Source organism: Tardisphaera saccharovorans (genome assembly GCF_046635845.1).
Lineage (GTDB): Archaea > Thermoproteota > Thermoprotei_A > Marsarchaeales > UBA168 > UBA168.
Genome location: NZ_JAQQXN010000002.1, coordinates 30656 through 145998 on the forward strand (window position 1 = coordinate 30656; position 115343 = coordinate 145998).

The window sequence follows — 115343 nt, forward strand, 5'->3', positions numbered from 1 at the left end:
AGTTCAGTCCAGTACAGTGCACAGTTCAGTCCAGTACAGTGCACAGTTCAGTCCAGTACAGTGCACAGTTCAGTCCACGGTACACCAAAAAACTTCGCTCTCCTCAATGGACTCCACCCGCCGAGTCCACTCTTACTGGACTGGACTCCCTTTTCCCTCAATGGACTCGCCCAGAAAGTCCAGTCCACTGCAAGTCCATTGAAGAGTCCAGTCCACGGTACACTTCTGCCAGACAGTCTACAGCCAGCCCACTGAGAAGGCCCATAACCCTTTTCTCTCAATGGAATTTTTGGACTGTTTACTGAGCAAAGCAGAACTGTCCTGGGTTGTTGCACAATTCTAGAGAGAAGTTTCAGCACATGGAATAAGCAGCGTCAGATCCACAAGGTTATGCCAGCCAGCGGCTTTAACCACCGGGATATAGCAGCGGGTAAGGGAAATAAGCCTAGCCCCAAACGCCATTGGCGTTCCTAGGACGAGGAGCTGGTAATAACGGGCGAGCTCCTTCTGGACATCAGGCCCTTCAAGCGCTGGAAGAAGGAAGTGAGAAGAGCAAACAGGAAAAAGAGAGGGAGGCCTTACCTATTCCCGGATTCTTTGATTAAGTGGCAGGTGGTATTGCATCGGTGAATTGACCATCGCAACCTTTAAGGCATAGCTCGCGCCCTGAAGGCCTTTCACTTGATCCTCAGGACTGACGATTGCACGATTGCCTGGAGAAGGATATCCGGAATGGTCCCAGAGATAAGGCTGCCAAGCGCCAAGGAACTGGAAATAGCGGCAGACGGTACCGGGCTCAAGACGGGAAGCGCTGGCGAGTACTTGACCTACAGGTACGGAAGGCCGGGAAAGAGCAGGAAGCACGTCCTCCTGGTAATCACGGTGGACGTCAAGCGCAGGAAGCTGTTAAGCGCCGACGCCTACATCGAGGGAAGGGGCCATTCGGAAGCAAGGACGGCCGTGACGATGGTCGCCGAGGTCAGGGAGAAGGGGAAGAGCGTAAAAAAGTTCTACGGCGATGGTGCTTACGATGCAAACCTCGTCTTCTCTTCCTTAAGGGACGCGGAGAGCGCCGTGAAGATCAGAACAAACGCGACCACTTACCGTTCCCGCGGCTCTAAGAGGAGAAGGGACGAGGTAAGGAGGTACCATTCCCTGGGATACAAGAGGTGGAAGGAGCAAACCGGATACGGAAGGCGCTAGGCGGTGGAGGGCTTTTTCTCGGCGATGAAGAGGAAGTTCGGTGAGGACACAAGCTCTAGGAAGCCGCAAACGCTCACCGTAGAGGCAGTGCAAAGGGCATGGGCTTACGACGAGATGGCCTGCTACGCTGGGGCAAGGACGCGAAAGGGCGAGGCAAGGGAAAGCACGCGGAAAAGCACGGCCTAGGATTTATTCAACAAAGCAGTTAAAAATGCGTTTTCAAACGACCCACAATTATCCTTCGGTTTACTCGCGCGTTCCAGGCCGGAACGTAAGATCTTGAAGAATTTTGGGTTTTTGATCGTGGCCTTGCTCGCGAAAACCGATGCGCATTCAAAGTCCATAAGTGCTGCGAAACAGGCAGAGCAGAACGCTTATATCATGCTCATCACAAAACTGAAGTTAAGGCCTTTCCGTATCACATTCAGCACCCATGTGAAAAATCTCAGTTCAACGATTTGCTTTGTTCCACTACCATGGCAAGGCCTTGAAACCCGTTTTAACTGATATCGCTTGCGCAGATGGAAAATTAAGTTCTCATTTTAAGAACCTTTGCGGTCTTCATCGATACATCGCCTTAAGTCGCTTTTCATGAAAAGCTTTTTTTATTATAAAAAATTTCACATAAGCTTGTGTAGAGCGCTTCCAAACACTTTAGATCGATCGCGCATCCGCGTCGATGAGGTGTAACAGCCCCCGGCACTGGCAACCGATCGAGTGAGGTATGCTTTACCTGCCCTTAGCCAGAACGCCGCTCACTCCTTGGTCTCTTCATCGCTTCCCTTTGGATTAACGACGACGGCGGTAGCGTATCTTGGAGTGACCCTGGTTACCTTTATCTTGACCTTGTCTCCCTGTTTCGTTCCTGGGACGAACACGATGAAGCGCTCTATCTTCGCTACACCCTCGCCCCTCCTGCTAGTGTCGGTTATCTCTACGTCGTACTCTTTTCCCTCCTCTACGGGCTTCTCGAAAAAGCTGCCGCCACTTCTCCTGTAAGACATTCATTTCACCTCCACATTTATTTTTTGCAAAGGACCGGTAGAAGCGCACCCTATTTAGGATGAGTTAATACCCGTCCGAATGCAAGGAAGTAAACCCCCAGCATATAAGCCTACGGGCCGCTTAATGGAGGGCCTTCCATCACGCCGGACGACCGCAAGGAAAGCCACCATCACTATCCTTTTACACGGAAAGCAGACATACTCATGGTAACAGAGGACGAAATCCTGAAGAGCATCGAGGACGTCGTCGATCCAGAAACCCAAATAACCATATCCGAAATGCAGCTCGTTGACGAGGTAAAGTTAAGCGATGATGGGGCCGTCAAGATAAAGATGCACATGACAACCCCTCTTTGCCCTGCGCAGTACGCCTACAGCATTGCCCTAGACGTAAAGGACAGGGTGTCTGCGCTCAAGGACGTGAAGAAGGTCACCGTGGTCATCACGAACCATTACCTATCTCCCGAGATAAATCAGGCGGTAAACGGTCCCGACTGGAAGCCGGAAAGTCCTGACGAGGCCGGTCCCGTTCCTGGCGAGGAGGGGGATCAGGAAGGGTCAGATCAGCTGCGAAAGCGAGTCATCCTTTTCAACTGACGCGCCAAGACCCTATGGACGAGTGCTTAAGGCCTTCACCCCTTTTCAAGGGTCAGCTAAGTGACCTCTTTTACTGCTGGATCAGGAAGAAGACCAAAGACGGCGAGGAGTTCCTTCCTGCCGAGCCGGCTGACTTCTGGAAGTACGATTTCTCGGAGCATGAGTACACGGACTTCGTAAACTCAAACTACGTGAAACCAAAGGGAGTGCTGACCACGAGCCTCAGGAGCAAGAGGGCATTTGACTACGGGACTTTCGAGCTAAGGACAAGGCTACCCGAGGCGGAAAGGGGGCCCGTACTCTGGTTTGGCTTCGAGTTGGACGACCTGTTCGCGGGAGGGCTATCCCACTTCGGATACTGGACTCACAACGGTTCCCTTAGGGGCTTCTGCGGTGCGGCCTCATTAAAAGCTACCATCGACCTAACGCGCTTCCTTCCCTCAGATCATCAGCAGGTTAAGCATTGGTACAAGATAACAAGGGGAAGGGACTTCACCCTGTGGTTCATAGATGGCAAGATAAGGGGAATGTGCGTGTCGGCCGCCGGAGCCCCCACGGGTACCGTTTATGATGGAATTGAGTACTCCCTTGCGCTAAACGGCGATATGCCATCGAGAAGGTTGCCTGTGCTGCTTGACATAGATGGCGCGGATCAGGCAGACTACGCGTGGGAAGGGTTAAACCCATGGGATCTTAGGGTGTCCGATGGCATAAGCGGCGCCCCACTTCACCTGAAGCTCGAAGACGAAGGCGGTGTGCTAGCAAACAGGCCGCTGAAAAAAGAGACAAAGATAATCAGCGGCCCATTTCCGGCCATCGGAAACGTGCGCGTCCGCGTGGCATCAAATGCGCAGCTGAAAATCACCCTTGAAGCATCAGATGATGGAGAACTTTGGTTCCCGGTGGCCTATGCGGAGGGTTCCATACCTAGCGTTGAGGCAAGATCCCCTGGACTCATAGGGCGGGTGATAATCGAATCTCCAGAGGGTGGTGTGCTCACAGGGGCCAGTGCAACGGTTTTCCCAAGCTAGTTTAGTTGTCGCGATAGGCGTTCAACCATGTTCGGCATAGGATCTAACCACCAAGCGCAACAACGCGTAAAGGGTCCTGGCCCTTGGTCTCATGCAGCCCATAAAGCTGTCTTCGGAAAAAGTCTATCAGTCAAGGACATTCGCCCTCTACAGGGAAATCTTTCAAAAAGATGACAGGCAGATAAGCGTGGACATAGTAAGGCACCGCGGGGCCGTTGGGATACTTCCCATTCAAGATAAAGAGGTCATCCTGGAGAGGCAGTTCCGCTACAGCCTGAACGCGTGGATACTCGAGATACCAGCTGGCACCCTGGAGGAGGGTGAAAGCGATGAGGGATGCGCGAGAAGGGAGCTAGCAGAGGAAACGGGCTACTCCGTCGATAAACTCGTAAAGATAGGGCAGATAGCCGCGACGCCCGGCTACGATGACGAGATCATAAGGCTCTTCGTGGCATGGGTAAGCGAGAAGCCCGCGACGCAGCACCTGGATCAGGACGAGGTCATAAACGTGGTGAAGGTAAGAGGAGAAGAGCTTCTTGAAAAGATAAAGAGAGGAGAGGTATTCGACGGAAAAACCGTTGTCGCCTCCCTATTGGCCAAAGAGCTCGGTTACCTTTAACCCTCGAACACTCTCTTGACGTCGTCAGCTATGTAGCCCTTGAGCAGACCTCCCTTGAGGAAAGGTTGGTATTTCGGGATAACCCAGTACTTCATGAGCGGGAGGTAAAGAAGGCCGCTGATCAGAAACGCGGTTATCCACGAGTCAGCGTAGAGGAGCTCGGTTACGGGGTTAACGAGGAGACCAAGCGGTGAGAGATAGGTCACGAGCACGGCGACGACGAAGGCCGTGATCGCCGCGGGGTTTATACCGTGCCAGTACCTGAAGCGACCCCTGCTCACGTAAGCGTCAACGGCCTCAAACCTGAACCTGCGTATAACCGCGTAGTCAAATATGGTAACGCCGGCAACCGCTCCCAGCACTCCCCCGTAGGCAAGCAGCCAGTCATATATGTACGTGTAGGCACCCTGCGAGTAAAAGGTCCAGGCGCCCAAAAGAGAACTTATGGCAACCCCTATTACAATTCCCCTGAACCAACTCAGGTGCTTAGAATACGTGTTGGCTATGTCGTACCCAGGCGCGACGGAGTTCGCGTAGACGTTTACTACGTAAGTGGCAAGCATAAACGAGAAGAGGACGAAGTAGCTCGCGTAACGAGGAAGGTAAACAGCTGCCAGAAGCACCGGATCCGCTATGCCGCTTCCCGCGTTTAGCCCCAGAAGCTTCGTCCCCCCATACGTGATTATGCCGAGGGCCCCTACGGCGGCCATCATAAATGGCATAGGAAGCTGACCCCACACATGAGCCCTCTGCGACTTGGCAAACCTGGTGAAGTCGGGCATGCTCCTCACCATCGTGGCCCAGAAGGCCACGTTGGCGTTCAAGAAAGATACGGCACCAAGCCAGAACTGAAAGGGCGTCAGCGATGATGACGCGGGGGCAAGGGGAGCAAACCTCCATCCCGTCCTCAGCATGACGCTGAGGAAAAGCGTCAGAAAGCCCGCTAGGACCACGGGGGCCGCGAAGGCGGCCAACCACTTAAGCGGGGGCTGGCCCCTGCGAGGAGGAGAGACGTAGAAGAGCAAGAGCTGGGTGGCTATGACCGCGGCGAAAGTGACCCAAAATATCTTTGGAAACATAACCGAAAGCGTGTATGTCTGGACACCACTCGTCAATATGGACGTCTTACCGGAAGCCACAACGTACATGGCGACCGCTGCCTCAGTTATTATGTATGACTCTATACCCCACCATCCCATTGACACTATGGCCCTAACCCACGAGGAGAGCTGCGTCCCGTAAACTCCCCATCTCGTCCTGCTCAGCTGCGCCTCGGACATGCCGTACCTAGCCCCGCCGTGCGACTGTATGAGCATGGGGATCAAAACTATGGCGTTGCCCAGAAAAACCTCCAGTATGGACTGCCACCAGTTGAGCCCAAAAGCTGGCCCAGCCACCGCCAGCATCCAAGTCGGAACTATGGCGACCATGCTGAACCATATGGCCGCAAAGGTCCAAGGACCCCAGCTCCTCAGCGATATGGGAGTTGGGTGGAAGTCCTCGTTCCAGAGATATTTTTCCTCGGGAAACTTCTCCTTAAGCTCGACCTGACCCCTACTCTTGTCGTAAAAGATAAAAGAAGAACGATCAGAAGAGGGGTCACGTAATCCTTCCCTTTTAGACCCTGAACTTGACACCTGGTCCGTCTTTTAACTCTACTTATATAGATTTCGGAATTACAAGCAAGAAAATTTACATACTTATGTCATAAAGTCAGCTCGCCTTTCGTAAGGGTCGGCCCAAAAGGGATATAAGCCGTCTATTGCCCCTTCTGAACTTCCATGGACTTAGATGGAATTCGCAAGTTCTTCGGCATAAACGACGGCTACGTCCGCAAGGTGAGCGCGGGATCCTCGGTTGCCTATGATATGGGCAAGGGGATCTACGTCATCGACTCCGAGAACGGGAGAAGGATAGCGTGCTATCCCAGCTTCTGCGGGGATGAGATGATGAAGGCCGCGCTCGACATGGCCAAGGACTTCGTGACCATGCTCAAGAAGATGGGTTACCTGGACCAAAGGGTCCTGCTTTTGAACGTGCTGAGGGCGGCACCCGGTTACGGGGTGAGGAAAGCGCTGCTGGATTCTGGCGTTGACGTATCGGAAAGCTGGATAAGGCCCTATTACGTCCACCCATCCTACAGGCTTCACACCGTTCAGGACCTAGGCCTCAAGTTCGAACAATACTCAAGTTTGAAGCCGGGCTCTTATACCCTGATAAAGCCCGATACAGAAGCGACGGGCTTCACCTCCCTGTTCTCCTTGGAGAGGTTTCTCGATAAGTGCGAGAAAGAAGGATGCAAGGTGGAGCGCCTAGTGCTTTACGGCTTCATAGCCGAGAGGGGGCTTGAGGCCATAAAGCGGGCATTCGGCAGCAGGATAGGTGAGATAACCGCATTTGCCATAGAAGACGTAACTCCTCTGGCCCAAAACGGCTACGACATGCCCGTGTACGGAATAGACCTGTCCGCTTTGGAGGAAAGAAACGAGAAGGCATACCTAGCCGCCAAAGCGCCCCACGACGTCATGGATTTCCTGTTAAGCTCGTGCTATCCGGGAATGGATCAGCCGGGTGACTGGTCGGAGCGCCAAAACATCCTTTTCGATGGCCAAGACTGGATAAAAGTGGACCTAAGCGTCCACTTGAAGAGAAGCAGGGACCTCCTCGATCGCCTTAGAAGGGCCCAAGCAAACGAGCCCTGGTACCAAGAAGATCATGAAAGGATCTACGAGAGGCAGGTGAACATGATAGAGGAGACCATTGCCTCGATCCAATAAAAATAAAATAAAATAAAAAATCACTTTTCGAATATCTTTTTCGTGTCGTCAGCTATGTAGCCCTTGAGCAGACCTCCCTTGAGGAAGGGTTGGTATTTTGGGATAACCCAGTACTTCATGAGCGGGAGGTAAAGAAGGCCGGAGATGAGGATGGCCGATATCCACGCGTTCTGGAAAACCCAAGCCTGCCCCGGATAGAGTTGAGACACGCTCAAGGGTAAGTAGTAGTTCGGAGGAAAGACGAGAACCATGGAAACTATGAACGCAACGACCGCTGCGGGGTTTATACCGTGCCAGTACCTGAAGCGACCCTTCGATAAGAAGTTGTCCGGGAGCTCGAACTTGAACCTACGTATAACCGCGTAGTCGAACACGAGGACTCCTTCCACGCCACCGAGGAGGGCACCGTAAGTGAGCAGCCAGTTCTCAACGTAGCTGAAGGCGCTGAAGTAATAGGTCCACGATTGCAGGAGCGCGGCCACCAAGATCACTATTAGAACGCCCCTTATCCAAGATATCTTCTTTGGATATATGTTTGAGAAGTCGTAAGCCGGTCCCACGGTATCGGCATATATGTTAACTATGATGACGCCCAAGAGGAGGAGGAAGAGGGCCAAGTAAGCGAGCCACGGATTGGTTACGACCAAGGCCGTGAGCACTATGGGATCCCACACGGGAAAGTGAAAGACTTCCAGAGAGGCACCGGTGACCACGAGCGCCAGTGCCGCTATTCCGGTCATGAGAAAGGGCATGGGAAGTTGGCCAACCGTTTGCGCGAACTGGCTCTTCGCGAACCTGCTGTAGTCGGGCATGCTCAGCACCATTGTGGCCCAGAAGGCCACGTTGGCGTTTATGAGACCTATAAGCGCGTACCAAAAGGCGCTGCCGGAAACCGTCACAGGCTGCGAAAGTATGGAGAACCAGTGCCATCCGGCTGCGTTCATGGCGTAGTAGAAGAGAATGAGAAAGCCCGCAAACCCTATGAAGGGGACGCTCCAGCTCACCATCTTGAGCACCTTCATCCCTGTCTTTGGCGGTGATAAGTAGAGCAAGCCCAACCTAGCCACTATGGTTATCACGAAGACGGACCAGAACAACATGGGGTTGATCGTCGATATGAGGAATGGAAGCAGCGCCGGAGAGCTCTGCGCAAGGCTGAGAAGAACGTTGACCTGATGCGTGGCAATTATGTACATGGCCCCGATGGCCTCCGTAATTATCCACGTGTCGATCCCCCACCAGCCTGCTCCTATTATTCCCCTGAGTATTGACGGAATCCAAGCGCCGTAAGTACCCCACCGGCTCCTCGTAAGCGGCGTCTCAGGTATGCCATACCTCGCTCCCCCATGGGCTATTATAAGCATGGGCACTAGAACTATGAGGTTCCCGGCCAGCACAGCCACTATGCCCCAAAGCCAGTTCAGCCCAAAAGAGTAAGCCAAAGAAACAAGAGACCACGACTCGACCTCTATGGACATGCCAAACCATATGGAGAAAAAAGTGAGCGGGCCCCAGTTCCTGTTCTTAACGGGAGTTGGGTGGAAGTCCTCGTTCCAGAGATATTTTTCCTCGGGAAAGCCCCGCTTCAGCTCCACGTAGCCCTTGTCTGGATGATAATCGGTGATCGCAATCCTGTCTATTACCTCATCCTTTGAAACAGACACCTGGTCCGTCTTTTAACTCTACTTATATGGTTTTCGAGAAAAAATCGCAAAGATTTTACAAGTTCATGTAGAAACGTTTGGCGCCCTTTTTGAGCGATACCAAAGTACTAGTAAGACGGCGGCAACCGCCACAACCCCAACCGCGGCGTAAGGGGCGTAAACGGTCGCGGGAACCGAAACGATTTCAAGGTAGTTCCCGTTAGGTACGGCGTAGCCATAAACCTGTATTTGCGCAGAAGGGTCTTCCTTGTATGAGAGGCTGTAGGTTTGGCCGTTTATGGTGGCCTTAAGCAGGACGCTCTCGTTAGTCGGGTACTCCTTGGTGAAGGTGGTTATACCTGTGAAGGGATCATAGCGATGGTTCCACTCGGTTAGGGGCTGGCTGAACTCGGAGAAGTCGAGAAGTGCCTTGGCCTCGCCAAGGTGAAGCCCTTCGCCCATCATGATAGATCTCAGGGAACCGCTCAGCGTAAGGAAGCTCGGGAACTGCGGGTTGACGTTAAAGGGAAGTCCGTGGGAAATCACGTCCCAGTCACCTCTAACCGCGAAAGCCCTCCAGTTGGCATTAACGATAAGCCTCGAGGAGTTCAGCTGCGTAACGTTGGCAACGTAGATAGTAAGGGTGAGGTTCTCAACCTCCTCGGCGTAGGTTTCGGTTCCCTTATAAGTTGAAGTATAAGTTAGCGTGTAATTTATGAGAGAGGCGTTGGGATCTTGCGCCTTTATGCTTGCAATAAGTGGACCTGCGTTGCCAGGGCCTCCCTGGCTCGTTACCTCTTCAGAGCTGCTCTTACCGTTTAAAAGCTGGGAAAGGAACGTGTTGCCTGGGTAAGTTAAGTTGAAGGACCTAACCACCGTGTAACTGACCTTCGCCACGTTCTGCTTGGGATATATCACGGCGTTTAACGTAGCTCCAAGGGCTGGATAGACTCCAACGGAAGTCACAAGCAACAACATCACAGATAATATCATAACGCGGTTTTTCATAGTAAGTGATTAGGGGCCTCCGCTAATAAAGAACGCCAGTGAAACGAACTTTTCAGCAAGCGGGAATGCGCGTTCCTGCCCTTGCGGTCAAGGTGACGGCAAGGTGCTCGGGTACTCGGTCGGGTTGTAAACCGTGACGTTCTGGCCCTGCTGGTTCGCGTATTGAACTTCGGTAACGGTGCCGTTATTGCTGTAGTACACCCTGTTTGCCACGATGTAACCGTGGATCTTGGCCTCAGATATGGGAGACAGCATGGAGTAGTTGACGGTCTGCCTGAGATCGCTCAAGCTACCTAAGTTCTCAACCACGTAAGCAGTAACCTGAGCCGCCCTATCGGCCGCCAGCACGCCGTGAAATACTCCAGGGTAGAAATGACTGTTCGATATACCCCTTATGATGACCCAGGGAACGCCATACTCCGCGTTCGCAAAGGCAAAGCCCTATCCCTCGTTCTCGCCTACGTCGGCTTGATAAAGGGCGTTCTGAAATGCGTTCAGAGAAATTGGGTCAGTCCAAAAGCCCCCGGAGCTTATGACACCCACGACCACCTTTGCCTGGACGAGACCCGTGGAGTTCTCTCCGGTTATGTCGGCGATCGGCATAGCACCCAATGAGCTGTAGGAAGAGGCAAGGCGAACTAGGGGCGCCGACGCGGCCAGCGCGGCCACGTAGACGTAGCTCACGTCCTCGGTGCCCGGCCCATATCCGTATGAAGGGGCATTCGCGGGCACTGGCCCCACTTCCCCGTACCCCGTTACCACCGAGTTCCCAATTATGGAGGCATTTATTACGATCATCTCATCACCGCCGTAATCTGTCATGTAGTTCCCATTGTGGAAGTGAACCGACCCCTTGTTTATGACGAAGGCCCCAACGACAACGTCGCCCGTGTTGATGTAGGGGTTCCTTGAGCCTCCTATGCCGCTCAGTATGGCAGCCGTGACGTTGAAGTACTGGTCCATCAAGAGCGCGGCCATCTCGGCAGACGAGTCCTTCTCTCCTGCCCTTACCTCAACCACCGGATGGCCCTTGACCGTGCCAACGTAATAGGTGAAGCCGTCTATGATGACCTCTCCCGTTACGTTCATCAGCGCCAAAACGGGCGCCTGTTCGTAGGCCGTTATGTCAACTATCCCAACCCTAGGGGTATCTAGCGCCTGAGACAGAGGCTGATCCGAAAGGGGAACGTACTTCAGCCGGTAGGAAAAGCGCCCGTAAAGCCCCTCAAGTGCCGAAAGCTTTGCACTTGATTGCGCGTACGAGACGTAGAAGTAAGCCATTCCCGCAAACCCCGCGATGGTAAGGATCAACAGCGCGGCAACAACCTTAGATACGCCTTTCATTACGCGCATATGCAAAAAACTCAGATGAATTTAAGCATATTTTGACATAGCTATGTAATAGGCCTGAACTTCGTCCCGTAGTATATGAGACCCTCCTCGCCGTCCTCGGAGATCTTCCTGAAAACGGCCTCTACCTCCATTCCCTCCTTTACCTCGCCAAAAACGTCGGTCAGTGTTCCAAGTACCCTTACTCCGTTCTCCAGCTCCACAACCACCACGTAATAGGGGACGTAGGCCTCGAAGCCCTTGGGAGGGCTGCGAAGAAGGGAGAAGCTCACCACCTTCCCCTTTCTCGGAAGCTGGACTACCTCAACGTCCTTGGAGTGGCACTTAGGGCACGAGCTTCTAGGAGGAAAGGACACCTCGCCGCAGCTCTTGCACCTTATTCCCTCAAGCCTGTAGTGCGCGCCTATGTTTCTCCAATACCTCGGTACGGTCATCTCAATCACCTCTTCCTCTTGAACACGCCGATCACGGCGTGCGAACCCGATCCACCCAAGTTATGAAACGCCCCTATCTCTGCATTTGGAACCTGCATCTTTCCGGCTTTTCCTTGGAGCTGCCTAACCACCTCAACGGCTCCATAAACGCCCGTGGCTCCGACTGGATGGCCCCTTGCCTTGAGCCCGCCTTCTGGGTTCACTGGGAGCTTTCCGTCCCTCTCGGCGCTTCCCTCGTGGAAGAACTTAGCTCCTTCTCCCTTTCCCACGACTCCTATGTCTTCAAGGGCAAGAGCTGCCATTATGGTGAAGGCGTCGTGCACTTCAAGGACGTCAAGGTCCTTTACCTCTACTTTAGCCGCAGAAAAAGCCGCCCTAGCTGCCCTTGCGGTAGCTGGGACGTCGCTGAGGCTCACCCTTCCGTTCACGCCTATCGTGTCGACGCCAACTCCCATACCAGCAAGCTCCACTTGGACGTCTCCCTTGGCCAACTCAGGCTTAGTGAGCAGGATCGCGGCCGCGCCGTCTCCCGTAGGGGAGCAGTCGAGAAGCCTTATGGGGTCGGCTATCACCCTGGACCTATTTACGTCGTCAACGGTTATGGCTTTCCTAAGTTGCGCATAGGGGTTGTCCACTGCATTCTTATGCATCATGACCGCTATTTCAGAGAACCAGTTCCTGGGCACGTTGTACTCCTTCATGTAACTCCTCATGAGAAGGGCGTTCAAAGAAGTGAAGCTCGCCCCATAGTAAGCCTCAAAATCCGCGTCTGCCGCTTCAGCCAGGGCCGTGGTTATGTTGTCGGAAGGCTCCTCGCTGAGCTTCTCCACTCCGACCACGAGCGCGGAGTCGTAAACGCCGGACTTAACCGCCATGTAGCCTGCCAGAAGCGCAGAACCTCCCGAAGAACAGGCGGATTCCACCTTAAAAGCAGGGACAAGCGGGAAAACCCCTGCCCTGTCCTCAAGCGCAAGGCCCAAGTGCTCTTGACCGTCAAGCTCCCCCGCAACCATGTTTCCAACGAACACGGCCTGAGGCTGGATCCCGGCTTCCTCGATGGCCTGCCTCGAAGCTTCCGCGAACAGGTCCGAAAGGGAGTCTTCCCATCTCCTTCCTATCTTAGTTAACCCAGTGCCAACCACAACGGGATTATCACTCACTTCGCTCCACCTCCAAGCCTTATGCCTCCTCTGAACTTGAGGTAAAGTGCGTAGTCTATCTCCACGCGCTTGCTCACGTAATCCATGACCTTCTTGGCCTTATCCCTCCTCCCCTCGATGCCCTCTTCTATGACGAAGCTGAAGGAGTCACTACCCGCCCCGGACCCAAAGGACGTCACGAGCACCCTTTGACCCGGCTTCGCGACGTCAAGGATCGCTGAGAAGCCAGTTATTGAGGCGGCAGCGTAAGTGTTGCCTATCATGGGGCTGAGCAAGCCGACTTTCAATGCCGAGGGCGATATGCCAAGGGCCTTGGCCGCCGTCAGCGGGTAACGGCCGTTAGGCTGATGAAAGACCACGTAGTCAAAGTCCGAGGGCTTAAGCCCGAGCTCCTCCATTAGGGCCCTCGTCGCCCCTTCAACATGCTTGAAGTAGGCCGGCTCCCCAGTGAAGCCCTCGCCGTGGGAAGGATAGCGCGCGGCGTACCTCCTCCAGAAGTCTGGAGTGTCCGACACAAAAGAAACCGATCCCTCGAGCGTTGCCGCGGCTTCCTTGGAGCTCGGGCCCACGATTATGGCTGTTGCTCCAGATGCCGCCGTGTACTCAAGGTGATCGCCAGGCCCTCCCTGAGCGGTATCAGAGCCTATGGCCATGCCGTATTTTACCATCCCAGACGAAACCAAGGCAATTGCCGCCTGAAGCCCCTCGGTTCCAGCCTTGCACGCGAACTCTAGATCTGCCGCCAACGAGAACGGGCCAACCCCAAGCGCCTCCGCCACCGTGGTGGCCGTTGGCTTCACGGCATAAGGAGGAGATTCCGTGCCGACGTAAAGGGCACCTATCTCCTTGGGATCGACGCCTGCCCTGCTCAACGCGTTCCTTCCGGCCTCGACTGCCATCGTCGCGCTGTCCTCGTCAGGGCCTGCCACCGCTTTTTCCTTGACGTTAAGTTCCTCTTCATACTGGACCGGGTCCCTTCCCCAAACCCTAGATATCTCAGCAACCGTAAGCCTGTATGGCGGGACATAGCTTCCCCACCCGTAAATCGATACCGGGTTTTTCGGCTTCATGCTACTGGCACCACTTAGAAGGCTTTAAGCTCTCCCTGCCCGGACAGGCCGGCCTCAAAGGCCTTTAAGTTGACGTCAACGGCTCTCTTGGGGACGTAAAGCGATATGGCCTTTTTGAGGATCTCCACGTCAAAGGGAAGGTGAAACTCCCTTGCAAGCACGCCCAATAGCACGCTGTTGGTCGCCCTTGGCTCGCCCACAGAGCGCGCTACCTCTCCTGCGTCGACCAAGTGCAAGTTATCTGTTACCGCTTCCATGTACTTTTTGAACTCTTCAGGAGTAGGGTACTTTGTTAAACCCGCGGACGCCGTCACGGGTATCATTCTGTCCGTGGAAACTATGGCGAGTCCTCCCTTCTTCAGGTACTTGGCGTACCTCATGCCCTCCCAGAACTCCAGCGAGAGAAGGACGTCGGCCGAGCCCAAAGGTATAAGGGGGGCGGGCTCCTCCTTTTCCCTTATCCTTACGTGCGATGAGGCCGTACCTCCTCTTTGAGCCTGCCCATGCGTCTCGCCGGCCACCACTTTCAGCCCTGAGAGCACCGCGGCCGCCGCGATGACGCTCGATAGCACGAGCGTTCCCTGTCCGCCGACCCCACAAACCACCATGTCAAGTGATTTCTCGGTCACGATCGTTCACTTCCTCTCAGTGAGGTGTATGGCGTCGAACGGGCAGTCCTGCGCGCATAGGCTGCAGCCCGTGCACTCGTCGGGGTTTATCACGACCTTCCTCGTTGAGTAGTCGAATATGAGGGCGGGGCATCCCGTCTCCAGCACGCAAAGCCTGCAGCCCGTGCACTTCTCAGCGTCAACCTCGTAGAGCGGCAGCTTGATGCCCTTCCTCCTCGCGTCCCTCTCTATCTGGAGCGCGCACTCATGCCTGAAGACCACAACCGAGGGACCAGGATAGGCTATGGCTTCCTCAAGGGCCGCCTCCGAGCGCTTTATGTCGTCAAGCGGGTCGACCGTTATGACCTTTTTGATCCCCACAGCCCTCGCGACATCCTCAATCATTATGGAGGGAGAAACTTCACCCATGGCGTTGAAGCCGGTCGAGGGACTGGGCTGATGACCAGTCATGGCCGTCCACCGGTTGTCAAGGACCGCAACTGTTATGTGAGCATTATCCATGACGGCATCTATGAGCGCTGGGATACCCGCATGGAAGAACGTCGAATCTCCTATGACCGCTATTATGGCCCCCTTCACGCCAGCTCTCTCAAATCCTACCGCCATAGATATGCTCGCTCCCATGGACACACAGGTGTCAAGAGCCCTGAGGGGAGGGTTCACGCCTTGGTTGTAGCATCCCCTGTCGCCGGCCACGACCCCACCGTGCTTCCTTATTATCCTCTTAATGGCAAGGTAGCTCGCTGCGTGAGGACAGCCCGCGCAGAGGTAAGGGTACCTGTTCTCTACATCGGACAACTTCTGCACGCTTACCTGAGCAGGCGGATCGCTCACGATGGCCCTGGCAGCGCCGACCTCAAAGGCTTTAGTTATCCCCTTGATGATCGAGTCGGTCGTTATCTCCCCGTACTTGGGCATCGTGCCAGTTCCTCTTCCCAATATAAGGGCGTTGATCCCATTAGACTGGGCAAGGGACCTAAGCTCCACCTCGACTATGGGCTCAACCTCCTCAACGACCAGCACTAGCTTGCGGTTTGCCATAAACTGAAGGAGTCTGGCCTGAGGTAAGGGATTGGTCATGGCCAGCTTAAAAATCGCTATGCTCTCGGGGTTTGGAAGCTTTGATACGGCTTCCCTGACAAACTGATAAGTTCCTCCACAAGCTACGATGCCCACAGGGGCATCGTTATTTTCGTCCGCGTTGTTGAAAGGGCAACTCTCTGAGATAGACAGGATCTGCTTCTGAAGCTCCTCGAAACCAGGCTGCCTCTTCCTCACGTTTGCGGCCACCATGACGTACCTGTCGTCGTTCTTCTTGAAGCTCCCTGGCCCCCTCCTTGGGGAAATAGGAGATAGGGTAATGGCAGCCCTGGCGTGGGCAAGCCTGTGCGTGAGGCGGACAAAAACGGGAAGACCAAGCTTTTCAGAGAGCTCAAACGCCCACTTGGTAGCGTCCTTCGCCTCCTGAACGGTGGCCGGCTCTATCTCTGGCAACCTGGCCATTCTGGTTATGTAGCGGGTATCACCCGTGTTCTGTGAACTGTACGGGTGCGTGTCGTCTGCGCTTACTATTACGAACCCGGCGTTAACGCCGGTCAGCACGGCAACCATGAGTGGGTCGACCATCCAGTAGGTACCAAGATGCTTTGCTATGGTCATGGACCTCTTTCCCGCGAGCGCTGCAGCATAAGCAACCTCAAAGGCAACCATCTCGTTAGTGGACCACTCCACGTGGAAACCGAACTTCTTAGCGTGACGGGCAAGCGTTTCCAAAACCTCCGATGATGGCGTTCCAGGATAAGCCGTGGCTACATCAACGCCAGCCTCTTCGGCTCCTCTAGCTATCGCTTCGTCGCCAAGCGCTATGGCTACTCCTTCAGCCTCTGAATCTAGAGTTGAAACCTGCAAGTTAACATGCACATGTCCATACTCTACCCTAATATATATATTATCTCCTTTCCGCAAAATAAGCCACGCCGACATAATTTGAACAGAGATAACGCAAGACCCGGCCAAAAATTACTGCCGTCCCATCTTGACCCTTAGTGAATAAGGACCATCGACGCCTTCAGGTGGGATATCCGCAAAAAGCCCCTCATCGTTCTGCTCAAATCCCAACTGCCCGCTTCCCAAGAAATCCACGGTTTTGACGTCATCTGCAAGGCTAGATCCCAGCGACCTTATGGTCACCCGGCTTTTCGGCGCCGAAAGGCCAATGACGTAAATGCTTTCATCCCTGCTGGTAAAGCGGAAGTCCTTCTCGGTATACTTCTGTTCCTTTTCCTTGAACTCACCCGCTTCAGGTCTAGTGGGCCCCTCGCAACACCTCACCCAGGGCCTCGTGGAGTAGACCGCCTCTCCATTTCTCTTGAGCCACTGGCCGACCTCATTGAGTACCTTCTTCTGCTCCTGCGGTATGGTGCCATCGGGGCGAGGAGCGACATTAAGCAGAAGGTTCCCGTTCTTGCTAGTTATATCAGCCAAGTCGGTTATGATTGAGTAAGGGCTTCTCAGCTTACAGACGGTCGTGTAACCCCACGTATCATAACAGATTGATGTGTCCGTCTGCCAGGGCAAATCCCTTATCTGCCCAAGCTTTCCCCTCTCCACGTCAAGTACAGCAGTTCCCTCTGGAAAGGCGGAGTGCTTGTAGTTTATGACCACTTCCTCTCCCCACCTCTCGGCCTCGTTGTAGTAGAATGCAGCGAAATCGCGAAGGTAGCGCTCGAAGGCGGAGTTCTCTATCCACCAGTCAAAGTAGAAGAGGCTTGGCCTATACTTGTAGACCAGTTCCTTTGCCCTCTTAAGCCAGTCCTCCAAGAACTGTTGATTTGGCTGGGTGTTGCTCGGCATGGCTGGGCCGTATAGGTCCTGATACGCTGGGTCGCTCACGTCGCTCTCGATCTGCCTCCCTCCCTCGAAATACCACCAGTGCTCCGCCCTGTGATATGAAACGCCGAACTTCAAACCCCTTCTTCCAACCGCCTCGGACAGCTCCTTCACCACGTCTCTTTTTGGCCCCATCTTGGCGGCGTTCCAGCGGTTCATTTCGCTGTCCCAAAGCGAGAAACCGTCATGATGCTCCGCCACCAGCACCACGTACCTTGCCCCTGCATCCTCAAACGTTGATGCCCACTCGTCAGGATCCCATCTCTCGCCGGTAAAACTAGATATGAAGTCCTTGTAGCCGAATTCCTTCTGGGAACCATATGTCTTGACGTGGTGCTCGTAGGCGGGCTGGCCCTTTATGTACATGTTCCTGGGGTACCACTCGTTGTCGAACGCGGGAACGGAGTAGATCCCCCAATGTATAAATATGCCAAACTTCGCGTCCCTAAACCACTGAGGGACTAAGTAATTCCCAAGAGAAGCCCAATCCGCTTTATATTTCATAATTTAAAACCGCACGGATTTATAACCCTTTGATCAGGCTTTTAACCGAGAGTTTGTAAGTGCTGACGAAGCGATTTGGATTTAGCACAGATTTTTCCGGATCAGGTGCTCCTTTGCTATCCCCATATCAAACAGGGCTTCTTTTTACCATTGCCCGCAGTCGTCTCGAAGCCCAAATCACCGGCAAAGGCGCGCTCTTCAAACGGGTAACCAGCGATGCCGAACTTCAAGATCTTGGTAACGGACTCGGATACCGATGTCGAGCGCTACTTTGCGAAAACCGCGGCTGACCTCTCACCTAGCTTCTTGCGCGGGCCATTAACGGAAGAAAATGCCGCTGAAGCGCGGGATGTGGATGCAATCTGCATTGATATAACCACAACGCTCACCGCTTCCCTCATGCGTGAGCTCCCGAAGCTCAAGTTCATATGCACGCGCTCCACGGGATATGACCACATAGACCTTCAGGAGGCGGAGAGGAGGGGCATAACTGTGTCGAACGTGGTGGGCTACGGCACCCTCCCCGTCCCCGAGCACGTCTTTGCCCTCCTCCTTGCCCTAGTCAGGAAGGTCAGGGAGGCGGACAGGAGGGTGAGGGAGGGGGACTTCGACTACCACGGCCTCATGGGTGTTCAGGTGTGCGGCAAGACCTTCGGGGTCCTGGGGACGGGTGCCATAGGCGCTAGGGTCGCTGAGATAGCGCTGGCCATGGGGGCGAGGGTTCTCGCCTACGACGTGGTCAAGAACTCTTCACTTGAGGCCAAGGGGGTCTCGTACGCCTCGCTGGAGGAGGTCCTCAAGGAGAGCGACTTCATATCGGTTAACCTCCCCCTGCTCCCCTCCACTAGGCACCTCCTAAACGCCGAAAGGATTTCCCTGGTGAAGAGGGGGGCCTTCATCGTGAACACGGGAAGGGGAGGGGTAGTGGACGAGGAGGAGCTGGTGAGGGCGCTCAGGGAGGGAAGGATAGCTGGGGCTGGGCTCGACGTGTTCGAGGAGGAGCCTCCAAGGGGGGAGCTGCTGGAGCTCGACAACGTCGTGCTCTCCCCTCACGTGGGCTGGTACACGGACGCCGGCTTCGCCGAGATAATGAGGCAGACCGTGGAGAACGTGAGGGCCTTCGCTGCCGGAAAGCCGATAAGGGTGGTCAAGAGCGCGAGGTGAAGAGAGCGAGCGGGAGATAAGATGATACCACGTAGTTTGGCTCATCAACTGCCTCGCTTATGCTCAATCTCCCAGCCACGCTGTGAAGCACGTAAGCCTCTTCTTCTTTTAGCCCATAAGCCGCGGCGGAACGCGTCAAGCCTTTCAGTGATTCCCTAAGGGCTTCCCTTAGATCGCAAGATATGCCCATGGCAACCAAGCTGGGGCCTACTGCAGGCTCTTCCGGGACTATGGCCAAGGGACCGCTGAGTTTTAAGTCACGGCGTATTCTCGCTATCGCACGGACCTCGGCTCTCGTCTCTATGGCCGTACCGCACACCTCCCCCTCTCCCTGCGACGCGTGGGGATCGCTAAAGGATAGAAGCGCACCGTCCACGTTAACGGGAAGAAGAAGCTTGCTACCAGCCACAAGAAGTGGGTTGTCCATGTTACCGCCAAAGCTCTGAGGCGGAATCATGGGATACTCGTAATCGCGGGGAGCAGTGCCGATAACTCCCAGAAAGGGCCTTAGGGGAACCCTTACTCCCTTTAAGAAATCTGACCTACTGGTTGCGTAACCGTTGTTCAAACTCCATAGGATAAGCCTGTTAGGAAAAACGCCCTTAAGCACGCCAAAGTCGCTCAGTATGGCCGTCCATCCCCACGTTGCAATGCGTATTTCTTTTATCTCTACCTCAAGCACATCTCCCTTCTTTGCACCTTGCACGTAAATGGGGCCAAGCGCTCCATCAAACTTACTCTCGTCGATCTTGCCCATATCCTCGGTTGTCCAATCTTCCGCTATCTGACCTCCTGAGGAATCCGGAATTGCGAGCCTGAACTCCTCGCCCGGGTTGACCTCCGCAATCGGCTCAAGCTTATTTGACCATCTGTAATGCAATGACCCCGGCCTGTTGCCATCTATAAACAACACTCTGTGCAAATTGCGCACTAATAGTTATGCGTTTCGCAGCGATTCTAATTAACGCTCCACGGATTTTCTGTCAAAAGTCAAAAACAAAACGCAAAAAAGCCCGGATCAGCTTTCGTAGTCCGGGCTTATGTTCTTTGTCTCGAAACCCTTTACGGTCCATAACCCAGCGCCAAGTACTCCTATCCCCCAAAGCACGAGGTTATACATCAGGTATTGGAGCAAGCCGAGGTTGCTTGTGAAGTAAACCGAAAGCTCGTAGGTAGCTATGGGAAATATCCTTATCAGGCCTATGGCCGTGCCCCTGAGCTTTGTTGGAAAAGACTCTGGCTCCAGTGTTACTCTGGCGGCCCACGCGAACTCGCTCATCACCATGTTAAAGAACAACAACGGAAAGAAGACCAGGGCGTCCGTAAGTCTATTCGATAGGAGAGCTATGGCAATCGTGCTTAAGAAGCCGCCGAGGAACGTCCAAAGTGCGAAGAACCTCCTAGAAAACGCGTTAATCGTGTAGGCAGCTATAACGCCGCCTACGGCTGCACCAAGGTTTGAGTAAAGTATTATCTCCTCGTCAAAGGTGACGGACTTAAACTCGTAAGGACCAATCACAAAGGACATCAGCCCGTAGGTCAGGTACTGGGAGACGCCCATGAGTATTAACGCGATCACTGGGATTAAATAGCCAGGATGCTTTATGACGATCCCCTCGTCAGCTATGTTGAGCTTTGAGCGTTCTTTCTCAGCTTCGTCGCTGCGGCCCTTTTCCTTTAACCACCGATATGACTCAGGCATGCCTAGTCTTACGGCGATCAGCACCACTAAGATGGCGACCCCCGTGCCAAGTATCACGTAGGCGGTACCTGACGAAGGCATTACCAGAAGAAGGCCAGATATGAAGGCCGCGCCGATATTAGCGAAGTTCGTGGAAAAGGTGAGGAAGAAAGCCCTGCTATCGGCCGAAAAATTCTCCGTTATGAGGGAAAGCGAGGGAGGTTCCTCTCCGCCGATGCCGTACTCGGAAAGCGCTAGCCCGATCACCAGTCCTAGGAAGCTCGTAAGGTACGTGGACAGAACAATGAGCATCATGCCGACGCCGTAGGAAAGCATCGTAAGCATGAACATGCTCTTTCTTCCAAGCCTATCGCTCATGGCGCCAATGGTAGAATCACCAAGCAAAAGGAAGAGCGGACCAACCAGCAACACCGTTACCTTGAAAGGTGATGATAGAGTGCTGACAAGCTTTCCAGAGGCCGCTAAAGGACCAATGGAAGCTATCACGCCCCAAAGAAACATGCTGGTCGCCGTGCTCAGCAATACGGAGTACTGCGCCGGGCTAAGGGACCACTTGCTTCTTTGCATTTTTCTTTTTCTCCGAGGCAGGAGGACCCAAGAGCCTGATCCAAACCAACCCTAATAGCTGGCCATTCCCTACGCTGGTATTGTCCAGTTCAGGTTCAAGGGGTTGGTCCATCGGACCTCTCAGCCTTAAGGCACCCCCTGGCCTCAAGTCTATTGAAAAGGGGCGCTATAAACGTTTTTACGAGGTACCTTGCGCCTGATCTTCGGCCTAAATAACCAGTGGGCCTGTCCGGATTTGAACCGGAACCTCTGCCGTGTAAGGGCGGCATTAGGTCTTTCGATATCCTACCAGGTTAGACTACAGGCCCCATTTCATAAGGAAAGGATAATATAACCGTTTTGCATTTGCGCGCCAAGCCAATCCCAGCAAAACGTTCAAGGCCGAACCCACGGCTCTTTAAGGCCTGCGAAGGAGCGCAGCATGCGCACGCATTCTTCATCGCAACTTTCAATCGCGTCAGTAGCCCACCCCACCTGGAAGCCCCTCTTGATTTGCCTTTCAAAATCTCCCAAGGCCAGCTGCTTAAGCTCTTTTTTAAGCATCGCCTCGAGCACGTCCTTGGCATCCCCTCCAAGCGCTCTGACCACAAGCCACCTTCCATCGCCAACCCAGGGACCCCTCAGGGTTTGCTCGTGAGAGGACCACTTGTCAACAAACTTAATGGAATCCTCGATCAGGTTAACTGGTGGCCCCTCCATAAGATAAGCTGTAGCGCGCATTTTAGAGGACAGGTAAAACGCAAAGCACACGTAGTCGGGCCCAGCGTGGGCGCCTACATCGAAGACCGTAAAGCCTTCCTTGGCCAGCTGCTTCCTCATGCTATCCGCAGCCTTCCAAATCTCACCCCATAAGATGTCGTCGATGGAACTTGGTCTACCTGTCCTCAAGACCAGAACCTGATCCAGTCTGACGTTCGTCTTCTCGCCACTTGGCCAGAAGAAGCGCAAAGACGGCCTCCTGAGGAAGAATCCCGAAGCGGCCACGAAAGTTGAAAGGCTTCTAATTGATACGGACGCCGTGACGTTCCTAGATGGGTCAACTGGATCCGGAATCCCCAGGGCATCCGGTTCACAATTCCAGCCCAAGTTCACCTTACCCTTCCATTTCTGGGCATTCTTAAGGAGGTTAAGAAAGCTGCCGAAGCGGTAAATGAGTACCTCTGAAGCGTAACCCGAAAATCCTCTCACCCTTATCTCCGCGCCGTAAACCCCTATGCCTTTGAAGAAAGCCTTCAGTATCCTTACGTCTCTCTTCTGATCTTGGCTCAGGCTCTGGTTGACGAAGCGCGTGTGAAATGGCGTGCGGTCAACGGCGCTTCTCATTTCTGAGGGGGAATTGACCCCATAACAGGGCACCAAGTCAATGGGCACGTCATCTATCCATCCCCTTACGTAAGGGTGCTCGGCATAGCTTACCTCCCACTTGTCAAATACCACCTTTCCAACCTCCATGACGCGGTTAACCATGCTGTCCTCGCTTGCGCTCGTTGGGAAGATCATGAAAACGTCAAGCTCAGGATCTGTCGCTAGCCAAGTCCCCTTTGCCACGGATCCCTCAAGCTCAGGTCTGAAGTCTACTGCTAAAGGCTGAAGGCGCCTAAATATCTCATCTCTTACGCGCATCACCCTAGCTACGAGCTCTTCACTTGGTGTTACACGGGCCTCGACCTCCTTCAGTACGGATCCTATATCGGCGCTCATAGGATCTACATAGCCCCGTATTTAACTCTTGGTCAACCCCGCCTTAAGGCCTCCTTTATCTGGTATTAAGCAAAGGCGCCACATTTCGCGTGTCAACCTTATAACCTTTGGCATGTATTTAATCGCCTTGAGTGCTCTTGAAAACTCCAAGGCCATAAAGGCAGAGGTACTTACCATAGGAAACGAGGTACTAACAGGAAGGGTCGTCAACACAAATGCCGCCTACATAGCCAGACGGCTGTCGTTGGTAGGTGTTTCCGTGAAGAGGATAACCGTGGTGGCCGATAACGAGGAAGAGATCGTGGCAGCGGTCAGGGAAAGCCTTTCGAGAAAACCCGAGTACCTAATAACGACAGGCGGCTTAGGTCCAACTTACGACGACATATCCATGGCGGCCATAGCGAAGGCCGTGAGGCTGCCCCTTAAGAAGAGCGACTTGGCCTTAAGCTGGATTCTGCAGAAGATCCATTCTGAGAACGCGCCCCTTACCCCCGAGAGAGAAAAAATGGCCTACATGCCAAATCCATGCAGGGAACTTGACAATCCCGTAGGTGTGGCGCCTGGAGCGTGGATCGAGGTTGGAGGCGGCGACCACAAGACGGTCATTATGGTGTTGCCAGGCGTCCCATCTGAGATGGAGGCCATGTTCGAAAAGCACCTGCTGCCAATATTGGTAAAGGAGCAAAGGCTGTTCGTTGCAGAAAGAGAGTTAAGGATAACTGGAATATTTGAAGCGTCACTCGCGCCCTACATAAAAAACCTGGTCAGGGCAGACAGCGCCCTATACGTGAAGACGCATCCCGGAGGCACGGTGGATAAGCCCAGCATGCTTGTACACGTCGAGTACGCCTCGCCTAACAGGCAGGAGGCAGAAAGGAAAGCCGAGGAAACCATTAAGGCGGTAAAGGAAGAGGCACAAAGGCTCGGCGCGACCGTAAGTTAAGATATACCGCTTCGAGTTGGAAAGGGAACGGTTATATTTGATAGAAGTTTTAATTTATGGTAAAAGAGGTCCAGTTAAGCGACGAGACCTACTCCTATCTCGAGCAAGTAAGGCTCCAACTGGAGGCGAAGCAGGGCAGGAAGCTCTCCTTTGACGAAGTGATAAAGAGCCTCGGACAAGAAAAGGACAACGAGGCGGACTCGATGGAGATCATATGGGAAAGGCTGGGCGAGATCCAGGATACCCTTTCAGAGATAAAAGAGATGCTCTCAGCTCCAAAGGAGGAAGAAAAGGAGCGCGCTCCCCAGCCTAGGGTTGAGCGCGGAGAAGAAGATTTTGGAGAAATAGAGGAAGGTGAGGAAATAGAGGAACCAAAGGAAGCACAGGAACAGGAGGAAACTCCAAAACCACAACGCCCCAGGATATCTATACCCACGTCCCCAATAAGGGGTTCATCAAGGGGCAGTTACAGGCAGCAACCCCAGGGAGCCCAAGGTGCGGTAGGACCGTCGGACAGCTTCCTTAACTTCATCAAGAGCGTGGGCGCATACCCCCTATCGAGAATAAGGAAGCCCATATCGCAGATTAGAGACCTAGAAGAAAAGGGGGTTGTAAAGATAATAGGCGAGGACGAGGACAGGGTCTTGGTTTACAGACCTTATTACGATGCCATAATCGCAAGCCTTCCAAGGACGGAAAACGAGGTCGAGGAGCTAAGTCCTGCCCAGAAAAAGGTACTCGACGAAATGCATAAAGCAACGCTCGTCTACAAAGACCAAAACGGCGTCTGGCGGCTGACCACACCCTCGGCCTGAAAATCGCAAGCGGATGCGCTATCTGTCTTCGCCTCTAGGGATCCCCTTGGTCCCTCCACATCTTAAGCTTGGAAGTAGCTTTCTGCATGAAAGTCTCCATGTCTCCCTCGTTAACTAAAAACACGTCGGCCAAAGCTATTAGGTTCCCTAGCCCGATCGATAGCTCTGCCCAATCCCTGTTTCTCAGATCATTTTCCGTCTTCGGATCCCCTTCCCTTCCCCTACCATAAAGGCGAACAAACCGATCCTTGAAGGGAGCCAGCACCGCCAAGACCTTTACGGACTCAACCTGCGGCCATCCCTTCATGTGCTCCACTTCGGCCAAACTCCTTACGCCGTCTACAATGAGCTCTGGCGTTCCAAGATATCCCCTTTTCCTTATCAGCTCCAAGGTCAGTACCGCGATCGCCACATCTCCGTACTCGCGGCGAAGCCCAACAGTTAAGGAGTTGAAGTTCTCAGAAGTTGGCTCAAGATTTCTTCTCCTTAGCTCCTCCCTGACGGCATCTCCCATGGATATTACTGGCAAACCTTGGGCTTCAGCCAAGGAGGCCACGGTTGATTTTCCGGCCCCTGGCAGACCAGTCAAAGCGAGGACACGCAAGCTCAGTTCAAAGGTAACCAGCTTTTAAGTATCTCAGCGATAACTTCATGCGCGTTTTCGTGGCTGTGGATCTTCCAGACGGCGAGGCCAAGGCCAAGGTCTTAGCCCTTTTAAGCGAGCTTCACGCTAACCGCAACCTCAAGGTCGTGGCCCCCGAAAACCTTCACTTCACTTTGGCCTTCATAGGGGAGGTTTCCAATGATGTGGCCAAGAGGGCCTCTGAGGCCATATCGCGCATAAGCTACCAAACCTTCAACGCTTCTCTTTCTGGGATTGGGTATTTCCCGTCTAGAGAAAGGGCAAGGGTAGTATGGGTAGGTATAAAGGAAGAGCAAGGAGGAAGACAACTAGAGGAGCTTGCTGAATTGGTAAGGGGTGCTCTTTCAAGCGCAGAAGTGCCCTTTGACGAAAAGCCCTTCGTTCCTCACCTTACCCTTGCAAGAGCAAGAGAGGGAGCCGTGGGGCACATCGACGTGAAAGAGGAGGTATCGGGGCAGTTCCAAGTGGCCGCATTCTCCCTGAAGCGTAGCGTTCTGACTGGCCACGGGCCCATATACTCAGACCTTGTTCAGGTCAAGTTGCTCTGAGCCGTTGCCCGCTTTCCTTTCAAAGCAAAAAGAACAGCTACCCCAATAACCATGAGCATAACGCCGCCCGCTATGAACATCACCTTAAGCGCATAGGCAAAGGCGGAGGCGTTCTTGTAGAGGCCCATCATGTAGACCCCCAGAGACGGTCTGACCGCTATCAGAATGCCAAAGGAGAGAAGCGCCAGGCCTGGAAGAAAGAGCGATAAAAACGTGTCCAGAGGCGGTAACTCATCACTTGTCTTCAGCCCGAGGGGAGCCAAGTTTGGAAAGGCCTTCGCACCCACCTTAAGAAGAGGGGGCAAAGCCAAATACATAAAGGGAAGCATCGTTATCAGCCACCATGCCGTAAGGCCGAGCGAAACGGCCCATCCCCTGATGGTCTCCACCGAGAGACCATGTATGAAAAGCGAGTAGTAAGAAACTACGCCGAGGCCAGCTATTAGGTTACCGATAAAAAGTGAGATAAGCGTGGCCCATACGAATTTCCTCCAAGTAAACTTCCTCAACATGTACCCGTAAAGGTAGAAACCCACGAAATTACCAGGGACACCAGCCATGAGGCTGAGCAGGAGATTACCGTTGGTTAGCATGGCCGCTGTGTTTGTTCCCAGCGCCGCAGAAAGACCTCCAACGAGAGGTCCAAAGAAAATGGCAAAGAAGCCAGGTATTATGACCGCAGGCCTGAACTGGCCAACCCCAAAAGGCGACGCCGTGTACTCCGTTATCATGGCGCCCAGGGCGTAGAGCGCCGCGCCAATGGCTATGGCTATGACTTTGATCGATAAGGGTTGCTTGTCCATGAGATGCTTGTTACATACTATTTAAATCTACTCCATAAATATTCAGATAATGTATATCTTTTTCATTATATTCAAATAAGTACGTATCTCTTTGCCAAGCGGACGATTTTTAAGTCCCCGCCACGACATCCTATATTGGATCTGCCGCTCGAAGCCTTTTCGCACTTCCGCTCAAACGTAAGGGGGAACGGTGAGGTCGAGTTGGGCATGGAGGTCGGGTGCGATGGGGCTACGAAGAAAAAATATCATGTCATAACGCACGCTCATGCAGATCACCTTGGCGGGCTTTCCACCGGCCTTCATCAAGTGGCTACCCCGCAAACCATCGATATAATAAGCGTTGTAAGGGGTAGCCTGAGGCACCCGCTCCCGCTTGAATATGGGGTCCCACTTGAGCTTGAACGCGGAAAGCTCTTCCTATACCCCGCAAACCACATATTGGGTGCTGCGCAGGTAATGGTAGAAACGCCAGATGGTAGCTTCGCGTTTACCGGTGATTTCAAGCTGAAGGGCACGCCTGTGTTACACCCAGATGAACTGGTCATAGAGGCCACGTACGGCAATCCAAATAATGTTCGGGATTACGTGAACGCGGATCTGATCCTCAGGGACCTCGTTGAGCAAGGTCTTGCGCAGGGCTCGGTGGACATTTACGCGTCGCAGGGAAAACTGCAGGAAATACTTTCCATACTTTCATACCTTCCTCGCTGGGTCAAAGTCATAATGGACAGTAAGAGCTACGAGATAGCAAAGATATACGAAAAATACGGCGTACGCTTTCCAAAATATTATAAGATAACCAGCCGCGAAGCCCTGACGGAGATAAGGGAAAAAAACCCGTACGTCGCCCTTTGGCCGCTCTCGACCGAAAGAAACCCAAAGAACATGTCCCTCATAGTTACGGGCTGGGCTGGAAAAGCGCTGAAGCAGATCGGCAAGATGACCTTCATGGTTGGCCTAAGCGACCACGCTGACTTTAACGAGCTGGTATACTACGTGGATGAGAGCAGGGCCCGTTGGATCATAACCGATGCTCACAGAAGTCAATTTGCAAGAACCCTTGCAAAGGAGCTGGAAAAAAAGCTTCACGTAAACGCGGTCGCCCGCCCTTAAGCAGGCTCGGGAAAGATGGGAGTTAGACCGTCTGCTATCTTGCGCAGGTCCTCGAGTTCATCGGGGGCGATTATGTTGAACCTCTCGGCAGCGTCGATTATCTTCGGGACCAATCTGTGATCAGAAGCCGTCGCATAAGTAGTAACGCCGACTTGCGAGAGCGTGAACTTGAAAGCCTTATCGATGGTATCCTGATCGTCAAAGGGCTCGTACCAGGGGTTGTAGGCGTGGTTTTCCGACGCCCACCTTGTCTTAGCGATCGACTTTATGGCTATGACGCCCAAATCCTTCTCGAGCGCCAGGTTTAACACTTTCCTGAAATCGCTGCTATCACTCATGTGGAAATATATGACGAAGTTTACGGGAAGCAACACGGTTTCAAAGGGATAGCGCCTAAGGGCTTCAGCCAGCACGTTCATGTTGGCATGGCCCGTTATCCCTATATGCTTTATGAGCCCTTTTTCCTTGGCCTCCTCAAACGCCTCAATGGCACCCCCTTCTCCCAATGCTGTGTTTAGGTCTTCCATGGTGTTTACGGCGTGAAGCTGGTAAAGATCAAAGTACTCAGCTCCTGTCCGCCTAAGCGATGCATTAAGCTCCTCCCACGCTCCTTCTTTTTTTCTCTGGGTAGTTTTGTCAGCTATAAAAAGGCTGCTTCTGTACTCCTTTATCCAAGGAGCTATGTGAACCTCGGCATCTTCGTAGCTCGGCGCCACGTCAAAGTAGTTGATCCCGTGATCGATTACCACTTTCATGGTATCATCGATTTCCTTCTTCGATAACTTCTTCCAGCCAACCGCAAGAGAGCCGAGAGCCACTATGGTGGCCATATATCCAATTTTTCCTAAACGCCTTTTTTGCATAAGATCCAATCGCAACCCAAAATTTAAGTGTTTAATTCCCAATTAGCCCGCCGACGCTAGCGCTGATCTGTTGCCGTTTAGATGCCGTGAGAACGCAAAGCCCTTTGTCTAACCCAGAAAACATTACCGCAAAAGGCAAAGACACATTCATGAAATACTTATAAGGAAACGACGTATGTTTCTTGGTGGTGATTAGTGAGTATAATACCAGCTAACCTGGGAGGCGTGCCAGTGCTCCTCCTCAAGGAGGGTTCCCAGCGCACTACGGGCAAGGAAGCCCTTCAAAATAACTTATCAGCAGCAATTGCGGTAGCTGAGGCGGTAAAACCGACCTTAGGACCCAAAGGTCGGGATAAGATGCTAGTAGATTCTCTCGGTGACATAACCGTAACAAACGACGGAGCTACCATATTAAAGGAAATGGATGTGCAGAACCCGGCGGCTAAACTCATGGTACAAGCGTCAAGAAGCATCGATGATGAGGTAGGGGATGGCACCACTTCTGTGGTTGTGCTAGCAGGCGCTCTCCTGAGCCAGGCCTCTAACTTGGTTGAAAAGGACATACATCCAACGCTCATATCTTCCGGTTTCCAGCGCGCCGCCGAACTTGCAGAAACCGTAATAGATAGAATAGCAATTCCCGTCAAGGACGACGACCTAGTCCTAAAGGTCGCTCTCACTTCCATAGGAAACAAGGTCGAGGGAGAGGCCAGGCAGAAGCTGGGCAAAATAGCGGTTGACGCCATAAAGCAAATAAAGGAGGAAAGAGATGGAAACATAATCGTCGATCAAGACCTGATTCAGATAACAAAGAAGCAGGGCCAAGGCCTCCTAGACACAGAGCTGGTCTATGGCGTAGTACTTGACAAGGAGGTAGTCCACCCAGCGATGCCCAAGGTCGTCAAAGGCGCAAAAATAGCCATAATCGATGCCTCGCTTGAGGTCGAAAAGACCCAGATAGATGCGGAGATAAGGATAGCTGATCCAAGTCAAATGAAGGCGTTCTTAGATGAAGAGGAACACATGCTCAAGGAGATGGTCGACAAGATAGTTGCGTCAGGAGCTAACGTGGTTGTATGCCAGAAGGGCATCGACGACGTGGCACAGCACTTCTTGGCTAAGGCCGGCATACTTGCCGTCAGAAGGGCCAAGAGAAGCGATATGGAGAAGCTCGCAAAGGCCACTGGAGGAAGCATAGTTACCAGCCTAGAGGACCTCTCGCCTAAAGACCTCGGTGTAGCAGAGCTCGTCGAGGAGAGGAAGATTGGCGATGACAAGATGGTGTTCGTCGAGGGGTGCGCGAACCCCAAGGCGGTGAGCATTCTGATAAGGGGTGGCCTTGAGAGGTCGGTTGACGAGGCAGAAAGGGTGCTAAAAGACGCCCTCGCCGTCGTAGCTGACGTCTACAGAGCTAAGTACGTCGTAGCAGGTGGCGGCGCTGCCGAAGCCGAAATAGCTAAGTCCCTCAGGGCCGAGGCCATAAAGATAGGAGGAAGGGAGCAACTGGTCATCGAGGCCTTTGCGGATGCGGTGGAGTCAATTCCGAGGACTTTGGCAGAAAACGCGGGATTAGACCCAATTGATGTGCTCACAGAGCTCAGGGCTGCGCACGAAAAGCCCGACGGAATATACATGGGCGTGTCCATGGACAGCACCCATCCAGTGGACATGTTCAAGCTCGGCGTCATTGAGCCGGCCATAATGAAAAAACAGATAATACACGGGGCCGCTGAGGCCGCCAGCATAATAGTTAGGATAGATGACGTGATAATGAGCGCTAGGAGCAAGACTCCGTCAACGCCAAGCAAGCCCAGCGGCGGCAGCAGCGAAAGCGAGAGTTCCTGAGCGCGCAAACATTGGTTTTTTTCCTGTGCGGAGTTCCCGGAACGGGAAAGACGACGACAGCCAAACTTCTTAAGGGTCGTTATAATGTAGTGGAGCTTGGAGACCTAATAAAGCGGGAGGGACTCTACACCAGCTTCGATGAACAGACAGGCTCATTCGTTATCGATGAGGAAAAGGTCAAGAAAAGGGTGGCAAACCTCTCCGGAGATGGGACCGTCATCGAGTGGATTGACCTCTCTTTTGTAGATACTGAACCAGATGCCGCGGTCGTCCTCAGGACAAACCCACTCCTCCTGAAAAAACGCCTTGAAGAAAGGGGTTATCCCGCGAAAAAGGTAAGGGAAAACGTCATGGCTGAACTTCTGGGGGTGGTTCACTCCAACATGGTGGAGAGGTGGAGAGAAAAGACGTTTGACGTTGACACCTCGACCTTGCAACCATCCGATAGCATCCAACTTGTGATCTCAGCCTTTGAAGGGCACGCCAAACGCAAAGCCGTAGACTGGCTTTCTGAGCTTAGGCCAGACGAACTCGATGAACTGATAGGTCAGATAGATTTCTCGTCAGCTAGCCTGTAAGTCAGGAATCCTACCCTTTTTTCTTCAATTGCTCTTTTGACCTCTCTTTCCCTCTCGCTCAAATTCGAGACCGAGCCGCTTTTTACCTCTAGAAACAGCACTTCAGCAAGGGAACCCTTTGAAAGGCCCCTGAAAACGACGTAGTCCACCGGCGACCCAAGGAACCTAAAATCCTCCAAGTCTGCCTCGAGAATGTTCTGAAGAGCTATGGGAACTAACTGCTCAGCCACCTTGCCAAGTTTCACCGACGAAGAGCGCTGCGCCGCGTCATCCCTTATCCTCTTTTCCTCGTCAGTTTTCCACTTCTGAAGCGTGAGCTCGGCCTCACGCATGGCCTCTTCCCTGAGCTTCAAGTAGTCAGCCCTAAGCTCCGCTGACTTCCACAGCTCGTACTGCTTTCTCGCTTCCTCTAACGTCCTCTCCCTTAGACGGGATAGCTCGTGCTCGTCCCTGGCATACGCTATGAGAAGCAATAATAAAGCCGTGCCAAACGCGACGACGATCAAAAAGGAAAAGAATTCCATGAGAGGTTATTGATCTTGACGTAAAAGTGTTCGCTGACGATATCCAATGGTTTATAAGCGGATGACCTTGTTTAAGTCATGAAAATAGGTTTCTTCGTATGGGAATATCCTCCGTCCCTCGTGGGCGGCCTAGGGACTTACGCCGAATACATCACAAGAGAATACGTCAAGATGGGGCACGACGTCAGCGTCTTCACGATGAACAGAGACAACTCACCGGAGTACGAGGTCATGAAAGGAGTTGAGGTTTTCAGGCCTAAGATAGTTGATGCCAGCAAGATCTTTCCGCTGATAGTGTCCGAGGACCTGAAGCGCTGGGGAACCGCCATAAAGACGTTTGCTGATGTCTTCACGTATAACATAGCGTCCGCCAACCTGATGAAGCACGAGCTCATAGAGGCAAAAAGCTACAAGTACGACCTAGTAGCCGGGCATGACTGGCTTGGGGCCCCTGCGGGTGTCATCATCAAAAACAACGCGTCCCTTCCCTTCGTGTTTCACGTCCACTCAACGGAGTGGGGCCGTAGCGGAGGGGGAGGCTCGCAGGTCGTAACCCAGCTTGAGGAAATAGCGCGCGATGAATCGGACCGCATAATCACCGTGAGTAACGCCATGAGAGACGACCTGGCCCAGCACGGATGGCCCGAGTCTAAGATAAGCGTGGTTTGGAACGGGGTTGATCCTGACCTCTACGATCCAGACAAGTACCCCACCCAAGAGGCCAAGACCATCAGGCAGAAGTACGGCATAAAGGATACGGATATAATGATACTTTTCGTGGGAAGGCTCACGTGGGTAAAGGGCGTGAGGAACCTCATACAGGCAATGCCAGCCGTTCTTAAGGACCACCCCAATGCTAAGCTCGTGGTCCTTGGAAGGGGAGAGGAGCAGAAGGACCTAACGGAGCTGGCCGCAAGGCTCGGTGTCGGAAATAACGTCATATACAGGTTCGACTTCGTTGAAGAAAGGGAAAGGATACTGCACTATGCGGCTGCTGACCTTTGCGTTTTTCCATCCGTTTACGAGCCCTTTGGCATAGTTTCTCTGGAGGCCATGTCGATGAAGAAGCCGGTCATAGTTGGGGCGAGAGGCGTCGTAGGGTTCAGGGAGCAGGTAATACCTAGTGGACCAGACAGATGCGGTTACCACATAAACGGCAATGATCCAAACGACATAGCGTGGGCCATAAACGATGCGCTGAGCAAGCCAGATGAGATGAAGTTCATGGGCGAAAACGGAAGAAAGCGGGTTCTGCAATACTTCACTTGGAACGCGGTTGCCAAGCAGACCCTCGCCATATACCAGGAAGTGGCAAAGCGACTTACGCGATGAACTCGAGATCCTTGAGCAACTTTATGGCAGAGGCCCTCATTTCCTGGAGCCTGTCTTGACTCATGAACTCCGCGTAAAGCCTTATTTTTTCCTCAGTTCCCGATTTCCTGAAAAGCAACCATCCATCATCAAAGAGCAACTTGACGCCATCGTAGTCCTCGATCTTCTCTGGGCCGAACGCTGATGATGAAGCGGACTTAAGTTTCTCGGGATCCCACCTCTTGTAAATGAAGTCCTCCCTTGTGTTTGGATAATCGGGAATCTCGCTGAGAAGGCCAGAAATCTCCACTCCCGTTTCCATCACGTCTTGGGCTAGCTGAATAGCGACCCTTATGCCGTCTGCCCACGGTCCCCAATCCGGATCCATGATCTTCCAGGGCTCTCCAAAAAGTATGACGCCGTCACGGCTCATCGCTATCTCGTGAGACCCTCCGAGCCTTGTCCTCATAACGCTCACGTTGTACCTCTTGGCGACCTCGTCAACTGCCATTCCAACGTCAACAGTGGTGGCCATGATCCCCCCTTTTCTGGCCTCAGCCTTCTTTTTCAGGAAGTAGGCAAGTATGCGTGTTTGAGAGAGAAAGTTTCCCCTGCCGTCAAACACGGCCACCCTGTCAGCATCGCAGTCATGCGCTGCTCCGAGAGCAATTCCCATCTGTCTCGATATGGCAAGCGTCGAAGCCAAGTTAGTCGGGTTGGGCTCGGGAAGGCGGCCGGGAAAGCGCCCGCTCTGATCGCAATTAACGCATATGACGTCTCCTCCGGCCTCCGCTATGATCGGGGGAGTTGCCACGGAGGCTGTTCCGTTACCAACATCAACAAGCACTTTCTGTGGTTTGTGATGAACAACATGAGACCTGAGCTCCGCTAAGTACTCCTGCAACGCTGGAGACGGCAGCGGCGCCTCAAGAGGGCCGACGCTGGTTCTTACCTTGACATTTTCGCTTACCTTCTGTTCCTCCTCCCTCGTTAGCTCCCAGCCGCCCTTGAATATCTTAATTCCGTTGTAGTTTGGCGGGTTATGGCTAGCAGTTATGACCACACCCAACCTATGCTCCTGTCTTCTGCTGGCGAAAGCAAGGGCTGGCAAGGGCGCAACGCCCATATCGTATACCACAAAGCCGGCGACCGACAGTGCCCTCGATAAAAGCGATGATATGATCCATGAGGTCGTGCGATTGTCACGCGCGAGTATTATCCCCGAAATATCGCCAAAACTAACGGCTAAGGAATTGGCAAGACCGCTTATTAAGTCGTTGGTCAGCTTTCCGGGGAAAGTAAAGCGAAGGCCAGACGTCCCGAAAAGATTTGGCATAAACCCTTATTTGCTAGCGCGTAAAGGAATAGCGGTGGGGCTATGGCTCAGCCAGGTAGAGCGACGGGCCCCAGGGCTTACCAAAGCCTTTGACCCGCAAGGGGATGAATTGGCCCTGGAGCGGAGCGACCCGTTGGTCGCCGGTTCAAAACCTTTGGTGAAAGTCCGGCTAGCCCCACTTCAACTCCATTGGACGCTTCTTCTACTCCAGGCAAACAAGATAAAGAGAATTGCCATCATGAAAAGCGCTAGGGAAAGGGCGACCACCAACATCTGCAGGCCATATGGGCCAAAACCAAAGGACAAGGGAAGGGGGCCAATGAGCACAACAACGCCGCCACTAAGCGGGCTTGCAGGTATGAACTGAAGAAGCGATGTAATTACCAGGAAAAGGCCAACCATAATAAGAAAAATCCCAAAGACCTTGAGCGCAGTTCTTTCCATCAGAATCACCTCACGAATACGTAAAGCAGGAGCATCGCGATGAATACAGCCAAGGCCAGCAACAGCAGCTCCTTGGCCACCCGGACGTTCTTACCTATCACTATTGGAATCGGCCCTATGAGGATGACCGCTCCTCCGTCCCACTTGCTCTCACGAGAGCTTGGCTGATCGGCTTTTGTCTCCTTCCCTAAACGTGCCACCAACAACAGCACGATCCCCAAGGCCAGTAAGGCAATTCCTGCGATCAGTCCATATGTCATATTTTAGATCGAGCGGGAGTATTAACGCTTAATTCTTCTGGTCATTCAACGTGCCCTTGTTTAACGCTCACGTGATCACACCGTAGAAATTATGGGACGAACACCAACTGGATGAGGGTATACTTTTCAGGTCGCGATGCCTAATTAGGTAGCATAATTTTTAGTGTTAAGGTTAAAAGCCCGGCTTAGAAGCATAGATCGGGTTAAGCCCGGCGATGCCTCAAATGGACTTGAGCGACATATTCAATAAGGCAACCAAGTCAAGGATATTTGTTGATCGCTCATATTTGAGGCCGGACTACATACCTAGGGAACTACCCCACAGGGAAGAGATGATAAATGGCATGGGTATGATATTGGCCGCAGCCCTAAGCGGCGCGCGCCCTTCGAACATATTTGCCTTCGGCATGACGGGTACTGGAAAGACGGCCGTCGCTAAGTACGTCACAAGCGCGCTCATAGAGCACGCGAGTAAGATCAAGACCCCTACTCCCATCGCTGTTAAGCTGATCAACACGAGGGAAAACGACACTAGCTACAGGGTGCTGGCCGAGATGGCCGCAGGCATAAACCTGAAAGTACCCTTTACTGGGCTATCCGTGGCCGAGCTGAGAGCCAGGGTGATAAATGCTTTAAAAAACAAGAGTATAATATACATAGTTATATTGGACGAGATAGATTCTATGATAAAGAAGATAGGAGATTCTTTCCTCTACCAGATAACTAGGATGAACGAGGAAATAGGACCATCACAGATGTCTCTTATAGGCATAACGAACGACATACAACTAAGCGACAACTTGGACCCGAGGATAAAGAGCTCCCTCGATGATGAACAGATATTCTTCCCTCAATACAAGGCCGAGGAGCTTCAAGATATCCTATCTCAAAGGGCAACCATGGCCTTTCTTCCAGATGTACTAGACAAGGACGTAATTCCGTACTGCGCGGCCATAGGGGCCAGAGAGCACGGTGACGCAAGGAGGTCGCTAGACCTTCTTAGAAGAGCGGGGGAAATAGCCGAAAGGAAGGGAAAGGATCGCGTGACCAAGGAAGACGTTGAAGAGGCCAGGGAGTCGCTTGATAACGATAGGATAATCGACGCCATAAAATCCCTTACCTTCGACTCAAAGGTGCTCCTCTTGGTTCTTGCCATGAGCAAGCTGAAAGGAAAAGAAAAGCTCACCAGCGGCGAGCTATACGCGGGTTATGACGGCATAATGGACGAGATAAAGGGTCAGTCACTTACCGAGCGCAGGCTGACGGAGCTCGTCAACTTCCTGGAAATGTCCAACCTCATATCAGCAAACCTGATCAGCGAGGGCAGAGGGGGAAGAACAAAGCACATACAACTTAAGACGGAACCAAAAAGGGTCCTTCAATCACTGGCCGACGATCCCCAGCTAGGCGACATAGTTAACATGGTAAGGGGGAGCTACCTCGCTTGAGGGAGCTTCGGCTGAGCCTGGCCTTGGGCGATGGATATTTTAACCCCAACAAGAAAGGTAGAAAAGGTACAAGGGCATTGCTGGTAATCGCCCAGTTCTCCGCCTTCGAGATCGTGGGGCTAACACCGGTTTTCATGACCGTTGACGGGAGCGATGGAACGCAGATGATCATCGAGTCAATAGGTCGGGCCGGTAAGGGTAACTTCCTTATGATGGATGGAGTAGTTCACGCCGGGTTTAACTACGTAGATCCGAGGGAGGTCTTTGCCCAGACCGGCATGCCCGTGATAGTTTTTCAAAGAAGGTTGCCTGATATGCTGGCCGTCTATTCTGCCCTCGAGAGGCACTTCGATGATTGGGAGGGCAGGTGGAAAAGGCTAAGCGAGCTATCAAATTTTGAAAAAGGAGACCCTGGAGAGTTCTTCTTCGCGGCCTACGGGATGCCATCGGAAAAAACAAGGGAAATAATAGCGCGCTCGCTCATAGTTTCTGACTATCCCGAGCAGCTTAGGCAGGCGCGTGCCATAGCTAAGGCCTTGGGCAAGTTCGCGGAGGCTCGCTTAGAGGGACCGGTTAGATAGGATAACAGTTCGTTCAGCTCAGAGGCATCTCCCCTTACGGTGACCTTTATGGGGCCGAGAGGCGATTCGCCTTCCTCTGTCACGAAGCTCGCCCTTTGAGCGTAAGCAGCCTGCTTGTGAAGCTCGAACTCGAGCTCGCCTTCCCTCAACCTCCCCTGAAGTATCGATCTGGCGGCAGCCCTTATCAGCTGTCTCTCGAGGGCCTCCTTTAGCGGTCTCAGGGCCCGCCTGTCATCGGATCTGAAGCTTATGCCCTCCTGCGTGCGCTCTTGAGTCACGCGTTTCAGATCAATTAGGGCTGAAACGGCCCGCATCACTCTTTCCTCGGACTCGGAGGGATAAATGGGTACTTCCACAATAAGTTCCATACCTCTTATCATCTACACCCTTTAAAGCTGTGAGGTGCACGCTTCCCCCGAAATTATCTGCCAGTAAGGTCTGGCGGCGCACCGCACCTGCAATGGCTCATCATCTATTGCTCAGCCCGCCCGTCTTAGCGGTACGCTTTCGCCCATGCGTAATGCCCTACTATCCTTAATAAGGATTAGAAACTAGTCTTTCAAAAAGTTCAGCCACAGACCTTTTAACGGAGCGAACTACCTAATGGACGGGCTTCGCTCGAGGTCACGACTGCAAGGGCTATTGACATTTGCCCGTCCTTAACGGGCAAAGCCCATGGAGCAATAGGCCCGCGCTCTCTCCGATCGCAAATCTATTTTTAAGGGAACTATCCATTACCTTCAAGGGGCTTTTGCCCTCTTGACTATCACCGAGACAAAAGGTGAGCGAAAACGCGCACCCAAGCCAAAACTAGCCCAAGAAGAGCTCCCGCGCGGCAACGCAGAAGAAGGCTTATAACAACCTGATCAATTAAATTGAATTGAGCGAAATTAGACCCACGATAACGGTCGAGTTCCCAATATGCAACTCGTGCAGAAAGCCCATAACGCCGAAGGAAAGAGGGGTGTCATTCCTGTGCCCTAACTGCGGTTCTTACACCATCTGGCGCTGCAAGACGTGCAGGAAGCAGGGCACCAAGTACGTGTGCCCCAATTGCGGATTTACAGGCCCTTAGGTGATTTATTTGGCTGGAAACGTTTTGGCCGTCATAAGGGTTTATCCAGAGGGAGATGAATCTGACCTAGAGGAAATAAAGCAGCAAGCAAGCAAGGTATTACCTCCTGGGCATAGGATAGGAAAAATTGATGAGGAAGAGATGGCCTTCGGCCTCAAATGCCTTGTCCTTTATGTGATAATGCCCGAACAAACGGAGGGAGGGACTGAGTCAGTAGAGAAGGCGCTGGCCGGCATTAAGGGAGTCAGCAGGGTAGAGACTGACATGGTTACTAGGTATTAGACGTTAACCATTTATCGTAGGACTCGGCTATCTTCCTTAAGGCTAGGGAAAAGTCCCTGGCAAGATAATACCTGTTTTCTGATTCATCTTTTCTTATAATACCATAAGGTATCAAGAACTCGTAAAGCACCTTATAGGCCATGGGCTTCCTAGAGGGGCCAAGCCCCTGTAATATGATCTTTGACATCTCAGATGCAGTGATCCAGTAAGGATTTACCCTCTTCTCTTCTACCGCCTTATACCTAAGCGAGTTAACTATGAAAGAGGCAACCTCCCTGTAAGCCGGCACTCCTGAGAAGAGCATCGATATGATGTCATCGAAACTTTGGCTCTTCTTTAGGTTGCGGTTATCGAAGTAAAAGTAGCCCCTATTTCTTACCCTGGTATCCTTGCTTCTTCTTGGCATCACGATATTATCGATTTGGCTTAAAAAACGTTCGTAGGCAAGCGGGAATAAATTCATATGCGATCTTGATTGCTACCTATGGAAGTTTACGCCGAGGTTGACCCCTTGAGCAATGAGGGGAAGCTTTCAGAGGAGCTGCGGTCACTTAAGGCCTTTGACGGGCTTGACGTACCTCACTCACCTCTTGGACTTCCATCAGTTTTGCCTTTGGCCATATCGGCGAGGTTGCGGTACAGGGAGAACTACGAGGGAAGGCTGATAATAAACCAAAGACTAGCTGACGTCAACGAGCTTTACATTAGGTCCCTAATGTTAACCTCAGACGTTCTTAAACTCGACGTTGCCTTCACGGTGGGGGATGTGCCAAAGTTCGGACAGCCCGTGTCTCAGCTTGACTCCGAATCAGCTATCAGGATCGCGAGAGAACAAGGAACTAAAGCAAAGGTCGGACTTTTCCTGAGCTTTAGATACCCACGCGAGATGATAAGGGAAAGGATGAGGCGTGGGGCGGACTTCTTCTTAGCCATGAGGGTGCGCGGCGCTGCCGACCTAGAAGGGCTTGACACATCGCTGTTAATACCTTATGTTATAATTAGCACCGATAAAAACAAGGACATTATAAGGCGCATAGACCAACCGACGGTAACCTTGAATAAACTCAAGGACCACCTAGCAGAGTTTGAGAGCTCTGGAATAAAGTCGGTGCTCCTATCATGTCCTGGCGATTGGCGGTCTCTGAATGAAGCATTTAGATTGATTAGATGAGGCCAAGCTGTGAGGCCTCGCCACAAAGATTAAAAGGGTTGGGTTTTGAATCATGCCGGGGTCACCTAGCCTGGCTTCATGGTGCCAGACTCATAAGGTCTCTAAGAAATCTGGTTACCCGGGTTCGAATCCCGGCCCCGGCATTACTGGATCGATTCCCTAACCTATGCTTGCGACCATGTATTGTTAGCTGCGGAGCTCGCCTCATGCGGGCACTTGCCTCAGGGACCTGTCCAAAGAAGTATTGATAAAGCGCCGAGTTCCCATAAGTAAGGGCAGAAGCCAACGCAAAAGGCAGATAAAGCGGGAAACCGTTCAAAAGGGCTCCGCCAAGCGAAGTAGAGAGAGCTGAAGCAAGTAACCTCGCGGCCTGATTTATACCAGAAGACCTTCCTCTTGCACCCTCACTTATTAGCGTCATCTGAAGCGCGCTTTGCGCGGGAATCGATAAAGCCCTCATGGGGGTTGCAATCAGGTAAAGCAGGCCCGCCATGAGTCCGTTAGGAGACAATGGAAGCGCTAAGACCATGGTTGCTGATATGGCCCTTGTGACTATGATCAGCTTCAAAAAGCCCAGCCTACCCGCAAACCAGCTGGAGAAGAGATCCACTACCCCCGTTGCAAGCCCTCCAATAGTCATGAGATACCCAACTTGGGCGACCGTGAAGTGGAAGAAAACCTCAAATATGAGCGGATAAAATGGCGTTATCAGACCTTGGGACATTCCATTGATCAAGCCGGTTAAGCCAAACGCCTTTATGAACTTCTTATCTCTGTCACTCAGCGACGATATCCCGCTGCCGCGTTGAGGCCTTGAATATATTTCTTCAAGAGGGATAATCAAAAGAACGGATATCAACGTGATCGCGATACCCAGCAAAAATAGGGGCTCATAACTAAAAAAAGACACCATTAGGGCACCCGCGGCCCCTGTAAACGTAGAAAGCGCGGTGTTGATTGAAAATATGAAGGTTCTATTGCGTTCGTTAGTATTCTCTGCAAGAAGGGTGGTCACCACGGGGCCTACCGACGCCCCTACTCCACCTCCAACGAGTCCTCCTGCAACTCCAAATCCTCCCAGCGCGCTGGCAATGGCAATCGCGGTGAGGCTGTGATTTACGACAATTATAGCAAGCCCAATTGGCAAGGTTAAAAGGTCAAAGATCAGCACCGGCTTCCTACCGTACTTATCTCCTAGGAATCCCACAAGCAACGAAATAACGGGCGTTGCAAAGGCCCCAATGGCCAATATGACACCCACGTGAAACACGCTCATCTTCAGAACATTATACAGGTATAGGCTGAAGTCAATAGCAAGAAAACCAGCCGCAAAGCTCCTCATCGCTCTCGAAGCTAGCAAATAAGCTATGTTGTGACGCTGAGAGGCCAGGAAGGATCGAAGTTTACCAGATATCCGTAATTAAGTTTTTTCAGAGAACAACCAAATCATTCACGTAAAAACCGAAATTGCAGAAACCGCAAATACCGGAGAAACTCCCTTAAAGCCCAAATCCTCAAAACATATGGCACTTCAAGTAGGGCTGGTTGAAGTTTACACGGGAAATGGTAAGGGAAAAACCACTGCAGCTTTGGGTTTAGCGCTAAGGGCAATTGGACGCGGAAACCGCGTTCTTTTTGTTCAATTCATGAAAAAAGGGGACTTTGGCGAGCACTTGGCTGCCAAAGCGCTACAGCCTCAGCTGCTTTTCATGCAATTCGGAAAGCCAACGTTTTTGGCGAAGAGGAGCGAATTAACAGAAGAAAGAAAAAGCGCGCTAGGAAATCCAGAGGTATTCGAAGAAACTCCCCCAGAGGATTACGTCCAACTTACAAGAGAGGGATTTGAAAGGGCACGCGAAGAGGTCATTTCTGGCCGCTGGGACCTCGTGGTACTCGATGAGATCAACGTGGCAATCCACATGGGCCTCCTCGATAAGCGGGAGGTCCTTAAGCTAATAAGGGAAAAGCCAAAAGGGGTTGAGCTTGTGCTTACAGGTCGCTACGCAGATCCCGAAGTGATCGCGGCCGCTGACCTTGTAACCGAAATGGTCGAAGTCAAGCACCCCTTTCAGCGGGGAATAAAGGGAAGAAAAGGAATCGAGTTTTGATGGACTGGACGGGATTTGAACCCGTGACCCCCCGCACGCCAAGCGGGTGCTCTTCCAATCTGAGCTACCAGCCCCTATCCTACTTAGCTTAGCGCCTTAAAAGTCTGACCTCTCTTATGGCACAAAGGGGAATCCCGCGTTCAAACCATCGACCTATCCCACCGATAAGGGTAAAAACACCGACTCCATCTTCTCATGCGCAAGATAGCTATTGCGACCACCGGTGGAGATGCCCCAGGCATGAACGCTGCCATAAGAGCAATCACGAGGCTAGCTGAGGGCGCCGACATCAAGGTCATAGGGGTTCACCGCGGGTACTGCGGCCTCATAGAGGAAGATTTTGAGGAGCTCAACCCTCGCTCCGTAAGCGGGATAGTTAACATGGGGGGGACCATATTAAGAACCGTTCGCTGTCCTGAGATGGAAACAGAAGAGGGAATCGAAAAAGCGAGCGATAGCCTAAAGAAAAACGGGATAGACGGAATTATAGTTATAGGGGGTGACGGCTCGTTTAGAGGGGCCATGGCGCTTTACAAGGCATCTGGCATACCTGTCGTGGGTGTGCCAGCAACAATAGATAATGACATAAACGGCACCGATAGTACGATAGGCTTCGATACGGCCGTAAACACGGCGCTCACGGCCATAGATAAAATAAGGGACACCGCTACTTCGCATGAAAGGGTATTTGTGGTGGAAGTAATGGGAAGACGCAGGGGTTTTCTTGCCCTATCAGTCGGCCTCGCAGCCGGGGCTGAGGTCATATTAGTGCCAGAGGTCGCGTTCACCATCGATGAAGTGGAACAAGCTCTTGAGGAGGGAAGAAAGAGGGGGAAGCACTCAAGCATAATAGTGATGGCAGAGGGCGCGGGAGACTCAAGGCTACTCACCGAGCGCATAGCAAAGGACCTCAACTATGAGGCCAGGCTAAGCGTTTTGGGCTACATGCAAAGAGGGGGCAGCCCCACCGCAATAAGTAGGATCTTGGCGAACCGCTTCGGGGAGGCCGCCATAAACACGATATCTCGCGAGAAGGGCGCCAAAATGGTTGGAATAGAGGGAAACACCATCGTGAGCAGACCGCTGAGCTACGCGTTTGAAAGACCAAAACCGCTGGACCTGTCGCTTTACACCCTCTCAAAGAACTTGGCGGTTTAGAGGCCTCAATTTTGCAATGCCTTATCGTGCATCCAAACCTTAAGCAGCAACCGTTAAACCCGTGCGAATCGCGGACAGTCCTAGAAAGCCTAACTCCCTTTACCCTTTCCAGACACCTATTATGAAGCCAATTATGAAGAACACGGACGAGTAAGGAATTAAAGACGATATGTGCTGCGCTTCCTCAAGGGCTTTCGGCCCATAATACCGGAAGTAGTTTATCAGGGTGGCCGTGAAGCTGGGATGTATGTAACCTATGGCCATGAGCAACAGCACAAGCGCCAGGAGCAAAAGGCCCACTGATATGATCTTCTTGACAAGTAAACCTATGAGCAAGCCAATTACGAAAGATATGGCCATACTCGTCAAACTTCCAACCGAAAACACGAGTGTCACAAGTACGTTTGGCTGTACTTTTTAACTCTGACGGGGCTTGGGGAGTGGAAGTCCGCGAGTAAGGGATGGATAACGCCCTCACAGAAACGGTTTTTACGGTTGTTAGAAAATTATAATAACTGTATGGTACAAAATCGGATAAAGAATCTCACTTGGTTTACGCCCTTAACCATCACTAAGTCCAAGTGATGAAGTACAGCAGGAAGGTATTTGACAACGGCAAAATCGTGAACTTCCTAAAGGACAAATTCAAGAAATAAGCAAAACGTTCGAAGTCGAAGTTATAGACATAGAAGTTGATAGGGATCGCTTCCACGTACTATTCAAGGCAAAACCAACCCTAAATATACCCAGGGAAGACGTCAACGCTGATGGGCTGTGGCGGGTCATTTTTTCTCCTTTAGGCTTTCTAAAATCCTCTTCGCAACATCAACTCTTATCTGCCCGCCCTTTATGAGCTCATTGGCGACAAGGTCAACTAGAGATCCCTCGGCGCCAGCTGCAATGGCGATGGTCCTGGCTGCGAGCCTCATATGCCCTTTCTGTATTCCCTCAGTTACAAGGGCCATTAATGCTGCAAGGTTCTGAGCGAGCCCTACAGCAGCCATAATCCTGCCCAACTCACTTGCCCTTGAAACCCTTAAGAGCCTCAAGCAGAAAGCTGCCGTTTCGTTGCTCTTAAGCGATCCCCCCACAACTCCTACCGGCACGGGAAGCTCGATCCTTCCGTTAAGTTTGCTTCCGTCAAACTTCCACCTCGACAGAGGGGCGTACCTTCCTCCTTTGCCGGCATATGAATGCGCTGCTGCCTCAAGGGCGCGCGTGTCGTTTCCCGTTGCAAGCGCTAGGGCAACAACTCCGTTCATTATGCCCTTGTTATGCGTGACAGCCCTGTCCTCATCTAGCATGGCGAAGTCGCTTGCCTCAGCTATACGAGCGGCGACCTCCCTTCCCCCTACCGCTTCCGCTGGAATCTCGACTTCTGCCCACGCCAGGCGCCTGGTAACTCTGTTCGATAGTATTTTCAGAAGCGCCCTTCCGCCGGTGGCCTCCTCAAAAAGGGGGGCCAGTGCCTCAGCCACTCTATCCAGCGTGTTTGCGCCCATGCTGTCAGCTGGGTCGATCCATACCCTTATCACCAGATACTTCCCCTTATTTTCCGCCTCTAATCCCCTGAAGCCGCCTCCGGCCGCTACAACAGAGGGCATCTCGGATTGGGCAATTCTCGACGCGACGTCAACAAACTGAGTCACATCTAAGTCCCTCTTAGCGTCAGTTATCACTATCTGAGATAACATGGACTGTTCCCCGGTCCCGGTTTTGAATCCGCCTCCTGCTCTCGCGATCTTTGCGCCATGGCTAGCCGCCGCGACAACGGACGGCTCTTCCGTTGCCATTGGAATGAAGTAATCCCTTCCATCTATGAGAAAGTAGTTCGCAACCGCAAGGTTCACCGGGAAGTATCCGATCGAGTTCTCAAGCGGAAGGGGAGGGGGAGGGGAAGGAAGGGGTACCTCCTCCCTCTTCACGCCAAGAAAATCGGCAAGAATCTTTATCCTCTCCTCCTGAGACAACTTATAAAAGCCACCAATATCAGATCCAGAGCCCATGACTAAATACGGCCGCTTTTTTTTAACTCTGACGGGGCTTGGGGAGTGGAAGTCCGCGAGTAAGAGATGGCCTCTTAAGACGTTTATAATCGGGTCATATTATTTGAATCATATTATTACTTATAATGCGATAATTGCTACCAGAGAAGGTACTGCATTTCGATGAGAACACCTTAGGCATCGACCCTGGGATAGAAAAGTTCGCAGCCCTCTCGAACGGCTTGGCGCGCCGAATCCATAAAGAGGGTCGAGAAGAGGCTGAAAAGTACCGCAGAAGTGGTTATTGGTCAGGATAAGAGGGGACAAAAACCCGAGAAAGGACGTAAGAGGGCTCCGAAGAAGCCATGAAGGGTTGCGCAATAAGCGCGAGCTGCTCGATGATGCATTTGGCGCGATAGGCTAGCAGCACGATACCATAATAGCTGAAGACCTCGACGTTCAGGGAATTGCGCGGAACCATTACCCATCGAAGGCGGTAGGAGATGCCTCATGACATGCCTTCAAATGGAAGCTGAACGAAAAGCGAGAAAGCGCAGAAAGGACTTGGTAAAGATGAGCAGGCTTGATCCCTCTTCAAAGGCGTGTTCAAGGTGCGGGCTATCGGGCACTACCCGAAGCCCTCCGACAGGGTTTACAGCTGCGATGTCTGGGGCTTGCTATCGACAGGGATCTAATATCGCAATTAATATTCTAAAGGTTGATCTCATCAAAGTAGGGCTAGTGTAGCCTGAGCTCACGCCTGCAGAGAGCGCTATTTCGGAGCTGCGTAGGCTGTACCCGTAGAGACAGATGCCGGTCATTGAAGCGGAAGCCTCGCCCAAAAGAGTGAGGTAGTTCACCCTCTTGCTCGCGCGATCAAGGCTGCCAAAATAGCTGGTGCGCTGTTAACAAAGTACTCCCAGTGCTGGTCAAAGAGAAGCGGGTGACCTGTTAGGTAATCCTGCATTCTTTCATTAAACGCCATCTCCATTGTGGAGGGCGGAAGCCAAATGTAGACATGGCGCAAGAAGGCGTAGGCCTTTATCAGATTTTTCCTGCGCTTAAACCAACTCGCGTAGCGCCATATATCTCCCCTGTTGATAGCGTCAGCCAAAGCGGAGGCAGAGGCAGCTGCAAAAGCGAGCCCCCCTCCGGTTGTTATCTTCACCTGGTTCGCTGCATCACCCGCGGCTAGCACCCCTTGAAACCTGCTAGAGTAAGGGGAGCTGGGCGGTTTTATAACTACGATCCCTCCAAATGCTCTCACAACCTTCGCGACTTCCAATCTCTCCTTTAGCATTTGACTTCCCATGAAGGCGTCGAGCTTGCGCTTGACCGCTCCCCTGCCAGCGGTTCCAACCAGGTATCTTCCCTCACCCTGAGGAACAACCCAATAAAAATACTCCCTTGGGATGCCACGCTCAAAGTAGACCTGAGGTATTGAAGGACCGTTCCCCTCGACCTCGTATTGAAGGCCAGCTAGCCCTTCCCTTGCTCCTCCGCAGTCGACAACGGCATCAACATCCACATTTTCTTTCATCCCACGTGCTTCCGAAACCACCTCCCTTCTGCCCTCCGAGTTGGTGCGAACCTGCGTTACCCTTTCTCCAAATCTGATCCTGACACCGGCTTCGGAGGCCATGTTTGCCAGCTCCAGCTCGAAGCCCTCCCTCTCAAGCGCCACCGCACTAGGCTCCAGCTTAAGAACGAGGCTTCTGCTGCCGTATATCAGCTCTGCCTCAGAAAACTCTTCCAGTATATGTGCTTTTTTTCCCGTCATACCATAGTAGCTTGGCACATCTCTCGAAACAAGGCCCGTGCAGTGGCGGGGCCTTCCTACTTCCGCGTGCTCTTCCAGCAGGAATACCTCGTGCCCTCTTTTGGCCAATAGCCTGCCCACTAAAGAACCGCAGGGCCCAGCTCCTACCACCGCCACCCTAAGAGGCATCTTTAGTTATTTTTCCTGTACTTCCAATTAACGCCATTTGCGCGGGCCGAGAACATCTCTACCACGTGGGCATCAAAGGAAATACCTTCAAGTTCCAGGGCATCATAAAGGCCGTTCAGCTCCTTCAAATCCGTATCCATTCCAACCAAATATCCGATCTCGCCGCGTGGATACACTTTTTCAAGCGCCTTTGAAAGCTGATGCGTACCAGTTAGATTTAGCGCGAACTGCATAACGGGATCTTTTGCTATACCCGTACCCCTCTTTATGTCTATTAAGGTGTACACCGCAGCGACCAATATAGACTGAGGAGTATAAGCCAAATCGACGAGCGCTATTGGAATCCTTTTTTCCTTAAGGAAGTTCATGAACTCATCGATTTTTGGTATCCTCGCCTTCGCCAAGGATACCGTGTGACCCTCTCCGTCCACGTTTACCCTTACCAAGGCCTTATCCATGGCTTTTACCAAGACGACCGACCTCGGCGAACTTCTTTACGTCCCCTGACCCGTTAATGACGACCTTAATCACCTGTCCCTTGCGCCTGTCGCCTATGAACCATATCTCGTCCGCTGAGAAGAGCGGCATCACAAGTATACGCCTGTGGTTTGGGTTTTTCTGGGCGTAGTCAGCAAGGCCCTCTTCCGTGTGCTTAAATGTCTTGCACTCGATGGCAAGCGGGTGCGTTTCATCCAAGTACATGACGTCAACGCGCCTGTTGCCAACAACCACCTCCTCCTCTATCTTGTGTGAGTCAAAGCCGTCCCTGGCAAGTTCCTGCTTTACGAACTTCATCAAGGACGTATGGGAATAATAAACCAAAACCTGCACCTATGCTAATTGGCCGGGGCAAAATAAACTTTGTGCGAGGGTTTTGGAACCGCTTTTATGCCACGACTAAAGCTAAACCATGGATGACGTAAAGCTGTTTATTGTAGTTAGGAAGGATCTCAAGATGTCATGCGGCAAGATCGCGGTCCAGGTGGCGCACGCCAGCGTCATGGCCGCGCTTTCCTCTCAGGGCACCAGAGAGTTCAAGTTATGGCTCGATGGAGGGCAAAAAAAGATAGTCGCAAAGGTGCAGGGGCTGGAGGAGCTAAGGCAGATAGAAGAAGAGGCAAGGAAGAGAGAAATACCCGTTCACGAGGTAGTCGACATGGGACTTACGGAGGTACCACCGGGTTCCGTGACCTGTGCAGCCCTTGGTCCAGCTCCATCGTCTTCGCTTGATCCCTTCACCGGAAACCTGAAGCTACTGTGATGTGCGGTAGGTCAGCTTTGAATTGGGAGAAGTTCGGGATCAAGCGTACCCTTAAGGAGGGGATGGGCGGAGAGGTTATTGGGCCACTGGGTTTCTGCGTTAGGGAGATCCTATTACCACACCGCGTGTGCCCCCAATCACTTTCTGACAAAAACAGTGGAAACTACACGTGGGGTGTGCTGGTGAAATATGGGGTTGACACGCTGACCGCAGTCGGCGAGCTGTCAAGTGCGGTAAGGGCGCCCGTTTCCTATGCTGGGCTTAAGGATGCCATATCCGTTTCCTCGCAATATGCCGCGGTTAGGGCCGAGCTAAAGGACAGGATCATGGGAAGGAAGTGGGCGTTCATACCCAAAGGAAAAGTTTGGGCACCCCTGAACCACGATCACCTATGGGGAAACCTCTTCAACGTTCAGGTGATGAATTACCGGAGATTATCGTCTCTGGACATCTTTTTAGGGGGGACACCATTTCCGAACTTCTTCGGTCCCCAGAGGTTTGGGCTTCGGCCTCCCTATACTCACGAGCTCGGCCTGCAGATATTGAGGGGCGAGGAACCCGATGAGCTCAGGGAAATGAAGCCGTCTCTTCGGAGCAAGGTAAGGGAACTTGCAGTGCAGGCGCTTCAATCTTACCTCTTTAATCTAATCCTTAGGGACCGCATAGATAGGGACATAGGTCTAAAGGTGCTGGAAAAGGGGGACCTAGTGGCGCCTCTTAACGTCTTTGGCCTGCCAGCCTACTCAGAAATATCGGTAAGCGAGGGTGGAAGACTTAAACCCAATCAGGCCTTGCTTTTACCAGTTCCTGGGGCGGGTGTAAAGGGGCCTGGGCTTGACGTAGCGGCAAGGACGTTGAACGATTTGGGGGTGAAGCTACCCCATTGGGTAAGGGGCTGGTACAGGGAAGCCCTAATGACCCCCCTATCTCCCGCTTATAGCGCGACCAAAAAAGCCCTTTACCTGAAGTTTGAACTACACAAGGCGCAGTACGCCAGCGTGCTTCTCCATGAGCTGATTGGAGGTAGTTCCGAAATCCCTAGGGTTCAAGACGCCTCTTATCCCTTGGGAACATGACCACTTCCCTTATGTTATCCTTTCCAGTCAAAACCATGAGCAGCCTGGCCAGACCAAGTCCAAAACCCGCGTGCGGAGGCATGCCGTAGTTGAACCACTTCAAGTGTGTCTTGAATGAGTCTGGATTAAGGCCTTGAGATGACATCCTTTCCCTGAGAAGCTTTCCATCGTTTATGCGCGTGGCTCCTGAGGCCAACTCTATCCAACCATACATCAGATCAAAAGACTCGCACCTCTCAGGCCTTCCTTCAAGAGGTTTCGCGTAAAAGGGCCTAGCAGCGGTAGGCCAATCCGTTATGAAGTAAAAGTCGCTGAGCTCTTCAGAGAGGGCTTTGAGCTGAACGGTACCAAAATCCGCGTCCTTCTCATGCTCGACGCCCTTCCTTTCGAGTACGCTGACGGCTTCATCATAAGTTATCCTCGGGATGGGGAGCTTTACCTCAACTTCTTCGCGTCCAAGGACCTTGAGCTCCTTCTGGTTCTCTTTGTTAACGGTTTTTACGACGTGCTCCACGAGGCCATCGAGAAGTGACATGATGTCTTGATAATCCATAAAAGCCGCCTCAGCGTCGACCATTGTTATCTCGCTTAGGTGTCTTTGCGTGTCGCTCTCCTCTGCCCTAAAGGCCGGAGCTATCTCAAAAACCCTCTCAAAGGCCGACGTGAGCTGCTCCTTGTAGAGCTGAGGGCTCTGAGATAAATAAGCTATCCTATCGTAGTAGAAAACGCTGAAGAGGCTCGCGCCTCCCTCAGTTGCAGTGGCTATTATCTTAGGTGTAAATATCTCGATGAAACCGTTCTCGCGTAGGTATGACCTTATGGCCGAGGACACCGTGCTTTGGATCCTGAATATGGCCTGAGGTTCGGTCCTCCTCAAATCCACTATGCGGTTATCGAGACGCGTGTCGAGGTCGGCGTTGGTCTTGCCAACTACATCTATGGGTGGGTCTTCGGAGGGCGATATCAACGTTACCTCCCTTATCCTAACCTCCGCACCTCCCGGCGCCTGAGGTGATGCCTTGGCAATCCCCTTAACGGCCAGCACGCTCTCTCTCTTAAAAGACGAGATCTCATCCCAGAGCTCCCGTGAAACCTCTTTTTTAGCTGCAATGGTTTGGACTAACCCGCTTCTGTCTCTTATGACCAAGAAGCGAAGGCCACCAAGGTCCCTTTTCTCGTGAAGCCACCCAAGCAGCGTCACTTGGGAACCGTCAAGTTCAGGGGTTATCTCTGAGGCAAGGTGAGTGCGTTTTATTCCATAGGTCAAGGAAACCTACCCTTTAGCGCTTGAGCTTTGCCTTCTTAGGCCTCAATAAGGTCCAGTGACATCTCCTGCACTTAGTAGCGTTAATCGGGTTCTTAGCGCCGCAGTGCCTGCATATCTTATAATTGAGTAAGGCCTTCTCCGCAATAGCTCTCTTTTCTGGATCTTCTATTGGCATTTCGGATGAAAAATCCATCGATGAGGTTATAGGTTTTTCTACTCCTATGCCATTATATTATGGTAAAAGACTCTGCGGGGCTTGCGCTTGCATCTTTAGATAGCTCAATTCAGCTAGCAAGAACGAGCTTGGATAACTACAACGACCTTCAGAGGGCGTTTCTGGAGCTGAAATCGCGCTTGTCATTTCTGGAGGTACAACTAAAAAAAGTGAAAGCTGACGCTGAAAAGATAACCGCTCCCGAGCTAAAGGAAGAGACGACCAAGAACATCTTGACAGAGGACGCTATATTTGAAAGAATAGCAAAGGAGCTCTCAGCGCTTGAGCCCACCGTAGACAGACTCAAGGAAGGGGCAAGCGCCCTTGAAGGCATGATAAAGCAAAAACCGGTTTTAGGAAAAAACAAAGAGGAACAAACCATGTCAACCATGAGGCTCTCGCTTTCCATACTTAAGGCCCTGGTCGACTGCCAAAGGGACTACTTCCGCGTTCTTAGGCAGCTCGCTATCGTCAGATTTTATGTGGAAACGCTGGAGAACCTGCTTTCCGGTGAGATCTCGCGGGACGAGGCTGAAAAGGCACTTCGCTCTAGGAAACGTTAGGTTTTCTGTTTATGTCTATCTTGAGCTTGCTGACATAGCGCTTCTTATCCTGCTCGTTCCTTTCCTCCGTGAAGATCTGTATGTCTCCCAATAAGGCCCTGTTATCAAAGGACCGGACTATGGAAAGCGCAACCTTTATCGCAACCTCCATACCAGTTCCCTCGCTTATTATGGAAACGTTTCCCTCTTTATGCAGATAGTAAAGGCAGTCTCCAAGAACCGAGCGTTCGCTAGCCCCATCGCTTACTTGCACAACAGCCATATTTAATCCAGCGCGGCGACGTTAAAAAACTTTTTTTGCCGAGAAGAGCATTGGATTTTTTCAGTCAGGTTGCGATTTGGCGAACCAGACGACGCCTAAACCCCTGCGTGAAAGGGAACTTATGACCAGCAACAGGGCGTCCACTCATGGCTTCCGGTTGACAACCACGCGAGTAGATGGTGGCAGCGCGGGCAAAAGCTCTAGCCCAATGGGGCTGCGGGGATTTGAACCCCGGTCCGAAGGACCCGAACCTCCAAGTCTACCATGCTAGCCTACAGCCCCAATAGTAGGGGGAGACCGACTTTAAAGCTTGACCTGACCTCGCTTCTTGAGCTCCATGAGCGCACCCGCTATATCACCGTGCGCTTTTATGAGCGCTTGCCTTGCCTTCTCCTTGTCAACCCCAGCCTGTGAGGCAACGAACTCAACGTCGTCCTCTGGCACTTGAATCTCGGCCTGCTTCCCTTCTCCCTCTTCCTTTCCTTTTCTGGTAACCTCACCACCTAGCACCTGAAAACCCGCTTCTCCGACTTTTCCCCCTATTTCAAGCACCTTGGGGTGATCAATTTCGATGATCTCATCCTGCGCCTGTATTATCACCTTCTCGACGTTTGGCACCTCGTTAAGCGATATCCCGAGCCTTTTCATGGCCCTTAGCGCTTCGCGATTAGACAACGTCAATTCCTCTGTTTAACCACTGGCACAGCACTTAAATGTAACACCTCTTCTGACGACCAGGCAGCCCTTCCCCAGCCCAGAAGCTCTCCCTTCGAGTTAAGTATGACCACCTCCTCTCCCGCGTAAAACCTTCCAACCCCTTTCACGTGCTTCGCGAAGAGGCTCCTTCCCTTCTTTATGAACTCCCCTACCTCATCCGAAGCTATCACGTATTTTTCGGTTCCAAACTGCGCAAGCCTTTGGGCGCCTGATCTGGTGAGGTTTATCAGGGAATCCCTTCCAAACGTGCAAAGGAGATCACCGTTGAGCTTGACCCCTCTGAGCGTCCCCCTCCGCGACCTCAATACCTGGCTTCCATCGGGAAAAAGACCTCTTCCCGTGCCAGGACCGAACTGGTAATCAGCTATGGTCCTCACCTGCTCAAGGTCTAAGGCGGCCTCAGAGATACCCGACACCGCTTATCCCCTTTTCCTTCCTTCTCACAAAGGCCAGCGCTTCCTTCAGGTCGTTCATGTTGACCGCCTTAGCTCCCCTTCTTATGGCGTTCATTCCCGCCTCGGTAACCAATTCTTTCAGATCAGCACCGCTCATTCCTTCAGTGGAGCTTATAAGGTAGGCCATATCGACCTCACCGTTCAGCTTTATCTTCTTCAGGTACAGGTTCAATATCTCCTCCCTTCCTGCTTTATCCGGAAGCGGCACCTCCACAAGCCTATCGAAGCGGCCTGGCCTAAGTATGGCGGGATCCAATATATCCAACCTGTTTGTGGCCCCTATTATCTTAACGTCTCCAAGTGGATCAAATCCATCTATCTCGGCAAGGAGCTGCATCAACGTCCTTTGCACTTCCCTTTCTCCGCTCACGGAGGCATCAAGCCTCTTCGAGGCAACGGCGTCTATCTCGTCAATGAATATTATGCTTGGGCTCTTTTTCTTCGCCAAGTCAAAGAGCTCTCTCGTGAGCCTTGCGCCTTCGCCAACGAACTTCTGCACGAGCTCAGAGCCCACAAGCCTAATAAACGTAGCATCCGCTTCATGAGCAACTGCCTTAACCAGCATGGTCTTACCGCATCCTGGAGGACCATAGAGAAGCACGGCCTTTGGGGGCTCTATGCCTATCTCCCTGAAAAGTTCGGGCTTTTTGAGCGGAAGCTCGACGGCCTCGCGCAGAAGCTGCATCTGAACCTGCAATCCTCCTATATCTGCGTAGGTAACCTTGGGTCTCTCCACTACCTCCATCAGCTTTACAAAGGTATCCTCCGAACGGGGCAACAGCTCCACGATGGCGGAGCCCCTTTGGTTAAGGGCGACCCTATCTCCTGGCTTCAGCTTGTTTTGACCTATGGCGCTGGTCACGTAGACAACTAGGTTAGGCCCACTGCTGCTCTTTACCACGGCGCGACCATTAGGAAGGACGTCCATCACAACGGCCTCTATAAGCGGCGGCGAAAGTGCCTTCTCCTTGTCCTGCTCCAGCTGGTTTATGTACTCTTTCAGCCTCTCCACTTCCTCCTTAAGCGAACTTACCTGCTCTTTGAGAACCCCTATCTCTTTTTCCTCGTCTTGAGCGCTTTCTCCCTCAAGAGGCCCAAAGTCGTCCAGTGCCTTGTCTGACATGAGTTAAACCCGGAGAGAACGCTTTAACTTTTTCTACGAAACAAACGCATATATCTCACTGGATGTATTTTTCATGGATTTCTGCGAAATATGTGGGGCGCCCATAAGGGGAAAGCCCTACATTGTTTACATAGAAGGAGCCAAGCTTAAGGTATGCGAGAAATGCGCTAAGAAGGCAGACTCCATAATCGAGAAGCCCACGGCTCCCCAGCCCGTGAAGACCCAACCCGCAAGACCGTTTGCATCGCAGCCCAGCCACGCAAGGAGCCCATCTCATAATCAAGGCCTAAGACCTAGGCCTAGGCCCCAAGCTCCCGTGCCCCAAGACACCATATTGGACGAAAACTACGGGGAAATCATAAGGCGCGCCAGAGAAGAAAGGGGAATGACGCCAGAACAACTAGCCAAAAAGCTCAACGAAAAAGAGTCGGTCATAAGAAGAGTCGAAGAGGGGAAGTTAAGACCACCCGAGCTTCTCATAAATAAGCTGGAGAAACAGCTCGAAGTGAAGATAAGGGCCTCTCCTCCTCCTTCTCCTGTCTCGCCCAAAGCGAATAACGATGGAATAACACTAAAGGACGTGGCGAAGCTCAGAGATGAAGCTCGAGCCTATCGTTGCTCTTCCATCCTATGAGCGATGGCACCGACGATTTCTCGTAGATCTCCCGCATGTCTTCTATCAGCTTTTTAGCCATATTCCATTGTACAGAGCCCTTTCCGAACTCCCTCTCGAACCTTGCCAGCACGTGATCGGGTCCCAATATGGACGTACCCTCGACCAGTTTATCGGCAAAGGACACTATCTTTTCTTCAATGGTTTGTGGCACGTAAGCCCTTTTGGGCAAGCCAAGCTGCACTGCCTGTTCCTCCGTTATCCCCGCGCCTACGTGCCTTTCCACGGCCAAGAGGAGCTGCCTTGGATATCCAAGCCCTTCTAGGTACTCTGCTCCTTTCACGGCGTGCGCCACTCCCTTGGTAAACGCCCTCCCTACGTCATGAAGAAGGGCTGCCTTGACGGCTAGGTCCTCATCAACACTAAGCCCGAGCCCCTTGGCAGACTTCACCAACTCATAAGCCACAAACGACGTGACGAGGCAGTGGGCTACGACCGCGGAGTTGGCCCCCGCGCGCTTTAATACCCCTAGGCCCTCCTTCACGATTCCTTCCTTTGCCCTGATATACTCTCCAATAGCTGGGTAAGCCGGGATATCTCCGACCTTAGCCTCTCCACTACCTCCTTGTTGTCTTGGGCCTGAAGTTGAGTCCCACAATCAGTGCACCTAAATCCATATTCCAGCGCCTCCTCAAAAGTGTAGCGCTTTCCGTCCTTCGGACAGTAAAAGAAGGAATGAGATGTCTCGTATTGAAGCCTCTTGTTCAGTATTTCTATGACCTTCTTGATGCGCTGCTGTATGAGGTAGTTTATGTTATTCATGTCAAGTTTCCAAAAGTAGGCGTACCACTTCTGGTTTGGTATCTTTCTTTTCTCGAAGGTCACCATTCCGTTGGCGTAGAGCTCGTTGAGCTCAGTTCTCACCGTGTTGACCTTAACGCCTATGAGCGCCGCCAGGTCATCATCGGAGACGGCTTCGCCGCTTTCCAGGTTCTTTATTATCCCGCTTATGACGGGGTTTCCCTTAGAGTGAAGAAGTATTGGAACGAGCTCCTCTATGGTCTTAGCGTCAAGGCCAACTTGGCCGGTCTTCTCAGCGGACTTCTCGCTGGACGCTTTCCTTGTCCTGCGCTTTGACGACAATTTTTCCATCCTTCGAAGGCAATATAGTTAGGAATGCGCCATTAAACCTTTTCATAAGCTCCCGCCCCTCGAACAATCTGTCCAAGAAGACCGCCAAAGCGGCCACTTCAGAGTGAGGTTGATGGCCAACCGCAACGTTATAATCAGCTAGGTCATACACGTCACGAGGAACCTTTGAAGAACCCACGAAAACCATGACGCTTTCCTCGGCACTTATCTGACCAATGATTGATTGAATGTCCTGCCCGTACATGGTAAGGTGAACCAGTTTTCCTCCCGCTTGTTTCCACTTCTTTATTTCCGCGGCGTAGTCATCTATCCAGCTTACCCAGAAATCACCGCCCCACGTCTTGTTAACATGCACCAGGGAGCGAATCAAGGAGGGATCGCGCTCTCCGTAAACATACATGCCCTCAGCGCCAAACGCCCTAGCCACAAGCCCAACGTGGGTGCTTATCCTCTTATCCCTGTCTCTCCTATGCCCATACCTGAGGACCACGACCCTCATAGTCATAACCGCTCATCCGCCTAAGAGCTTTCTCATATCCGCGCCGGGGACGGGATTTGAACCCGTGCGGCCACAAAGGACCACGGGCTTAGCGAGCCCGCTCCATACCAGGCTAGGAGACCCCGGCATGAAAAAAAAGCACCTTTAGTTTTAAGGGTTTAGCCCAGATCGAGCCTATCCAGGTATGTGGAATGCCTTATCCACGTCAAAACCCATGCTCTTTCCCCACTTCTCCATGTAGTGGAGTATTATGAAGGGCCCTATGGAGACAAGCGCCCTAAGCACCGGGCGCAGGTAAGGTGGCACCGACTTCACCGCTTGACTGAAGTACATGGCCTCCTTCGCCGTGTGCCTCCAAGTCCTGTAAAGCAGCGCGAAGCGAGCCTCGGTCATCTCCTTGCCGACGTCGAAGAACTGCTCGCCGCTTAGGACGGCCAGCGGCACAAAGGAAAGCGGAACGGCCACGAAATGCGCCTTGGGCCCTATCTTCTCTGGAAGTTCCCTCTCCATCTTATCAATGAGCCTAACGCTGTCCCAAACATCCTCTTCGGTTTCTCCTGGAAGGCCCATTATCATGGTGTAGGCCGGGAACCAGTAGTTCTCGTTAAAGGTCTTGGTGCCCTCGAAAACCACCTTTTCCCACTCAGAGGGTGAGAAGGGAAGCATCTTGTTCCTCATATACTTCGCGAGAAGCTCTCCCGAAGCGGTTTCGAGACCGGGCTGTATCCCTATCCAGTTATCAGGACCCGCCTTAAGCACCGGAGAAAGCCTTGGCAGCAGCTTCTCATCGGCTATCACTGGTGCTATGGTGCCATGAGTGGGGTTGCTGTGGGTAACACCCTTGAAGGACATTATGGCCTGGAACATCTCAACTATGGCGTCAGTGTTCGGATAGAAGTGCCTCTTGTCCTCAAGTTTGTACAGGAATATGTCGTCGCTGTGCGCCCAAATGGCCGGCTTCCCTCCCTTAACGTTAACTTCGACCTCCTTCATTATCTTTTCAAGGTCCATGTACCTTGCGCTTCTCACGTTCGGCGCGCAAAATTGACACCCCCTTCCGCAGCCCCTCATAACCTCAACCATCCCGTTCATGGCCGGATTGACTATGGGAGGTATGTCTTCGACCTTGGGCCACCCAAGCACCTTGTAGTTCTTGGGAAGCGACCCATCCTCGGCCTTCTTGAAAACCTCAACGGCCACATGGTCAAGCTCTCCCTGAACTAGGTTATCTATGGGAAGGGTCTCAAGCATGTCACGCCTCGTGTCCAGCTGCCAAGCTCCTGGACCCCCAACCAATATCTTCGCGTTCTTCCCCTTGGCTTTCCTTATGGCGTCGGCCTGCTGCACAAGCTCAAGAAACCTCTTCTTAGTGTAAGACGTGAACTGCCCGCCGAAAGTGAACATCATGGTGACGGGACCAAGACCCAAGGGATCCATGGTTGATATGCCGATTATCTTCGTCCTCTCATCAACGAACTGCGACAGGTGGTCGGGATCCGTCACGACAATATTCTCGCTGGGGAAGCCCTTGAGAAGTGCGGCTTCAAGCTTTCTAATACCATAAGGAGCGTAAATGGCGACGCCGTTCCTTGTGGGAAGCGGCGTAGCTATGAAGTCAAAGAGCCTTTCTGGCACCCTTTCAACAGGTGCGCATCCGAAGAAATCGGCAAGTGGTATGTTCCTGTACTCGCTCATCATCGTCTTATCTGTTGTGAGCACTATCTCTGGCAACTTAGTCACCTCGAGTGTTTGGCCTTGATGCTGCGCTTCTTCTCGCTGACCCAGCGAGAAAGCGATCCCAACGTGGTTTCATCAACCCTCTGATTGTAAACCACGTAATCCCTGGTCCAGAGCGACGGAAGCTTCTTGAGCTCTGGGAAATGAGACCTTAAGGCTCCAGACGTCCTCGCCTTAATGTGAGCAAGAGCGTTATGTGGGGCGACCTTCGGGTCAACGCCAAGCTCCAGGTAGACGGCGTTCGGGTATATTATGCGCTTCCCAACTTCAAAGCCCTTTTCCGTTGCGGCGTCGTTTATGAGCTGCTCTAGCTTCTCCCTTATGCTTCCCACCAGCACTGATTTCCTTCTCTTGGTCTCCCAGAAGAAGGAATACCACAGCCTCTGTTGATATACCAAATTTATCGACAACATTATAACGGGCTTTTATAAGCGTATCTATCGTTTGGCGGCGGCCCTGAAGGTGCCAGGCAAGGCCCGACGCTTGGATCGCGGATGAGCTTGCCCATCACCCCTGAACGACCGAGTTCGCCGGTGTGACTGCTCCCTTCCGGGCCTAGTCCGTTCCCGGCGGCTAACCCGCTTCCCTTCCCTCCGGAAGGGAACTCGGGCCCTCGGCCCCCAGGGGGTAAGGGTTCATCGCCCATTTGGCCCGCTTTCCTCCCGTCGGCCCCGCCTTTTACACCCCCAGTTGCTGGCCCCAGCTGATGCCCGTTGCTGGCTGGGGAGAGGGCAGGCCTCCGACCCTACCCGCCGCCAATACTTACCCAACCGAGTTTAAAAAGGCCGCGCTCAGCGCTCTTGGTTGGCCCCGATTAGAGCTCCCTTGACCGAGAAGTTGATCTCGCAAACCCTGCAGTATTTCCGCCCTCCAGATGTGGGATACCCGCAGCTGGCGCACCGCGCTCTGCTGAGCCCTTTTCCTTTATCTTTTAGCTCGTCGCCAAGCCTCACAAGGCTATCGCGCGCCGCAGGGTGATCCCTTACCAGTATGTCAAGAAAAGACCTCACTTCATCTCTAAGAGATAGGCGAGCGTATGGGCATTCCTCCTCCTCGGCCGGTATCCCCATGAGGTAAGCGTAGAAGGCCGCCTCCCTCTCGGTTACCCTCCTCATGGGCTTTATCCTGGGAACGTAGAAGGCCGCCAACTCCTCCGCGTAGTTCTCAGAGCGCCTTAAGGCCTGCGAATCACCTCTTATAACGTTCATCAGCACGGTTTCTGCCTCATCGTCCAGGTTGTGGGCTATGGCCAAGTAGTCAGCCCCAAGTTCTTTCGCGTAGTCGTTTAACGCCCTTCTCCTGAGAACGCCGCATATGCTGCAGGGCTCCTCCTTTCCCTTAAGTGCCACGACCGCTTCATCAAGAGTGAAACCGTACTTCTGCTTAAAGCTCCTGAGCTCCCACTCTATTCCCCTCTCCTGAGCTATTCTTCTTATCAGGTCAAATCTCCTTCTCCTGTACTCTCCCCCCTCAATTCCCTCATCAACGGTAAGCGCTATGAGCTCAACGTCGTACTCCCTTTCCACCCTCCAGAGCAAGTCCATCATAACGAGACTGTCCTTTCCTCCCGATATACCCATGGCTATTCTGATGTGGCGCTTTTCCTTCCCTATCCCTTCACCCCTTATCTCCTTTCTTACCCTGTCTTCCAATCCTTCCCTGAAATGCTCCTCGCATAGCGCTGTGCCCGACCTCCTATCAACGTAAACCGCGGGCCTTCCGCACTTCTTGCATTCCATTTTAAAGTAAAGTCGAGGCGGAAAATATCAGGTTTGCGAGCAGCAACCCGATGGCGAGGGTTTCGAGCGAAAGCGCGATGCCGTTTCCAAGACTGGACGGCAGCCCCCTTTCCTTTAGCGTGGCCACGATCTCCTTAAAGAACTGGTCGCCGTCAAGCAGAGGTATGGGCAGGGCGTTAAAAATCCCAACGTTAAGGTTTATGAACCATATCCAGAAGCCGTAAGTCTGAAGCTGAAGCCACGCGCTGGTGGAAAGGCCAAGGTAAGCGCGCGGAGTGAAGAAGGGCATGCTGCTGAGCTCAACCCCTATGAAGCCCTTATCGCTTGATCCATAAGCGGTGGGCACGCTGCCCAACTTTCCGGTCAGGTTGCCGTGATTTGTTACAATGGTTATGAGCTGTCCTGGGTGCGTTTTGGCCAGCACCGCCGATAGTGCTGAAAGCGTACCCGTGGCCGTGTTGTTCAAACCATATATGAGGTAACCCGCCTTGATCCCAAGGCTAGACGCCAAAGTGCCCGGTATAATGCCCTGCACGACCACAGCGTTTGGTGAGCTGGGATATCCATTGAGAAAAAGCACGAGCAGCCCCAAGACTATTCCCGCCGTAGCCAAGTTAGCCATGCTGCCGGCCGCGAGAACCCTTAGCTTAGAGCCGTGGGAAGCTTCCTTGAACGATTGCTCGTCGGGCTCGGTGAACGCGCCTATGGGAAAAGCGAGAATGAATATGACCCCGAGCTTGTTCACCTTAACTCCGCCGTTTCTAGCTGCCACGGCGTGAGAGAACTCGTGAACCACCACAGTTACTGCAAGCGCCACAAGTCCTGGAAGGAGAGGTATCGTCAGACCCGGCACCACGGGCATAACCGTGGCCTGCGGTTTTACCGCCATTAGCCCCTTTGCAAGGTCCCCCCCGAGAAGGTATATGGCCGCGGCGGTGCTGGCCGCAAAAACCGCGACACCCAAAGTGAACCAGCCCTTCCATACCCTCTTGGCGCTTCTGGATATCCTGTCTATGAGCTCGTTAAGGGCAGCTGAGCTGTAGATCGCGTAACCTGGTCCCAGCTTCAGGCCGCTTGGTTTTTTCAGGTAGCCAAATATCCAAAGAGCTGCGGTCACGGCCAGAAACCCAGCCAGCCACGCTACGTAACCTTGCAAGCTTCTGTCCCCTTACGTGACTTTTAGGGTCACGTTTAAACGTTTTTCACGCCCCCATAAACTGCAAATGCATGTAGGCATAAGCTCCAACTTGGTAAGAAGAAGAGGTTGGATAATCACGGTTATCAGCGTAAGCAAGGTACCAGTACCAGTGCTTATAGTGCACGATAAGGCAAGCGACCGTTTTTACGCAATGGATGGGGTGTGCGCCCACTTTGGTTGCGGATTGCTAACCGACGTGCAAGGACTTAGTGCCCGCTGCCCAATACATGGAGCCGTATACGACGTCAGGACGGGCAATCGCGTGACCGAACCCAGCTCAAATCCGTCCTCGCCATGTGGCTTCTGCGCCGGACGCATACCGCTGAGGACCTACGCAATCCCTGGTGATAACGGCGCCCTGGACCTAGAGGTAGAGAGACGGTTTACCGCGTAAGACCCCGCACGCGGATCATCATCGCGAAAACGCTCGCCAGCGGAGTATGGCCGCTATTCCTCCCAATCCCTGCAGCTCAGCTCCTCCTTCCTCCGAGATTATCTCCACCGTTCCCCCATCGCGTTCCACGTCTTCCACTATATCCATCAGTTTTTCTGGGGGATCCTTAAGCAGCTTTGTGCTGAGCAGCAGCACTTCAACCATGCCCTGTTTTGCGGACTCGGCAACGGCCTCTACTCCAACGGCAACGCCCTTGCCTTGGGAAAGCCTATCGAACACCTCCTTTATGAGTTCCCTCTCCTTAGCAACCCTTAGCTTTGAAGAGTATGCACCAAACTCCGGGTTATCCCTCAGAAGCTCGAGCCCCTCCTCCCCGCCGTAAGAAGAAACCAGATGATTAAACCTCACGGACTTAAACGGCCCACGGCTTTCCACCGAGCGCTTGAACTCATCCAGCACCACGCTCGGTCCCGTCACTATCACCTCGTTCAGCTTCCTCTTCTGCAGCTCTGATAAGAGGATCGATCCCACTTCCGAAAAGAACTCGCCGAGGTGGGCATCCTCTTCCTCCCTCTTTGCCCTGAGCTCCGTTATCTTCTCGAACCCATATGTCCAGAGCGCCGCAAGGGCAGCTGAACCCATGTCAATGGAAAGGATGAGCGCGTTGGCCTCCGTGCTTTCATTGGCGCTCATGAGCTTTCTCTCCAGCGGATCAAAGGGACCGTCCTTTCTTATTTCCACCTCGTCTCCAACGCCAACCGATATGGATTGGTGCTCACCCTTCTGGGCTACCCACTCCATTCCTCTTTCAATTCCCACTATCCTCCCAAGAAACCTCATGGAATCCGTGAAGGGTTGGAACTCAACCCTTTCCACTTCTATGGCCAAGCTCAGCGATATCCTGCGCTTATCCCTCACATCTCCTCCTTCGTCTCTCAACTTCAACTGCCTCGTCGTCTTGCCGACCAAAACGTAGCCGGGTTTGACCACGAAGCTCAGTTTCCAAAGGTCGTCAAAGCTCTCGACCTTTATAACCACATCGCCTTCTCCTTTTTCTTCGGATTTCAAGAACCTCACCTTGCTAACGCCGTGAATGGCCGATATTTCGCCCGACGCAGGCTTTCAAACGCAACCTCGAGCTAACTGCCCTCGGACTATTGGGGGCGGCAGGCTGAAAGCCTCGGCTTGCGCCTCGGCTCTTACACCTCCGCTCCATCAAACCCATCTTCTATGGGTGTCCTTGTGCCTGACGGCATGGTCGCCTATTTTCGGGATGGGCTTCCCGCTTAGATGCACTCAGCGGTTATCCCGCATGGCGTAGCTGCCCGGCAATGCCCTGTCGGACAACCGGTAAACCAGAGGCCACGACGCCCTGTTCCTCTCGTACTGAGGGCGTCTTCCCCTCAGGCGACCAGCAACCCTGATAGGAGGAGGCCGACCTGTCTCACGACGGTCTAAACCCAGCTCACGATCCCCTTTAACGGGCGGACAGCCCTACCCTTGGAGGCTTATGCACCTCCAGGATGGGAAGAGCCGACATCTAGGTAGCAAACCGCGGGGTCGATGGGAACTCTCGCCCGCGACGACTCTGTTATCCCCGGGGTAATTTTTCTGACATGTTCGGCCCCCAGCGAGGGGGACACGGACGTTCGCTAGGCCAAGCTTTCGCTCTTGGATCCCTTGCCGTTGAGGATCCAATCAGGCTGGCTTTTGGCCTTGCCCTCTACGGTGGGTTTCTAGACCACCTGAGCCAACCTTTGGGCGCCTATGTTTCTTTATCGTAGGCGTGCCGCCCCAGCCGAACTACCCACCTGCTGGTGTCCCCTTGCGGGTAAGGGGCGCAATTGTGGAAGAACGGTGTTCCATTGTCGCTTCAGCCTTGCGGCCACATTGCTCCCGTCTGCGCTCTACATCCACAACCGCACCTCAACAACAGGCTGTAGTAAAACTCCACGGGGTCTTTTCTCCCAGTCAGGGTTTCCTGGTCTATGCGCCAGGTCACGTAGCTTCGCTGGGCTCCGGGTTGGGACAGTGGGGACCTCGTTGATCCATTCATGCACGTCGGAACTTGCCCGACAAGGCATTTGGCTACCTTAAGAAGGTCAGAGTTACCTCCGGCTTTAAGCGGCGCTTCGCCCCGTTGTACCGGGGTTTGACGTCCCGCCATTGGCCAGGATTCAGCCCCTGTTCTCGACCTTGCGGTCTTGCAGGGACCTATGTTTTTAGTAAACAGTCAGGTCCCCCTAGTCACTGAGACCTGAAGGGCCGGGTTGCCCCAACCCCCCAGGCACCCCTTCTCCCTAAGTTACGGGGCCAATTTGCCGAGTTCCCTAACCCAGACTCACCCAACACACCTCGGGCTTCTCACCCAGGGGCACCTGTGTCGGATCTCGGTACGGTCGTGACGTCCTCACCGCGACCCTTTTCATGGGCCCTAAGACTTGACCGAACCACCCTTGCGGGCGGCCTTACCTTGTTCGCCGGGATCTAGCCATTACGGTATTCCCCCGGTTTCCAAGGCAAAATGAAGCGACGGCTCCACTCGGCCTATCTCAAGGCGAAGGCGCGGATCAGCGGACTACCACGGTACGGGGATATTAACCCGTTTCCCTTTCGGCTACGCGCGTTACGCATCGCCTTAGGACCGACTCACCCTCGGCCAACGATTGGTGCCGAGGAACCCTTGCCCTTTCGGTGGAGGGGATTCTCACCCCTCTTTGCTGCTACTTCCACCAGGATTCTCACTTCACGCCGGTCCACACGACCTCACGGCCGTGCTTCTGGCCAGCGCGAACGCCTCCCTACCAGCCCGTTTTCGGGCTTCGCGATCTCGGCAGTCGGCTTAGCCCCGTCCATTTTCAGGACCTCACGCCTCGGCGAGTGAGTTTTTACACACTCCTTGGAGGATGGCTACTTCTGGGCCCACCTCCTCGCTGTTTTAGGCGTGAGATGCCTTTACAAGCACTTAGCCGACATTTTGGGGCCTTAATCGCGATCTGGGTTGTTTCCCTCTCGGCCCGCGAGCTTATCCCGCGGAACCCCACTCCGGCCATCTACACCGGTGACGAATTCGGAGTTTGACGGAGGAGAGAAACCTTTCGGTTTCCCTTCCTCTATCGGTAGCTCTACCCCGTCACCAAGCTCCGGCCAGGCTGTGCTGAGACACACTTCGGGAGGAACCAGCTATCACCGGGCTAGATTGGTCTTTTGCCCCTTGACCCAGGTCAGAGGAACAACTTGCAAGTTAGAACCCCTTCGGGCCTCCACCGAGCGTTAGCCCGGCTTCGCCCTGCCCAGGTCAAGCTCGTCCGGTTTCGGGTCTCATGAAAGCGACTTCAGGCCCTTTCAGACCCCGCCCCTCACGGCTTTCACCGCTGCGGGCAAGTCGGTTTCCCTTCGCCTTCGGGGTTTTAACCCCTTAAGCTCGCCGCTTCCATGAACTCCCTGGCTCGTGCTCCTAGACGAACGATGGAACCCTGGAACAGCTCTCCCTCGTACAACCACGTCGCCGTGGCTTCCTTCGGGAAAGCCTACCTTTTGAGCCCCATCGCATATAACCGCCTAATTTCAGGCTCTTTTCACCCCCCTTCCGGGGTACTTTTCAGCGTTCCTTCACAGTACTGCTCCGCTATCGGTCTTGGGGTGTATTTAGCTTTAGAAGTCGCTACCTCCCGTCTTCCCACGACAAAACTAAGCCGTGGTACTCTTGAGGTAACCACGCCCACCCTCCCTTCACCTACGGGACCATCGCCCTCTTTGGTGGGTCCTTCCAGACCGCTTCGGCTCAGGAGAGCCGGGCGCTAACGGCTACCTCACCTCACATCTCTGAGCCCTTACGGGCCAGATTCGATTTGAGCTGTCTCCCTTTGGGTCGCCCCTACTCAGGAGATCCCTGATGGTTTCTCCTCCTTCCCCTACTGAGATGTTTCCGTTCGGGGAGTTCCCCTCCCTCAACGAGATGCGCCGGGTTGTTAGCCCGACGCAGGAGGTCCCATTTGGGCATCCCCAGATCAACGGTTGCATGCACCTACCTGGGGCATATCGCCGTTTGCCGCGCCCTTCTTCGGCACCCAAGCCAAGCCATCCGTTAGGCGGTGTAGCAGCAGAAAGCCCTACTATTGCGCTTACATCAACCTGCGTCAGTCTGGCGTATCAACCATTCACGGCGTTCAACGCGAGGAACTGCTTCCTCGCTCCCGCAATCAGTTCGAGGCCCACGCCCCGGACATCACAATTGAAGAGGGTACCCTTTACACTTCCCTAAAATATTATTCGGAGGTGATCCGGCCGCAGGTTCCCCTACGGCCACCTTGTTACGACTTCTCCCACCTCGTCGACCTCGGATTCGACACCAGCCGAAGCTGATGCCTCATCCGAAGCCAACTCGGTTGGAGCGACGGGCGGTGTGTGCAAGGAGCAGGGACGTATTCACCGCGCGGTGTTGACACGCGATTACTAGGGATTCCAGGTTCACGAGGGCGGGTTGCAGCCCTCGATCCCAACTGAGGCAGGCTTTGAGGATTGCTTCCCCCTTACGGGGTCAAATCCCATTGTACCTGCCATTGCAGCTCGCGTGCGGCCCAGGGGTTTCGGGGCATGCTGACCTGCCGTTGCCTCCTCCTTCCTCCACCTTAATCGGTGGCGGTCTCCTTAGTGTGCCCCTTTAAGGGTTGCAACTAAGGATGGAGGTCTCGCTCGTTCCCGGACTTGACCGGACGTCTCACGATACGAGCTGGCGACGGCCATGCGCCTCCTCTCAGCGCGTCTGGCAAAGTCGTTAGCTTGGCCTTCACACTGCTGTCTCCCCTGGTGAGTTTTCCGGCGTTGACTCCAATTGAGCCGCAAGCTTCACCCCTTGTGGTGCTCCCCCGCCAATTCCTTTAAGTTTCAACCTTGCGGTCGTACTCCCCAGGCGGCGGGCTTAATGGCTTCCCTGCGTTACCGGAGCGGCCCTAAGCCGTTCCGACAACTAGCCCGCATAGTTTACGGCTGGGACTACCCGGGTATCTAATCCGGTTTGCTACCCCAGCTTTCGTCCCTCACCGTCGGACGCGTTCTAGCCGAGCGCTTTCGCCACTGGTCGTCACTCCGGGATTATAGGATTTCGCCCCTACCCCGGAGGTACCCTCGGCCTCTCCCGCTCCCTAGCCCGGCAGTATTTACAGCGCTCCGACACTTGAGATGCCGGATTTCACCATAAACTTACCGGGCCGGCTACGGACGCTTTAGGCCCAATAACCGTCCTGACCACTCGTGGAGCTGGTATTACCGCGGCGGCTGACACCAGTCTTGCCCCCCACTTATTCGCCCAGCTTCTTACACTGGGCAAAAGCAGACCTCAGCAGCCTGCACTCGGGATGGCCCCGTCACGGTTTCCCGCATTGCGAAGGTTTCGCGCTTGGTGCGCTCCGTAGAGCCTGGGCCCTTGTCTCAGTGCCCATCTCCGGGCTCCCGCTCTCACGGCCCGTACCCGTTATAGGTTTGGTGGGCCATTACCCCACCAACTGCCTGATGGGACGCAGCCCCATCCTCGCGCGGACGAAGGCCATTCCCTCCGTCCCTTTCGGTGAGCGGTTCTTCCAAAGCCGCTCGCCTATCGGGGATTATCCTCAGTTTCCCGAGGTTATCCCCGTCACGAGGGCAGGTTAGCCACGCGTTACTGAGCCGTACGCCACGTGCGCAAGGGCGCACGTCGACTTCCATGGCTTAGCCTCATCCCGATAGCAGTCAGGTCCGGCAGGATCAACCGGAGTCGACCGTTTGAAACTTATTTTAGGGGAATTTATGCGGATACCCTCTTCCGATCTGAACCCATTCAGTTCAGGTCGCCATCACCTAAGCGTACTCCATCGCTGGAGGCGGCATCTTCATCCCCGGCCATCCGGCCTTGGTCTTGCCGCACCGCCGCACGATGGAGGCAAGTAAGATTAGTTGGGGGAGATTTAAGCGCTTCCCCTTTTTTCATGTGCATTTTCACCATCCACTCCCAATCCCTTAAGAGCAACTCAGAGAGAGACAGCCTCCATAAAGTCGACCTCTCTGCGTTCTGCAATAGCTGTGTGAGATGAAGTGTTTATCGGGAAGCGGAGGAACTAAAAGCCCATCTTTCCTCTGAAAACCTCAAAACAAGTCCATTCTCTTAGGCCTAATTCAGTGTAATATGGCTTATCTTGCTGATAAAAAAACCGATCAGCGTATAATTATGAAAATCTGCTCTCTCATAACTGCTTTCCAGGATAACCGGCGAATGCAAAGAGGTAAAGAGGCTCCAGCAATACTAAGCCAAAACGAAGTAACGAATTCCCCCTCCGCTTCCAATCCCGCGCATATCGATTGCAGTTGACAAGCTATGCTGTGCACCAATTAAGAGGGACCATAAAGCAGGCCGTACACTTCTCCGCTGATTGCCATTAGTTGATACATAGGGTAGGGCTACTAGCTCCTGAAGGAGTGCATTTGATCTTTTTGATACCTCTGCTATGAAGTACGTCATTACCATATCGAACGCGAAAAGCCCCGACTCCAAGAAGTTGACACAATACTTCAGTTCCATGCTCTTGTTCGAACCTTCTCCTCTCAAAACGCGTTTCCTTAAGTGATAGTACTTTGTCTACGCCGAGCCCTACGGCGACCCCCCCATGGATGTTGCGGCAGGCCTCCTGATCATGATCAATATTCTAAGGTCAACCTCATCGAACGTGACAACGATCCTGTCCGCCTTGGTCAGCTCCCTGAGCTCTTTTATTTTTCCACCGATACCCTCGATTGAGTGTAAAATTTAGCATTACGCTGACTTTAAACATAAACCCGATTCAGCACAACACACCGATAGAAAGCCGGTCACATGCTACCTCAAAATTTCAAGATCAAGCTCTAGCCTGAAGGAAAGGCATTTATTGAAGTGCCGAATATTTCTGTAAAAAAAATTGCCAGCTAAGTTTCCTTGCCGCTTTCTGAGCTGGGAGGAAGTCGAGGAAATGAGCTATAATCTGGCAGAAAAGATAAGGGCGTCAAACTTCAGGCCAGATGTCATAGTTGCGGTGGCCCGCGGAGGCGTGGTAGGTGCAAGGCTCGTTAGCGATATATTGGGCATATCTGATTTCACGTGCCTCAGAATCGCCCACTGGGGAGAAACGGCCGTAAGGGGCAAAGACGCGAGGCTAGAAAGAGGTATCGGTGGAAGCATAACCGGAAAGAACGTACTTTTAATAGATGATGTAACTGACACAGGCAAGAGCCTAACAGTTGCGAAAGCCTACCTCGAGACCCTAGCTCCAGCTGAGATCAAGACGGCCGCTCTTCAATACATAAAGGGATCAAGCTTCATACCTGACTACTATGGAAAGGAAGAAGATGAATGGGCATGGTTCGCGTATCCATGGAATAGGTGGGAAGACCTGAGAAGCCTCACGCTTAGGATACTGGAGGAGGGACGGGGACCCCACGCCGCCAAGGAGGTAAGCGCAAAGTTCCTGGAGTACTATGGAGTAAACGTTAAGCCGGAAATCATCGAAAGGACCTTCGCGGATTTGGAGAACAAGGGCTACGGAAAGAGGGTGCAGAGCTCTTTCATCATGGAAAGCGCGCCAAAGCAGTAACGCTTATCTTAGAAGAGCGGGCGCACCTTTTCAAGCTTTTTTCGATTTATTGGGTATTGACCCTGAGCATTGGCGCTAAGCCACATCGACACAGCTATCTCAACGTGGCGGTCGATAAGTTATCGACCTGGAGCATCCTATCATTCACTTCAAGAAGCTTAAGCGACTCAACGGCGTAATAAGTGTTTTCAAGATTTGATATCCCCATTTCAGGGAAGTACCTAAATCCGCCGTTGCCATTCATAAAACTAAGGACGAAATCCCTCACGCTGTTAGCGCTTGCTATGCCGTAGCCAGTAGCCCTTGCGAGCCAAATTCCATGATAGATATCTGATATGACGGGTGGATACGTCATTGGCCTTTCCGAAAAGCCCAAGCCTTTGATCTCGCACTTTGACAAGAAGTCATGGCATTCTCCAGTAACGTCAAATCCCAAGTTCCAAAGAGAACGGACTGCGTAATAAGTCCCACTAAGCGTGGCCCTCTTAATGCCGTAACCTCCCTCTTCGCTTTCAAAGGCCGCCAGATCCCTGCGCAGCCTATCCACGTCGACGTCATCAAGCATCCCCGTCATCTTAATTACAGAGGTAGCCGCCTCAAAGAGCTCAAGCGCGATCTCGCTTTCGCTCTTAAGCCAGAAACCATGGCTAGAGCTGGAAAGCAGCCAATTCTTGAAGCCCCTTTCGACTACAAAACTATCACTTAGCTCCCCTAATCCCTCTATCACGTAGCGCGCTACCTCGACGCTAGAAAAGGAACCATCTTGCCTCTGCGCTCCCTTAAGATACCTCACTACCTGTTCTTTCCTGGGCACGTCCTGACCTAGTGCCTTCAATATTTTTATGGAGTAAAACGTGTCTTCCACGCTTGGCGTGCCAGCCTCTCTAGCAAAAAAGAAGCCACCATTGTCGAGCTGCCTTTGCTTGACGTAATCCACAGTTAACTGCATGCGAGAAAAATCCATGAGCTTAGCAAAAAAGCGCGTAAAAACGTTTCCACCCAATTCGACAGGAAAAATTTGCATTCTTCGCGATGCTTTAGGCATGCACGTTAAACGAAAACCGCAAAAAGAAACGCAAGAAAAAGGGGGATCACAAGAAAAAGCGCGACGAACGCACCACTAACCGAATAGTAGAGCGTCGCGACAAGCATACCTGAGCCCAACATGGACACGGCTTTACCCAGCCGAGTTACCTTGAAAGCTGCTATCGCTACCACGAGAAGGCTCACCACGTAGTAAAGCGAGTCAACGGCATATGTATACTCCATAATAGAAAAGGTCGATTCTAGGGCATCTCCTCCCCCAAGGACCATTTCAATAACATAGCCTACGATCAAAATCGCCGCGGAGATGCCGGTAACCAAGTACGCCGCGAGGTTAGGGCTTTGTCTGGAGTTCAACTTTGAGAGAGATTTAGGGAGTGCCCCCTCTCTCGCCATGCCGTAAAGCATCCTCGTGACGGAATTCAGCGTGGCCAAATAGCAAGAAAACACGCTCAACAATGAGGTTATTATGAACGCGTAAAGACCAACGCTTCCAAGGTAGCGCTCCACAAAAATGTAAATGGGATTTAATCCATTCGATGCATTTGAAACAAACGATCCTATCTGCCCCTTTGACAAACCCACATCTATCACAAGCGCATATGTTGAAAACATGAAGACCAAACCCATAAAGGAAGTGGCTGAAAGAGTTCCCAGCGGCACGCTTCTCTTGGGATCTTTAGCCTCCTCGGAGAGTTGGGTACTGGTTTCAAATCCCATAAAATACGTAACTGAGAACACAAGTCCACCAGCCAGAGCACCCAGCTCCCCCATGGGCGAGGCCTGGAAAGTCGCACTGGGAGTAAACGGATATGTCGTTAAACCCAAGGGATTTTCAAAAACACTAAGCAACGCAAATCCGAACAAAAGGAGCACTTCAACAGATGTCGTCACCATCTGTAACTTTACGCTTAGCTTTATTCCCAGAAGCGCAGGAACAAGAGGCAGAAGGAGGATGACAGGCAAAAACGGCAGTGGATTTACCCTCAACCCAATCGAGTAAGCGCCCTGCACTGCGAGGTACGAGAAGGCCACCGCAACGGAGGCAGTTGCAAGCAACCCATATAAAATCGAGTAAACGTAACCAGTAAAAGCACCAATGTGAGCGCCAAAGGCGCGACTTGCGTACTCATAAAAACTTGCGGCGTGAGGATAACGCTTAGCCATTACGTAGACCGAAAAAACTATTGCCAACATACCCCCGCTGGTTATCAGCATGGCAAGGGGTGCGGCCGCGCCCGCGCTTCCCATTATGAGCGCCGCACCGGAGGCAACGCTATAAACGGGAGCCTGACCGGCCAATGAGTTAAAGAAAACTCCTGCCGTTCCCAAGACCCCTCTTTTTAGACCATCGGTCACAACCTTCCTCTCCTATGGCTCTTACGCGTGTCGCTGCTGTTGCGTTTCAAGGCTTCTCCACTACCTGATGCGAAACACGGTTTAGGCGCGCCCTTAAGCAAATGCCTTCTCGAAAACCAATTTTCGTTATCCGAACCCTCCAGATGCTAATTAAAGGGCTGTCGCTAAACACGGGTTACAGGGCGCGTCTGGCCACTAAACTAACTGTTCGATCTCATCTTGGGGTATCTCAGAGATCAAACCGCCATATCCCTTACCCCGCAAAAGAAGCCCCTCACCTGCTTTCACGTTCCCGATTACTCTGGCTCTTCCGCGAAAAGCGTCCAATATACGGCTAACGTTATCAGGTTCCGCGGTCAATAATAGAGCTCCGCTAGACAACAGCTTTAATGGGTCAAGTCCCAGTTTTTGACATATAGTTTTTGTCTCCTTCCTTATGGCTATTTTTTCCACGTTAACGTTGAACATGGTGTGCGATGATAAAGCCATCTCCAGGAGGCCCGCTATAATGCCTCCCTCGGTTGGATCGTGAGCTGATACGGCTCCGAGCTGAGAGGCAGCCAAGGCGTCCTCGGCAATGCTCAGCTCGTCGATAAAGCGCTTTGACCTTTCGACAACATCTGCAAGATCGGATATCATACCACCATGATCTAAGGCTATTACCGCGGTTCCTTCTATTCCTGCCTCGTTAATCATGATTATCATCTGCCCCGGCCTTATCCTTTTCACATCTAACAAAGGCCCCTTGGCGATCCCAAAAGTAGATATGCTGACTATGGGAGCGGTGACGGAGGAGGTGACCTCGGTGTGGCCACCTACTATAGAGATGCCAAGCCTTTTTGAGGTCACGTCTATCTCGGCGGTAATCCAGTCAAGAAGTGCCTCATCAAGATATGGCAACAAGATCGTAACCAATGACCACTTTGGCCTCGCGCCCTTTACCGCCACGTCATTAGAAGAGACTTGCACGGCGATCTTTCCGATGTGATTTTTCGCCTCGGTTATTGGATCAGTATGCGAAACCAAATATGCGCCGTCCACGGTCACCACACCGGCATCTTCTCCTATACCGCTTCCGATTATTACGCTGGAATCCTGACTACCAAGCCTATGAAAGAGGTATTTCCTCTGGAAAGATAGAGGGATCTTCACAAGCTAAAGGCATAACTGGCTTTAAGGGCAACCGAGAATACTCGTTGCATGGTAAAAAATTAAAAACTCATGAATCTGATGCTTGGTAAGTCTGAAGCGCTAGCTCAAGCTCATGCATTGCATCGATTATCAGTTGCTGTGCTTGGACCTGGTTAGAGGCAAGCGCGGCGGCGTTGAGGTCAGCCTTGGCTTGGCCTATGTATTTGGTTGCCGCGGGATCGTTTTTCAAAAGACCGACCGTGGCATTTTCGACCGCCCAAGCCGCCTGCAACTTAGGCGTCTCGGGCTTAGGTCCAGCCCTGCTCTGGGCATTTAGCGCGAGAGCATCTTGAAAGTCCTTCATCGCCACCCTGATGTATTGGACCGCAAAGACCAAGTTTTGACTACTTATCGAGGCTGAGTTAACGGTTGCCGTAACCCCTGAATTTGCCGGAATCATGGGTCCTCCAGGCTGTATTGTAGGGAAGATGATGTTCTCAGCGAGAGTCAGGTTGCCCAAGCCTTCCTTATAATCACGCTCGGCCGCGTTGGAAACGAGCAAGCCCATTTTCTGAGTTATCTCGAACTGCCTTTCCACCGTTAAGTTTAGGTGCATAGCTCCCTGAAGCATCTCAATCAACATCGGTCTGGACTTGCCCTGCGAATTTATCAGGCTGATTTCTGCCCAGATTTGCTTTTTCTGCAATGTCACGTTTCTGAGGTAATCGCCTATGGCTTGTTCAAAGGTGGCCGCGTTACCACTAAGCGCGGCTTTGTTAAGCGTATTTACATTTGACTTAAGATCAGCCTCGAGTTTTTTCGCTTGGTTTAAGAGACCATGCTCCGCCAGCGCCGTGAAGTTCACCGCGGGTAGCATGACCTCGGACCAAGTTTTAGTCCTATTGTCAAACCTATAATATGATATGGGTGTAGAATTCGCACCAATCGTTGCGGCGTTTATAACGAACACTCTGTCTACTCCAGGCGCTTGCGTGTTAAAGCCCTCGCTTATCCCGACCGCTGCATCAGATGCAAGCGCTGCAAAGCCCCTTGAAGCGTTAATATCATCAAGAAGTTTTGTAAAATTAACGATGCTAAATCTATTAAAGTTTACTTTGTCCATCATCTTTCCACGCTTAACAATTATAACCTCCCCGTTGTTACTAGAACCCAAAGAGCCCAACGAACTAGCGCTGCTCTTCTGTAGGCTCCCAGACGAAGTCGTTCCTACATGCAACGCAAGTGTACCAACGTTTACGCCCAGAGCGTACACGTCCGCATAATATATACCAGGAGCCACAGGATGCCCTTGGTTATCCCTGTAATTCCAAACCACTGTCCACTGCGTAATTCCTGGCTGAACCTCATAAGGCGCTATTACCATAGACGTCATACCCATGTCGTGAACCTTGCCATAGTCCGATGACCAAACGAGTTGCTTGCCAAGGTAAACGCTGACGGAGTAAAACGGCTGGGATACATATACGGTCACCGGAACATTCCCAGGATTGTCCACGTATATGGTGAAGGTCACTCCAGACGGGGTCGCGGTGTAGCTGGCGCCATAAGTCAGCTGGGTATTTTGCGAGGGACCAAAAGCAAGCGAGTAGCCCGAGGTAACACCCACTAACAGCATAAGGAAAAGTCCCAAGATCTTTGTTTCCATTTTCAATTATAATCCTCGCCCAGATTTATTAGGAACAAGCGCGAAATGCGCGTTCCATTCCTGAAACCGCGCTTTCAAGGTGGGGTTTTGTGAGCTATCCCATGAAGAACCCAATTTCCTCATGGAAGTAGTTCCTTTTTTTTCTAAATGGTTCAAAAGGTTTTTATTTTATACTGAGATTAACATTTATGATTTGTGAAGAAAATCCCTTTAAAATATCTTCAGGAAATGGATGGATATTAGGCATCACGCACAAACCCCGGGAAAAAGCTCCTCTCGTGCTGATGCTCCATGGGTACACTGGGCACCACATAGAGGATCACAGGCTCTACGTCGACATTGCCAGAAAGCTTTGCGCTGAGGGCATAGGCGCGGTCAGGTTTGATTACAGGGGCCACGGCGACAGCTCCGGGGAGTTCGAGGACTTTGACATAGATGAAGCGATAAAGGACGCCGAAAACGCCTTCGCCTACGCCTCTTCCCTTGACTTCGCTGACAGGGAAAGGATTGGATTGCTGGGCCTAAGCATGGGAGGTTATATAGCCGTAAAACTTGCATCGGAGGTAAACGCTAAGTCGATAGTACTCATTTCGCCTGGGTTGCGTATCCCCGCGGTAAACGTTAACGCGCCAGCGCAAGACGGATATACTTATATGAACGCGTTTAGAATAAAGGCCGAAAACGCCAAGAAGGTCATGCAACGCATGAGCGGTGAGGCCTACGAACTCGCCCCGAGGTTAAACCAACCTTTCCTGATAATCCACGCTAAAGACGACCCCGTTGTACCATTCTCGTCATCCGAGGGGTTCTTCGAAAGGCTTGGCAGCAAAAACAAGCGCCTTCTTACTTTTGAAAAAGGAGGACACGTCCTCACCGACTACGAGGTAAGGAAGAGGGCCTATTCAGAGATAGTTAACTGGTTCTCGACGAGCCTACGAAAGAGCAGCTACCAGTTTTTCCGCTAGTTCGAGGTCCAGCATGCCTTCACGCCCACTTGAAACGGTATCTTTGTGCTGTCTTACGGCGTTAAAGAACTCTTCCACCTCAACCTCGAAAGACCACCTAAAACCAACGCGATCGTAAACCTCAGTCTTATCCGGTGTGCGTAGCTCAACCCTTGCAGTTGCGTTCCTAAACAAGAAGATGGGAGGATCCACTCTGAGCACCGCGTTACCCCCAAAACACGCAAAGTAGTACTCCATGAAGTCGCCCTTCCAAGCAGAAGTCAGCTCCATGGTAAGCAAGAACGAACCGTAATCTAGTACCGATGCAAAGGAATTGACCTTTAAATCTCCTCTCTTATCATTTTTACTAATTGACGAAGACGCTATGCGTTTTGGATCTCCAAACAGATACCTAATTGTATCTATTTGGTGAGAAAGAGCTAAAATCCATGCGTAGAGGGTTTTTTGCTCTTCGCTAAACCCCAAGTTTGGATATCTGTATTCAATCGACGGAACTTTCTCATTAGACGTGATATACGGGAATTGAGAGTCCCCCGCAAGCCAATTCCCATTCAGGTAAATAGAGTCAGCCATCACAGGAGCCCCCAGCTGAGATATTAGCCTCTTGGCTAGCCTAATCCCATCATCGTAACGCCTCATGTATCCTACCGAGAGCACAAGACCGCGCTTCTCCGCCTCGGTTACGAGTTCATTCGCATCCTTTGAGTTTGTAGCAAGTGGCTTCTCAACAAATACGTGCTTTCCGTTTTCAAGAGCGAGCTTGGCTATCTCGTAATGAGATGGATCATTCGTGAGCACAAACACGGCATCCACGTCATCGCTACGAACAAGCTCATGGTAATCGCCATACCAGATAGGGATACGCCATAACTTAGCGACCGAGGCCGCAAGCTCAGCCCTTGAATCTGCCAAAGCCACGAGAGACACATCCGCATTTCTGTTAATCGATGGAATGTGAGCGCGCTGCGCTATGAGCCCTGCCCCAACAACTCCAACTCTAATCTTATCCATTTAATGTAAAAATGCGAACAAAATTAAAGTGTTTCCAATTCACGTTTTCGAAAGGTCAACCGAATTTTTGTAACCCTTGGCTATAGCCGAAGCCAACCTCCTTCCCTTCTTGGTTAACGTGTAATATGTTCCCTTCGGCTTACCGCCCATTTCCCTTGACTTGACCTTAAGCCATGGTTTGATCGATGAGGTTACTGATCTCTTCAAAGGACCCTCGTATCTGACCAGATAGCCGCCATCTTCAAGCTGTCTGCATGCCTCTTCTATGGAGCTCTCGTCATAGCTTGGAGCCCACCCGGAATTTCCCAAGAGCCTTCTGGCCATCAACCATGGTGTATCTGGACCAAACTTATATATGTGAAGCAGGATTTTTTTCTGCAGATCTTCCATAGCTAAACTATTGTTGAAGACTTAAATAAACTTGAGCGCCTTTAATCTATCTTTCCATTGCGCTTTTCGAACAACCTTATCTTCTCAGGAACCTCGCGCTTTGCCTCCCTTATCATCGAATAACCCATTATGAGCATCAACGTAGTTATCACCCCTATTATAAGCGCCTCTTTTGGCATACCAAGGAAAACCGTGAGCAGCGCGCCAAAAGTTACAACGGTCAAGTACGGATAGAGTGGCGTTCTAAATGGTGATATAAGGCCCTTCCTACGAAAGTGTATTATTGCAAGAGTAGTCATCAGATAAGAGAAGAGCAGGCCGAAATTGCTTATGGCTACTATGACGTAGACGTTTCCCGCGAAAAGAGTTATAACTCCGATCATCGAAGATATCATAACACCGGTGCTGGCTACGTCTCTTTTTGAGTCGTATTTCGTAGTTATCTTTGGAAGAAGGCCATCCGCACCCATCTGATACAGCATCCTTGACGATGTAAGAATCGTTGCTAGTGTCGCTGAAGTTGTGGCCAGAAGTGCGCCAAAGTCAACTATTAATTTCATAAATTGAGGGGCCTTCGCCAACGAAAGGGCAACTGATAGAGGATCAGCTGATATGGCATAGCTGCTGGTAGGCGCCATCACTACCATAGAGAGAGCAACGGCTATGTAGAGAGCCATACTGATTATAACGGAGTAAACTATGGCCTTGGCCGCTCCCTTTCCTCCGCCCTTAACATCCGAGGCTATCGTTGCCACGCTCTGAAATCCAGAGTAAGCGAAAATTATGGCTCCTGATGACTGGAAGAAGCCATTCACAGGATCCTTCGGAACCTCAAAATGGGAAAAGACGTTTGGTATACGAGTTGAAATGAAAAGCGCAAAAGCTATGAATATCAACAATACCAACACCTTAACGACCACTATATAGAAATCGGTCTCGGCGGCCTTCTTGACACCAATCATGTTGACCACAGTAAGCACAGCAATCAAAAGAATCGCAAGCATCACGGGATCGCCAAGACCAATCAGTCTAACAAGATATGAGCCAAAGCCGAGAGCTATGGCGGATATACTTGTAGCATAGCTGAAATACATAAGTACACCCGTTACAAAACCCATTTGGCTTCCAAATGCCTCGTATGCAAATGAATAAGAGGAACCCTTAGTTTGAGGGAATAAAGAGGTAAGTTCTCCAAGCTCAAATGCTATCACCAGCGAGACGAAGCCCATGTAAATGAAACTCAGAAACGAGTACGCACCATCCAGAGAGAGCACGGTCCCGCTAAGCACAAATATGCCAGCACCTATTATGGCACCAAGGCTTACAGCCGTAGCCTGTGCTACGCTTATCTCTTGCGATTTAGCCATATTTTTGCAAAACATATCCCCTTTAAGCTTGGCCGTATCCTCAGATGCATAACACGTATAAATCGGTAGATGATCAATATCATGAAATCCGCAATAAGGGAATACGATAACAAGAACATAGACCCAAAGAAGCTTGGGGAGAAGCTAGAAGATTACTTTAAGGAGGAAGGGTATAAAACTCAGAGGGCTGAACACCCGCTTGGAGTAGTCGTCCAGGCACAAAAGGGAGGCATCCTGAGAACCATATTGGCAGCTGATAGGGCTTTAACGATAACCATAAGTGGGGATCCAAACAAGGTAACCGTTAGGATGGGTGTTAGCAAATGGCTTCAGGATTTAGGAGTCGCAGCCTTAGAGGGCCTCTTCTTAACTCCGTTGCTCTTCTTCATAGAAATACCGGAATCCCTCTGGAGCTTTGAGATAGAAAGACAAGTTTGGAATTACATAGAATCGCTGATAAATATGGGCGATCTCACGGCCAGCTGATAACGAATACCTATCCTTGAATGCCTACTAGATGTTTTGACGGGGCTTAAGTGAGCATAAATAAGTTTATCCTTATCGATTTTTACGAGAGCTAAAGGCATGGATTCAAATACAGTATTATAAATAATCATAAAAATCTTTAAATCAATTCTATTAGATGCACCGCGTCGCATGAACATTTTTACTTAATCAAAAACAACCATAAATTAAATCAGAACATCGGTTACTCCCTGAGCTAATTGCCTTCATAAACCTTGGGTTTCTTTTCGCCTTTGATATAGCGTTCTCATACCCGAGTATGCCTATAACTACGACGGTTATTATGACCAAGAAGAAGCCGATGCCCAAGTTGTGCAGGTTATGGACGTGTATACCCGTGTTAATTCCCCAATTAAGGAGCCAAGGGTCAAATATTATAGCTAGACCTCCAACTATAAACGCAAGACCGCCATAGGTTAGGACGTAAGTGGTTATGGTCTTTCCAACAAACGCTATACCCTCCCTTGTAAGTCCTTTAATCGAGCTAAGCCATGCGGCAAAACCCATTCCAAACAATATCTGCATGGTCATGGTTCCCAGCCCGAAAAGCAACCCTGGGAGAAATCCAAACCATGGGTTTGGCATCATAGGAGCCAATACCGTGTATATTATCAGCGCAAAGGCCCCAAAGCCGAAGCCCGCTATGAAGCCATGAATGAGCGCTAGCTTTACCGGGACGGGTTTTGTGTCTATCTCGTCGTCAACAACGGTTGCAGGGTTTATTTCATGTGCTAATTCTCTTTTCTGAGCCTCACTTCCTTCCTTATGAATTCCCATCTTCACCCCAAGCTTCTCCTCAAGGTAGTGCCAGTGAAAGTACTTGCCTTTTTTAGCTATGTATATACCAGCAAGCGCCATGGCAAGACCCACTGCTATATAGGTCACACCGAACGCTAAAGCAGTCATGAAGACTCCAGCAAGCGCGAAATAGGCAAGCTCCGACAGGATTGCCCGCTGTACCGTAAACCCCGTTGAAAAGACCAATCCCGTCTTGGCGCCGCCCTTGGTACTGAACGTTCCAACTGAATAAGAGAACGTTATGGGCCAAGTGTGTTCATCGGGAGTTATCCCATGCACTATACCAAGAAGATAAGCCGTTATCAGCGCCAATTCCAAAGTAGTTGGATGTGGATTCCACAGGTCAATCAACGATCATCGCCTCAACAAGCTATCTCCTTACCATGGGGGCATTCGGTAGGCCTTCCCAAATAATCGTAAAGTTTCCTAACTACGACCTCCGGTACGAGGGTATCGAACTTCCTTGCCTGGACACACGCCTCGTCTGGGGTAAAGCCTGCCCTGTAAAGCAGGGTCTCTACGACCCTATGTGCCATAACTAAGTTCTCTGCCTCCTTCCTGCCTTCTTCCGTAAGCGCGTATCCTGACGAGCCCTTCTTAAGCAGGCCCTCGCGTACCAACTTCTCAACCATGGCTAACGCAGTAGGCGGTTTAACTGACATGGACTTCGCCACATCCGTAAGCCTGACCGGCCATCCATCGCCGGACCTCTCGTAAATCAACCTAAGGCAATCAAGCTCCCTTGCAGTGGTCATTTAGACCTCACTAATAATATTAGATTAGACTAATCTAAAAGCCTTACGCTTTGGTTTCATAAATTAGCCAGCGGCAATCTGGTTGGTCTTGGCGCACAGGCCGGACAGAAAGACATATAACTCGGAGCAGCTTATACGCGAAGATGTCGAGTAAGGCAGGCACCTTAAAGACCGGATCTCCTAAAGGCATGGCGGCCTTAAACGTTACCATAGGCGTCCTCGACCTCATCCTCATACCCATAGCCCTAACCTTAGGCAAAACTTATAACTATGATGTGGCAATAGCGAACTCCGTCGTGGCAATCCTGTTAATAGCCATCGCTTACGCGGATTACGCAAGCAAAAAGAGGGGAGGAAAGGGAACGACACTTCCAGTGGTAGTTTTCCTTTTCTCCTTGATATTACTCTTCCTTTACCCTCAGACTTACGACACCCCTTACATAGGAACTTATCACCTCTACGTGCTACCGACCGTTTACAAGGGCAATCTCTTCTACCTGAGCCCTTATGAGGTCCAAAACTACGTGTGGAGCCTAAGCTTCGCGTTCGGGATGATGCTTTTCGTCACATCACTCTACGAGATATACTTGATTAAAAAGTCTTGAATTTTTGGTGGGCCCGCGGCGAGTTTCACCCGTTAAGCCGGGTTTTGAACGCCGGACCTTTCGATATCTGACCCAGCAGGTTATCAGTTTCGTCCCATTTAGGGCCGAACGCTCTAACCATGCTGAGCTACGGGCCCAGCCCCCTAAGGGCAGGGTAATATTCTTTTGGGCCTATAAGTTTAGTGCGAGCATCCCACTCGATCGTCCAGAGATGGTCGAAAGTTGCCCCTCTAGGAAAAGCCATAATTACGCCCAAAGCGAGGATTGAAAGCTCAGGGAAGAACATGCCGCTGCGCCTTAGAACGCTTACTTCTGCGCCCAAATCCCGCAAACTTAATGAGCCAAAGCCGATCAGTTTTTTGAAGAGCGCTCACCTTAGGGCTCATACCATGCTCCAGCCCGGAAAGATAACATGATACCAATGCTCTTTTCTTCGGATCTAAATGGCCCACCTGCTTCAGCATCGAACTTATCTCTCTGGCTCTACGCTCACACGTTGGTGGCAACCCAAACCTCTGATTTATTTGCGGTATCCAGTCCATATCGCTCAGCTCCTTGAAGCTTCCGCCCATTTTCTTCCACTTCCAAAGGCCCCTCAAAAGAAAGGCCTTACTTATCCTTAACACAACAATGACCTCTTCCGTTGAAAGAGGGATCCCGGACTCGCGCGAGACCACCAACACCGAAACCGCGACGCGCTGCTCGCAGCTCCTCAGCTCAACCATTTTTGGGTCCTGTAAAAGACGCAACGCCTCTTGCCTGACGTAACTCGGAACGCTCAACATCTCGCACGCATAGCCCAACAGATCAACGCATCCTGTACCCATATGCTATCCAGTTTTGTCCATAAATTGGCAAACAGACCTTAGGAAGAAACTGCACGGGATCGCCTCACAAATTTTTGGCCCTGTACCCACCTCTATGCTCCGGTTTGTTTAGGTCTAACCACCGGACTCTCATTTGTGATGAATTTCTTTAACAAGCTGCTCTCTAATCAAGTGAGCTTGAACGCAAAAGTTAAAACATGGTCATGTAACATCTTTATGCTATCCTCCGAGGAGATAAAAGAAATGCTTGGTGCTGGCATAATCATAGAACCTTACGCAGACGAGGCCTTAGGCCCTTCAGGCTACGACATGGCACTCGCATTTGACCTAGTAATTCCTCCGCTGTCTTGGACGTTAGCCTCCACTCGTGAGAGGATTGAGCTGAGCAACGCCGTGTCGGCATCCATTTACATGCGCTCTTCCTTAGCCAGAGAGGGGTTGATTGGCAGCTTTGCGTTGATCGACCCCGGCTTTAAGGGTAACCTCACCATTTCCCTTTTCAATGCCAGCGATAAAGAAGTAAAGCTGAGAGCTGGCGAAAGGACCGTGCAGGTGGCCTTCTTCAGGCTGGGCAAGCCGACGCTAAGGCCCTACTCAGGAAAGTATCAAAATAGCATAGGTGTGGTCAAAAGCAAAAGAGGGGTGATAAGTAATTGAAAGACCTTTACGCGAGCCTTAAAAAACGTATGAACGCGGTAGACGCGCTTAGGATAATAAAGAAGAGAGAAACGTACGAGAAGCTATCGGTTGACCTAAAGCTTTCTCCTGCCATAATAAGTCGGTACATAAACGGCAGGGTCCTTCCATCTAGCAAGAGGGCAGAAGACCTGCTTTCAACGATATTTGCAACACACCCATCGTCCAGGATCATAGAGGACTTCGTAAAAATAGATGAAAGTGGAGTAATAGATGACAGCGATGTGATCTCGAATCCAGCTCTGTTGCACCTCCTAGCCATAGAGTGCTCAACCATTATCAATGAAAAGGTAGACGTTATACTGACCGTGGCAGCTGACGGTATTGCTTTTTCTGAGGAACTAGCCAACGTGTACGAGGCAACCCTTGCGGTGGTAAAGAAAGAGAGAGAACTTGGAATAGACGACTTCTACGAAGAGACGGAGATCTCGTTTGCGAGCGGCATAAGAGAAGCATTTTACCTTCCCAAAAAACTACTGAAAAAAGGGCAAAAGGTGCTCATAGCTGACGACCTGGCAAGGACTGGACGTACCATAGGCGTTCTGCTCAGGATGGTTGAGTCGGCAGGAGCAATACCAGCTGGAATAGCGCTTATAATATCTACCAGAAACGCAACGATTGGAGTTCCTCAGGAGGTCAAGAAGTACATCGGACTAGAAGTTGCTTGAGGTCGTTGGGCATGGCGATTCATGGAGCTGATGTTTGGAGGGATGGAAAACCCCTAAACGTCATCGATTTCAGCAGCAACGTGAACCCACTTGCCCCTCCTAATGGGCTATTGCCATATCTCAGGAAGATAGTTGGTCTATCTACGCGTTATCCAGAGGCAGACGCCATTTCAGCCCGCGCCGCTTTAGCTTCTTTTCACGGGCTAAATAAAAAGAACATCGTGATTGGAAATGGGGCCAACGAACTTATTCACTTGATCTGTTCAGCAGTCCCCAAGGGAAAGGCGCTGATACTGGCCCCAACTTACAGCGAGTACGAACAGGCTGTAATAGGCCATGGATTAAAACCCTACTTTTATTTGAGCAAGCATCCCTTTGACGTCGATCTCAATGACGTCAAGATAGAGCCAGGCACTTCCCTCATATTTCTGTGCAATCCCAACAACCCCACTGGAAAGGTTATAAAGAAAGACGCCATAGTTGACTTTCAGCGCAGGGCTGAGGCCGCAGGCGCAACCTTGGTTGTAGACGAAGTTCATATGGACCTCTGCGACCAAGAGGGGGAAAGCGTGATAAACGAGGGACTAGAAAACACGGTCGTCCTAAGATCGCTTACAAAACTCCTTGGAGTGCCTGGCCTGCGTTTGGGATATTCCGTTTCTTCTCCTGAGTGGGCATCTAAGATAGATGCCGTAAGACCGGCTTGGAACGTAAACGTGCTCTCGATCGAGGTTGCGAAGAACTGGCTTGACTCGAATTTCATTCAGAAAAGCAAGACTTACGCTTCGCGCGAAAGGACTTACCTTTCTGGCTCCCTTACAAGGCTTGGATTCGAGGTCATACCATCCCACACCGATTACCTTTTGACCAGGATCAAGGGGATGACGTCGATTGAGCTAAAGGAAAAGCTCCTTAATAAGGGGTTTCTGATAAGGGACGCTTCAACCATAAAGGGATTGAACAACCAATACGTTAGAATTGGAGCCCTTTCTCACAAGAAAAACACGAGACTCATGCGCGCCGTTAAAGAGTTACTGACCCAAGTTATCCGAAAAGATGGGTATCACGTGAAAAACTGGCTCGTGCTCTATAATCACCCTAACCCCATATACGCGGCTTATCATATCTGATGTGAGCACATCTCTGGGTTTGCCTTGCGCTAGTACCGTGCCTTCCCTCAGAACAACTATCCTGTCGGAGTACTGCCCAGCCAACGTTAGATCATGAAATGTGGCGACTATACTTCTCTTTTTAGTTAGCGACCGAGCTAGCTCCATGATCTCCTGTTGCGCTTTCAAGTCCAAATGTGATGTGGGTTCGTCCATTAAGATCACGTGCTGTCCCTGAACAATCCCTCTAGCGAGCATCACCCTTTGAAGCTCTCCTCCGCTTAAGGTGTTGATCTGCCTATCTTTTAGATGCAGGGCTCCAAGCTCCCTAAGCGCCTCTGTAGCGGCACTCATATCTGCAGGTCCCTCATCTTCCCAGCGGCTCAGGTAGGGATAGCGACCTAAAAGCACGAAGTCCATAACCGTTAGGGTTGAGACCGGAGGCTCTTGAGGAACCACGGATAAAAACTTCGCTATATCTCTTCTCTTTAGCTTGGTCGCGGGAACTCCGCCGTAATATATGGTGCCTTTATAGGGGAGAGAGCCCGCGATGGCACGTATGAGCGTTGTTTTTCCTGACCCGTTCGGGCCAACGATACCGACCAGTTCGGCCTCTCCCACGCTTAGGTTTACGCTTCTAAGGACCTCTTTTTTTCCAAAATCAACGGTTACTGCTTCACAGCTAAGGACCTCGGTCAAATCGCTCACCATATCCCCTTTTCTTCAATAGGACAAAGAAGAATGGCACTCCTACGAATGCCGTAATTATCCCTATAGGGATCTCCAGTGGGGCCATGGCTGTTCTGGCCAAATCATCGCAAAGGAGGAGAAATACGCCTCCCATGATCGCGCTGAAAGGAAGAAGCACCCTGTGTGCGGAGCCAAATGACATCCTAGTCATGTGCGGTATCATTAACCCAACGAAGCCTATGAGACCACTTACCGAGACCACTGTGGCAACCATGAGTGCCGTGATAGACATGAGTGCCACCTTGACGTTTTTCACGTTGACCCCCACGTAAAGCGCGTCCTCATCACCCAGGCTCAATGCGTCGAGATCCCTTCTAAAGGCGTAAAGGGCAAGCGCGCATATCGCAACTATGCCAAAAACAAAGGGGATCTCCTGCCACTCGGCATCAGCAAGACTCCCCAATAACCAAAATATGACCTCGGGTCTCTGAGCCGCGTTGACGTATATGACGAACGAAGAGAGCGAGCCGAAGAGCAAGCTTACCGCGATACCTGATAACAGGAGCACCCCTGATGAAGTTCCAATAACCGACGAGGGGCCTAGCGCGCGGGCCAGCGCGTAAACCAGAAAGGTCGATAGGAGAGCGAAAACAAAAGCCATAATTTGCATTGTATATGGCCCAAGAAAGTAAAGGGAAAGGGTAGACGCTAAAGATGCGCCAAGCGCCGCCCCGCTCGAAAGTCCAATCACGTAAGGTTCAGCCATGGGGTTCCGGAACATGGCCTGAACTACGACGCCCCCCATAGCTAACGAAGCTCCCACTAGAAGGGCAAGAATTACCCTTGGCAACCTCAGGTAATAGATTATGTCCCAATAAACGGCCGTGGGTTTAGAAAACCAAGGCAAAAAATCAAAGAAAAAACCCGCAACTGCCGATGCAGGTATCCTAACCGGGCCTATCATGATTGAAAGAAAAAAGCTGGCCAAAAAAACCAACGCCAGCAAGGGTTTCATTAAACGCCGCGGCATAACTAGCGCCTCCTTTCGTACACCACCACGAGTAGAACCACGATGACCACTGCCAATGCTGCGATCCCGTAGTCGAGATAAGGTATTCCCTCGCTGGCATTTACGTGTATCGCGTGAGGTAGGGTGACGTTTTCGGTCCCGGTTTCCGCAGGGCATGGAGGTACTTCAAAACCCTTCATGGCGTTAGGATAGAACGCCTCAGCTAGCCAGACTATACCATAGACAAGCCTGTAAGTAGGCTGAGCAAACCAACCCTCATGCGGTATCACGTACACCTTGTCGTTGTGCACTGCTGCTGTGGCCATAAATGGCATCTGGTTCACAACGCTGGCGTTGGCGTACTGATCTAATATAAGCACCGATGGATTTTCGCTCAATATATCCTCTGGACTCATTATGCCCCAACCAGATATGTTGGATGCTATGTTCTCGCCTCCGGCCAACTGTATCATCGAATTCATGAACGTCCCGCTTCCACCCGTCCAATAACCACCGGTGGTATCTAAGAGGTAAAAGACCTTTGTCTTGTAACTGGGTAACCTTGACTGAACGTCGGCTATCACGGTATTCATCCAGTTCACTATCTGTTCGGCTTTCTGTTGCGTGTCGGTGGCGTTACCGACAAGCATTATGTCCCGCTCGACGCCTTGAATGCTCGTAGCGTTGAGCACTAGCACGGTGAGATTCATGCTCTTTAGCTTCTGTATGTCCTGAGGTGAGTTTATGCTCGATGCAAGTACCAGCTGCGGTCTCAGCTCCTCTATCTCGTCGAAATCTATACCGTAATAACTACCCACGCTGGTCAGGTTCTTAACCTGAGGTGCTATGGTCGCGCACACGTACTCGTTGGCAAGCCCACCTACGAGGTAGTTGCCAAGTCCAAGACCGTAAACCAATATGGTGTTACTGGGAGCAAGCGATACTATCCTGGTCGGTCTCTGGTATATCGTTACAACGTTACCATCATCATCCACAAGCCTCACGGGATAATAAGAGCCCTGTGCAACTGCTGGTCTGTAGAACGACAACACAAACATTAAAATTAAGGTAATCGACAAAACGCGGATTAGCCTCATTTTGATCGTTAAGGTAGGTTTGCCATATTTAAGATTTTGGATAATTTATCCAATTCTTCGGCGCCTTCATCAAACCCCGCAAAACAATGAGTCCTGCACCAAGCTTCATCCCTGGGCTCCGTGAGAGGGGGGCCGAGTAGCTTGTTCAGGACAAAGTAATGAGGAAACTTCAGGTGCGGCACCACGGCACGGAATAGATTTTCATAAGCGCTCAACTCATAACCCTTAGCTATGGGAACCCTGAGCTCCACCTTCATGTGCGCTTCTGCAAGTAGGTCAAGTGACTTAAGAAAGTTTGAAAACATTGCCGAACTGGCAACTTCGCCGTACCCGTAAAATTCTGGCAACTTCAGGTCCGTCGCAACGTGATCAAGCAGGGGTAGTACCTTTTTAAGTAGCCAGGGTAAGGTCAAGTTCGAGTTAAGTGAAATATTCACGCCCTCGCTCTTGAGCTCTTTGAAAAGCCCTTTCAGCTCGTTGACCTGCATGAGCGGCTCACCTCCGGTTACGTGGAAATAGTCTACGAAACTTAGGACCGACAAAAGGTCTCCTTTCATTTTTTCTATGTCAATTTCTGAGCAAGCTTCCCGTGAACCATTGGCAATCTTCCAGTTATGGCAAAATGGACAACGCAGGTTACAACCACAAAGCCAAAGCGTGAACGTCACCTTACCCTTAACGTCCACCAGAGATATTGGCTTCCAGCCTGCCCCCTTCAAAGCAGTCAACCTAGGTCGTAGTGCTCCCTTGTCCAGAACTCTTTGCGCCTCGCTGGGTTCCAGTTCTTCAGTGGTCTGTAGTATCCTATGATCCTGCTCCATATATCTACTTTTTCTGAGCCGCATTTAGGGCACCTCGTATATATACCGGTAAAGCTTGAGCCGCAAGTCCTGCAAACCGTCAGAGCAGGCGTGTAACTCCAGTAAACCAGATCTGTGTTAATTAGCTTCTTCGTGAGCGAGGCTAAGGCCTCGGGATCGGGCCGCTCTCCCAGGAAGATGTGCATCATAACTCCTCCTGTAAACGAGCGCTGAACGCCGGCTTCGATATCCACGCGATCAGAAAGCTGCAACGAGCCGTAGTAGGGCGCTATGCTGGTGCTGTATATGGGATCCGTCTCCCGTGGCAAAAAGGGCAACAGCTCTGGAAAATCCCTGAGGTCCGAGAGGGCCAACTTAGGAGCCGCGGATTCTCCCGGTATCTCCTCAACGTTCCAAGGGATACCCGTATCCTTCATCCACTCCCTTGCGCGTTTGACCGCGAAGTCGACAAATTGTTTCATCGCATCCCTTGCCCTTAACCAATCTCTCCTACTTCCCTCATACCACAAAGCTGGCTGGTTCATATATATGGCTGCGGCTTCGGGCAGGCCAAGTAATCCTATGGTGTTGAAGTGATTGGCTGGAAACTCTGGCAGGTATTCCCTAATTGCCCAATAAAAGGAGGGATAAGATCTTAGAAGCCTTACGTATCTATCCCTTAGCCATTCTTCTGCCTGCCTCACTTTACCCAATGCCTCATCGTAGAGCTCCCATACATCCCGATGGTCGCGCTGAGCCTTCATGAAAACTCTCGGTAGGTTGACGTCGGAAGCGTTAACCGATCCAGTCGCATCAGGAAGTGCCCAAATCCCTCCGAAGGCCTTTCTATCTTCGCTGGCTGTAAAACTCTGTTCCACCGAAAAAGACTTGGCCATGGCCAACTCGTTCCTGTCGATGTTTATCCTACAGCACATGGCGAAACTCGCGTCTGGGTCAACAACCCGAGTATTAAGCCAATAGAAACTTCCTTTCTCCGCAGCAGTTTCAAAGATCGATTCAAATATCTCGGGATCATCCCATAGCATGCGCGCCGTCGTCATAAGAGTCGGTATGGGAAACGTGAACGGCTGCCCAATGGAATCTCCGCTCCTCAGAAGCAGACTCAACGCAATCACGAACTCCTTCGCTTCTTTCTCGTAGTTTCCAAGGGTCCCTACCGCCATCCCTCCTAAAATTGCCCGATCACCATCGAGCATTTTCTTTGACGCATCCAACGTCACGGTGAAGTTAGTAAAGGGAGTTTGCATGCCAACCCTGCTCGGGTAGTTTAGGTTAAATAGGAGCCTTTGAACGCCTTGGATGATGCGCTTGCGCTCCAGTTGATCAGCTCTTATGAAGGGACCCGCGTACCACTCTACAGAAGAAAGAGCCTGCGCGCCCGTGAAGAACTGCTGTAGCGTTATCAGGTAATTTGCGATATGATCAACATATGTATCGAAATGTTTTGCAGGCAAGGAGTTAACGGTCGATGTTTTTAACCCCTTGGTAAGCAGCGCGTTCATCGAATGACCGCTGCAGTAAGGAAGGTAAACGCTCATGGGCAGCTTATGGACGTATATCTCCGCGCTCCGCATGGCATCTCTCACCGCAACAGGCATCGATCCTTCCGCTTCGGTCTGAAGAGCCTGCTCGGCAACATAAGAGAAATATCCGGTAGGTCCGAGGTATTTATTCGCATTTTCCAGGACGTCAAGAGTTTCCCTTTTAACGTATCTCAAAAAGCTCTCGCTTTCAGAAAAACCTCCCGATTCCGCCTGCTGGGCCATGCCTCTAATTTAGCTTCTCCATTTAAGGCTTTGGATAAATTATCCAACCATCTCTGCTTCGAACCTAAGCAAAAAAGACCCTTAAGATCATTAAGCCTCCAATCAAGCGAAAAATCTCAACAAGGTTGTCGCACTTCACCAAACCCCCAGCAGTAGCAACAACCCAGTTGTATCTTCCCGAGCGATCTCGATTGCAATAGATCTAGCATCGAAGCAGCAACTGGACGTGCATGAGATAAAAGAGACCTGCATGCAAAAACAGTAAAACTGAAACCTTCGAGAAAGTGCCCTTCCCTATTTCTCGGGCTGACTTATCGTGTATATTTTGTCGACGACCATGGGGGTCCCATCCTTTGGGCAACTTTCTCCTATCTTTCCGACGTAGTCACCGACCATGAAGTCCTTGGTGAGTTGATATCCACATGAGGGGCATCTGTAGACCGTGAACGTCCTCTCCGGTATCGCAGACATAACATATCCGATTCTGTAGTAATTCAAGATTGTGACATATAAAAGCACTATAGCCGCAGCATAGCTTATGAGGGCAAGAAGCAACCCCATTATCCCATCAGCTATTGATTCAGACCCAAACACTATGAGGAAGAGCGCCAGAACTACTCCTATGATAAGGTTTACATACCTGATGGTGTTGCTCGGTCTTTTCTGGGCTTGCGATGACAATCAGGCCACCCCTATGCTGTTACCTATGCCAGCGATTATTACCTCATCGCCGGCCTTCGTCTGCTCCCTTATGACCTGCTTCACCTTCTCCACGGCCGCTGGTACGGCATCGGCTATCTCCTTCTTCATACCGGTTATGGCCTCATCCATCGATTCTTTGAGGATTACCGCTAGTAGAGGGACGTTGTGCGTCCTGGCAGCCTCTTCTATCTTGAACTTCTCAGGACCAGGATCTCCTATCGCGGCACCAACTCCCTCAACTATCTCTCCGCTGTTATCCCCTTCTAGCTTCAGCGCTGCATCTACCGTTATTATAAGCTTGACCTTGTCTCCCTCGCTCTCTATGAGCCTCTGCACCCCCTCGCCTGGCTTTCCAACCCTCCCGCCAGGCCCTTTGGCCTTAAGTATAAGTAGCGTCCTGCCTTCAAACTCCTGCTTTGCAAAGACGGTCTTTGTTCCCTCGATCTCCTGCATTGGCGCGCCCGCGGCCAGCATATGGGCCACCATGGGCCCAGCTCCATCGCCTATTGGCTTGCCATCTAAGAAAGCATTCATGGCCTTTTCATAGCTGCGCGCTATTTCCTTTATTTGACCAAGGCTCATGGCTACCTGCATTAATATCATCCAATTGTTCTGTTTTGTTCCAAGAACAAGGAAGTGCCTTATGTAGCGGTAGATGAAGTTAAGTGCCATGGCCGCCTCCATGGCTACAGCCAAGTTGGCCTGCTCTTCGCTTGAGGCATTAGGTGCGAGCTTTGCCATCTCCTGATCAAACCTATTCTCTCTCACGTCAAGCAGATACTCCAACCTCTTGAGAACTCCACTGGGATCCCTGTCCACTGGCTCGATGGTGAAGAACTCTAGGAAGTCCTTTATCCTTTGGCTTGGATCCATGTTCGGTTTCCCCTTCTGAACTACGGCGTTGATCAATTTAGCCGTCGCTGCGTCGCTGACCGCTTTCATCTCTCTTAGAAAGCTCTCGATCTGGTTCTTCCAGATCATAGACTGAAGTTTTTGCCCGTAGAACATCAGATATATCCATGCTATTGTCACTAGCAAGTAGATGATCCATCCGGTCGTGCTACTCGGCAATAGACCCGACGTGCTCAACTTTAATTCATATTCTTCTATGATAGGTATTTAAGTATAAGTATGAACCTTGCGTTTAACGGCGACACCTTTATTTATAAGCTGGGGCCTATAGCTCGCATGCCCTGCTTCGATAGAGGGATCCTAGGGGGTACCTTCGATTTCATACACAGAGGACACAAAGATCTTCTTGAAACGGCGTTTAAGGTAGCCGCAACGGTAACGATAGGGCTTACAACAGATGAATTTGCGGTGAAAAAGAAAAAAATAGCTCACGTTTATGAGGAAAGGAAGGCCTCCCTTGCTGCATATCTGGACTCTCGGGGATTCGCGGGGCGTTACCATTTGGTACCGATATCCGATCCCGTAGGGCCTGCCTTAGGGGACTACGACGTGCTTATAGTGAGCGAGGAGACTCTTCCGGGGGCAAATCTGGTTAATGAGGCAAGAGTCAACGCGGGAGTTAAAAAGCTCATCTTAATTGTGGTACCTATGGCCTTAGCTTATGACAAAAAACCTATTTCTAGCACAAGAATTAGAGAAGGAGAAATAGATGAAGAGGGAAACAGGATTGAGCTCCGATAGGATTCAAGTCGTGCTTGGTTTTATAAAAGGCCTTAAGGAGTTTAAACTTGAATCCCTGTCTCAGGCTCTAGGCATACCAGAAGCCACCTTGGCCTCCACACTTGAGGATATGAAACAGAGCGGCATCATCGACTTTACCGCGAAAGAGGAAGAGAGCTACGAGCTCACCGAGCGGGGAGCAAAGTATAAGGCCGAGGGTTTACCTGAGATAAGGCTGACCTCTCTTGTAAGGGAAAAAGGGGAGTTAAGCATTGATGAGGTAAAGGAGAAACTAGGAGATGAGGCAAGCGCCGCAATATCTTGGGCGATCAAGAAAGGATATGTCTCATTAAAAAAAGAGAGCGGAAAAACAAGTATTTATTTCAGGAAGGCTCCAGCTGAAACACTTGAGGACTTGATATCCACAAACCGCGCTGAAGCTCTTCAAAGGGGTATAATAAGGAAAAAAAACGTGAAAGTATATCATTTGGTGAGCGCTAAGGTTGTCGAGCAACCGCACTTTCTCGCGTTGACAAGGTTAACTCACGATGAAATACTAAGCGGGCGGTGGAAACAAGGCCTTAAACCATATGATCTTTCGGTGCTACCGCAACCTTCTAGAGGAGGAAAGAAGAACTTCTTCGAGGAGTTCCTAAGTTGGGTGAGGGAGATTCTCGAGGACATGGGATTCCAGGAGTCGCTTGGACCATACGTTGAGACCGAATTCTGGAATTTTGACGCGCTCTTTCAAGCCCAGGACCATCCGGCGAGAGAGATGCACGACGTGCTTTACATCGAGGGAAAGGGAAAAATTGATGATGAAGATTTGATCAGAAGAGTTGCCAGAGAGCACGAGCTGGGATGGGGGTACTCATGGAGCCTGGAAAAAGCCTCGTCCTTGGTTTTAAGGTCTCAAAACACAGCGGTCTCCGCGAGGTTTCTGGCGGAACACAAGGAAAGGCCGATAAAGATGTACTCGGTTGACAGGGTTTTCCGGAAAGACGAAATCGATCAAAAGCACCACATAGAGTTTTATCAGAGCGAAGGCATAGTGGTCGACAAAAATCTGTCCCTGGCAGACCTCATAGGCTTCCTAACGCAGTTTGCAAGACAACTGGGTTTTGATGAGGTCAGGTTCTATCCAAGCTACTTCCCCTTCACCGAGCCCAGCGTTGAGGGATATGTTAAACACCCGGTTTTGGGGTGGATGGAGGCACTTCCGGGTGGTATTTTCAGGCCTGAGGTAACCAGGCCCTTGGGTACCGACGAGCCAGTACTCGCATGGGGAATAGGGATTAGCAGATTGGCCATGGCCAAATTTGGATTGAATGACATAAGGCTTCTTTACAGCCCCGACGTCGATTTTCTAATAGAGGAGGAGCTTTAACATGCCAACCAACAATCTCAACCTTGGAAAACTGGTGTCCGATTCTGGCCTTAGCGAGGGAGAACTCTTGGAGACCTTGCCTCTTTTGAAGGTGTCAGGCGAGGTCCTTGGAAACGATTTAGAAATAGAGGTCACTCCAGATAGACCTGATCTGCTTGGGCAGAAAGGACTGGCGAGAGCTTTGAGGGCATACTTCGCAGGTAAGGATGAGGAGCTCAAAACCGTTATCGATGCTGTGCCAGTCTTCCAAGACGAAGGGACCCTTAGGCAAAGGGGTTACTTCCAAGGTTTCTTCGTAAATGATGTCAAACTAGATGATGATGATATAAAAGAACTGATGATGTTTCAAGAGCTTTTACACAAGAGTTTTTGCAGGAACAGAACAAAAGCATCGATAGGCCTTCACGACGCAGCTGGAATCAGCGAGATCAGGTATACGACCGCAAGGGGAGATTCGATACGGTTCGTCCCCTTGGGAGAATCCCGCCAAATGACTCCAAAAGAGGTTTTAAACTCCACGGAGAAGGGAAAGACGTATAGCTCGCTGATCAAAGACGACGAGTTCCTGTTCCTGATCTCAAACAAAGGGGTGATGTCAATGCCACCAGTGATCAACTCCGTTGAGACGCAGGTATCGCAATCAACGAAAAGGTTATTCGTGGATGTCGAGGGGACTGATCCTAGAACCGTTGAGCTAGTCACTGGCATTTTGGTGAGGGAGCTCTCTGGATACGGAAACATATCGAGAGTTGTTATCAATGGCCCAGGAGGACAAGCAGTTGTGCCCTCCCTTTCCGAGAAAAAACATGAGCTCAGTATTTTGAGCGTCTCTAAGAGACTAGGCATAAGCTTGACCCCAGTAAGGGCAGCCCAAGCATTACGTAAGATGGGGCACCGCGTGCAGTTAATCGGCGAAAAGCTGGAGATCTTTTCCCCGTACTACAGGTTTGATGTAATAAGCGAGGTTGACCTTATAGAAGACGTTATGATGGGATTGGGGCTCAAGGAACTAACCCCATCTATCCCTAACACCTACACCATCGGAAAGAGGTCAGCTACGACGTCACTTGAAGATAAGATAAGAGAGGTCTTAGCTAACTTGGGTTATGTTGAGATCTCAATGACCTTGCTAAGCGAGGGAAAGAACCAATCGCTCGTCTATGCAGCAGACCCCGTAAAGGTCAAAAATCCAGTTAGCTCTTCTTATGATTCGCTCAGAGAGGGACTTCTTCCGGACCTACTTCAAGCCCTTTTCGTGAACAAAAAGAAGCGCATGCCGCTGAAGCTCTTTGAGGTAGGTCCCGTTGTAATCAAAGAAGAAAACTTTTTGACCCAGAAAGTTAACGCGGCAGCTGTGATAAGCGATTACTCGGTCAGTGCGGAAGACATACAGGGAGACCTCCTAAGGCTTGCCAAGCGCCTGCGCTTAGCTCTTGACATAAAGTCTAAGGATTTTCCTTTCGCTATCACTGGAAGGTCAGCTGTTTTTGACTGTGGCTGGATCGCTGAGATCTCACCCGAGGTTTTGCTGAAGTTCGACTATGACTTCCCCGTTGTGGCGTTTGAGCTCACCGTTGCTACGCAGTTCCGCACAGAGATCACGCAGTAAACCCACATCTCCGTCAAGGCGGCTATCAACTCAAGGCTACAAGTAAATACCTTCTTTTAGTTGCACGAGTTAATTGTGAGGAGTAATCTAACCGTCATGCTTAAAATTGAAACAAATAACCTTTGCCCCCGGACCTTTCTAGGAGCCGCCGAGATAGCGCTACGCTCACGATGAAAGCGGTTGCAAAAAGGGCCCAGGGGCCTTTTACCATTGGCGAGCTTATGCGTGAGAACATGGTTGCTACTCAAATTAGATATTGCCAACAACCGCGTAAGAAGCCAACAAAAAGCTCTTATTCGCAAAGAGGGCGATAGCAGTATGCTTGCATGGGTTCCAGAGGGGGCACTAACAGGCGCTTTATCCGCTAATAGACCAAATCTGGCAGGAACCAGCTCGCGCTTAAGTCCATTTGATATGGTAGCTCCCTCTCTGGGCATCGATTTGCTAAAGTACCAGGTGATTACACGTGGAGCTCTCTGAAAAGGTCAAGGCCTTTGAAGAGGTAAGCGAGGAGATCATAACCAGAGAAGACCTTGTGGAGTTACTGAAAGAAAAAGAACACCCACTTGCCTATGATGGTTTTGAGCCATCGGGCATAGCCCATCTTCCCTTGCTTTACCGCGCAATAACGATAAAAAAGCTCCTGGCAATCGGGGTTAGGTTCAAACTGTTCCTGGCGGATTGGCACGCGTGGCTAAACGGGAAGCTTGGTGGTAATATGGAGGCCATAAGGGCAGCAGGGCAGTACTTCGTTGAAGCTTGGAGAGCAGCGGGCGTGCCTGTCGAAACTGATAACGTTCAAATCGTGTGGAGCACCGACATACTGGATAGTGATTACTTAACGACAATGCTCAGGATAGCGAACTACGTAACAGTGAACCGCGTTACCCGCGCGCTTCCCATAATGGGCAGGACAGCCGTTGAAAGCGATAAAATAGCTTGGCTCTTCTATCCGATAATGCAAGTAACCGACATCTTCAAGCTAGGGGTTGACATTTGTCAACTTGGCCTCGACCAGAGAAAGGCAAACATGCTGGCCAGAGAAGTTGCTGAAAAGCTGGGCCGCAAGAAGCCAGTGGGTGTTCACCATCACATACTTGTTGGCCTTGAGGGCCTAAAAGCCGGAAGGGGGATGGATGAAAATGCCAAGAGGGACTCCATAATAACAAGCAAGATGTCAAAATCATCTCCAAAGAATACCATATACTTGACAGATGACGAAGAAACAGTAAGAAGGAAGATTTTGGGTGCTGCATGCCCTCCAGCAGTACTTGAGGGCAACCCGATAGTGGAGTACGCGAAGTACATAGTGTTCCCCTTATTTGGTGAGCTAAAGGTGGAAAGGGAGCTGGCACATGGAGGTGATGTCATATATAAAGGGTTTGATGATCTGGCAAGGGACTACGCAGGCCAAAAGCTTCATCCTCTTGATCTCAAGCTCTCCTTGGCCTTGGCGCTTAACAGAGCAATAGAACCTGTAAGAAGACATCTGACCACCGACAACAAGGCCAAGGAGCTTTGGGAGACTTTTTCTCCATATCTACCCAAACGATAAACCGTTATGCGTTTAAGCCAAAATCCGTAAGCGTATTATGAGCAAGAGAAGAAAGAAAGAGGGACCAGCCCCAATGACGGCCGCGGGCCTAGTTAGGTATTACGAAGAGGATAAGGGCATAAACTTCAAGCCTAGCGTTGTGATAGGGATTGCAGTTGCGTTTTCTGTAGTGATCGCGCTGGCCGACGCAGGGCTCTTCAGCTTTATAAAACCTTAAGGGGTAAAATTGGATCCTCAGAAGTCAGCCAACGAGCTTGAAAAACGCAAGAAATGGCTTTTTCACGTGCCAATACCAGACTGGCTGATATTTCCGGTCTCTTTTCTTGAGTTATTGGCCGTATTTCTGAGGTCGTACATCCCGCTTTCAGCAGCTTTACTAGCTGCATCAAGTGTTGTTGTAATCGGGCTGCTTGCGACCTACTTACAACCGAAAAAACTGTTTAACTTTAGGCAAACACTTCTCATGGGAGATTTTTTCTACTCCATACCGCTGGCCTTCGAGTACCTGCCCTTCAAAGGGGTCGACCTCATGCCCATAGGCGTCTCCTTTACGGCATATCCCATGGCGCTAACATATGTAGCTACCGTCGGGAATCCCCTCTTTTACCTTCCCATAGTGTTGGTTTTCTTCTTTCCCATTTTAGCTACCTCTGGCCTTCATGAAGTCCCTTACATGGTGGTTATATATGTAGGTTCCATAAGCCTGGCCTACTTTACGGTGCACAAGATAGATAAAAAGACGCTGTCCATAATAGGCCTGAGGGGCTCAAGTTTCGGAGCTAGCTTCTTCAGGGCGTGGTTCAACAAAAGCGACCAAGAATACGAGGACTATCTGGAAAGCCTTTCCAGTAAAAACCCCATAAAGAGCGATGTTTTTTACTTCGTTGATAGGAAGGGGTCGCCCATAGGAAGTATAGTGGTTACCGACGCGCATCCCGGCCCCTTTCACGAGGTAGGAAGCAGCACACTTCCCACAATGGTATCGGAAGGAGTGGAAAAGGTAACGGGCGCTCCATGCATGGTATTAAGGGGAAAGGGAAGTCACGAAAATGACATACCAACCAAGGAGCTCGCTAAAAGCTATTCCGAAGCGATCTCCAACTCTATGTTAATCCCCCTGAAGCTTCCGGCTACCGACCCACCAAGTGGCTGGGCTGCTTGCACTGCCATCGACTTCAATCAAGTGAAGGCGGGACCCTTCACGTTAACTTCCATAAGATCCGATAGAGAAAATCTAGTGCTTTTGAGCAAGGCGCCATATCCGTGCGACGACATACCATGGGAAATAGGACAGGGGTTTGAGGCCATAGGTTGCAAGGTCGCTGACACACATAACTCTGGTCCCATCGATGGTTATTCAACCCTCAATTACTTCCCCCCGTCCAATGTGGACCAAATAACCACCGGGATAAAGAGGCTCATGAGTTCGCAGGTAGAAGGGAACGACCTTCAAGTTGGATTTTCACATCTCGAGGTCAAAGAATCGCTCAAAACCGGCATATGCGCTGGTGGCGTGGTGGCTATGACTTGGAAGAAGATGACCAAGAGCGGCGTATTGGTTTCCTTCCAAGGCAACAACATGGTCCTGGGACTTAGAGATAAAATAGTTGAGGCGCTTAGAGGTATGGGTTTTAAGGAGGCAGAGGTAGCCACAACCGACAACCACCAATTGTCAACGTCACTTCAGGCCGTAAACAGATACAGCATGGTAGGGGCCGCCGATGAAGAAACCGTTCTTAACTTAGCCCTAAAAGCAGCAAAAATGGCCCTGGAGAAACAAAGAGATGCCATGATGCTAGTTGAGAAAAGGGTTGACGAAATCAAGGTAATAGGCTCGGAGGGACTTGACAAAATAAACCAAGCAATGAAGGCCTCTCTTCCAATACTTGGAAAGTACTTTGCGATATCGCTCGTTTTGTTGGTATTAGCTTCAGCATTTTTCTGTTTTGTTTGAATAAACTGCTCCGCCCTTACGGGCGCAGCTTCCCGCTTCCTTCGGCAGGGCTCGCAACCGCAACGGCTGCGCTCACCTTACCGTCCGCGGGCATCTCGCCTGCGTTCCACAGGCAAAGCCCTATTGGTCAGCGGGTACCCAGCTCTCTGGCTTTCAAGTTTGTAGCGTTTCCGTAAGGAGGTCGTCCATCACCCTTTAAAGAAGAGTTTCACCTCTAACTCCTGTCATGGTTGCGCGTTCCATGGGATTTCCAAGCAGAGATGGGGTTTGTGCCGTAAATAGCACGCAATTTTTATGAAGCAAAGCAGGGCAAAGCTTATTTTACACGGATCGGGAAATTATGTCCTGCCGGTCATAGCGGATGGGGAAATACCCGGACCCATTCCGAACCCGGAAGTCAAGCCCATCCGCGTAAGGGATTCGGTGAGGCTACAAGCCTTGCAGGGTCCCTTAACTGGTAGGGCACCTATGCTAGCTTAAGCTTTTGGACAGGTGGAGCTGAAATTCCTGTACGTTGATCTCTTCTATGTTTTTGCCCATAGATTGCGCTAGTATCAATACCAATTGATGATAGCAAGGCACGCCAAGCCCCCTTAGAACGTTGTTCAAATAGAAGTCTTCACAACTACAATATCCCAAACCGATGGTGATGTAATCGAGCCGCTTGCCGCGCACGAGATATATGGGTTTACTCTTCACCTTAAGAATCTTAGTGTTATCCTTTATGGCCTGAACGGCCTTCTTGCCGCGCCTACCAAAGAGCGAAATAACCGTCTTAAATTTCTCCTCATCACTCATCTCGGCCAGCCTTTCCTTAAGCGGCTCAAGAAGAGAGACAAGATCGTTTTTTTTGACACGGTCCTCGAAGCTCATGATACAAGCCCCCACGCAAAGATCGTTCTCGATTCTTGCAACGCACGTAGCCCGCGAATCAGGTCGCGCCAAAGCGCACGCGTTTTAAAGTTCCTTAATGCAGTTGGTAATATTCCAGAGTTAATCGTATGAATAAGAAAACACAAGAAGCCACAAAGCTCTACGGCGGGAGTGGCCGGCATTTTTGTTTAAAGGGGCAACAGCGCATAAGCATTGATGCTTATCGCGCGCGTCGCGATTGCGCTTAAATTTGCTCATGTAATTACGTTATGGCAGAAACGAAAACACCCACAAGCCTTCTAGCAAAAGTTATCGCCATAGTCCTGATTGCTATTATGTTTTTGTTTTCATTTGACTACATATTAGCCCCTCTGGTAAACGTAAAGCCAACAGAAAGAACCAATATTCACGTATTGATAATAGGTATCGTCACCATCGTGCTCCTCTACGTTCTCAAAGACTTTTCAAAGGCTACCTCAAAATACTTTGGGCCTCACATATCTGGTCTTCTTAATTTCTTACTCGAGATTGCCATAGTTACGGCTGGCGCTTTAGCCATAATGGCAACTCTCCACGTATCGCTAACAACTATCATGGTTAGCGGTGGCATAGCAGCAATAATAATTGGTCTTGCCATATCGACTTTAGCCAGCAACCTCATATCCGGTATGTTCATTTATGCGGCCTTTCCGATAAGGGTTGGAGATTCCGTTTTTGTGAACAACATACCGGGAAAAGTAAACAAGATAACTGCCATTTACACCTCGGTAATGACCGAAGGAGGAACCGAATTAGTGATACCAAATTCTGCCGTAGTGCAGGGGTTCTTCTTGATAGCAAAAGGTAATCCTGAGCGCAAAATGATTTTCAACTACAGAAAGGGCGATCAAGTATCTTTACCAGCTCTAAACGTAGAGGGCAGCATAATCGAGCTAAATGAGGTTACGACCGAAGTCGCCACAAAGAAAGGGACGCTAATAATACCCACTTACGTGTTACTCACCGGAGGAGCGTTAATGGCAAAAGCGGGCGAAAGCATAAAGTTCACCATAAAAGTCAGTAAAAACATCGAAAAAGTTAAGAAGGCCCTAGAGGACGCAGGCGCCAGCGTGACGATGACTTCCCTAGAGGGAGATTCAGTCGAACTAACTCTAACAATTAAATCGCCTCCAGGTAAGGAAACCGAATACAAGGAAAAATTGATAAAAATAGCTTATGACGAGCAGCAAAAGGAGTAAGCGGAAGACCAAAAGATTTTGCCAACGGTTGGCAATCAGATGCCTAATTGCTGCTGACCCAGCTATTTACGCTCATTACATGCAGTTGGTTCGCAAAACTTCCTAAAGAGGGTTTGTTGCGGCTACCCATATGTCGTTTGCCGCCTGATCCAAGCAGAAAGCTTTTATGAGGTCTTCGTCTTTTCTCGATAAAGTTGAGTAATGGCACAGCTTCCAAAGGGAAAGGAGCGGGAAAAAGAACCCATGTCATCTGCAGGCGCTGTGGAAAACACACGTTTAACGTTCACACTCACAGATGCTCTAGCTGTGGTTTTGGTGCAACGCCAAAATTTAAATCACATTTTAACATAAAATGATACTTTAAGGTATTATCAGGTTTTTAACGAGATCTACGTCGAAAACCAATCCGTCTATCTCCTTTTCGTTTCCGACCGCTACTTGAGGAGAGTTGCTCTTCAGCATTTCTTGCACGGCCTGCCTGACCGGTGTCCCAGGTGGTACCACTGGTAGCTTCCTTGTCTCCAAATCGGACAACCTTTTATTGGGGAAGGTCAACGATTTCTCACCCATGTAAAGCACCGGAGCAACTGACCAGTCCCAATCTTCCCCTTCACTCGAGGCCTGTATTAGCGACTTACTGCTGCTGTACTCCTCTTCGAGTTCCCTTAGGAAGTCGAACTCCATAAGAAATCCCAAGGCCTTACCTGAGTCATCTAGAAGCGTTATCGTGTCGGAGGCCGCATACTTCATTACCTTGTAGCCAATTGCGATTGGTGTGCCTATCCAGGCTGATGCAAATCTGTCAGCCAAGTAGTTATCTATTGAGTCGGTTAGAAACGAATCGCTTTCTATCCTCGATAGTAAATCTTCAACGGAGACTATTCCCACAAGCTTGCCCTCGTCATCTACCACGGGAACGGCCCTAAAACCGCTTTTTATTATAGCCTTGGCAGCTTTCTGAATAGGGTCCTTTGGCCTGATCTTGGGCGGTTTGTTGTTCATGAGTAAAGCTGTTTGATCGGTTTCGCTTTTACTCATGAGCTCATTTATGGATATTATCCCTGCCAGTGTATTCTTTCCTCTCCTTATTACGGGAGCGGAGGAAACCTCGTTCTTGAGAAGGACGCTCAGCACCGTCCTTCTGTTACTTGGAACCTCCACGTATACCGGATTACCGTTCATCACGTCTTTAACTAGCATGCCAATCTCCTCAGCTTTTTCCTTGATTGATCCCAATCAAGGTCATTTCAATCATCATATGCATATTAGGCATTCATTTAAAAACTTGACGTTAATGCTCAGAAAGAAATTAGCTTTAGTTGAAATTTGTATGCCATGGCCATTGGGGTTTCTTCTTGAATTTTTGATTAAGTAAACTACCCGTCCTTACGGACAAGTCTCTAGTGAAGAAAAGATGAAAACCGACATTCTCCTACCCAAAGAATGCGGGTTTTCCAAACTTTGGTAAAGCGCGAACATACCCTACTTCAAAATATGTGATATGAGGCCCCAAAGGAAATAGCTGATGAGTTTTTCGCTTAACTTTTGAGGCTAAGATAAACGCAACACTGGTTTCGTATCAAGAAAGCTTTAAATTTTTACGGCATGGATTAAACTAAAGGTCGTCGTGATTTGCCGCAAGATGTAGTTTTCCCGCCGAGCGTTAGCAGCAGCCAGGTTATGGCACTAATAAAGAGCGTTAAGGAGGAGGGAGGGAAAGTAGACGCAGCTAAGCTTGCAGATGATTTCGGATTTGACCTAAAGTCAATGCTTCCAATATTAGATGTCGCTGAAATACTGGGATTGGTTACCGTAAACGGCGGAGACGTGTCCTTGACGGATCTCGGATCTCGCATAATTGAAGAGGGAACTTCTGGCTTTAAACTGCTAAAGCAAAACATAGGCAAAATCGAACCCTTTAAGACCGCACTTGAGCTGACCGAGAAGTCGGGCTTCGTTACCTCCAGAGAGATCTCGGAAGCGCTCAAGCAAAAGGGGATAGTCTTCTCCGATGATGATGAGGAAAACGAAAGTATTGTAGAGGCGGTGCTGGTTCATTGGGCTATTTACGCAAACATGTTAAAATACGATGGAAAAACCGCCATTTTCTCAAGAACAAGCAGCTAACTATTCCAAAACATATGTGTGCGATTGAAGTCGGCTTCAGCCTTTATCACGTGTGTTACAAGCTCCTTTGGAGGCCAAGAAAGCCTTGGAAACGAGTTGAGTATTCTGAGAGCGACGTCTGGCCCGATGCCCCTTCCCGCAAGAACGTAAGCGGCATATCTTCCCCGCTGCGATATCAAATTGCTCGATCTCATAAGCTCATTTGCAAGGCTTTTCTCTTGCGGAGAAAGCTTCCTTCCATTTCTGACCTTTTTTACAAGGCCTTCAGTCTTGGCGTGTGGGCCTAGGCATCCTACCATCATGGAACCGCACTTCGGACACACGATTTTATCTGGCAAGTCTTGTACCTTATATACGTTTTCCCAGCCACAGCTGAGGCAAACGAGTTTAACCTCACTACTTAGCAGGCGATTGTTCACTGCATCCAATGTTGTCGCGAGATCGTTATAGCGCCTTTCCACGAAGAACGCGTTCCTCTGATCTTCAGAAAAGACCACTGGAACCTTCCCTTGTTTGACGTCTGAAAGAAGTTGAAGTAACCCCTCCACATCAGCATCGTCTGAATTAATCTCAGAGACCGTTTCCCTTTCTACCCACGTACCGCTCCATGCGTCAGCTATCTTCCTCAGAAGGGCCTGTCCAGGTGAAGTTTTATTGTCAATAAGGCCAATCCTCAGACAAACCCTAAGGAGCCTGCTCAAGTATAAGGGGGATGAAAGCAGGCCGTTTAGGTAAAGCGTTTGAACTTCGTCCGCGCTCTTTTTGAAGAAGCCCTGCAGCAAATCATTGCTTACGGGTAGGCTCGTTTCTAGCACGATTTTGTATTGATCCCTTGAGAATATTGTCGGCACGCCGTTTTCCTCAAGGTATCTTGAAAGGGCTATGCCAAATGCCATGTTCGCCTTGGTTCCCAATGGGGAAAATAACGTAATGCCAAACCTGTCTCCCACGGAGGAACCCGAAAACACAAGGGCTAGGCCAGGAAGTGGGGTCTCCTTGAGCTGGTTTTCTGCCTCTAGGACTGATGAGGCATCCGTTAAGGCCTTGAGCTCGGGCCCAAAATCGCCTAAGGCGGCTACTTCCCGCGCCACCTCGCGGTCCACGGGTATCAGCTCTCCCTCCCAAGAGGGAATAAGTCCAAAAGAAGACGCTGGCGAAAGCCATACCTGCATCCTATCGTAATCTACGGAGTCAACCCTCCAATCCCTTCCACCAAGCCGTACCAACGAGCCAGCTTGACAGTGCGCTATCACGAATTCCCGGTCGAAGCGTCCAAGTTCCTTCTTGTCGCTTGACTGCATTGCGCTGTACTCGAAGCCACCGGGTATCATAGACACATGCAGCGCGTAGTATTTCCTCGTCGTCAGCGTTTTCTTCGCGATCCCCTTCGCGTACCTAAGCGCCCTCAGGCGTTGTAAGGCATTGAAAACCTGTTCTAAATCCTCGTCGCTTGCGCTGAAATACCATGAGCGGGAAAAAACCCTCTTTACGTCTTCCGCAGTGATCCTACTCATGTCAAGCAACAGGCCAACTATCTCATGAGCCAAAACATCAAGCCCCGCAGGGGGTGAGGCAAACTTTTCAGCGTGGCCGGCAAGCGCCCTTCTTGATATCACCAAGCTCTCTAGGTAATCCAAAACGTCGTCAGTGATCACGTATCCCTTGGCCACTCCTCCCTCCCTGTGACCAGCCCTTCCGATCCTCTGCACTAAAGCCTCTACCCTTCTGGGAGAACGATATTGTATTACCGCATCTATTCTTCCTATATCTATGCCGAGCTCAAGAGAAGAAGTGCACACAAGGGCTTTCTTCGATCCCATCTTAAATTCGCGCTCCAAGTCTTCCCTTATCTCCCTCGAAAGAGAGCCGTGATGGACACCAACATCAACGATCTCGCCTAGCCTCCTTCCTAACCATTCCGCGGTCTCTCTGGTATTGGTAAACAGCAAAACCGATAACGATTCGCTGATTATCGAGGCCAGCTCTTTGAGCTCGTTCTCCCTTGGCACAAGCTTCACGGTTAGCTCAGTTGGCCTAACGGCCTTGAGCTCTACCGTTTTATAAGCTCTTTTGCCGAACGCAGAGCGGGCAACCGCCTCTGGATCGGAGGTAAACGCCGAAAGAGCTACCCTTTGGAACTCACCGGCCTTCTCGCAAAGCCTTTCAAGAGCGTATGAAAGCGCTATTCCTCTCTTGTTATTGGTAACCTCTTGGCACTCGTCAATGACTACGGCCCTAACGTTCTTGAGAAAACCCGCAAGGGACGGGCTTATCAAGAGGCCCTCGAGGGATTCGGGAGTAGTTATCATAACCCTTGGAGGGTTCTTGCTAATCTTGCTCTTTTCCCAACTTGTGGTATCACCGTGCCTGAGGGCTACGCTCAAGCCAAGCGCCTTGCCCAATCTCCTAAGCCTCAGCAAGATGTCCCGATTGAGCGATCTAAGCGGGGTGATGTATATTAGCGTTGAAGAGCTATCCCTTAGCATCCTATCCATTAAGGGAAACATGGCCGCCTCGGTCTTCCCGCTCCCCGTGGGGGCTATAACCAACACGTTTTGACCCGAACTTATAAAGGGAATGGCAAGCCGTTGAACTGCGTTGTTTTCGCTGTACCCAAGCTCCTTCAATACAGCCGCGGTCTTCTCTGATAAAAAATCGGCCAACATTTTTTACTTCAATGTCTTCTTCTTTCTGAGAGCATTATATAAATCAGCGCCAAGGCTATAACCGCAAAGGCAAGGTAATAGCCGATGTTGATAATCAGGCTAATCGACAACTCACTGCCCTTTCTTAAATCGCTATTAAGTTTTCGGTTTGCTTGGCTCGCCAAGCCTAGCTATCCTGCGAACGGCATTGGGAACTGAACTTTCAAACCAAACCGTGTGATCCTTGTGATCTATTAAGATCACGTTTTCGTTCCATAGCGCTTGTCTGATCTTATCGGCCTCGGCGAACTGCTTCTTATGGCGTAAAAGAAAGCGCTGCTCGACAAGGTCGCGATGCCGTTCATCGACCTGAGGCAGCGTAAACCCCAGCAGCCCAGCGGCGTATTCAAAACCTTTTCTCACGATTTTGGCGTCTTCAACGCTGAGCCCATCCCTTGCAGAGGCCACTCTGGCTACAAAGGAGGACCAGGCGTTCAAGTCTGAAAGGGCCACGGGTGTATTAAGGTCATCGGAAAGGTGAGAAAGCAAATTTTGCTCCAGTTTCATTTCTCTTTCAGGTAGCTCGTCACTTGAAAGCTCAGAGGATGCGGGATTTGGACACAACGCCTCAGCATAGGACGTCTCTATCTGAAGCCAGTTATTCGCTGCAGCTTCCATGAGCTCTTCGGTGTACGTTAGGGGGGCGCGATAGGGAGCCGAGAGCAAAAATAGCCTTACCGAGTTCGGCCCCCAACGGGCCACGGCATCGCCTATGGTTATGAAATTCTTCAGAGATTTTGACATCTTCTCTCCCCCTATGTTTAGAAGACCCACATGCATCCATGAAAGGGCAAACGTCTTTCCTGTTGCTGATTCACTCTGAGCGATCTCGTTCTCATGATGTGGAAATATGAGGTCCTCTCCACCTCCATGTATATCGATCTCATCGAGGTACTTCATGGACATCGCAGAACACTCTATGTGCCATCCCGGCCTTCCATCTCCCCAAGGAGACTCCCAGTGCGGTTCTGCCGGGTCTCCTTTGTAAAACTTCCAAAGGCTGAAGTCCAAAGGATCCTCTTTTTCGGGATCAGGCTCGATTCTTGCTCCTTTTTTCAGGTTTTCAATTGATTGATGAGAAAGCTTGCCATATCCCTGGAACTTCTGAACTCTGAAGTAAACCCCGCTGGAAGTCGTGTAGGCGTAACCCCTTTGCTCTATCTTCGATATGAGGTCCTCTATCTCTCTTACGTGCTGCGTGGCACGAGGATAAACATCCGCGTCCATGACGTTAAGCTTGTGCATATCCTCGAAGTAAAATGCTATGTACTTGTCTGCAACCGCCTCCGCCGATGTGCCAAGATCGCGAGCCCTAGCTATTATGCGGTCATCAACGTCAGTGAAGTTTTGCACGTACTTCACGGAATAACCATTATTTGCCAGCACGCGCCTAAGCACATCAAAGACCACAAAAACTCTCGCGTGGCCTAGGTGCGGCCTATCATATACAGTAAGCCCACACACGTATATGCCCACGTTTCCCTCCTTGTTAGGAACCGGGACCTTCGCCCTTTTCATCGTATCGAAGATCTGAACCTGCATATTACTTTCACTCAAAGCATAAGCCCAACTTTTTAAGTTGTGGGGCAGTCAAAAGCCCATCATATCTGCGGGACTGAGTTATCCCGCCCGTCAATCACAGCGTCAATCTGCGGGTTTTGCGGATTCCGATTTCTTGTTTCTTCTTGTTTTTGGAGCTTCGTCCTTGCTTTGGTTTTCCTCAGAGCCTGACCCCGTCTCTTCATTTTTCCGTTCTCCCTGAGAGCTCTCGGAGGTCTGCGACGGCTGTACAGTGGGCGCGGCCTGTTGTTCTTGCTGTGAGGGGGCTTGCGCCTGCGCTTGCGTCTGTTGAGCGGGTTGTTGCGGCGCTTTGAACATGTAGGTGTCCACGAAATGTATAACGTAGACGTTCGGGAAGTACTTGTTTATATCCCTGGCCGCAGCTGCCTTATAATAAGCAGCGTTCTCCATCAAGTTCGCGCTCTCCGGCAACTGAACCGTGCATGAGTTCTTATCCAGGACCACAACTATGTCATCCCTCTTAAGTCCCGAGAATCTCCTATGAACGAGTGCCTTGATCTTATCCTCGTCCTTCTCCAGTTTTTCCCTGACCACGAACTCGTAGACAAGCGTTTTACCGGCCCTTGGATCATTGAAGTCTATTAAGACCCTTCCGCCTCCGACACTTAAAACGGTTCCAACTTCGCCGTTGACCTCCACAAGTGCACCTACCCTTGGAGGCTCGCCTTTTTCAAACGCTCTCATGGAATAGTGCCTCTCTTTTCTTGGGTCTCTTGGGCCATATCCCTTATCGTACGGCACTTCCACCTTTGATTCCTTGCCCAGCTCAGCGCTTCTGAGCGCCTCTTCGAATCCCTTAGTGACCCAACCCTGACCTAAGACCACCAAACGAGGGCCATAAACGTCCCCTTCTCTGTAAATCCCCGCTGACTTAGCTACCTCTTCTACCGTTGTCTCGAATACTTTTCCGTCGTCCTTGTTCTTCGTGGTATAGTCCACATATATGAACGATCCGTCTTCAAATGGCAATGCATATGCTATATGATACTTGCCTTTATTCTCTTCGTTTTTTAAAAGGCGAAAAGCTAAATTGGCTCCAGATGCAAAGATCAAGTTGAAATACGACGATGATGACTTATTGCTGCTGACTCCGGGTCCCGTGAAGTTGCATCCTCGCGTGCTAAAGGCACTTTCAAGCCCCGTCAGATACCATCGCGAGAAGAGCTTCATAGACTCGTTGGAGTTCGTGACCAAGTCGATCTCCAACCTAGAGGAAACCAACAACCTTACCATTCCTATAACGGGCTCCGGCACGGCTGCCATGGACTCGGCGATTTCCTCTATGATTAAGCGCGAGTCCAAAGTGCTCAGCTTTGTTAACGGGGCCTTTTCCGAGAGACTCTACAACATATCCAAGTACTATTCCGATAATGTCACTCCTTATTTTAAGGAGTGGGGAAAGGCCATAACGGCCGAGGATGCCAAAAAAGCGTTTGACGAGAAGGATTTTGACTTCGTAACCCTAGTGCACAACGAGACCTCAACGGGCGTGCTAAATCCCATGGATGAAATAATGCAGGAGGTCAACAAAAGAGGGACCATATCAATAGTTGACGGCGTAACTTCCGTCGGCGGTGACAGGGTTGAGGTCGATAGGTGGGGTATCGACGCGATGATAACGGCCTCACAGAAGTGCTTGGGAGGACCGCCTGGCGTATCGTTTATAACTCTCAGCAACAGGGCGCTATCCATAATTGAAAAGTCCGATAGAGGACAAAACTATTACTTAGACATTAGAAATTACATCAAAGGTGGAAGGGTCGATGTCCCTTTTACCACCGCCACTTCCCTCATCATAGCCTTGGAGGAAGCCATAGCCATGATTTACGAGGAAGGGCTGGATAATAGGATAAATAGGCATAGGTTAATGGGAAAGGCCATAAGGGCTGGAGCTCAAGCCATGGGATTAGAGCTTCTGGCTGAGAGAGGACATGAATCAAATACGGTGACGGCAATCAAGATCCCTGAAAAGGCCGAATCCGTGGTTTCACAGGGAAAAAAGTATGGAGTGCTCTTCGCAGGGGGACAGGGAAAGCTCGCAGGAAAGATCATTAGAATAGGACACATGAACACCGTCGGGGAAAGAGAGGTGCTAACGGGCCTGTCGGTGCTCGACGCCGTGCTAACGGACCTAGGAATCGCGCACGAGACCGGAAAAGGAACGCTGGCCGCTCTCAAGGAGCTTTCTTCAACGGGCAGGAATTAGCCCATGATTTGATTCGCTGCCATGTTGCGTATCCTTTTTAAAGATAGCTTTTTTTTACTGAGATTCTGCGATATACGTTCAAGCTCGTCAGGACTTATTATGGGGCCCTTTATAACGTACCCGTTTTGCAACATGTACGTGTTGCTGTTCCAAAGTTCCCTATCAAATGACAGCGCACGCGCTTTGGCACATCTCTCTATTTCCTTCTGGCACTCCATGAGGATTTCCTTGATCCCATGCCCATCTGTTTCACCAATGTCTTGAATTAGCTTCGGCGAGCCCGCGCAGAGGGCCGCCAAAGCCACGAAAGCCGCCACCTTTCTTTCTGCCATGGCTAATTCTTCATTAACCAGACTCATCGTTTCTGGTCGCCTTGAGCTTTGCTCCCTCCTCGCATCCCTCAATTATCTCTTTTAAGGAACCGGCGCCCCGCTCCTCTACAACGCTTCCAGTAACCACTACATCAGCTCCCGAGTAAACCACAGTTTTTGCGTCCTCTCCCCTCCTTATCCCTCCTCCAACTATCAACAGAACGTCGCGAGGGAGCGCATTCCTTACGCGAGACACCGTGCCTGGCGGTATAGGAGCAGGAACTCCTGAGCCTCCTTCCAAGTATATTGCGTGCATTCCCATAAGCGAGGCAGCCAAGGCGTAGGCTGTAGCCGCCTTATAATTCGCGGGCTCAATCTCCTGAGTCATACCCATTACGGAAACCATGCTGCTCTTCCCAAACACTATGTATCCAACAGGAATGACCTCTAGGCCTATTCTCTTGATAAGCCCAGCGGCTTGGGCTTGAGCCCCTATGAGGAAGTACGTGTTAAGCGAATTCAAAAGCGAGAGGAACAGTATGGCATCGGCGTTCCTAGCTACCCCGAAAACACCTCCAGGAAACAGAACGACGGGCTTATTTGAGATCTGCTTTATGCTCGAGATCACTTTCTCGACCTCTGGCGGATAAAAACCGGTGCTGCCCCCTACGAGGAACCCGTCTGTTCCCGATTGGTCTATTTCCTTTATGCTCCTGCTCAGGGAAGCGTCGGTTTTTTCGGGATCAACTAACGTGAAATGAAAGAAGCCCTTTTCTGAAACGGTCTTCCTGATATATTCCTCAATATTGCTATTGTGCATGGCTACCTCACGCCAGGCCAGCTATTATGTCAACGAGTTTGTTATAGGCATCAACGGCTTGTTGGTTCTTATTCACCACGACCTTCTGCGTGAAACCGCAGACACCGCACTTTAACGTGTATTCCTTGTCTCCATTTTCGTTGGTAGAGGTTAGAGTTGCCACCAAGCTCTCGCTATCGCATTTAGGACACCTGAACACCTTCGGGATTCCTTTCTTTGCCCGCACCGGATTTATTTTCCTTCTTCTTCTCCTTCCCATTTACGTATTAATTTACCTCAAATATTTAATGGTTTGGCGAGGAATTGGACCATGCCTAGATACCACTCTCAAGGGATCTAATTTTGACCTCTCTTAGTCCTTTACTGCCTTCGCATCGACGTGAGCATAAAGCTCGAGTACACCATGTCTTTAGCGAACTTGCTAAGGGGAGACGCCAGCACTGAGTAACACTTGCCAATCCAGTCAAGACCTGGCTCCTTGTACTCATAATGGTCACCCGCCCATGCCAATCCACTGTTCTCCCTCCTACCCAAGTCGCACCCGATTATCACGCCCTGATCACCCAAATCCATAAGCAACACCATCGAGCTCATGCCTTGGGGATCTACTGGCTCACCAAGTACCTCCCCAGCAACCTCGGCAGCGCTTGAAAGAGTCAAAAAGTGTACGGGTACTCCGGCAGCAGGCAGGCTCAAGAAGGGCATTGAGTGCTCACCAGGGAGGAAAACGTCATCGTACTTCAAACTTCTGGCGTTAGAGGGATCCACGGCAGTCCACTCGCCAGCTGGAGTGCTGGCCGTAAGCCCAGACTCCCGGAATGCAGGAGGGAGCCTTATTGGAGGTATAACCACAAGGAGGTCGTAGGGTACTTCCTCTCCTTCCAATACGACCTTCTTTCCCACTTGGTCTATCTCTACGGGTTTAGCTCCCCCTACGTAGTTTATACCCCGGCTCTGAAACCTCTCTTCAAGGTAACCCGAAATCTCCCTTCCTAGAGGCTGGACAGGTTTCTTAAAGGGATGTATCAGAGTTATCTCAGCTCTATCTCTTATCGCTCTCTTTCTTAGAGAGACGTCAAGCCTACTCGCGAGCTCAAACGGATACATTCCGCACCGATGGACCATTTCTGGAGCGAATATGACGAGCTTACCACCTCCAAAAGAAGAGAGGGCCTCCCTCATCTTCAGCGCCCCTTCCAGCGTATAGTTGTGAACCCCTGCTGAGAGCCCATAACTTGAGAAGTCATACACGGAGCCAAGGCTGGCTATCAAGTAGTCATAGGCGACATCTCCCGATTCGGTCGTCACCTTCCTGTTTTCAGGAGCAATCTTCGTTATTTTGGCCTTCACCACCTTTACTCCCCTTTGAGAGAGATGAGAAAGCGGCTGGTATATCTCGGATGGATCCATGCCCCCAAAGGCAACATCGCTGAGGTAAGGCGGCCAGTAGAAGTAGTCTGAATCGCTGATAAGAGTTATTTCTGCTTTTCCTTTAAGGCGCTCAGATAGCCTTTTTGCCGCCACAACCCCCCCTACGCCTCCTCCTGCAATAAGCACTTTCTTGGCGGTCATAGGATGACTTAATCGAAAGTCATACGCTTTTCGCTTTATACCTAAAATCTGAGGGGTCATATTATGTTAAGGCTTGAGAGCTTTGGCCTGTATATGACTAGTCAACCACAGCCGAACGCAGGCAAGGAGCTGAGGGCGTGGGCTTAAGGCCCAAAATGACGAGGCCTTACTCAACGCGGGTGCGATAGAGTTAAGTACAACGGCCCCGGATTACTCAGATTGTCTGAACCGGCCACACAACAGCTTATGGATAGCTCGTTTGGAAAAACCGTGTTACTGGTGTTAAAAGGAGGAAAAACGATTAGAGGCCTCCTCAAGAACTATGATATATACCTTAACGTTGTGCTGGAAAACGCCGAAGAGGTATCTCAAGATGGAAAAAGTAGGGATCTGGGAACTATTGTAGTAAGAGGCGATAATATAGTAATAGTTTCTCCCGTGGCGCAGGGATAACGTGCCTTTTGCTAAAGCATTGCAAGAGCGCTGTTATTAGTTACTCGAGTTGCTCTTATCCTTTTGCCCTGCGGATTGCCCTGCGGATGTCTCGCCCTCAAGCTCCTTATTTATCCTTTCAAGCTCGGATTTCAAGAAGTCCCTATAGCGCTCCTTGATGCGCTTTAGCTTTACCTCTGGGCCCACCTTCTGCTTAAGCTGGCTTACACCTGACGTAACGCTATCGATGACTTCAGAGGTGACAAGCAAGTTCGTATCGGCGATCTTGGTTGCGAGCTCTTCTATGGCAGCTATCCTGTCAATTAACCCCGCCTGATACTTGTAGTAGTCGGCCAGTTTGGCTTTGCCCTTCTCAGTTATCTTGTACTTTCCGTCCACCTCTTCTATGAATCCCTCATCAAAAAGCCTCCCAAGCATTGGATATATCAGTCCTGGTGAGGGTTTCCAATGAAGGCTTGGATCCAAAGAGGCAGCGTCGATTATCTCCTTTCCTGTCATGGGGTTCTTCGAAAGCAGGTAAAGAACGTAATAGCGAGTGAATCCTCTTGGAACCGCATCTTTAACTTCGCTCATATGGTTATTATTACCATCGCTTTTAAGTATATCGCTAGTGATATAATTATTTTCAACAAAAACGAGAAAACCTCGCGCGAAATACCTCTCAAGTAATGGAGGGCAGTTCGTTGGATAGGCTTGAGCGCGACCTACAAAGGCTGAGCGCGGCCACGCAAAAGATAGCCTTGCAAAAGTACATGGATCAAAGGACCGACATGGTGGAACTTTACATATCCTTGAACCGGTTTATGGCGCGGCCCGATAAGAAATCGCAACAGCGTTGTCTTGAAGAAATTGATAGGTTAATGAAGCGCTATCCGCATGGAAATGCAGATGTCGGAAAGAAGCTCATGGCTTTGGGCATGATTTTGATTGCTGCCCCAGAGCCCATAACCACTGCCATTGGTATTGCCATGGTCGCGGCTGGTAAGAGGATGGAAAACGAAGGACCTAAGCGATGACCTTCGTGGAACGGGCTAGTTTTTCAGCCGCATCAAAGGTTAGACCTTCGCTCAATATGGTATACCTGTTATTTATCTTGTTGGCTATGGTTAGGGCCCTAATTATGTCTATATCCGCGACCCCAAGGCCTCTGGCGTCAACTGGCGCGCCGACCTCCTGCAGCGAGAGCCTTATGTTTTCCCAATCTATACCGTGAAGCTTTGCCATCATTATAGTTCCAACTCCACACATCTCACCGTGCAGGGCCGCATCTGGGCGCAGCAACTGAAGTGCGTGAGCAAAAAGGTGCTCTGAACCACTGGCAGGCCTGCTGGACCCGGCTATGGCCATGGCAATTCCGGAGCTCACTAAGGCCTCGGCCAAAACCCTCACCCCAAATTCGCTTCCATTTGCTATATAACTTGAGGCCCGCAATACATGCTCCGCGGAGAGCTCTGCAAGTGCGGCGGAGTAATCTCCATAATCCTCAACTCCTTTTTCGCTTGCAAGTTTCCAGTCGAGCACGGCTGTCTTCTTTGCCACGGTATCCCCAAAGCCCGCCGCCGCGAAGCGGTGAGGTGATGACGTAGCCACACCCAGATCCACGAAAACGGCCCTAGGGACTTTGGCAGCCATGGATGTTGGCCCGTTATTCGACCTAAGGGAAGCACGCGGAGACGCTATTCCATCGTGAGAAAGCGAGGTGGGGATCGAAACGTTTGGTATACCCAACCGTAAAGATAGGAACTTCCCAGTATCTATGATGGATCCTCCTCCTATTGACACGACGGCGGAGTAATGAGATAACCTAAGCCTTTGGGACGCCGCCAAAACCTCGGCCAGCGATGGAGGGGTGCCTACCTCAACATCATCAAGAGCAAGCCCGCTTAAGACCCCTGAAAGCTTGAGATAAGAGCTCTTACCATGCACAAAGAGCACCTTGCCACCAGACGTGAGGTTGTTTATGTATTCCCTTGCGGCGTCGGATAATCCTGGCCCTATCGCGACCTTCTCCGGAAGGAGAACATCGTGTATGCCCTTGGACTTCTCTTCGTTCAAGCTTGACGCATCTACATATTCAGCTCAAATTATAAGTTTCTCTACCTTCAGTAAACCCTTATGGCATCCATGACTTCAAGGCCAAAGGCGTTGACATGAAGGCGGAACCTAAGATACGAAGCTAGGTCATCGATCTTCCTTGGCTCGCCATGGTTCACTATTATGGTCTTAGGGCGCATTCTGAGCCTTTCGACGAACTGGACAAGTTCCCTTCTATCGGAGTGCCCAGATAACCCCTCTATGGGGATGACCTTCATCAAGACCTTGAATGTTTTCTCCTGGCCTGCTTCGTCCTCTAACTGTATCTCGTTGGCCCCTTTGGCTATCTTCCTGCCGAGAGTTCCCTCCGCTTGGTAGCTCGTGAATATTATGGAGTTCTTCTCATCCTCAACCATGTACTTGAGGTAGTCCAGCGCCGGCCCTCCCGTAAGCATGCCAGCTGGTGCCATTATTATACACGGCTCTCCCTTAGCTAGTTTTTGCCTGTCCTCTATCCTTAAGTGCATGTCAAAGTTCTCGTGCATGAATGGATTCTCATCGTAATATATCGAGTCCCTCAAGTCCCTGCTCAAAACCTCAGGATGCGCCATGTGAAGTGCGGTGGTCTCGTAAAGCAATCCCTCCATGTGAACCTTTGTCTTAGGAAGCGCCCGGTCATTGAAGGCCTGCGCGAGTATGACCATGAGCTCTTGCGCCCTACCAACGGAAAGCACGGGTATTAGAACCCTTCCTCCATGCTCAAGGGTAACTCTCACCGCCTCAATGAACTGCCTTTCGGCCTCTTCGCGGGGCACCATTATGTCATTCTTAGCCCCGTACGTGCTCTCCATGATAAGGGTCTCCACGCGGGGGAAGTCCGTTTCAGCCCTTTGAAGAAGCCTTGTGTCGGCATACTTGAAATCACCGGTGTAAACTATGTTATGTTCCCCTTCCCCTATGTGAAGATGCGTTATAGCAGAGCCAAGTATGTGACCAGCATTGTAAAGCGTGGCCTTAACGTCGGGGGATATATCTACAACCTCTCCATATTCAAGGGGGATCGTGTGAAGAAGGGCCTTCTTGTAGTCGTTAACACCGTAGGGGGGCTTTTCTCCTCCTTTCTCGGTTATATCCATGTAGTCGCTTTGGAGCAAGGCCATGAGCTCCATGGTGGGCCTCGTCATGTATACGGGGCCACGGTAACCGTACTTGAACAGATAGGGAAGAAAGCCCATGTGGTCTAGGTGAGCGTGGCTGATTATGACGGCATCAAGCTCATCAAGATCAAAATCAATCGCGTCAAGCCTGGGGAATTCGTCAAGTCTGTTAACAGCTCCTGGCTTAACGCCACAATCCAGAAGAACCTTGCTAGACGCCGTCTCCACAAGTATCGAACTCCTTCCAACCTCTTGAAATCCTCCTAGTGCCCTCACGGTCACGTAGTTGTTCTTATATATGAGGGGCCTATGTATGCTCTGTCCCACTTCTCTTAGGAAGTCCTTCCTGTAATCTCCCTCATTATTCATCAGCGACAAGATCCCCTTAAGCGTGGCGGACTTTATTGGGGGAGCCCTTATGAAGAG

At 51.1% G+C, this 115343-nt stretch carries 117 protein-coding genes, 7 tRNA genes, 3 rRNA genes, 2 pseudogenes and 1 riboswitch (1 of these 130 cut by a window edge); of the genes and pseudogenes, 49 read left to right on the plus strand and 80 right to left on the minus strand.

Annotated features, from left to right (window positions below):
- Positions 1–681: 681 nt before the first annotated feature.
- Together PRZ02_RS03480 and PRZ02_RS03485 are read left to right on the plus strand one after the other, a co-directional pair.
- Complete coding sequence (locus tag PRZ02_RS03480; RefSeq protein WP_449464473.1) at positions 682–1203, plus strand: hypothetical protein; 522 nt, start codon at positions 682–684, stop codon at positions 1201–1203.
- A 3-nt stretch (positions 1204–1206) separates the two neighbouring features.
- Positions 1207–1389 carry a hypothetical protein gene (locus PRZ02_RS03485; RefSeq protein WP_449464474.1) on the plus strand — a complete coding sequence of 61 codons (183 nt, stop codon included), beginning with the start codon at positions 1207–1209 and terminating at the stop codon, positions 1387–1389.
- 569 nt (positions 1390–1958) lie between these two features.
- Here PRZ02_RS03485 and PRZ02_RS03490 read toward each other — a convergent pair.
- On the minus strand, positions 1959–2207 hold the full coding sequence (locus PRZ02_RS03490) for a TRAM domain-containing protein (protein WP_449464475.1): 249 nt from the start codon (positions 2205–2207) through the stop codon (positions 1959–1961).
- A gap of 204 nt (positions 2208–2411) precedes the next feature.
- Between PRZ02_RS03490 and PRZ02_RS03495 the strand changes: the two genes are divergently transcribed.
- From PRZ02_RS03495 to PRZ02_RS03505, 3 genes are all read left to right on the plus strand, one after another.
- Positions 2412–2804 carry a metal-sulfur cluster assembly factor gene (locus PRZ02_RS03495; RefSeq protein WP_449464476.1) on the plus strand — a complete coding sequence of 131 codons (393 nt, stop codon included), beginning with the start codon at positions 2412–2414 and terminating at the stop codon, positions 2802–2804.
- A gap of 14 nt (positions 2805–2818) precedes the next feature.
- Complete coding sequence (locus PRZ02_RS03500; protein ID WP_449464477.1) at positions 2819–3835, plus strand: hypothetical protein; 1017 nt, start codon at positions 2819–2821, stop codon at positions 3833–3835.
- A 91-nt stretch (positions 3836–3926) separates the two neighbouring features.
- Entirely contained in the window at positions 3927–4454 is a 528-nt protein-coding gene (locus PRZ02_RS03505) for an NUDIX hydrolase (protein WP_449464478.1), read from the plus strand.
- On the opposite strand, the gene PRZ02_RS03510 is transcribed toward PRZ02_RS03505, so the two are convergent.
- Entirely contained in the window at positions 4451–6091 is a 1641-nt protein-coding gene (locus PRZ02_RS03510; protein WP_449464479.1) for a cytosine permease, read from the minus strand. The two genes, PRZ02_RS03505 and PRZ02_RS03510, sit on opposite strands and share 4 nt — an antisense overlap.
- 144 nt (positions 6092–6235) lie before the next feature.
- Here PRZ02_RS03510 and PRZ02_RS03515 point away from each other — a divergent pair, with 144 nt between their 5' ends.
- Complete coding sequence (locus PRZ02_RS03515; protein ID WP_449464480.1) at positions 6236–7231, plus strand: hypothetical protein; 996 nt, start codon at positions 6236–6238, stop codon at positions 7229–7231.
- Positions 7232–7251: 20 nt separating this feature from the next.
- Here the strand turns inward: PRZ02_RS03515 and PRZ02_RS03520 are convergent, their stop codons facing one another.
- From PRZ02_RS03520 to PRZ02_RS03565, 10 genes are all read right to left on the minus strand, one after another.
- Positions 7252–8895: a cytosine permease gene (locus PRZ02_RS03520; RefSeq protein WP_449464481.1), complete on the minus strand. Its 1644-nt coding sequence runs from the start codon at positions 8893–8895 to the stop codon at positions 7252–7254.
- 63 nt (positions 8896–8958) lie between these two features.
- Positions 8959–9882, minus strand: coding sequence for a hypothetical protein (locus tag PRZ02_RS03525; protein WP_449464482.1), 924 nt, complete (start codon positions 9880–9882; stop codon positions 8959–8961).
- Between the two features lie 87 nt (positions 9883–9969).
- Positions 9970–10230, minus strand: coding sequence for a hypothetical protein (locus tag PRZ02_RS03530; RefSeq protein ID WP_449464483.1), 261 nt, complete (start codon positions 10228–10230; stop codon positions 9970–9972).
- A 93-nt stretch (positions 10231–10323) separates the two neighbouring features.
- Positions 10324–11235, minus strand: a complete 912-nt coding sequence (locus PRZ02_RS03535) for a phosphorylase family protein (RefSeq protein WP_449464484.1) — start codon at positions 11233–11235, stop codon at positions 10324–10326.
- 41 nt (positions 11236–11276) lie between these two features.
- On the minus strand, positions 11277–11666 hold the full coding sequence (locus PRZ02_RS03540) for a Zn-ribbon domain-containing OB-fold protein (protein ID WP_449464485.1): 390 nt from the start codon (positions 11664–11666) through the stop codon (positions 11277–11279).
- Positions 11667–11671: 5 nt separating this feature from the next.
- Positions 11672–12826 (minus strand): thiolase domain-containing protein, encoded by a 1155-nt coding sequence (locus PRZ02_RS03545; protein ID WP_449464486.1) that lies wholly within the window; start codon positions 12824–12826, stop codon positions 11672–11674.
- A complete protein-coding gene (locus PRZ02_RS03550; RefSeq protein WP_449464487.1) occupies positions 12823–13896 on the minus strand; it encodes a hydroxymethylglutaryl-CoA synthase in 1074 nt (357 codons plus the stop codon). Before PRZ02_RS03550 ends, PRZ02_RS03545 begins: the two co-directional genes overlap by 4 nt.
- 14 nt (positions 13897–13910) lie before the next feature.
- Positions 13911–14525, minus strand: coding sequence for an indolepyruvate oxidoreductase subunit beta (locus PRZ02_RS03555; protein WP_449464488.1), 615 nt, complete (start codon positions 14523–14525; stop codon positions 13911–13913).
- Positions 14526–14531: 6 nt separating this feature from the next.
- A complete protein-coding gene (locus PRZ02_RS03560) occupies positions 14532–16445 on the minus strand; it encodes a thiamine pyrophosphate-dependent enzyme (protein ID WP_449464489.1) in 1914 nt (637 codons plus the stop codon).
- Positions 16446–16544: 99 nt separating this feature from the next.
- Positions 16545–17918: an alpha-L-fucosidase gene (locus PRZ02_RS03565; protein ID WP_449464490.1), complete on the minus strand. Its 1374-nt coding sequence runs from the start codon at positions 17916–17918 to the stop codon at positions 16545–16547.
- Between the two features lie 234 nt (positions 17919–18152).
- On the opposite strand from PRZ02_RS03565, the gene PRZ02_RS03570 reads away from it, so the two are divergent.
- Positions 18153–19082 carry a 2-hydroxyacid dehydrogenase gene (locus PRZ02_RS03570; protein WP_449464491.1) on the plus strand — a complete coding sequence of 310 codons (930 nt, stop codon included), beginning with the start codon at positions 18153–18155 and terminating at the stop codon, positions 19080–19082.
- On the opposite strand, the gene PRZ02_RS03575 is transcribed toward PRZ02_RS03570, so the two are convergent.
- From PRZ02_RS03575 to cca, 4 genes are all read right to left on the minus strand, one after another.
- Positions 19066–19995, minus strand: coding sequence for an acetamidase/formamidase family protein (locus tag PRZ02_RS03575; protein WP_449464492.1), 930 nt, complete (start codon positions 19993–19995; stop codon positions 19066–19068). The two genes, PRZ02_RS03570 and PRZ02_RS03575, sit on opposite strands and share 17 nt — an antisense overlap.
- Positions 19996–20100: 105 nt before the next feature.
- The gene (locus PRZ02_RS03580) at positions 20101–21351 is read right to left on the minus strand and encodes an MFS transporter (protein ID WP_449464493.1); all 1251 of its coding nucleotides are present in this window, start codon (positions 21349–21351) and stop codon (positions 20101–20103) included.
- A gap of 48 nt (positions 21352–21399) precedes the next feature.
- Positions 21400–21500: riboswitch (TPP riboswitch) on the minus strand.
- Between the two features lie 71 nt (positions 21501–21571).
- Positions 21572–21659: transfer RNA gene (locus tag PRZ02_RS03585), tRNA-Val, on the minus strand.
- 67 nt (positions 21660–21726) lie between these two features.
- On the minus strand, positions 21727–23052 hold the full coding sequence (cca, locus tag PRZ02_RS03590; protein WP_449464494.1) for a CCA tRNA nucleotidyltransferase: 1326 nt from the start codon (positions 23050–23052) through the stop codon (positions 21727–21729).
- 127 nt (positions 23053–23179) lie between these two features.
- On the opposite strand from cca, the gene PRZ02_RS03595 reads away from it, so the two are divergent.
- Both PRZ02_RS03595 and PRZ02_RS03600 read left to right on the plus strand, forming a co-directional pair.
- Entirely contained in the window at positions 23180–23995 is an 816-nt protein-coding gene (locus tag PRZ02_RS03595) for a molybdopterin-binding protein (protein WP_449464495.1), read from the plus strand.
- A 56-nt stretch (positions 23996–24051) separates the two neighbouring features.
- Positions 24052–24810, plus strand: coding sequence for a hypothetical protein (locus PRZ02_RS03600; protein ID WP_449464496.1), 759 nt, complete (start codon positions 24052–24054; stop codon positions 24808–24810).
- Between the two features lie 34 nt (positions 24811–24844).
- Here PRZ02_RS03600 and PRZ02_RS03605 read toward each other — a convergent pair whose 3' ends face one another.
- Positions 24845–25414, minus strand: a complete 570-nt coding sequence (locus PRZ02_RS03605; RefSeq protein ID WP_449464497.1) for an AAA family ATPase — start codon at positions 25412–25414, stop codon at positions 24845–24847.
- 47 nt (positions 25415–25461) lie between these two features.
- Between PRZ02_RS03605 and thpR the strand changes: the two genes are divergently transcribed.
- A complete protein-coding gene (gene thpR / locus PRZ02_RS03610; RefSeq protein WP_449464498.1) occupies positions 25462–26001 on the plus strand; it encodes an RNA 2',3'-cyclic phosphodiesterase in 540 nt (179 codons plus the stop codon).
- On the opposite strand, the gene PRZ02_RS03615 is transcribed toward thpR, so the two are convergent.
- Complete coding sequence (locus PRZ02_RS03615) at positions 25983–26804, minus strand: hypothetical protein (protein ID WP_449464499.1); 822 nt, start codon at positions 26802–26804, stop codon at positions 25983–25985. The genes thpR and PRZ02_RS03615 overlap by 19 nt on opposite strands.
- Positions 26805–26939: 135 nt before the next feature.
- Here PRZ02_RS03615 and PRZ02_RS03620 point away from each other — a divergent pair, with 135 nt between their 5' ends.
- Positions 26940–27917: a hypothetical protein gene (locus PRZ02_RS03620; protein ID WP_449464500.1), complete on the plus strand. Its 978-nt coding sequence runs from the start codon at positions 26940–26942 to the stop codon at positions 27915–27917.
- Here PRZ02_RS03620 and PRZ02_RS03625 read toward each other — a convergent pair.
- On the minus strand, positions 27914–28780 hold the full coding sequence (locus PRZ02_RS03625; RefSeq protein WP_449464501.1) for an aldo/keto reductase: 867 nt from the start codon (positions 28778–28780) through the stop codon (positions 27914–27916). The two genes, PRZ02_RS03620 and PRZ02_RS03625, sit on opposite strands and share 4 nt — an antisense overlap.
- 195 nt (positions 28781–28975) lie before the next feature.
- Here PRZ02_RS03625 and thsB point away from each other — a divergent pair, with 195 nt between their 5' ends.
- Positions 28976–30625, plus strand: a complete 1650-nt coding sequence (thsB, locus tag PRZ02_RS03630; protein WP_449464502.1) for a thermosome subunit beta — start codon at positions 28976–28978, stop codon at positions 30623–30625.
- 11 nt (positions 30626–30636) lie between these two features.
- The gene (locus PRZ02_RS03635; protein WP_449464503.1) at positions 30637–31203 is read left to right on the plus strand and encodes an adenylate kinase family protein; all 567 of its coding nucleotides are present in this window, start codon (positions 30637–30639) and stop codon (positions 31201–31203) included.
- Here the strand turns inward: PRZ02_RS03635 and PRZ02_RS03640 are convergent.
- Complete coding sequence (locus PRZ02_RS03640) at positions 31173–31727, minus strand: Holliday junction resolvase-like protein (RefSeq protein WP_449464504.1); 555 nt, start codon at positions 31725–31727, stop codon at positions 31173–31175. The genes PRZ02_RS03635 and PRZ02_RS03640 overlap by 31 nt on opposite strands.
- Before the next feature lie 78 nt (positions 31728–31805).
- Here PRZ02_RS03640 and PRZ02_RS03645 point away from each other — a divergent pair, with 78 nt between their 5' ends.
- Positions 31806–33059 carry a glycosyltransferase family 4 protein gene (locus tag PRZ02_RS03645; protein ID WP_449464505.1) on the plus strand — a complete coding sequence of 418 codons (1254 nt, stop codon included), beginning with the start codon at positions 31806–31808 and terminating at the stop codon, positions 33057–33059.
- On the opposite strand, the gene PRZ02_RS03650 is transcribed toward PRZ02_RS03645, so the two are convergent.
- Entirely contained in the window at positions 33049–34374 is a 1326-nt protein-coding gene (locus tag PRZ02_RS03650; protein WP_449464506.1) for a hypothetical protein, read from the minus strand. The genes PRZ02_RS03645 and PRZ02_RS03650 overlap by 11 nt on opposite strands.
- A gap of 36 nt (positions 34375–34410) precedes the next feature.
- Between PRZ02_RS03650 and PRZ02_RS03655 the strand changes: the two genes are divergently transcribed.
- Positions 34411–34552: transfer RNA gene (locus PRZ02_RS03655), tRNA-Trp, on the plus strand.
- Positions 34553–34554: 2 nt separating this feature from the next.
- Here PRZ02_RS03655 and PRZ02_RS03660 read toward each other — a convergent pair.
- Both PRZ02_RS03660 and PRZ02_RS03665 read right to left on the minus strand, forming a co-directional pair.
- Entirely contained in the window at positions 34555–34818 is a 264-nt protein-coding gene (locus tag PRZ02_RS03660) for a TIGR00304 family membrane protein (RefSeq protein ID WP_449464507.1), read from the minus strand.
- Positions 34819–34823: 5 nt separating this feature from the next.
- Positions 34824–35078 (minus strand): TIGR00304 family membrane protein, encoded by a 255-nt coding sequence (locus tag PRZ02_RS03665; protein ID WP_449464508.1) that lies wholly within the window; start codon positions 35076–35078, stop codon positions 34824–34826.
- 215 nt (positions 35079–35293) lie between these two features.
- Here PRZ02_RS03665 and PRZ02_RS03670 point away from each other — a divergent pair, with 215 nt between their 5' ends.
- Entirely contained in the window at positions 35294–36526 is a 1233-nt protein-coding gene (locus PRZ02_RS03670; protein ID WP_449464509.1) for a Cdc6/Cdc18 family protein, read from the plus strand.
- Entirely contained in the window at positions 36523–37107 is a 585-nt protein-coding gene (locus tag PRZ02_RS03675) for an endonuclease dU (protein ID WP_449464510.1), read from the plus strand. The genes PRZ02_RS03670 and PRZ02_RS03675 overlap by 4 nt, the downstream gene beginning before the upstream one ends.
- On the opposite strand, the gene PRZ02_RS03680 is transcribed toward PRZ02_RS03675, so the two are convergent.
- Entirely contained in the window at positions 37020–37475 is a 456-nt protein-coding gene (locus tag PRZ02_RS03680; RefSeq protein WP_449464511.1) for an RNA-binding domain-containing protein, read from the minus strand. The genes PRZ02_RS03675 and PRZ02_RS03680 overlap by 88 nt on opposite strands.
- Before the next feature lie 512 nt (positions 37476–37987).
- On the opposite strand from PRZ02_RS03680, the gene PRZ02_RS03685 reads away from it, so the two are divergent.
- Both PRZ02_RS03685 and PRZ02_RS03690 read left to right on the plus strand, forming a co-directional pair.
- Positions 37988–38182, plus strand: coding sequence for a zinc finger domain-containing protein (locus tag PRZ02_RS03685; protein ID WP_449463474.1), 195 nt, complete (start codon positions 37988–37990; stop codon positions 38180–38182).
- Positions 38183–38191: 9 nt separating this feature from the next.
- Positions 38192–38464 carry an elongation factor 1-beta gene (locus PRZ02_RS03690; RefSeq protein WP_449464512.1) on the plus strand — a complete coding sequence of 91 codons (273 nt, stop codon included), beginning with the start codon at positions 38192–38194 and terminating at the stop codon, positions 38462–38464.
- Here the strand turns inward: PRZ02_RS03690 and PRZ02_RS03695 are convergent.
- A complete protein-coding gene (locus PRZ02_RS03695) occupies positions 38454–38870 on the minus strand; it encodes a hypothetical protein (protein WP_449464513.1) in 417 nt (138 codons plus the stop codon). The genes PRZ02_RS03690 and PRZ02_RS03695 overlap by 11 nt on opposite strands.
- A 78-nt stretch (positions 38871–38948) precedes the next feature.
- Here PRZ02_RS03695 and PRZ02_RS03700 point away from each other — a divergent pair, with 78 nt between their 5' ends.
- Positions 38949–39635: a hypothetical protein gene (locus tag PRZ02_RS03700; RefSeq protein ID WP_449464514.1), complete on the plus strand. Its 687-nt coding sequence runs from the start codon at positions 38949–38951 to the stop codon at positions 39633–39635.
- A gap of 54 nt (positions 39636–39689) precedes the next feature.
- Positions 39690–39778, plus strand: a tRNA-Met gene (locus tag PRZ02_RS03705).
- A 119-nt stretch (positions 39779–39897) separates the two neighbouring features.
- Here the strand turns inward: PRZ02_RS03705 and PRZ02_RS03710 are convergent.
- A pseudogene (locus PRZ02_RS03710) lies at positions 39898–40977 on the minus strand (MFS transporter); the annotation flags it as partial.
- A 181-nt stretch (positions 40978–41158) separates the two neighbouring features.
- Here PRZ02_RS03710 and cobO point away from each other — a divergent pair.
- Entirely contained in the window at positions 41159–41743 is a 585-nt protein-coding gene (gene cobO / locus PRZ02_RS03715; protein ID WP_449464515.1) for a cob(I)yrinic acid a,c-diamide adenosyltransferase, read from the plus strand.
- Here cobO and PRZ02_RS03720 read toward each other — a convergent pair.
- Positions 41744–41817, minus strand: a tRNA-Ala gene (locus PRZ02_RS03720).
- A gap of 121 nt (positions 41818–41938) precedes the next feature.
- Between PRZ02_RS03720 and pfkA the strand changes: the two genes are divergently transcribed.
- On the plus strand, positions 41939–42901 hold the full coding sequence (pfkA, locus tag PRZ02_RS03725; RefSeq protein ID WP_449464516.1) for a 6-phosphofructokinase: 963 nt from the start codon (positions 41939–41941) through the stop codon (positions 42899–42901).
- 99 nt (positions 42902–43000) lie between these two features.
- Here the strand turns inward: pfkA and PRZ02_RS03730 are convergent, their stop codons facing one another.
- On the minus strand, positions 43001–43297 hold the full coding sequence (locus tag PRZ02_RS03730) for a hypothetical protein (protein WP_449464517.1): 297 nt from the start codon (positions 43295–43297) through the stop codon (positions 43001–43003).
- A gap of 119 nt (positions 43298–43416) precedes the next feature.
- On the opposite strand from PRZ02_RS03730, the pseudogene PRZ02_RS03735 reads away from it, so the two are divergent.
- A pseudogene (locus PRZ02_RS03735) lies at positions 43417–43754 on the plus strand (transposase).
- On the opposite strand, the gene PRZ02_RS03740 reads toward PRZ02_RS03735, so the two are convergent.
- The 4 genes from PRZ02_RS03740 to PRZ02_RS03755 form a co-directional block, all read right to left on the minus strand.
- The gene (locus tag PRZ02_RS03740; protein ID WP_449464518.1) at positions 43684–44907 is read right to left on the minus strand and encodes a hydroxymethylglutaryl-CoA reductase, degradative; all 1224 of its coding nucleotides are present in this window, start codon (positions 44905–44907) and stop codon (positions 43684–43686) included. The pseudogene PRZ02_RS03735 and the gene PRZ02_RS03740 sit on opposite strands and share 71 nt — an antisense overlap.
- A gap of 835 nt (positions 44908–45742) precedes the next feature.
- Positions 45743–46834, minus strand: a complete 1092-nt coding sequence (locus PRZ02_RS03745) for an FAD-dependent oxidoreductase (protein WP_449464519.1) — start codon at positions 46832–46834, stop codon at positions 45743–45745.
- A 2-nt stretch (positions 46835–46836) separates the two neighbouring features.
- On the minus strand, positions 46837–47304 hold the full coding sequence (locus tag PRZ02_RS03750) for a hypothetical protein (RefSeq protein ID WP_449464520.1): 468 nt from the start codon (positions 47302–47304) through the stop codon (positions 46837–46839).
- Positions 47285–47665: a hypothetical protein gene (locus tag PRZ02_RS03755; RefSeq protein WP_449464521.1), complete on the minus strand. Its 381-nt coding sequence runs from the start codon at positions 47663–47665 to the stop codon at positions 47285–47287. Before PRZ02_RS03755 ends, PRZ02_RS03750 begins: the two co-directional genes overlap by 20 nt.
- A 79-nt stretch (positions 47666–47744) precedes the next feature.
- Here PRZ02_RS03755 and pth2 point away from each other — a divergent pair, with 79 nt between their 5' ends.
- Together pth2 and truD are read left to right on the plus strand one after the other, a co-directional pair.
- Entirely contained in the window at positions 47745–48095 is a 351-nt protein-coding gene (pth2, locus tag PRZ02_RS03760) for a peptidyl-tRNA hydrolase Pth2 (protein WP_449464522.1), read from the plus strand.
- 17 nt (positions 48096–48112) lie between these two features.
- Positions 48113–49171: a tRNA pseudouridine(13) synthase TruD gene (gene truD, locus PRZ02_RS03765; RefSeq protein ID WP_449464523.1), complete on the plus strand. Its 1059-nt coding sequence runs from the start codon at positions 48113–48115 to the stop codon at positions 49169–49171.
- Here truD and aspS read toward each other — a convergent pair.
- Positions 49134–50426, minus strand: a complete 1293-nt coding sequence (gene aspS / locus PRZ02_RS03770; protein WP_449464855.1) for an aspartate--tRNA(Asn) ligase — start codon at positions 50424–50426, stop codon at positions 49134–49136. The two genes, truD and aspS, sit on opposite strands and share 38 nt — an antisense overlap.
- A 25-nt stretch (positions 50427–50451) precedes the next feature.
- Complete coding sequence (locus PRZ02_RS03775) at positions 50452–50613, minus strand: 50S ribosomal protein L40e (RefSeq protein WP_449463497.1); 162 nt, start codon at positions 50611–50613, stop codon at positions 50452–50454.
- A gap of 59 nt (positions 50614–50672) precedes the next feature.
- Between PRZ02_RS03775 and PRZ02_RS03780 the strand changes: the two genes are divergently transcribed.
- Complete coding sequence (locus PRZ02_RS03780; protein WP_449464524.1) at positions 50673–51215, plus strand: hypothetical protein; 543 nt, start codon at positions 50673–50675, stop codon at positions 51213–51215.
- Here the strand turns inward: PRZ02_RS03780 and PRZ02_RS03785 are convergent.
- From PRZ02_RS03785 to PRZ02_RS03805, 5 genes are all read right to left on the minus strand, one after another.
- A complete protein-coding gene (locus PRZ02_RS03785) occupies positions 51202–51477 on the minus strand; it encodes a hypothetical protein (RefSeq protein WP_449464525.1) in 276 nt (91 codons plus the stop codon). The two genes, PRZ02_RS03780 and PRZ02_RS03785, sit on opposite strands and share 14 nt — an antisense overlap.
- A 209-nt stretch (positions 51478–51686) precedes the next feature.
- Positions 51687–51759, minus strand: a tRNA-Pro gene (locus PRZ02_RS03790).
- Between the two features lie 21 nt (positions 51760–51780).
- Positions 51781–52152, minus strand: coding sequence for a nascent polypeptide-associated complex protein (locus PRZ02_RS03795; protein ID WP_449464526.1), 372 nt, complete (start codon positions 52150–52152; stop codon positions 51781–51783).
- A gap of 2 nt (positions 52153–52154) precedes the next feature.
- Complete coding sequence (locus PRZ02_RS03800; RefSeq protein WP_449464527.1) at positions 52155–52610, minus strand: PUA domain-containing protein; 456 nt, start codon at positions 52608–52610, stop codon at positions 52155–52157.
- Positions 52594–53772, minus strand: a complete 1179-nt coding sequence (locus PRZ02_RS03805; protein ID WP_449464528.1) for a proteasome-activating nucleotidase — start codon at positions 53770–53772, stop codon at positions 52594–52596. The genes PRZ02_RS03800 and PRZ02_RS03805 overlap by 17 nt, the downstream gene beginning before the upstream one ends.
- Before the next feature lie 73 nt (positions 53773–53845).
- On the opposite strand from PRZ02_RS03805, the gene PRZ02_RS03810 reads away from it, so the two are divergent.
- A complete protein-coding gene (locus PRZ02_RS03810) occupies positions 53846–54406 on the plus strand; it encodes a multiprotein bridging factor aMBF1 (RefSeq protein WP_449464529.1) in 561 nt (186 codons plus the stop codon).
- Here the strand turns inward: PRZ02_RS03810 and PRZ02_RS03815 are convergent.
- The 8 genes from PRZ02_RS03815 to PRZ02_RS03850 form a co-directional block, all read right to left on the minus strand.
- Positions 54363–55043 carry an HD domain-containing protein gene (locus tag PRZ02_RS03815; protein ID WP_449464530.1) on the minus strand — a complete coding sequence of 227 codons (681 nt, stop codon included), beginning with the start codon at positions 55041–55043 and terminating at the stop codon, positions 54363–54365. The genes PRZ02_RS03810 and PRZ02_RS03815 overlap by 44 nt on opposite strands.
- Entirely contained in the window at positions 54926–55528 is a 603-nt protein-coding gene (locus PRZ02_RS03820) for a hypothetical protein (protein WP_449464531.1), read from the minus strand. The genes PRZ02_RS03815 and PRZ02_RS03820 overlap by 118 nt, the downstream gene beginning before the upstream one ends.
- Positions 55479–56036, minus strand: coding sequence for a tRNA (cytidine(56)-2'-O)-methyltransferase (locus PRZ02_RS03825; protein ID WP_449464532.1), 558 nt, complete (start codon positions 56034–56036; stop codon positions 55479–55481). Before PRZ02_RS03825 ends, PRZ02_RS03820 begins: the two co-directional genes overlap by 50 nt.
- A gap of 41 nt (positions 56037–56077) precedes the next feature.
- Positions 56078–56163 (minus strand) — tRNA-Ser (locus PRZ02_RS03830).
- Positions 56164–56210: 47 nt separating this feature from the next.
- Complete coding sequence (locus PRZ02_RS03835) at positions 56211–57767, minus strand: B12-binding domain-containing radical SAM protein (protein WP_449464533.1); 1557 nt, start codon at positions 57765–57767, stop codon at positions 56211–56213.
- 5 nt (positions 57768–57772) lie between these two features.
- Positions 57773–58171, minus strand: coding sequence for an IS200/IS605 family transposase (gene tnpA / locus PRZ02_RS03840; RefSeq protein WP_449464534.1), 399 nt, complete (start codon positions 58169–58171; stop codon positions 57773–57775).
- 393 nt (positions 58172–58564) lie between these two features.
- Positions 58565–59512: a TIGR00269 family protein gene (locus PRZ02_RS03845; protein ID WP_449464535.1), complete on the minus strand. Its 948-nt coding sequence runs from the start codon at positions 59510–59512 to the stop codon at positions 58565–58567.
- A gap of 1 nt (position 59513) precedes the next feature.
- Complete coding sequence (locus PRZ02_RS03850) at positions 59514–60668, minus strand: site-2 protease family protein (protein WP_449464536.1); 1155 nt, start codon at positions 60666–60668, stop codon at positions 59514–59516.
- Positions 60669–60735: 67 nt separating this feature from the next.
- On the opposite strand from PRZ02_RS03850, the gene PRZ02_RS03855 reads away from it, so the two are divergent.
- The gene (locus tag PRZ02_RS03855; protein ID WP_449464537.1) at positions 60736–61104 is read left to right on the plus strand and encodes a Rieske 2Fe-2S domain-containing protein; all 369 of its coding nucleotides are present in this window, start codon (positions 60736–60738) and stop codon (positions 61102–61104) included.
- 18 nt (positions 61105–61122) lie between these two features.
- Here the strand turns inward: PRZ02_RS03855 and PRZ02_RS03860 are convergent, their stop codons facing one another.
- From PRZ02_RS03860 to PRZ02_RS03870, 3 genes are all read right to left on the minus strand, one after another.
- Complete coding sequence (locus PRZ02_RS03860; RefSeq protein WP_449464538.1) at positions 61123–62172, minus strand: hypothetical protein; 1050 nt, start codon at positions 62170–62172, stop codon at positions 61123–61125.
- A 69-nt stretch (positions 62173–62241) separates the two neighbouring features.
- Positions 62242–65216: ribosomal RNA gene (locus PRZ02_RS03865) — 23S ribosomal RNA — on the minus strand.
- 161 nt (positions 65217–65377) lie between these two features.
- Positions 65378–66857: ribosomal RNA gene (locus PRZ02_RS03870) — 16S ribosomal RNA — on the minus strand.
- Between the two features lie 1224 nt (positions 66858–68081).
- Here PRZ02_RS03870 and PRZ02_RS03875 point away from each other — a divergent pair.
- Positions 68082–68702: a phosphoribosyltransferase gene (locus tag PRZ02_RS03875; protein ID WP_449464539.1), complete on the plus strand. Its 621-nt coding sequence runs from the start codon at positions 68082–68084 to the stop codon at positions 68700–68702.
- 94 nt (positions 68703–68796) lie between these two features.
- Here PRZ02_RS03875 and PRZ02_RS03880 read toward each other — a convergent pair whose 3' ends face one another.
- The 4 genes from PRZ02_RS03880 to PRZ02_RS03895 form a co-directional block, all read right to left on the minus strand.
- Complete coding sequence (locus PRZ02_RS03880) at positions 68797–69666, minus strand: prenyltransferase/squalene oxidase repeat-containing protein (RefSeq protein WP_449464540.1); 870 nt, start codon at positions 69664–69666, stop codon at positions 68797–68799.
- Positions 69667–69752: 86 nt separating this feature from the next.
- A complete protein-coding gene (locus PRZ02_RS03885; protein WP_449464541.1) occupies positions 69753–71105 on the minus strand; it encodes an APC family permease in 1353 nt (450 codons plus the stop codon).
- 195 nt (positions 71106–71300) lie between these two features.
- Positions 71301–72257: an AIR synthase related protein gene (locus tag PRZ02_RS03890; RefSeq protein ID WP_449464542.1), complete on the minus strand. Its 957-nt coding sequence runs from the start codon at positions 72255–72257 to the stop codon at positions 71301–71303.
- 67 nt (positions 72258–72324) lie between these two features.
- The gene (locus PRZ02_RS03895; RefSeq protein WP_449464543.1) at positions 72325–73908 is read right to left on the minus strand and encodes a hypothetical protein; all 1584 of its coding nucleotides are present in this window, start codon (positions 73906–73908) and stop codon (positions 72325–72327) included.
- Between the two features lie 182 nt (positions 73909–74090).
- Here PRZ02_RS03895 and PRZ02_RS03900 point away from each other — a divergent pair, with 182 nt between their 5' ends.
- On the plus strand, positions 74091–74867 hold the full coding sequence (locus PRZ02_RS03900; RefSeq protein ID WP_449464544.1) for an alpha/beta hydrolase: 777 nt from the start codon (positions 74091–74093) through the stop codon (positions 74865–74867).
- Here PRZ02_RS03900 and PRZ02_RS03905 read toward each other — a convergent pair.
- Genes PRZ02_RS03905 through PRZ02_RS03915 form a run of 3 tightly spaced genes read right to left on the minus strand, consistent with a single transcriptional unit; the run spans position 74835 to position 77635 of the window.
- Positions 74835–75878: a Gfo/Idh/MocA family protein gene (locus tag PRZ02_RS03905; protein ID WP_449464545.1), complete on the minus strand. Its 1044-nt coding sequence runs from the start codon at positions 75876–75878 to the stop codon at positions 74835–74837. The genes PRZ02_RS03900 and PRZ02_RS03905 overlap by 33 nt on opposite strands.
- A 39-nt stretch (positions 75879–75917) precedes the next feature.
- Positions 75918–76268, minus strand: coding sequence for a hypothetical protein (locus PRZ02_RS03910; protein ID WP_449464546.1), 351 nt, complete (start codon positions 76266–76268; stop codon positions 75918–75920).
- Between the two features lie 41 nt (positions 76269–76309).
- On the minus strand, positions 76310–77635 hold the full coding sequence (locus tag PRZ02_RS03915; protein ID WP_449464547.1) for an APC family permease: 1326 nt from the start codon (positions 77633–77635) through the stop codon (positions 76310–76312).
- 81 nt (positions 77636–77716) lie between these two features.
- Between PRZ02_RS03915 and PRZ02_RS03920 the strand changes: the two genes are divergently transcribed.
- Complete coding sequence (locus tag PRZ02_RS03920) at positions 77717–78121, plus strand: hypothetical protein (protein WP_449464548.1); 405 nt, start codon at positions 77717–77719, stop codon at positions 78119–78121.
- Positions 78122–78310: 189 nt separating this feature from the next.
- Here the strand turns inward: PRZ02_RS03920 and PRZ02_RS03925 are convergent, their stop codons facing one another.
- Both PRZ02_RS03925 and PRZ02_RS03930 read right to left on the minus strand, forming a co-directional pair.
- Positions 78311–79309 carry a hypothetical protein gene (locus PRZ02_RS03925; RefSeq protein WP_449464549.1) on the minus strand — a complete coding sequence of 333 codons (999 nt, stop codon included), beginning with the start codon at positions 79307–79309 and terminating at the stop codon, positions 78311–78313.
- 11 nt (positions 79310–79320) lie between these two features.
- Complete coding sequence (locus PRZ02_RS03930; protein WP_449464550.1) at positions 79321–79713, minus strand: metal-dependent transcriptional regulator; 393 nt, start codon at positions 79711–79713, stop codon at positions 79321–79323.
- A 143-nt stretch (positions 79714–79856) separates the two neighbouring features.
- Between PRZ02_RS03930 and PRZ02_RS03935 the strand changes: the two genes are divergently transcribed.
- A complete protein-coding gene (locus PRZ02_RS03935; protein ID WP_449464551.1) occupies positions 79857–80318 on the plus strand; it encodes a hypothetical protein in 462 nt (153 codons plus the stop codon).
- A 5-nt stretch (positions 80319–80323) separates the two neighbouring features.
- Here PRZ02_RS03935 and PRZ02_RS03940 read toward each other — a convergent pair.
- A tRNA-Ile gene (locus PRZ02_RS03940) sits at positions 80324–80455 on the minus strand.
- A 135-nt stretch (positions 80456–80590) separates the two neighbouring features.
- Entirely contained in the window at positions 80591–81145 is a 555-nt protein-coding gene (locus PRZ02_RS03945; protein ID WP_449464552.1) for a hypothetical protein, read from the minus strand.
- Positions 81146–81361: 216 nt separating this feature from the next.
- Here PRZ02_RS03945 and dcd point away from each other — a divergent pair, with 216 nt between their 5' ends.
- The 3 genes from dcd to PRZ02_RS03960 are packed head-to-tail and all read left to right on the plus strand — an operon-like array spanning position 81362 to position 83639.
- On the plus strand, positions 81362–81802 hold the full coding sequence (gene dcd / locus PRZ02_RS03950) for a dCTP deaminase (protein ID WP_449464553.1): 441 nt from the start codon (positions 81362–81364) through the stop codon (positions 81800–81802).
- Positions 81799–82509, plus strand: a complete 711-nt coding sequence (locus PRZ02_RS03955) for a phosphoribosyltransferase family protein (protein ID WP_449464554.1) — start codon at positions 81799–81801, stop codon at positions 82507–82509. Before dcd ends, PRZ02_RS03955 begins: the two co-directional genes overlap by 4 nt.
- Before the next feature lie 11 nt (positions 82510–82520).
- Positions 82521–83639, plus strand: a complete 1119-nt coding sequence (locus PRZ02_RS03960) for a pyridoxal phosphate-dependent aminotransferase (protein ID WP_449464555.1) — start codon at positions 82521–82523, stop codon at positions 83637–83639.
- On the opposite strand, the gene PRZ02_RS03965 is transcribed toward PRZ02_RS03960, so the two are convergent.
- The 7 genes from PRZ02_RS03965 to PRZ02_RS03995 all read right to left on the minus strand — a co-directional run bounded on the left by PRZ02_RS03965 (position 83541) and on the right by PRZ02_RS03995 (position 90792).
- Positions 83541–84326, minus strand: coding sequence for an ABC transporter ATP-binding protein (locus tag PRZ02_RS03965; RefSeq protein ID WP_449464556.1), 786 nt, complete (start codon positions 84324–84326; stop codon positions 83541–83543). The two genes, PRZ02_RS03960 and PRZ02_RS03965, sit on opposite strands and share 99 nt — an antisense overlap.
- Complete coding sequence (locus PRZ02_RS03970; protein WP_449464557.1) at positions 84301–85338, minus strand: FecCD family ABC transporter permease; 1038 nt, start codon at positions 85336–85338, stop codon at positions 84301–84303. Before PRZ02_RS03970 ends, PRZ02_RS03965 begins: the two co-directional genes overlap by 26 nt.
- Before the next feature lie 2 nt (positions 85339–85340).
- The gene (locus PRZ02_RS03975) at positions 85341–86414 is read right to left on the minus strand and encodes an ABC transporter substrate-binding protein (RefSeq protein ID WP_449464558.1); all 1074 of its coding nucleotides are present in this window, start codon (positions 86412–86414) and stop codon (positions 85341–85343) included.
- 8 nt (positions 86415–86422) lie between these two features.
- Positions 86423–87235, minus strand: a complete 813-nt coding sequence (locus PRZ02_RS03980) for an anaerobic ribonucleoside-triphosphate reductase activating protein (protein WP_449464856.1) — start codon at positions 87233–87235, stop codon at positions 86423–86425.
- Positions 87139–89001 carry an anaerobic ribonucleoside triphosphate reductase gene (locus tag PRZ02_RS03985; protein WP_449464559.1) on the minus strand — a complete coding sequence of 621 codons (1863 nt, stop codon included), beginning with the start codon at positions 88999–89001 and terminating at the stop codon, positions 87139–87141. Before PRZ02_RS03985 ends, PRZ02_RS03980 begins: the two co-directional genes overlap by 97 nt.
- 294 nt (positions 89002–89295) lie before the next feature.
- Positions 89296–89682, minus strand: a complete 387-nt coding sequence (locus PRZ02_RS03990; protein WP_449464560.1) for a hypothetical protein — start codon at positions 89680–89682, stop codon at positions 89296–89298.
- On the minus strand, positions 89683–90792 hold the full coding sequence (locus PRZ02_RS03995; protein WP_449464561.1) for a DUF1512 domain-containing protein: 1110 nt from the start codon (positions 90790–90792) through the stop codon (positions 89683–89685).
- 99 nt (positions 90793–90891) lie between these two features.
- On the opposite strand from PRZ02_RS03995, the gene PRZ02_RS04000 reads away from it, so the two are divergent.
- The 7 genes from PRZ02_RS04000 (at position 90892) to rrf (ending at position 98303) form a co-directional block, all read left to right on the plus strand.
- Entirely contained in the window at positions 90892–91356 is a 465-nt protein-coding gene (locus PRZ02_RS04000; RefSeq protein ID WP_449464562.1) for a phosphopantetheine adenylyltransferase, read from the plus strand.
- Positions 91325–92722 (plus strand): phenylalanine--tRNA ligase subunit alpha, encoded by a 1398-nt coding sequence (gene pheS / locus PRZ02_RS04005; protein WP_449464563.1) that lies wholly within the window; start codon positions 91325–91327, stop codon positions 92720–92722. The genes PRZ02_RS04000 and pheS overlap by 32 nt, the downstream gene beginning before the upstream one ends.
- Before the next feature lies 1 nt (position 92723).
- Complete coding sequence (gene pheT / locus PRZ02_RS04010; RefSeq protein ID WP_449464564.1) at positions 92724–94331, plus strand: phenylalanine--tRNA ligase subunit beta; 1608 nt, start codon at positions 92724–92726, stop codon at positions 94329–94331.
- Between the two features lie 466 nt (positions 94332–94797).
- Positions 94798–95886, plus strand: a complete 1089-nt coding sequence (locus PRZ02_RS04015) for a tyrosine--tRNA ligase (protein ID WP_449464565.1) — start codon at positions 94798–94800, stop codon at positions 95884–95886.
- Positions 95887–95923: 37 nt separating this feature from the next.
- Positions 95924–96103, plus strand: a complete 180-nt coding sequence (locus tag PRZ02_RS04020) for a preprotein translocase subunit Sec61beta (protein ID WP_449464566.1) — start codon at positions 95924–95926, stop codon at positions 96101–96103.
- A 9-nt stretch (positions 96104–96112) separates the two neighbouring features.
- Entirely contained in the window at positions 96113–97840 is a 1728-nt protein-coding gene (locus PRZ02_RS04025) for a DUF2070 family protein (protein ID WP_449464567.1), read from the plus strand.
- Between the two features lie 344 nt (positions 97841–98184).
- Positions 98185–98303: ribosomal RNA gene (gene rrf, locus PRZ02_RS04030) — 5S ribosomal RNA — on the plus strand.
- A gap of 8 nt (positions 98304–98311) precedes the next feature.
- Here the strand turns inward: rrf and PRZ02_RS04035 are convergent.
- A complete protein-coding gene (locus PRZ02_RS04035) occupies positions 98312–98713 on the minus strand; it encodes a hypothetical protein (protein WP_449464568.1) in 402 nt (133 codons plus the stop codon).
- A 269-nt stretch (positions 98714–98982) separates the two neighbouring features.
- On the opposite strand from PRZ02_RS04035, the gene PRZ02_RS04040 reads away from it, so the two are divergent.
- Complete coding sequence (locus tag PRZ02_RS04040) at positions 98983–99951, plus strand: mechanosensitive ion channel domain-containing protein (RefSeq protein ID WP_449464569.1); 969 nt, start codon at positions 98983–98985, stop codon at positions 99949–99951.
- A 194-nt stretch (positions 99952–100145) separates the two neighbouring features.
- Positions 100146–100307, plus strand: coding sequence for a 50S ribosomal protein L37e (locus tag PRZ02_RS04045; RefSeq protein ID WP_449464570.1), 162 nt, complete (start codon positions 100146–100148; stop codon positions 100305–100307).
- 4 nt (positions 100308–100311) lie between these two features.
- Here PRZ02_RS04045 and PRZ02_RS04050 read toward each other — a convergent pair whose 3' ends face one another.
- The gene (locus PRZ02_RS04050; protein WP_449464571.1) at positions 100312–101187 is read right to left on the minus strand and encodes a CBS domain-containing protein; all 876 of its coding nucleotides are present in this window, start codon (positions 101185–101187) and stop codon (positions 100312–100314) included.
- Positions 101188–101583: 396 nt separating this feature from the next.
- Here PRZ02_RS04050 and PRZ02_RS04055 point away from each other — a divergent pair, with 396 nt between their 5' ends.
- Entirely contained in the window at positions 101584–102078 is a 495-nt protein-coding gene (locus PRZ02_RS04055; RefSeq protein WP_449464572.1) for an AAA-associated domain-containing protein, read from the plus strand.
- On the opposite strand, the gene PRZ02_RS04060 is transcribed toward PRZ02_RS04055, so the two are convergent.
- From PRZ02_RS04060 to PRZ02_RS04070, 3 genes are all read right to left on the minus strand, one after another.
- Positions 102075–104741 (minus strand): DEAD/DEAH box helicase, encoded by a 2667-nt coding sequence (locus PRZ02_RS04060; protein WP_449464573.1) that lies wholly within the window; start codon positions 104739–104741, stop codon positions 102075–102077. The genes PRZ02_RS04055 and PRZ02_RS04060 overlap by 4 nt on opposite strands.
- Before the next feature lie 138 nt (positions 104742–104879).
- Positions 104880–106340, minus strand: a complete 1461-nt coding sequence (gene cysS, locus PRZ02_RS04065; RefSeq protein WP_449464574.1) for a cysteine--tRNA ligase — start codon at positions 106338–106340, stop codon at positions 104880–104882.
- 87 nt (positions 106341–106427) lie between these two features.
- Positions 106428–107333: an FKBP-type peptidyl-prolyl cis-trans isomerase gene (locus PRZ02_RS04070; RefSeq protein WP_449464575.1), complete on the minus strand. Its 906-nt coding sequence runs from the start codon at positions 107331–107333 to the stop codon at positions 106428–106430.
- A gap of 85 nt (positions 107334–107418) precedes the next feature.
- On the opposite strand from PRZ02_RS04070, the gene PRZ02_RS04075 reads away from it, so the two are divergent.
- Positions 107419–108570 carry a pyridoxal-phosphate-dependent aminotransferase family protein gene (locus PRZ02_RS04075; RefSeq protein WP_449464576.1) on the plus strand — a complete coding sequence of 384 codons (1152 nt, stop codon included), beginning with the start codon at positions 107419–107421 and terminating at the stop codon, positions 108568–108570.
- On the opposite strand, the gene PRZ02_RS04080 is transcribed toward PRZ02_RS04075, so the two are convergent.
- From PRZ02_RS04080 to PRZ02_RS04095, 4 genes are all read right to left on the minus strand, one after another.
- Positions 108567–108929: a hypothetical protein gene (locus PRZ02_RS04080; protein WP_449464577.1), complete on the minus strand. Its 363-nt coding sequence runs from the start codon at positions 108927–108929 to the stop codon at positions 108567–108569. The genes PRZ02_RS04075 and PRZ02_RS04080 overlap by 4 nt on opposite strands.
- Positions 108916–109701, minus strand: coding sequence for a geranylgeranylglyceryl/heptaprenylglyceryl phosphate synthase (locus PRZ02_RS04085; protein WP_449464578.1), 786 nt, complete (start codon positions 109699–109701; stop codon positions 108916–108918). Before PRZ02_RS04085 ends, PRZ02_RS04080 begins: the two co-directional genes overlap by 14 nt.
- 7 nt (positions 109702–109708) lie before the next feature.
- Positions 109709–109960 carry a hypothetical protein gene (locus PRZ02_RS04090; protein ID WP_449464579.1) on the minus strand — a complete coding sequence of 84 codons (252 nt, stop codon included), beginning with the start codon at positions 109958–109960 and terminating at the stop codon, positions 109709–109711.
- 101 nt (positions 109961–110061) lie between these two features.
- Positions 110062–111273, minus strand: coding sequence for an NAD(P)/FAD-dependent oxidoreductase (locus PRZ02_RS04095; protein ID WP_449464580.1), 1212 nt, complete (start codon positions 111271–111273; stop codon positions 110062–110064).
- A gap of 219 nt (positions 111274–111492) precedes the next feature.
- Between PRZ02_RS04095 and PRZ02_RS04100 the strand changes: the two genes are divergently transcribed.
- Complete coding sequence (locus PRZ02_RS04100; protein WP_449464581.1) at positions 111493–111726, plus strand: LSm family protein; 234 nt, start codon at positions 111493–111495, stop codon at positions 111724–111726.
- A gap of 36 nt (positions 111727–111762) precedes the next feature.
- On the opposite strand, the gene PRZ02_RS04105 is transcribed toward PRZ02_RS04100, so the two are convergent.
- Positions 111763–112299, minus strand: coding sequence for a PadR family transcriptional regulator (locus PRZ02_RS04105; RefSeq protein ID WP_449464582.1), 537 nt, complete (start codon positions 112297–112299; stop codon positions 111763–111765).
- A 95-nt stretch (positions 112300–112394) separates the two neighbouring features.
- Between PRZ02_RS04105 and PRZ02_RS04110 the strand changes: the two genes are divergently transcribed.
- On the plus strand, positions 112395–112742 hold the full coding sequence (locus PRZ02_RS04110; RefSeq protein WP_449464583.1) for a hypothetical protein: 348 nt from the start codon (positions 112395–112397) through the stop codon (positions 112740–112742).
- Here PRZ02_RS04110 and PRZ02_RS04115 read toward each other — a convergent pair.
- Positions 112732–113781 carry a sn-glycerol-1-phosphate dehydrogenase gene (locus tag PRZ02_RS04115; RefSeq protein ID WP_449464584.1) on the minus strand — a complete coding sequence of 350 codons (1050 nt, stop codon included), beginning with the start codon at positions 113779–113781 and terminating at the stop codon, positions 112732–112734. The two genes, PRZ02_RS04110 and PRZ02_RS04115, sit on opposite strands and share 11 nt — an antisense overlap.
- Before the next feature lie 47 nt (positions 113782–113828).
- Positions 113829–115343, minus strand: the 3' portion of a protein-coding gene (locus PRZ02_RS04120) for a beta-CASP ribonuclease aCPSF1 (RefSeq protein WP_449464585.1). 405 nt of this gene lie beyond the right edge of the window; the window shows 1515 of its 1920 coding nt (coding positions 406–1920); the start codon falls outside the window, past its right edge; the stop codon is at positions 113829–113831.

Bases quoted from the DNA above. Each gene is read 5' to 3' on its own strand.
- PRZ02_RS03645 (WP_449464505.1), top strand. From the start codon at position 31,806: ATGAAAATAGGTTTCTTCGTATGGGAATATCCTCCGTCCCTCGTGGGC.
- PRZ02_RS03920 (WP_449464548.1), top strand. From the start codon at position 77,717: ATGAAATCCGCAATAAGGGAATACGATAACAAGAACATAGACCCAAAG.
- PRZ02_RS03565 (WP_449464490.1), bottom strand. From the start codon at position 17,918: ATGAAATATAAAGCGGATTGGGCTTCTCTTGGGAATTACTTAGTCCCT.
- PRZ02_RS03775 (WP_449463497.1), bottom strand. From the start codon at position 50,613: ATGCCAATAGAAGATCCAGAAAAGAGAGCTATTGCGGAGAAGGCCTTA.
- PRZ02_RS03650 (WP_449464506.1), bottom strand. From the start codon at position 34,374: ATGCCAAATCTTTTCGGGACGTCTGGCCTTCGCTTTACTTTCCCCGGA.
- PRZ02_RS04095 (WP_449464580.1), bottom strand. From the start codon at position 111,273: ATGACCGCCAAGAAAGTGCTTATTGCAGGAGGAGGCGTAGGGGGGGTT.
- PRZ02_RS03910 (WP_449464546.1), bottom strand. From the start codon at position 76,268: ATGGAAGATCTGCAGAAAAAAATCCTGCTTCACATATATAAGTTTGGT.
- PRZ02_RS03825 (WP_449464532.1), bottom strand. From the start codon at position 56,036: ATGAGGGTCGTGGTCCTCAGGTATGGGCATAGGAGAGACAGGGATAAG.
- pheS (WP_449464563.1), top strand. From the start codon at position 91,325: ATGAAGAGGGAAACAGGATTGAGCTCCGATAGGATTCAAGTCGTGCTT.
- PRZ02_RS03515 (WP_449464480.1), top strand. From the start codon at position 6,236: ATGGACTTAGATGGAATTCGCAAGTTCTTCGGCATAAACGACGGCTAC.
- PRZ02_RS04090 (WP_449464579.1), bottom strand. From the start codon at position 109,960: ATGGGAAGGAGAAGAAGAAGGAAAATAAATCCGGTGCGGGCAAAGAAA.
- PRZ02_RS03810 (WP_449464529.1), top strand. From the start codon at position 53,846: ATGGATTTCTGCGAAATATGTGGGGCGCCCATAAGGGGAAAGCCCTAC.
- PRZ02_RS03935 (WP_449464551.1), top strand. From the start codon at position 79,857: ATGTCGAGTAAGGCAGGCACCTTAAAGACCGGATCTCCTAAAGGCATG.
- pfkA (WP_449464516.1), top strand. From the start codon at position 41,939: ATGCGCAAGATAGCTATTGCGACCACCGGTGGAGATGCCCCAGGCATG.
- PRZ02_RS03985 (WP_449464559.1), bottom strand. From the start codon at position 89,001: ATGGCCCAGCAGGCGGAATCGGGAGGTTTTTCTGAAAGCGAGAGCTTT.
- PRZ02_RS03670 (WP_449464509.1), top strand. From the start codon at position 35,294: ATGCCTCAAATGGACTTGAGCGACATATTCAATAAGGCAACCAAGTCA.
- PRZ02_RS03660 (WP_449464507.1), bottom strand. From the start codon at position 34,818: ATGGAAAGAACTGCGCTCAAGGTCTTTGGGATTTTTCTTATTATGGTT.
- PRZ02_RS03780 (WP_449464524.1), top strand. From the start codon at position 50,673: ATGGTAAAAGACTCTGCGGGGCTTGCGCTTGCATCTTTAGATAGCTCA.
- PRZ02_RS03745 (WP_449464519.1), bottom strand. From the start codon at position 46,834: ATGCCTCTTAGGGTGGCGGTGGTAGGAGCTGGGCCCTGCGGTTCTTTA.
- PRZ02_RS03525 (WP_449464482.1), bottom strand. From the start codon at position 9,882: ATGAAAAACCGCGTTATGATATTATCTGTGATGTTGTTGCTTGTGACT.
- PRZ02_RS03845 (WP_449464535.1), bottom strand. From the start codon at position 59,512: ATGGAATGCAAGAAGTGCGGAAGGCCCGCGGTTTACGTTGATAGGAGG.
- pth2 (WP_449464522.1), top strand. From the start codon at position 47,745: ATGGATGACGTAAAGCTGTTTATTGTAGTTAGGAAGGATCTCAAGATG.
- PRZ02_RS03700 (WP_449464514.1), top strand. From the start codon at position 38,949: ATGGAAGTTTACGCCGAGGTTGACCCCTTGAGCAATGAGGGGAAGCTT.
- PRZ02_RS03975 (WP_449464558.1), bottom strand. From the start codon at position 86,414: ATGAGGCTAATCCGCGTTTTGTCGATTACCTTAATTTTAATGTTTGTG.
- PRZ02_RS03945 (WP_449464552.1), bottom strand. From the start codon at position 81,145: ATGGGTACAGGATGCGTTGATCTGTTGGGCTATGCGTGCGAGATGTTG.
- PRZ02_RS03740 (WP_449464518.1), bottom strand. From the start codon at position 44,907: ATGGGCTCTGGATCTGATATTGGTGGCTTTTATAAGTTGTCTCAGGAG.
- PRZ02_RS04020 (WP_449464566.1), top strand. From the start codon at position 95,924: ATGAGCAAGAGAAGAAAGAAAGAGGGACCAGCCCCAATGACGGCCGCG.
- PRZ02_RS03490 (WP_449464475.1), bottom strand. From the start codon at position 2,207: ATGTCTTACAGGAGAAGTGGCGGCAGCTTTTTCGAGAAGCCCGTAGAG.
- PRZ02_RS03540 (WP_449464485.1), bottom strand. From the start codon at position 11,666: ATGACCGTACCGAGGTATTGGAGAAACATAGGCGCGCACTACAGGCTT.
- PRZ02_RS04000 (WP_449464562.1), top strand. From the start codon at position 90,892: ATGCCCTGCTTCGATAGAGGGATCCTAGGGGGTACCTTCGATTTCATA.
- PRZ02_RS03495 (WP_449464476.1), top strand. From the start codon at position 2,412: ATGGTAACAGAGGACGAAATCCTGAAGAGCATCGAGGACGTCGTCGAT.
- PRZ02_RS03625 (WP_449464501.1), bottom strand. From the start codon at position 28,780: ATGCAAAAAAGGCGTTTAGGAAAAATTGGATATATGGCCACCATAGTG.
- PRZ02_RS03930 (WP_449464550.1), bottom strand. From the start codon at position 79,713: ATGACCACTGCAAGGGAGCTTGATTGCCTTAGGTTGATTTACGAGAGG.
- cobO (WP_449464515.1), top strand. From the start codon at position 41,159: ATGGCACTTCAAGTAGGGCTGGTTGAAGTTTACACGGGAAATGGTAAG.
- PRZ02_RS03505 (WP_449464478.1), top strand. From the start codon at position 3,927: ATGCAGCCCATAAAGCTGTCTTCGGAAAAAGTCTATCAGTCAAGGACA.
- PRZ02_RS03875 (WP_449464539.1), top strand. From the start codon at position 68,082: ATGAGCTATAATCTGGCAGAAAAGATAAGGGCGTCAAACTTCAGGCCA.
- PRZ02_RS03580 (WP_449464493.1), bottom strand. From the start codon at position 21,351: ATGCAAAGAAGCAAGTGGTCCCTTAGCCCGGCGCAGTACTCCGTATTG.
- PRZ02_RS03500 (WP_449464477.1), top strand. From the start codon at position 2,819: ATGGACGAGTGCTTAAGGCCTTCACCCCTTTTCAAGGGTCAGCTAAGT.
- PRZ02_RS03805 (WP_449464528.1), bottom strand. From the start codon at position 53,772: ATGTCAGACAAGGCACTGGACGACTTTGGGCCTCTTGAGGGAGAAAGC.
- PRZ02_RS03640 (WP_449464504.1), bottom strand. From the start codon at position 31,727: ATGGAATTCTTTTCCTTTTTGATCGTCGTCGCGTTTGGCACGGCTTTA.
- PRZ02_RS03600 (WP_449464496.1), top strand. From the start codon at position 24,052: ATGGTAAAAGAGGTCCAGTTAAGCGACGAGACCTACTCCTATCTCGAG.
- PRZ02_RS03855 (WP_449464537.1), top strand. From the start codon at position 60,736: ATGCATGTAGGCATAAGCTCCAACTTGGTAAGAAGAAGAGGTTGGATA.
- PRZ02_RS03535 (WP_449464484.1), bottom strand. From the start codon at position 11,235: ATGCGCGTAATGAAAGGCGTATCTAAGGTTGTTGCCGCGCTGTTGATC.
- PRZ02_RS03550 (WP_449464487.1), bottom strand. From the start codon at position 13,896: ATGAAGCCGAAAAACCCGGTATCGATTTACGGGTGGGGAAGCTATGTC.
- PRZ02_RS03960 (WP_449464555.1), top strand. From the start codon at position 82,521: ATGGCGATTCATGGAGCTGATGTTTGGAGGGATGGAAAACCCCTAAAC.
- PRZ02_RS03615 (WP_449464499.1), bottom strand. From the start codon at position 26,804: ATGGACAAGCAACCCTTATCGATCAAAGTCATAGCCATAGCCATTGGC.
- PRZ02_RS03905 (WP_449464545.1), bottom strand. From the start codon at position 75,878: ATGGATAAGATTAGAGTTGGAGTTGTTGGGGCAGGGCTCATAGCGCAG.
- dcd (WP_449464553.1), top strand. From the start codon at position 81,362: ATGCTATCCTCCGAGGAGATAAAAGAAATGCTTGGTGCTGGCATAATC.
- PRZ02_RS04110 (WP_449464583.1), top strand. From the start codon at position 112,395: ATGGAGGGCAGTTCGTTGGATAGGCTTGAGCGCGACCTACAAAGGCTG.
- PRZ02_RS04035 (WP_449464568.1), bottom strand. From the start codon at position 98,713: ATGAGCTTCGAGGACCGTGTCAAAAAAAACGATCTTGTCTCTCTTCTT.
- pheT (WP_449464564.1), top strand. From the start codon at position 92,724: ATGCCAACCAACAATCTCAACCTTGGAAAACTGGTGTCCGATTCTGGC.
- PRZ02_RS03900 (WP_449464544.1), top strand. From the start codon at position 74,091: ATGATTTGTGAAGAAAATCCCTTTAAAATATCTTCAGGAAATGGATGG.
- PRZ02_RS03680 (WP_449464511.1), bottom strand. From the start codon at position 37,475: ATGGAACTTATTGTGGAAGTACCCATTTATCCCTCCGAGTCCGAGGAA.
- PRZ02_RS03880 (WP_449464540.1), bottom strand. From the start codon at position 69,666: ATGGATTTTTCTCGCATGCAGTTAACTGTGGATTACGTCAAGCAAAGG.
- PRZ02_RS03915 (WP_449464547.1), bottom strand. From the start codon at position 77,635: ATGGCTAAATCGCAAGAGATAAGCGTAGCACAGGCTACGGCTGTAAGC.
- cca (WP_449464494.1), bottom strand. From the start codon at position 23,052: ATGAGCGCCGATATAGGATCCGTACTGAAGGAGGTCGAGGCCCGTGTA.
- PRZ02_RS03970 (WP_449464557.1), bottom strand. From the start codon at position 85,338: ATGCCGCGGCGTTTAATGAAACCCTTGCTGGCGTTGGTTTTTTTGGCC.
- PRZ02_RS04085 (WP_449464578.1), bottom strand. From the start codon at position 109,701: ATGCACAATAGCAATATTGAGGAATATATCAGGAAGACCGTTTCAGAA.
- PRZ02_RS03785 (WP_449464525.1), bottom strand. From the start codon at position 51,477: ATGGCTGTTGTGCAAGTAAGCGATGGGGCTAGCGAACGCTCGGTTCTT.
- PRZ02_RS04105 (WP_449464582.1), bottom strand. From the start codon at position 112,299: ATGAGCGAAGTTAAAGATGCGGTTCCAAGAGGATTCACTCGCTATTAC.
- PRZ02_RS03980 (WP_449464856.1), bottom strand. From the start codon at position 87,235: ATGGAGCAGGATCATAGGATACTACAGACCACTGAAGAACTGGAACCC.
- PRZ02_RS04080 (WP_449464577.1), bottom strand. From the start codon at position 108,929: ATGAGTCTGGTTAATGAAGAATTAGCCATGGCAGAAAGAAAGGTGGCG.
- PRZ02_RS03665 (WP_449464508.1), bottom strand. From the start codon at position 35,078: ATGACATATGGACTGATCGCAGGAATTGCCTTACTGGCCTTGGGGATC.
- PRZ02_RS04040 (WP_449464569.1), top strand. From the start codon at position 98,983: ATGGCAGAAACGAAAACACCCACAAGCCTTCTAGCAAAAGTTATCGCC.
- thpR (WP_449464498.1), top strand. From the start codon at position 25,462: ATGCGCGTTTTCGTGGCTGTGGATCTTCCAGACGGCGAGGCCAAGGCC.
- PRZ02_RS03695 (WP_449464513.1), bottom strand. From the start codon at position 38,870: ATGCCAAGAAGAAGCAAGGATACCAGGGTAAGAAATAGGGGCTACTTT.